103 protein-coding genes, 14 tRNA genes, 1 pseudogene, 2 riboswitches and 2 other annotated features (1 of these 122 cut by a window edge) are annotated in these 115,343 nt (G+C 38.9%); of the genes and pseudogenes, 37 read left to right on the top strand and 81 right to left on the bottom strand.

What is annotated here, in order from left to right:
• On the top strand, positions 1-274 hold the 3' end of the coding sequence (locus tag AR328_RS06900; RefSeq protein WP_066292312.1) for an NAD kinase. Its footprint begins 527 nt before the window's first position; 274 of the gene's 801 nt are visible here — the last part of the coding sequence; its start codon lies beyond the left edge, outside the window; it ends in the stop codon at positions 272-274.
• A 75-nt stretch (positions 275-349) separates the two neighbouring features.
• Here the strand turns inward: AR328_RS06900 and rarD are convergent, their stop codons facing one another.
• The 7 genes from rarD to ezrA form a co-directional block, all read right to left on the bottom strand.
• A complete protein-coding gene (gene rarD / locus AR328_RS06895; protein WP_066292309.1) occupies positions 350-1,282 on the bottom strand; it encodes an EamA family transporter RarD in 933 nt (310 codons plus the stop codon).
• An 85-nt stretch (positions 1,283-1,367) separates the two neighbouring features.
• Positions 1,368-2,978 carry an amidohydrolase gene (locus AR328_RS06890; protein ID WP_066292302.1) on the bottom strand — a complete coding sequence of 537 codons (1,611 nt, stop codon included), beginning with the start codon at positions 2,976-2,978 and terminating at the stop codon, positions 1,368-1,370.
• A gap of 74 nt (positions 2,979-3,052) precedes the next feature.
• Complete coding sequence (gene mbcS, locus AR328_RS06885; protein ID WP_066292299.1) at positions 3,053-4,639, bottom strand: acyl-CoA synthetase MbcS; 1,587 nt, start codon at positions 4,637-4,639, stop codon at positions 3,053-3,055.
• A gap of 203 nt (positions 4,640-4,842) precedes the next feature.
• The gene (locus tag AR328_RS06880; protein ID WP_066292296.1) at positions 4,843-5,037 is read right to left on the bottom strand and encodes an alpha/beta-type small acid-soluble spore protein; all 195 of its coding nucleotides are present in this window, start codon (positions 5,035-5,037) and stop codon (positions 4,843-4,845) included.
• A 125-nt stretch (positions 5,038-5,162) separates the two neighbouring features.
• Complete coding sequence (thiI, locus tag AR328_RS06875; protein WP_066292292.1) at positions 5,163-6,368, bottom strand: tRNA uracil 4-sulfurtransferase ThiI; 1,206 nt, start codon at positions 6,366-6,368, stop codon at positions 5,163-5,165.
• A gap of 1 nt (position 6,369) precedes the next feature.
• Positions 6,370-7,512 (bottom strand): cysteine desulfurase family protein, encoded by a 1,143-nt coding sequence (locus AR328_RS06870; RefSeq protein ID WP_066292288.1) that lies wholly within the window; start codon positions 7,510-7,512, stop codon positions 6,370-6,372.
• Positions 7,513-7,716: 204 nt separating this feature from the next.
• A complete protein-coding gene (gene ezrA, locus AR328_RS06865) occupies positions 7,717-9,402 on the bottom strand; it encodes a septation ring formation regulator EzrA (protein WP_066292276.1) in 1,686 nt (561 codons plus the stop codon).
• Between the two features lie 240 nt (positions 9,403-9,642).
• Here ezrA and hisJ point away from each other — a divergent pair, with 240 nt between their 5' ends.
• Positions 9,643-10,434: a histidinol-phosphatase HisJ gene (hisJ, locus tag AR328_RS06860; protein ID WP_066292273.1), complete on the top strand. Its 792-nt coding sequence runs from the start codon at positions 9,643-9,645 to the stop codon at positions 10,432-10,434.
• Positions 10,435-10,463: 29 nt separating this feature from the next.
• On the opposite strand, the gene refZ is transcribed toward hisJ, so the two are convergent.
• Complete coding sequence (gene refZ / locus AR328_RS06855) at positions 10,464-11,096, bottom strand: forespore capture DNA-binding protein RefZ (RefSeq protein WP_066292268.1); 633 nt, start codon at positions 11,094-11,096, stop codon at positions 10,464-10,466.
• A gap of 262 nt (positions 11,097-11,358) precedes the next feature.
• Here refZ and AR328_RS06850 point away from each other — a divergent pair, with 262 nt between their 5' ends.
• The gene (locus AR328_RS06850; RefSeq protein ID WP_066292266.1) at positions 11,359-11,838 is read left to right on the top strand and encodes a GAF domain-containing protein; all 480 of its coding nucleotides are present in this window, start codon (positions 11,359-11,361) and stop codon (positions 11,836-11,838) included.
• A 41-nt stretch (positions 11,839-11,879) separates the two neighbouring features.
• Here AR328_RS06850 and megL read toward each other — a convergent pair whose 3' ends face one another.
• Both megL and AR328_RS06840 read right to left on the bottom strand, forming a co-directional pair.
• Complete coding sequence (gene megL / locus AR328_RS06845; protein ID WP_066292263.1) at positions 11,880-13,070, bottom strand: methionine gamma-lyase; 1,191 nt, start codon at positions 13,068-13,070, stop codon at positions 11,880-11,882.
• Positions 13,071-13,197: 127 nt separating this feature from the next.
• Entirely contained in the window at positions 13,198-15,087 is a 1,890-nt protein-coding gene (locus tag AR328_RS06840) for a sensor domain-containing diguanylate cyclase (protein WP_066292259.1), read from the bottom strand.
• A gap of 514 nt (positions 15,088-15,601) precedes the next feature.
• Here AR328_RS06840 and rpsD point away from each other — a divergent pair.
• Complete coding sequence (gene rpsD, locus AR328_RS06835; protein WP_066292254.1) at positions 15,602-16,204, top strand: 30S ribosomal protein S4; 603 nt, start codon at positions 15,602-15,604, stop codon at positions 16,202-16,204.
• Between the two features lie 155 nt (positions 16,205-16,359).
• A riboswitch (cyclic di-GMP riboswitch) is annotated at positions 16,360-16,463 on the top strand.
• 134 nt (positions 16,464-16,597) lie between these two features.
• Positions 16,598-18,289 (top strand): methyl-accepting chemotaxis protein, encoded by a 1,692-nt coding sequence (locus AR328_RS06830; RefSeq protein ID WP_231734777.1) that lies wholly within the window; start codon positions 16,598-16,600, stop codon positions 18,287-18,289.
• A gap of 88 nt (positions 18,290-18,377) precedes the next feature.
• Here the strand turns inward: AR328_RS06830 and tyrS are convergent, their stop codons facing one another.
• The gene (gene tyrS, locus AR328_RS06825) at positions 18,378-19,634 is read right to left on the bottom strand and encodes a tyrosine--tRNA ligase (RefSeq protein WP_066292244.1); all 1,257 of its coding nucleotides are present in this window, start codon (positions 19,632-19,634) and stop codon (positions 18,378-18,380) included.
• A gap of 73 nt (positions 19,635-19,707) precedes the next feature.
• Positions 19,708-19,933: a binding site (T-box leader), on the bottom strand.
• 281 nt (positions 19,934-20,214) lie between these two features.
• On the opposite strand from tyrS, the gene AR328_RS06820 reads away from it, so the two are divergent.
• Positions 20,215-23,052 carry a transglycosylase domain-containing protein gene (locus AR328_RS06820; protein WP_066292238.1) on the top strand — a complete coding sequence of 946 codons (2,838 nt, stop codon included), beginning with the start codon at positions 20,215-20,217 and terminating at the stop codon, positions 23,050-23,052.
• A 55-nt stretch (positions 23,053-23,107) separates the two neighbouring features.
• Here AR328_RS06820 and acsA read toward each other — a convergent pair whose 3' ends face one another.
• Positions 23,108-24,826 (bottom strand): acetate--CoA ligase, encoded by a 1,719-nt coding sequence (gene acsA / locus AR328_RS06815; protein ID WP_066292231.1) that lies wholly within the window; start codon positions 24,824-24,826, stop codon positions 23,108-23,110.
• Positions 24,827-25,174: 348 nt separating this feature from the next.
• On the opposite strand from acsA, the gene AR328_RS06810 reads away from it, so the two are divergent.
• Genes AR328_RS06810 through AR328_RS06800 form a run of 3 tightly spaced genes read left to right on the top strand, consistent with a single transcriptional unit; the run spans position 25,175 to position 27,682 of the window.
• Entirely contained in the window at positions 25,175-25,807 is a 633-nt protein-coding gene (locus AR328_RS06810; protein ID WP_066294581.1) for a GNAT family N-acetyltransferase, read from the top strand.
• A 58-nt stretch (positions 25,808-25,865) separates the two neighbouring features.
• Complete coding sequence (locus tag AR328_RS06805; RefSeq protein WP_066292229.1) at positions 25,866-26,516, top strand: acetoin utilization AcuB family protein; 651 nt, start codon at positions 25,866-25,868, stop codon at positions 26,514-26,516.
• On the top strand, positions 26,513-27,682 hold the full coding sequence (locus AR328_RS06800; RefSeq protein ID WP_066292224.1) for an acetoin utilization protein AcuC: 1,170 nt from the start codon (positions 26,513-26,515) through the stop codon (positions 27,680-27,682). The genes AR328_RS06805 and AR328_RS06800 overlap by 4 nt, the downstream gene beginning before the upstream one ends.
• A gap of 297 nt (positions 27,683-27,979) precedes the next feature.
• Here AR328_RS06800 and pilM read toward each other — a convergent pair whose 3' ends face one another.
• Positions 27,980-30,163, bottom strand: coding sequence for a cell division protein FtsA (gene pilM / locus AR328_RS06795; RefSeq protein ID WP_066292223.1), 2,184 nt, complete (start codon positions 30,161-30,163; stop codon positions 27,980-27,982).
• 300 nt (positions 30,164-30,463) lie between these two features.
• Between pilM and AR328_RS06790 the strand changes: the two genes are divergently transcribed.
• Positions 30,464-31,537 (top strand): bifunctional 3-deoxy-7-phosphoheptulonate synthase/chorismate mutase, encoded by a 1,074-nt coding sequence (locus tag AR328_RS06790; protein WP_066292221.1) that lies wholly within the window; start codon positions 30,464-30,466, stop codon positions 31,535-31,537.
• A gap of 222 nt (positions 31,538-31,759) precedes the next feature.
• Positions 31,760-32,758: a catabolite control protein A gene (gene ccpA / locus AR328_RS06785; RefSeq protein WP_066292220.1), complete on the top strand. Its 999-nt coding sequence runs from the start codon at positions 31,760-31,762 to the stop codon at positions 32,756-32,758.
• Between the two features lie 385 nt (positions 32,759-33,143).
• Here the strand turns inward: ccpA and ytxJ are convergent, their stop codons facing one another.
• From ytxJ to AR328_RS06770, 3 genes are read right to left on the bottom strand one after another with little or no spacing between them, the layout of a single operon-like run.
• On the bottom strand, positions 33,144-33,473 hold the full coding sequence (gene ytxJ, locus AR328_RS06780; RefSeq protein ID WP_066292219.1) for a bacillithiol system redox-active protein YtxJ: 330 nt from the start codon (positions 33,471-33,473) through the stop codon (positions 33,144-33,146).
• Positions 33,474-33,488: 15 nt separating this feature from the next.
• A complete protein-coding gene (locus AR328_RS06775) occupies positions 33,489-33,962 on the bottom strand; it encodes a YtxH domain-containing protein (RefSeq protein WP_066292214.1) in 474 nt (157 codons plus the stop codon).
• Positions 33,963-33,975: 13 nt separating this feature from the next.
• Complete coding sequence (locus AR328_RS06770) at positions 33,976-34,458, bottom strand: DUF948 domain-containing protein (protein ID WP_066292210.1); 483 nt, start codon at positions 34,456-34,458, stop codon at positions 33,976-33,978.
• A 238-nt stretch (positions 34,459-34,696) separates the two neighbouring features.
• Between AR328_RS06770 and AR328_RS06765 the strand changes: the two genes are divergently transcribed.
• Positions 34,697-35,812: an aminopeptidase gene (locus AR328_RS06765; RefSeq protein WP_066292208.1), complete on the top strand. Its 1,116-nt coding sequence runs from the start codon at positions 34,697-34,699 to the stop codon at positions 35,810-35,812.
• Positions 35,813-35,856: 44 nt separating this feature from the next.
• Here the strand turns inward: AR328_RS06765 and murC are convergent, their stop codons facing one another.
• The 5 genes from murC to AR328_RS06740 form a co-directional block, all read right to left on the bottom strand.
• Positions 35,857-37,152, bottom strand: coding sequence for a UDP-N-acetylmuramate--L-alanine ligase (gene murC / locus AR328_RS06760; protein WP_066292206.1), 1,296 nt, complete (start codon positions 37,150-37,152; stop codon positions 35,857-35,859).
• A 274-nt stretch (positions 37,153-37,426) separates the two neighbouring features.
• Entirely contained in the window at positions 37,427-38,524 is a 1,098-nt protein-coding gene (locus AR328_RS06755; protein ID WP_066292203.1) for a nicotinate phosphoribosyltransferase, read from the bottom strand.
• 92 nt (positions 38,525-38,616) lie between these two features.
• Positions 38,617-41,262, bottom strand: a complete 2,646-nt coding sequence (locus AR328_RS06750; protein ID WP_066292202.1) for a DNA translocase FtsK — start codon at positions 41,260-41,262, stop codon at positions 38,617-38,619.
• 151 nt (positions 41,263-41,413) lie between these two features.
• Positions 41,414-42,217 carry a DUF1444 domain-containing protein gene (locus AR328_RS06745; RefSeq protein ID WP_066292199.1) on the bottom strand — a complete coding sequence of 268 codons (804 nt, stop codon included), beginning with the start codon at positions 42,215-42,217 and terminating at the stop codon, positions 41,414-41,416.
• Between the two features lie 87 nt (positions 42,218-42,304).
• A complete protein-coding gene (locus AR328_RS06740; RefSeq protein WP_066292196.1) occupies positions 42,305-42,622 on the bottom strand; it encodes a thioredoxin family protein in 318 nt (105 codons plus the stop codon).
• Between the two features lie 355 nt (positions 42,623-42,977).
• On the opposite strand from AR328_RS06740, the pseudogene AR328_RS23480 reads away from it, so the two are divergent.
• Positions 42,978-43,970 (top strand): annotated as a pseudogene (locus AR328_RS23480) (HAMP domain-containing protein); the annotation flags it as partial.
• Complete coding sequence (locus AR328_RS23475; protein ID WP_442854440.1) at positions 43,965-45,011, top strand: methyl-accepting chemotaxis protein; 1,047 nt, start codon at positions 43,965-43,967, stop codon at positions 45,009-45,011. The pseudogene AR328_RS23480 and the gene AR328_RS23475, both read left to right, overlap by 6 nt.
• An 80-nt stretch (positions 45,012-45,091) precedes the next feature.
• Here AR328_RS23475 and AR328_RS06730 read toward each other — a convergent pair whose 3' ends face one another.
• Positions 45,092-45,598: a hypothetical protein gene (locus tag AR328_RS06730; protein ID WP_066292188.1), complete on the bottom strand. Its 507-nt coding sequence runs from the start codon at positions 45,596-45,598 to the stop codon at positions 45,092-45,094.
• A 176-nt stretch (positions 45,599-45,774) separates the two neighbouring features.
• Between AR328_RS06730 and AR328_RS06725 the strand changes: the two genes are divergently transcribed.
• The gene (locus AR328_RS06725) at positions 45,775-46,221 is read left to right on the top strand and encodes a YtoQ family protein (protein WP_066292186.1); all 447 of its coding nucleotides are present in this window, start codon (positions 45,775-45,777) and stop codon (positions 46,219-46,221) included.
• Positions 46,222-46,254: 33 nt separating this feature from the next.
• Here AR328_RS06725 and AR328_RS06720 read toward each other — a convergent pair whose 3' ends face one another.
• Positions 46,255-46,764, bottom strand: a complete 510-nt coding sequence (locus AR328_RS06720; RefSeq protein ID WP_066292184.1) for a DUF84 family protein — start codon at positions 46,762-46,764, stop codon at positions 46,255-46,257.
• Between the two features lie 58 nt (positions 46,765-46,822).
• Positions 46,823-47,896, bottom strand: coding sequence for a M42 family metallopeptidase (locus tag AR328_RS06715; RefSeq protein ID WP_066292182.1), 1,074 nt, complete (start codon positions 47,894-47,896; stop codon positions 46,823-46,825).
• Positions 47,897-48,060: 164 nt separating this feature from the next.
• On the opposite strand from AR328_RS06715, the gene AR328_RS06710 reads away from it, so the two are divergent.
• Positions 48,061-48,375 carry a PepSY domain-containing protein gene (locus tag AR328_RS06710; RefSeq protein ID WP_066292179.1) on the top strand — a complete coding sequence of 105 codons (315 nt, stop codon included), beginning with the start codon at positions 48,061-48,063 and terminating at the stop codon, positions 48,373-48,375.
• A 175-nt stretch (positions 48,376-48,550) separates the two neighbouring features.
• Here the strand turns inward: AR328_RS06710 and AR328_RS06705 are convergent, their stop codons facing one another.
• A complete protein-coding gene (locus AR328_RS06705; RefSeq protein ID WP_066292177.1) occupies positions 48,551-49,396 on the bottom strand; it encodes a YtnP family quorum-quenching lactonase in 846 nt (281 codons plus the stop codon).
• A 104-nt stretch (positions 49,397-49,500) separates the two neighbouring features.
• Entirely contained in the window at positions 49,501-50,139 is a 639-nt protein-coding gene (trmB, locus tag AR328_RS06700) for a tRNA (guanosine(46)-N7)-methyltransferase TrmB (RefSeq protein ID WP_066292167.1), read from the bottom strand.
• Positions 50,140-50,349: 210 nt separating this feature from the next.
• Here trmB and AR328_RS06695 point away from each other — a divergent pair, with 210 nt between their 5' ends.
• Positions 50,350-50,628 (top strand): YtzH-like family protein, encoded by a 279-nt coding sequence (locus AR328_RS06695; RefSeq protein ID WP_066292158.1) that lies wholly within the window; start codon positions 50,350-50,352, stop codon positions 50,626-50,628.
• Here AR328_RS06695 and AR328_RS06690 read toward each other — a convergent pair.
• The 10 genes from AR328_RS06690 to AR328_RS06645 form a co-directional block, all read right to left on the bottom strand.
• Complete coding sequence (locus AR328_RS06690; RefSeq protein WP_066292151.1) at positions 50,616-51,404, bottom strand: phosphotransferase family protein; 789 nt, start codon at positions 51,402-51,404, stop codon at positions 50,616-50,618. The genes AR328_RS06695 and AR328_RS06690 overlap by 13 nt on opposite strands.
• Positions 51,405-51,687: 283 nt before the next feature.
• Positions 51,688-53,856, bottom strand: a complete 2,169-nt coding sequence (gene pulA, locus AR328_RS06685) for a type I pullulanase (protein ID WP_066292150.1) — start codon at positions 53,854-53,856, stop codon at positions 51,688-51,690.
• Positions 53,846-54,820: a diacylglycerol/lipid kinase family protein gene (locus tag AR328_RS22515; protein WP_066292146.1), complete on the bottom strand. Its 975-nt coding sequence runs from the start codon at positions 54,818-54,820 to the stop codon at positions 53,846-53,848. The genes pulA and AR328_RS22515 overlap by 11 nt, the downstream gene beginning before the upstream one ends.
• 24 nt (positions 54,821-54,844) lie before the next feature.
• Complete coding sequence (locus tag AR328_RS22510; RefSeq protein ID WP_066292144.1) at positions 54,845-55,834, bottom strand: nuclease-related domain-containing protein; 990 nt, start codon at positions 55,832-55,834, stop codon at positions 54,845-54,847.
• A gap of 90 nt (positions 55,835-55,924) precedes the next feature.
• Entirely contained in the window at positions 55,925-56,497 is a 573-nt protein-coding gene (gene thpR, locus AR328_RS06670) for an RNA 2',3'-cyclic phosphodiesterase (RefSeq protein WP_066292136.1), read from the bottom strand.
• Positions 56,498-56,557: 60 nt separating this feature from the next.
• On the bottom strand, positions 56,558-57,412 hold the full coding sequence (gene dat / locus AR328_RS06665) for a D-amino-acid transaminase (protein WP_066292134.1): 855 nt from the start codon (positions 57,410-57,412) through the stop codon (positions 56,558-56,560).
• Positions 57,413-57,477: 65 nt separating this feature from the next.
• A complete protein-coding gene (gene pepV, locus AR328_RS06660; protein WP_066292132.1) occupies positions 57,478-58,893 on the bottom strand; it encodes a dipeptidase PepV in 1,416 nt (471 codons plus the stop codon).
• 87 nt (positions 58,894-58,980) lie between these two features.
• Entirely contained in the window at positions 58,981-59,559 is a 579-nt protein-coding gene (locus tag AR328_RS06655; RefSeq protein ID WP_066292125.1) for a Uma2 family endonuclease, read from the bottom strand.
• A 92-nt stretch (positions 59,560-59,651) separates the two neighbouring features.
• A complete protein-coding gene (locus AR328_RS06650) occupies positions 59,652-60,845 on the bottom strand; it encodes an ABC transporter permease (RefSeq protein WP_066292124.1) in 1,194 nt (397 codons plus the stop codon).
• Complete coding sequence (locus AR328_RS06645) at positions 60,838-61,551, bottom strand: ABC transporter ATP-binding protein (protein ID WP_066292123.1); 714 nt, start codon at positions 61,549-61,551, stop codon at positions 60,838-60,840. The genes AR328_RS06650 and AR328_RS06645 overlap by 8 nt, the downstream gene beginning before the upstream one ends.
• Positions 61,552-61,801: 250 nt before the next feature.
• Here AR328_RS06645 and tnpB point away from each other — a divergent pair, with 250 nt between their 5' ends.
• Positions 61,802-62,977: an IS200/IS605 family element RNA-guided endonuclease TnpB gene (tnpB, locus tag AR328_RS06640; RefSeq protein ID WP_066292119.1), complete on the top strand. Its 1,176-nt coding sequence runs from the start codon at positions 61,802-61,804 to the stop codon at positions 62,975-62,977.
• Between the two features lie 80 nt (positions 62,978-63,057).
• Here the strand turns inward: tnpB and AR328_RS06635 are convergent, their stop codons facing one another.
• Positions 63,058-64,332 carry a M48 family metallopeptidase gene (locus tag AR328_RS06635; RefSeq protein WP_066292116.1) on the bottom strand — a complete coding sequence of 425 codons (1,275 nt, stop codon included), beginning with the start codon at positions 64,330-64,332 and terminating at the stop codon, positions 63,058-63,060.
• A 414-nt stretch (positions 64,333-64,746) separates the two neighbouring features.
• Between AR328_RS06635 and AR328_RS06630 the strand changes: the two genes are divergently transcribed.
• On the top strand, positions 64,747-64,968 hold the full coding sequence (locus AR328_RS06630) for a DeoR family transcriptional regulator (RefSeq protein ID WP_066294579.1): 222 nt from the start codon (positions 64,747-64,749) through the stop codon (positions 64,966-64,968).
• 40 nt (positions 64,969-65,008) lie between these two features.
• Here the strand turns inward: AR328_RS06630 and AR328_RS06625 are convergent, their stop codons facing one another.
• On the bottom strand, positions 65,009-65,728 hold the full coding sequence (locus tag AR328_RS06625; RefSeq protein WP_066292114.1) for a pseudouridine synthase: 720 nt from the start codon (positions 65,726-65,728) through the stop codon (positions 65,009-65,011).
• 16 nt (positions 65,729-65,744) lie between these two features.
• Positions 65,745-67,361 carry a putative polysaccharide biosynthesis protein gene (locus AR328_RS06620; protein ID WP_066292111.1) on the bottom strand — a complete coding sequence of 539 codons (1,617 nt, stop codon included), beginning with the start codon at positions 67,359-67,361 and terminating at the stop codon, positions 65,745-65,747.
• Between the two features lie 214 nt (positions 67,362-67,575).
• On the opposite strand from AR328_RS06620, the gene AR328_RS06615 reads away from it, so the two are divergent.
• Positions 67,576-68,844, top strand: a complete 1,269-nt coding sequence (locus AR328_RS06615) for an NAD(P)/FAD-dependent oxidoreductase (protein WP_066292107.1) — start codon at positions 67,576-67,578, stop codon at positions 68,842-68,844.
• A gap of 25 nt (positions 68,845-68,869) precedes the next feature.
• On the opposite strand, the gene AR328_RS06610 is transcribed toward AR328_RS06615, so the two are convergent.
• The 4 genes from AR328_RS06610 to leuS all read right to left on the bottom strand — a co-directional run bounded on the left by AR328_RS06610 (position 68,870) and on the right by leuS (position 72,804).
• A complete protein-coding gene (locus AR328_RS06610) occupies positions 68,870-69,052 on the bottom strand; it encodes a sporulation protein Cse60 (protein ID WP_066292104.1) in 183 nt (60 codons plus the stop codon).
• Positions 69,053-69,169: 117 nt separating this feature from the next.
• Positions 69,170-69,853: a phosphoribosylaminoimidazolesuccinocarboxamide synthase gene (locus AR328_RS06605; RefSeq protein WP_066292102.1), complete on the bottom strand. Its 684-nt coding sequence runs from the start codon at positions 69,851-69,853 to the stop codon at positions 69,170-69,172.
• A gap of 96 nt (positions 69,854-69,949) precedes the next feature.
• Positions 69,950-70,306, bottom strand: a complete 357-nt coding sequence (locus AR328_RS06600) for a rhodanese-like domain-containing protein (RefSeq protein WP_442854436.1) — start codon at positions 70,304-70,306, stop codon at positions 69,950-69,952.
• A 77-nt stretch (positions 70,307-70,383) separates the two neighbouring features.
• Positions 70,384-72,804 carry a leucine--tRNA ligase gene (leuS, locus tag AR328_RS06595; RefSeq protein WP_066292099.1) on the bottom strand — a complete coding sequence of 807 codons (2,421 nt, stop codon included), beginning with the start codon at positions 72,802-72,804 and terminating at the stop codon, positions 70,384-70,386.
• Between the two features lie 67 nt (positions 72,805-72,871).
• Positions 72,872-73,093 (bottom strand) — a binding site (T-box leader).
• 164 nt (positions 73,094-73,257) lie between these two features.
• On the opposite strand from leuS, the gene AR328_RS06590 reads away from it, so the two are divergent.
• Positions 73,258-73,581 (top strand): hypothetical protein, encoded by a 324-nt coding sequence (locus AR328_RS06590; RefSeq protein ID WP_066292095.1) that lies wholly within the window; start codon positions 73,258-73,260, stop codon positions 73,579-73,581.
• A gap of 321 nt (positions 73,582-73,902) precedes the next feature.
• On the opposite strand, the gene AR328_RS06585 is transcribed toward AR328_RS06590, so the two are convergent.
• The 3 genes from AR328_RS06585 to AR328_RS06575 form a co-directional block, all read right to left on the bottom strand.
• The gene (locus tag AR328_RS06585) at positions 73,903-75,084 is read right to left on the bottom strand and encodes an MDR family MFS transporter (protein WP_066292086.1); all 1,182 of its coding nucleotides are present in this window, start codon (positions 75,082-75,084) and stop codon (positions 73,903-73,905) included.
• A 219-nt stretch (positions 75,085-75,303) separates the two neighbouring features.
• Positions 75,304-75,465 (bottom strand): glycogen biosynthesis protein GlgD, encoded by a 162-nt coding sequence (locus tag AR328_RS06580; RefSeq protein WP_066292083.1) that lies wholly within the window; start codon positions 75,463-75,465, stop codon positions 75,304-75,306.
• A gap of 15 nt (positions 75,466-75,480) precedes the next feature.
• On the bottom strand, positions 75,481-75,744 hold the full coding sequence (locus AR328_RS06575; RefSeq protein WP_066292080.1) for a YtzC family protein: 264 nt from the start codon (positions 75,742-75,744) through the stop codon (positions 75,481-75,483).
• 170 nt (positions 75,745-75,914) lie between these two features.
• Between AR328_RS06575 and AR328_RS06570 the strand changes: the two genes are divergently transcribed.
• Together AR328_RS06570 and AR328_RS06565 are read left to right on the top strand one after the other, a co-directional pair.
• The gene (locus tag AR328_RS06570) at positions 75,915-76,883 is read left to right on the top strand and encodes a TIGR01212 family radical SAM protein (protein WP_066292073.1); all 969 of its coding nucleotides are present in this window, start codon (positions 75,915-75,917) and stop codon (positions 76,881-76,883) included.
• The gene (locus tag AR328_RS06565; RefSeq protein WP_066292071.1) at positions 76,880-77,452 is read left to right on the top strand and encodes a class I SAM-dependent methyltransferase; all 573 of its coding nucleotides are present in this window, start codon (positions 76,880-76,882) and stop codon (positions 77,450-77,452) included. The genes AR328_RS06570 and AR328_RS06565 overlap by 4 nt, the downstream gene beginning before the upstream one ends.
• 40 nt (positions 77,453-77,492) lie before the next feature.
• Here the strand turns inward: AR328_RS06565 and AR328_RS06560 are convergent, their stop codons facing one another.
• Both AR328_RS06560 and AR328_RS06555 read right to left on the bottom strand, forming a co-directional pair.
• Entirely contained in the window at positions 77,493-78,587 is a 1,095-nt protein-coding gene (locus tag AR328_RS06560; protein WP_066292069.1) for a tetraprenyl-beta-curcumene synthase family protein, read from the bottom strand.
• Positions 78,588-78,625: 38 nt separating this feature from the next.
• Positions 78,626-79,435, bottom strand: a complete 810-nt coding sequence (locus AR328_RS06555) for an alpha/beta hydrolase (protein WP_066292067.1) — start codon at positions 79,433-79,435, stop codon at positions 78,626-78,628.
• Positions 79,436-79,597: 162 nt separating this feature from the next.
• On the opposite strand from AR328_RS06555, the gene AR328_RS06550 reads away from it, so the two are divergent.
• The gene (locus tag AR328_RS06550; RefSeq protein WP_066292064.1) at positions 79,598-80,110 is read left to right on the top strand and encodes a gamma carbonic anhydrase; all 513 of its coding nucleotides are present in this window, start codon (positions 79,598-79,600) and stop codon (positions 80,108-80,110) included.
• A gap of 54 nt (positions 80,111-80,164) precedes the next feature.
• Here AR328_RS06550 and asnB read toward each other — a convergent pair whose 3' ends face one another.
• The 3 genes from asnB to AR328_RS06535 all read right to left on the bottom strand — a co-directional run bounded on the left by asnB (position 80,165) and on the right by AR328_RS06535 (position 84,150).
• Positions 80,165-81,970, bottom strand: coding sequence for an asparagine synthase (glutamine-hydrolyzing) (asnB, locus tag AR328_RS06545; protein ID WP_066292062.1), 1,806 nt, complete (start codon positions 81,968-81,970; stop codon positions 80,165-80,167).
• 191 nt (positions 81,971-82,161) lie between these two features.
• Entirely contained in the window at positions 82,162-83,361 is a 1,200-nt protein-coding gene (gene metK / locus AR328_RS06540) for a methionine adenosyltransferase (RefSeq protein ID WP_066292060.1), read from the bottom strand.
• A gap of 180 nt (positions 83,362-83,541) precedes the next feature.
• Positions 83,542-83,681, bottom strand: a riboswitch (SAM riboswitch).
• Positions 83,682-83,775: 94 nt separating this feature from the next.
• Positions 83,776-84,150, bottom strand: a complete 375-nt coding sequence (locus AR328_RS06535) for a thiol-disulfide oxidoreductase DCC family protein (protein WP_066292058.1) — start codon at positions 84,148-84,150, stop codon at positions 83,776-83,778.
• Positions 84,151-84,376: 226 nt separating this feature from the next.
• Here AR328_RS06535 and pckA point away from each other — a divergent pair, with 226 nt between their 5' ends.
• Positions 84,377-85,963: a phosphoenolpyruvate carboxykinase (ATP) gene (gene pckA, locus AR328_RS06530; RefSeq protein WP_066292051.1), complete on the top strand. Its 1,587-nt coding sequence runs from the start codon at positions 84,377-84,379 to the stop codon at positions 85,961-85,963.
• A gap of 40 nt (positions 85,964-86,003) precedes the next feature.
• On the opposite strand, the gene AR328_RS06525 is transcribed toward pckA, so the two are convergent.
• The gene (locus AR328_RS06525) at positions 86,004-86,777 is read right to left on the bottom strand and encodes an alpha/beta hydrolase family protein (RefSeq protein ID WP_156422658.1); all 774 of its coding nucleotides are present in this window, start codon (positions 86,775-86,777) and stop codon (positions 86,004-86,006) included.
• Between the two features lie 160 nt (positions 86,778-86,937).
• On the opposite strand from AR328_RS06525, the gene AR328_RS06520 reads away from it, so the two are divergent.
• From AR328_RS06520 to AR328_RS06510, 3 genes are all read left to right on the top strand, one after another.
• Positions 86,938-87,933 (top strand): ABC transporter substrate-binding protein, encoded by a 996-nt coding sequence (locus AR328_RS06520; RefSeq protein WP_066292049.1) that lies wholly within the window; start codon positions 86,938-86,940, stop codon positions 87,931-87,933.
• A 159-nt stretch (positions 87,934-88,092) separates the two neighbouring features.
• Positions 88,093-88,872, top strand: coding sequence for an ABC transporter ATP-binding protein (locus AR328_RS06515; RefSeq protein WP_066292047.1), 780 nt, complete (start codon positions 88,093-88,095; stop codon positions 88,870-88,872).
• Entirely contained in the window at positions 88,850-89,659 is an 810-nt protein-coding gene (locus AR328_RS06510; RefSeq protein WP_066292044.1) for an ABC transporter permease, read from the top strand. Before AR328_RS06515 ends, AR328_RS06510 begins: the two co-directional genes overlap by 23 nt.
• A gap of 32 nt (positions 89,660-89,691) precedes the next feature.
• On the opposite strand, the gene ytkD is transcribed toward AR328_RS06510, so the two are convergent.
• Positions 89,692-90,159 (bottom strand): RNA deprotection pyrophosphohydrolase, encoded by a 468-nt coding sequence (ytkD, locus tag AR328_RS06505; RefSeq protein WP_066292037.1) that lies wholly within the window; start codon positions 90,157-90,159, stop codon positions 89,692-89,694.
• A 168-nt stretch (positions 90,160-90,327) separates the two neighbouring features.
• On the opposite strand from ytkD, the gene AR328_RS06500 reads away from it, so the two are divergent.
• Positions 90,328-91,191, top strand: coding sequence for a DUF6612 family protein (locus tag AR328_RS06500; RefSeq protein ID WP_066292035.1), 864 nt, complete (start codon positions 90,328-90,330; stop codon positions 91,189-91,191).
• Between the two features lie 61 nt (positions 91,192-91,252).
• Here the strand turns inward: AR328_RS06500 and AR328_RS06495 are convergent, their stop codons facing one another.
• Complete coding sequence (locus tag AR328_RS06495) at positions 91,253-91,570, bottom strand: hydrolase (protein WP_066294568.1); 318 nt, start codon at positions 91,568-91,570, stop codon at positions 91,253-91,255.
• A gap of 251 nt (positions 91,571-91,821) precedes the next feature.
• Here AR328_RS06495 and AR328_RS06490 point away from each other — a divergent pair, with 251 nt between their 5' ends.
• Positions 91,822-92,079 carry a DUF6154 family protein gene (locus AR328_RS06490; protein ID WP_066292033.1) on the top strand — a complete coding sequence of 86 codons (258 nt, stop codon included), beginning with the start codon at positions 91,822-91,824 and terminating at the stop codon, positions 92,077-92,079.
• Between the two features lie 144 nt (positions 92,080-92,223).
• Complete coding sequence (ytzI, locus tag AR328_RS22130; RefSeq protein ID WP_082677152.1) at positions 92,224-92,394, top strand: YtzI protein; 171 nt, start codon at positions 92,224-92,226, stop codon at positions 92,392-92,394.
• A gap of 67 nt (positions 92,395-92,461) precedes the next feature.
• Here the strand turns inward: ytzI and AR328_RS06485 are convergent, their stop codons facing one another.
• Positions 92,462-92,935: an S-ribosylhomocysteine lyase gene (locus tag AR328_RS06485; protein ID WP_066292030.1), complete on the bottom strand. Its 474-nt coding sequence runs from the start codon at positions 92,933-92,935 to the stop codon at positions 92,462-92,464.
• A 164-nt stretch (positions 92,936-93,099) separates the two neighbouring features.
• On the opposite strand from AR328_RS06485, the gene yidD reads away from it, so the two are divergent.
• Positions 93,100-93,342, top strand: a complete 243-nt coding sequence (gene yidD / locus AR328_RS06480; protein WP_066294562.1) for a membrane protein insertion efficiency factor YidD — start codon at positions 93,100-93,102, stop codon at positions 93,340-93,342.
• A 44-nt stretch (positions 93,343-93,386) separates the two neighbouring features.
• Here the strand turns inward: yidD and AR328_RS06475 are convergent, their stop codons facing one another.
• Positions 93,387-93,962 carry a beta-class carbonic anhydrase gene (locus AR328_RS06475; protein ID WP_066292025.1) on the bottom strand — a complete coding sequence of 192 codons (576 nt, stop codon included), beginning with the start codon at positions 93,960-93,962 and terminating at the stop codon, positions 93,387-93,389.
• A 200-nt stretch (positions 93,963-94,162) separates the two neighbouring features.
• Between AR328_RS06475 and AR328_RS06470 the strand changes: the two genes are divergently transcribed.
• Positions 94,163-95,125, top strand: coding sequence for a metal ABC transporter solute-binding protein, Zn/Mn family (locus tag AR328_RS06470; protein ID WP_066292022.1), 963 nt, complete (start codon positions 94,163-94,165; stop codon positions 95,123-95,125).
• Positions 95,126-95,230: 105 nt separating this feature from the next.
• Positions 95,231-95,389 (top strand): DUF1540 domain-containing protein, encoded by a 159-nt coding sequence (locus AR328_RS22125; protein WP_082677151.1) that lies wholly within the window; start codon positions 95,231-95,233, stop codon positions 95,387-95,389.
• Between the two features lie 45 nt (positions 95,390-95,434).
• Here the strand turns inward: AR328_RS22125 and AR328_RS06465 are convergent, their stop codons facing one another.
• The 5 genes from AR328_RS06465 to AR328_RS06445 all read right to left on the bottom strand — a co-directional run bounded on the left by AR328_RS06465 (position 95,435) and on the right by AR328_RS06445 (position 101,917).
• On the bottom strand, positions 95,435-96,910 hold the full coding sequence (locus AR328_RS06465; RefSeq protein WP_066292018.1) for an o-succinylbenzoate--CoA ligase: 1,476 nt from the start codon (positions 96,908-96,910) through the stop codon (positions 95,435-95,437).
• Between the two features lie 119 nt (positions 96,911-97,029).
• The gene (gene menB, locus AR328_RS06460) at positions 97,030-97,851 is read right to left on the bottom strand and encodes a 1,4-dihydroxy-2-naphthoyl-CoA synthase (protein ID WP_066292017.1); all 822 of its coding nucleotides are present in this window, start codon (positions 97,849-97,851) and stop codon (positions 97,030-97,032) included.
• 75 nt (positions 97,852-97,926) lie between these two features.
• A complete protein-coding gene (gene menH, locus AR328_RS06455; RefSeq protein ID WP_066292016.1) occupies positions 97,927-98,763 on the bottom strand; it encodes a 2-succinyl-6-hydroxy-2,4-cyclohexadiene-1-carboxylate synthase in 837 nt (278 codons plus the stop codon).
• Positions 98,763-100,514 (bottom strand): 2-succinyl-5-enolpyruvyl-6-hydroxy-3-cyclohexene-1-carboxylic-acid synthase, encoded by a 1,752-nt coding sequence (menD, locus tag AR328_RS06450; protein WP_066292013.1) that lies wholly within the window; start codon positions 100,512-100,514, stop codon positions 98,763-98,765. Before menD ends, menH begins: the two co-directional genes overlap by 1 nt.
• Positions 100,511-101,917 carry an isochorismate synthase gene (locus AR328_RS06445; protein ID WP_066292011.1) on the bottom strand — a complete coding sequence of 469 codons (1,407 nt, stop codon included), beginning with the start codon at positions 101,915-101,917 and terminating at the stop codon, positions 100,511-100,513. The genes menD and AR328_RS06445 overlap by 4 nt, the downstream gene beginning before the upstream one ends.
• Before the next feature lie 295 nt (positions 101,918-102,212).
• Here AR328_RS06445 and AR328_RS06440 point away from each other — a divergent pair, with 295 nt between their 5' ends.
• Positions 102,213-103,142: a 1,4-dihydroxy-2-naphthoate polyprenyltransferase gene (locus tag AR328_RS06440; protein ID WP_066292005.1), complete on the top strand. Its 930-nt coding sequence runs from the start codon at positions 102,213-102,215 to the stop codon at positions 103,140-103,142.
• A gap of 166 nt (positions 103,143-103,308) precedes the next feature.
• Complete coding sequence (locus tag AR328_RS06435; protein WP_066292004.1) at positions 103,309-104,064, top strand: TraR/DksA C4-type zinc finger protein; 756 nt, start codon at positions 103,309-103,311, stop codon at positions 104,062-104,064.
• A 48-nt stretch (positions 104,065-104,112) separates the two neighbouring features.
• Here AR328_RS06435 and AR328_RS06430 read toward each other — a convergent pair whose 3' ends face one another.
• From AR328_RS06430 to glgB, 5 genes are all read right to left on the bottom strand, one after another.
• Positions 104,113-106,497, bottom strand: coding sequence for a glycogen/starch/alpha-glucan phosphorylase (locus AR328_RS06430; protein ID WP_066292003.1), 2,385 nt, complete (start codon positions 106,495-106,497; stop codon positions 104,113-104,115).
• Positions 106,487-107,938, bottom strand: a complete 1,452-nt coding sequence (gene glgA / locus AR328_RS06425) for a glycogen synthase GlgA (RefSeq protein ID WP_066291999.1) — start codon at positions 107,936-107,938, stop codon at positions 106,487-106,489. The genes AR328_RS06430 and glgA overlap by 11 nt, the downstream gene beginning before the upstream one ends.
• Positions 107,935-108,963, bottom strand: a complete 1,029-nt coding sequence (locus AR328_RS06420; RefSeq protein ID WP_066291994.1) for a sugar phosphate nucleotidyltransferase — start codon at positions 108,961-108,963, stop codon at positions 107,935-107,937. The genes glgA and AR328_RS06420 overlap by 4 nt, the downstream gene beginning before the upstream one ends.
• Before the next feature lie 81 nt (positions 108,964-109,044).
• Entirely contained in the window at positions 109,045-110,190 is a 1,146-nt protein-coding gene (locus AR328_RS06415; protein WP_066291991.1) for a glucose-1-phosphate adenylyltransferase, read from the bottom strand.
• On the bottom strand, positions 110,120-112,072 hold the full coding sequence (gene glgB, locus AR328_RS06410) for a 1,4-alpha-glucan branching protein GlgB (RefSeq protein ID WP_066291988.1): 1,953 nt from the start codon (positions 112,070-112,072) through the stop codon (positions 110,120-110,122). Before glgB ends, AR328_RS06415 begins: the two co-directional genes overlap by 71 nt.
• 514 nt (positions 112,073-112,586) lie before the next feature.
• On the opposite strand from glgB, the gene AR328_RS06405 reads away from it, so the two are divergent.
• Positions 112,587-112,784, top strand: a complete 198-nt coding sequence (locus tag AR328_RS06405; RefSeq protein WP_066291987.1) for a hypothetical protein — start codon at positions 112,587-112,589, stop codon at positions 112,782-112,784.
• Positions 112,785-113,271: 487 nt separating this feature from the next.
• Here the strand turns inward: AR328_RS06405 and AR328_RS06400 are convergent, their stop codons facing one another.
• The 15 genes from AR328_RS06400 to AR328_RS06330 form a co-directional block, all read right to left on the bottom strand.
• Positions 113,272-113,889, bottom strand: a complete 618-nt coding sequence (locus tag AR328_RS06400) for an HAD-IA family hydrolase (RefSeq protein ID WP_197414425.1) — start codon at positions 113,887-113,889, stop codon at positions 113,272-113,274.
• Positions 113,890-114,062: 173 nt separating this feature from the next.
• A tRNA-Glu gene (locus AR328_RS06395) sits at positions 114,063-114,134 on the bottom strand.
• 6 nt (positions 114,135-114,140) lie between these two features.
• Positions 114,141-114,231, bottom strand: a tRNA-Ser gene (locus tag AR328_RS06390).
• Positions 114,232-114,235: 4 nt separating this feature from the next.
• Positions 114,236-114,310, bottom strand: a tRNA-Asn gene (locus tag AR328_RS06385).
• A gap of 21 nt (positions 114,311-114,331) precedes the next feature.
• Positions 114,332-114,405 (bottom strand) — tRNA-Ile (locus tag AR328_RS06380).
• A 6-nt stretch (positions 114,406-114,411) separates the two neighbouring features.
• A tRNA-Gly gene (locus AR328_RS06375) sits at positions 114,412-114,485 on the bottom strand.
• A gap of 17 nt (positions 114,486-114,502) precedes the next feature.
• Positions 114,503-114,578 (bottom strand) — tRNA-Phe (locus tag AR328_RS06370).
• A 6-nt stretch (positions 114,579-114,584) separates the two neighbouring features.
• Positions 114,585-114,661, bottom strand: a tRNA-Asp gene (locus AR328_RS06365).
• Between the two features lie 3 nt (positions 114,662-114,664).
• Positions 114,665-114,738 (bottom strand) — tRNA-Met (locus AR328_RS06360).
• Positions 114,739-114,763: 25 nt separating this feature from the next.
• Positions 114,764-114,856: transfer RNA gene (locus tag AR328_RS06355), tRNA-Ser, on the bottom strand.
• A 15-nt stretch (positions 114,857-114,871) separates the two neighbouring features.
• Positions 114,872-114,948: transfer RNA gene (locus AR328_RS06350), tRNA-Ile, on the bottom strand.
• 5 nt (positions 114,949-114,953) lie between these two features.
• Positions 114,954-115,030: transfer RNA gene (locus tag AR328_RS06345), tRNA-Met, on the bottom strand.
• A gap of 34 nt (positions 115,031-115,064) precedes the next feature.
• Positions 115,065-115,140: transfer RNA gene (locus tag AR328_RS06340), tRNA-Ala, on the bottom strand.
• Positions 115,141-115,153: 13 nt separating this feature from the next.
• Positions 115,154-115,230, bottom strand: a tRNA-Pro gene (locus AR328_RS06335).
• Positions 115,231-115,253: 23 nt separating this feature from the next.
• Positions 115,254-115,330: transfer RNA gene (locus AR328_RS06330), tRNA-Arg, on the bottom strand.
• Positions 115,331-115,343 lie beyond the last annotated feature (13 nt).

The raw sequence follows: 115,343 nt of genomic DNA, 5'->3' as shown, positions 1-115,343 counted from the left end.
GCTTATTCCTTGTATCCAGGTAAGTGAAATGGCTTCATTAAATAATAATCGGTATCGGACACTTGGTTCATCCTTTATTCTAAGCGGAGACAGAAAATTAACATTTGGTGTTGTCCAGGACGGGAATGATCATCCTACAATGGCAATGGACAATGAGGCATTAGGCATTCAGCACGTAGAGAAAATTGATATTAAACTTAGCGGAAAAATCATAAAAACAGTCAAATTAAAAGATAATTCATTCTGGGAAAAAGTACAGAGATCATTTTTGTGATACAAGTAAGAGGAGCTGTTCCCTTGAACAGCTCCTCTTACTTTTATTCTCTTACTTTTCGAAAATACTACAAACTCAAACTCCTAAACTATTTCCCTTATTTCTTTTTGAATTAAACAAGACAAAAAGCTTTGTTTTTGATAATGAAAAGATTGTAATGGCAGACCAAATAAAGATAAATGAAATCAAATGTACTTTCGTAAATTGCTCATGATAAACGAATACTCCAAGAATCAATGAAATCGTTGGAGCGATAAATTGTAAAAACCCAATGGTGGACATCGGGATTTTTTGAGCACCTTTTGCAAAATATAGGAGTGGAATAGCCGTAGCTGCCCCTGCTCCAATTAGCAGCAAATCTGTTCCTATCGATACAGATAAGAATGATTGGGTCCCTTTTACGAAGAGAACGGCCATATAAATAAAAGCAATTGGCGTAACCACAAGAGTTTCAAGAGCTAGCCCAACGGAGGAATCGACCTTTATCATCTTTTTGGATAGCCCGTAAAGGCCGAAAGATAAAGCTAGGAGGATAGATATCCATGGAAAGCTTCCGTAAGAAATAGTAAGAATTAGAACGCCAATTGTTGCTAATGCAAAAGAAAGATACTGTGCCAGCGATAATCTTTCTCTAAAAACAATCATACCCAATAACACACTAACGAGTGGATTTATATAGTATCCAAGGCTGGCTTGAATAATTTGATCTGTATTAACTGCCCATATGTAAATAAACCAGTTACAGCTTATTAACATAGACGCAACAATAAGTGCGAATAATTGTTTTTTATTCGTACGGAAATTCTTCAAAATTAGAAGAAAGTTTCCCCACTTTTTTGTTACAAGCAGAATCCCGACCACAAAGATAAACGACCAGAAAATTCGGTTGACCAAAATTTCGTCTGCGTTAACATGATGAAGAAGCTTCCAATAGATCGGCAGTAATCCCCAAATGATATAGGAAAAGCCAGCATAAAAGACTCCTGTCTTTATTTCATTATTTTTCATATATTTTCCTCAATTCTTTCTAGTATCGAAATATTAATATTATAGATCGAACTGAAAGATGCTGGCAATCTTTTAGTTTTTCCAATTAATCTTTGTTCGTTGAATCAAAGACAATTTTTCCGCCAATTATTGTTTTTGAAACGGGTATTTCCGGTATGGCATGCAAGTCAACTTTAAAAATGTCTGCTTTCAAAATAGTAAAGTCAGCCAAAAATCCTTCTTTGATTAACCCTCTATCCTTTTCGTGACAAGCAGCATAGGCACTCCCTTTCGTAAAAAGACTGAGAGCTTCAAAAACAGATAAAGCTTCTTCTGGTAAATATTCCGTTTTATCCGGATCATTGATGTTTGTCCTAGTAACAGCCGCATGAATGCCTAATAGCGGGCTTAATGGTTCAATTGGCGCATCCGAGCCCCCGGCACATGGAAGTCCTTCCTTTAATAATGTCTTCCATGCATATAAGTATTTATCCTGTTTCCCGCCAACTCGGTCCATCACCCATGGAAAATCAGAAGCAAGAAATCTTGGCTGAATATCTAAAATAAGCGGCAGCTTTTTTGCCCGTTCAATTAATTCCATTCGAAGAATTTGGGCATGTATGAGCCGATCACGTCCGTTCCCTCTTAATGGATGTTTCTCAATGGCATTCAAAACCATTTCAAATGCTAAATCACCGATTGCGTGAACCGCTACTGGCAATTCATATTCTCTCGCCTTCTTAACAAGTTCATTTAACTGATCCTGTGAAAAAATAGCTACTCCTGATGTGGATGGGTCATCCGCATAAGGGTGACTTAGCAATGCTGTACTGCTTCCTAATGATCCATCAGCAAAAATCTTCATCGCTCCAAATTCGATCCATTCACTGCCGCTCAGAAAGCTTTCTCCAGTTCCTTTCATATCATCTACAACAAGGTGATGAACTAAAAGATGGGCCCGAAAAGAAAAGCCTTCTTCCTCAATGACTTCCTTAAAAGCATGTAACGTCCTCTCGTATCCGCCAAAATAGCTTAAATCCTCTGAATGTGCACCTGTTAATCCTAATTTATAGGCGCTTTGAATAGCCGTACGAATGTAGCTTCTCAGACTAGCAGCTGATACTTCTGGCAGAATACGATACAAAAGCTCTTGAGCCTCTTCCTTCAGCAAGCCATTCAGCTTTCCGCTTTCGTCCCTTCCTATCACCCCTCCTTCCGGATTAGCTGTATTTTCATTGATATTTGCTCTTTCAAGTGCCTTAGAATTTGCCACAAGTGCATGTCTGCAAACCCTTTTTAAAAAGACAGGATGATCTGGAACTATTGCATCTAGCTCATTAATAAAGATAGGTGTGGCTTTGGGACCCCATAAATTTTCATTCCAGCCATCACCGATAATCCATTCTCCTTTTTCAACTGTTGCGGAATATTGCTTTACCGCCTTCAGAGCTTCTTCTTTCGATTGACAATTCGTTAAATCAAGCCGATTCAGCTTTTCACCATATCCAATAAGGTGCATATGGCTATCAACCAATCCAGGAAGCATCGTGTCACCGTGTAAATCAATATTGCTCTCTATTTCATGGCCAAACTTCTGCCTCAAATCTGCCTCAGTTCCCAATGCAACGATTCGATTTCCTTTCGTATAAACAGCTTCCACCATATGATTTTCCTCTAATAAAGAATAAATATTTCCACCGTACCAAAGTATACCCATTGTTTATCCCTCCATATTAAAATGCAGGCGGTTTTTCGCCTGCATGAAAAATTGATCCCTCTAAAAAATTGTGTTTATTTCCTCGCGGCTGCTTCCATTTCCTGCTTTCGAAGTTCAACCCGGCGGATCTTGCCAGATGTTGTTTTTGGCAGTTCTGCTAAAAACTCGATTTTACGAGGATATTTATACGGCGCAGTCAGTTCCTTTACATGCTCTTGAAGAGCCTTCACAATATGCGAATCATCTTCATTAATTCCATCCTGCAGAACAACAAAGGCTTTAACAATATTCCCGCGAACCTCATCAGGGCTTGCGACGACCGCACACTCCTTCACAAAAGGATGTTTGACAAGTGCATCCTCTACCTCAAAAGGCCCAATTGTATAGCCGGAACTGATGATAATATCATCTCCGCGGCCTTCGAACCAGAAATAGCCTTCTTCATCCTTCTTAGCTTTGTCGCCGGTAATATAATAATCTCCTCTGAACTGCATGGCGGTTCTTTCAGGATCTTTATAATAATTTTTAAATAGGGCCGGTGTATCAATATGAACAGCGATATCTCCCACTTCGTTCACTCCGCAAGGTTCGCCGTTTTCATTGATAATTTCCACACTATTTCCTGGGATTGGTTTTCCCATGGAACCAGCCTTTAAATCCATTCCTTTCGTAATTCCAACAAGCAATGTATTCTCTGTCTGGCCATAGCCATCACGAACAGCCACATTAAAATGCCTCTTAAAGGTGTCAATTACTTCACTATTCAAAGGCTCGCCAGCTGAAACAGCACTTCTTAAGTTCGGCAGTTTATATTCATGAATATTATCTACCTTTGCCATAATCCGATATTCTGTAGGTGTACAGCATAGAACATTTACTTCATACTGCTGAAGTAGCTGCAAATATTTCTTTGCTTCAAATTTTCCATTATAGACTAGTCCTGTTGCTCCAGAGCCTAGTACGGAAAGGAATGGGCTCCATATCCACTTCTGCCAGCCGGGACCTGCTGTTGCCCAAACCGTATCGCCTTCTTCAATACAAAGCCAGTTTGGAGCAGCCGCTCGCAGATGTGCAAATGCCCATCCATGGGTGTGGACAACGCCTTTTGGATTTCCTGTCGTTCCGGATGTATAGGATAGGAAGGCCATGTCGCTTTTGCTTGTATCAGCCAATGGCAACCCGTCCGAAGCAGCTTCCATTGCCTCATTTAAATCGATCCATTGTTCTTTCGGGCTTCCAATCACAAACTTTGGTAAATTCTCTATTTCCTTTATCTGTTCAAATTGATCGACATATGGGTAATAACTAACGATCCCCTTTACGTCACCATGTGTAATCCGATATTGGAGGTCTTTTGTTCGAAGCATTTCAGAGCTTGGAATGACGACTAAACCAGCTTTTAAAGCTGCTATGTATACTTGATAGGCTTCAATAAGCCGAGGAACAATAATTAAAAGGACATCGCCTTTTTTCAGCCCATTTTCTAGGAAAACGTTCCCGATTTTGTTTGCATTTTTAAGCAGATCTTTGTACGTAACTTCTTTTTTCTCCCCAAGTTCATTTTCCCATTTAATTGCAAGCCTATTAGAATCACTTGCAAATCGCTCTATTTCGGCTACTAGATTGTACTTCTCAGGTGCTAATAAGTCTTCTCGCTTCATCAAATCTCCTCCACTAGTCTGTCTATCTCGTGCCTTGCTCAAGATGATTCTATAAAAATTATTATACTAAATTATTTTGCAATTTTGAAATTATTTATCATCTTAGTTTGGTTTTCCCTAGACAGGCATGGATAAATAAAATAGGAGCAGGATGTAAGAATCCTGCTCCATGTAGCCATATTATTTATTTTTTTGGTTTATGATTAGAAACCACCACCTAATTGCTGTTCAGCCATTTGTACTAAACGCTTAGTGATTTCTCCTCCTACAGAACCGTTAGCGCGAGAAGTTGTTTCTCCACCAAGGTTTACACCAAACTCGTTTGCAATTTCAAATTTCATTTGGTCTAGAGCTTGCTGTACTCCAGGAACTACAAGTTGATTTGAGTTGTTTGCCATGTGATTTCACCTCCTTGTGAGTATAGAATGTGTAGAATCACATGGCCATATTCAATTATTAATTGGTAATTGTTGCAACTGCTGGCAGATTAAGAGAGCCTTTTCAGCAAGCGTAAATTAGAGCATCAGAATAAATCTTCTAACATTTCCTGCTTTAAAGATTCCGGTTTAATGCGGATCGTTTCCGTATTTTCAACAGCTTTTCTAATATAAGGCTCATAATCTGTATAGCTTTCATAATACTGGACCTTTTCACGTTTAGGCTTTGTTTTCGGAGATGATGGAACGAACACTGTACAGCAATCTTCATAAGGCTGATTTGAAATTTCGAATGTATCAATTTGATGGGCAATATCGATAATTTCGGACTTATCCATTGTAATCATCGGCCGGATGATTGGCGTGTTTGTTACATCATTTATTGCGTACATACTTTCAAGTGTTTGGCTGGCAACCTGTCCAAGGCTTTCTCCAGTAATGATTGCCAGTCCTTCATTGTTCTTCCTTATTTCATCTGTAATTCTTAGCATTAGCCTTCTTGTCGTAGTCATCGAATAATTCTCAGGGATCTGCTGCTGGATAAGCTGCTGAATTTCTGTAAATGGCACAATATGAAGGACAACCTCACCGCTTATATGAGCCAGCTTTTCGGATAAATCCAAAACCTTCTGCTTCGCTCTTTCGCTAGTGAAGGGAGGACTAAAGAAGTGAACCGCTTCTAGCTCTATCCCTCTTTTCATGGAAAGAAATCCAGCTACAGGGCTGTCAATGCCGCCTGACAGCATCAGCATGGCTTTTCCGCTTGAACCGACCGGAAGACCCCCAGCACCCAGAATCGTTTCACATGAAAGATAAACCGCTTCTTCCCTGATTTCAATTTGAAGATTGATGTCGGGATTTTTTACATTGACCTTTAAATCATCAACGTTTTTTAAAATATGGGTGCCGAATGTATGATTCACTTCATTTGTGTCTTGAATAAAGGTTTTATCTGCTCTTTTTGTTGTAATTTTGAATGTTTGTCCTGGCTCGTAAATTTTCCGAAATAGCGATAGAGCTGCTTCCTTCATTTTCTCTAAGTCTTTCTCCGTTTTTACAGCAGGGCTGAATGATTGAATACCAAATACATGCCTTAAACGCTCGATGATCTCATCGCCGTTTTCTCCATTTAATAACACGAACATTCTTTCTCTATTCGCTTCAATTTTTATTTTTTCAAAATTACGAAGAACTCTTTTAATATTTCTTCGTAATTGATCGATAAACAACTTCCTGTTTCTTCCTTTTGTTGATAACTCTCCATATCGAATAAGAATACGATCATAATTCATGTTAGTTCATTACCTTTCTTAGCCTAGCAACGGCTTCATATACTGCCTTCATAAATTGCTCTGCCTCATTAAGTGTGTTTTCATAGGATAGGCTAATTCTAATAGCGCTCAAAGCCTCTTCTTCAGGGATGCCCATGGCGATTAATGTCGTGCTTGCCTTTTGCCTTTTTGAAGAGCATGCACTTGTAGATGATACATAAATATCCATTTCCTCTAGAGCATGGATGAACACTTCAGCCTTAAAACCCTTTATTGAAAAATTAATAATATGAGGAGCCGACTGGCAAATAGGGGTATGAATAGTAACCCCTTCTATCATTTCCAATTTGTCTCTTAAAAAATCCTTAATTTTTATCATATTATTTATTTGCTTTTCTTGCTGCATAAATGTTAACCGGAGAGCCTTTGCCATCGCAACCATACCAGCAACGTTTTCAGTTCCGCTTCTAAGCCGCCATTCCTGTCCTCCGCCTGTAATTAACGAAGAAATCCTTACCCCTTCCCGTACAAACAGAACTCCGGTCCCCTTTAGGCCATGAAATTTATGCCCTGATAATGTACATAAATCTACCCGGCTTTCACGAATATTCAGGGGCACCTTTCCAATTCCTTGAACAAAATCGACGTGAAAAAGGATTTTAGAATATTTCATTAGAAGCTGTCCAATTTCATGAATTGGCTGAATAGAGCCTATCTCGTTATTTACGTGCATAACAGAAACTAAAATAGTGTCTTCACAAATCGCTTTTTCAATATCCTCTACCTTTGCGATTCCGTTTTCGTCAACAGGGATATACGTGACACGAAAGCCCAGTCCCTTTAATTGCTTTATCGATTCCTTAACTGAAGGATGTTCAATTTCGGTTGTTATTAAGTGCCGGCCCCTGCCTTTATGCATGAGAGCCGTTCCTTTTATCGCAATATTATTACTTTCAGTCCCACCGGAAGTAAAGTATATTTCATTTTTCTGGACATCTAAAAGCTTGGCTATTTGTTCTCTTGCTTGGGAAAGGAGCTTTTCTGATTGAGCACCCAGCCCATGCAAGGATGATGGATTTCCGTAATACTCCGAGGAAACCTTTAAAAAAGACTCTAAAACCTCTCTATAAGGCTTAGTCGTTGAACTATTATCAAAGTAAATCATTTATATTTCCCCCCTAAAAATAAACGGATGGCAACTTTAAATCTTAGCATAATTACGATTGAATGAAAATGCATCTTTCCTATATTACCGCAAAAACTGAACTGTAAAAACCCTTAAAGTATATTTGGCGAGTTTCTCTTAATAGGAAAGTCGATGCCCCTAAAGAAGAAAAGGTGCCCTTAATCGGACACCTCTTCTTCTTTCCTATTCACTTATTAATTCTTCAATCTTATTCATTACACCTGGATCAATTTCCTCGATCGATGTTGCTGCCTGCTCTAATGCAGCCTTATAATCAAAGCCTCTAAAGGAAGCCTCTGCATCCTGCAAACCTTTTGCGACTGAAGGATATCTTCTCCGATAGCGGTTTCCGTACTGAATAACTTTTTCAACAAGCATAACTGTTTCAATCATATCATTCGTTGTATTGACAATTTTCTCTACTGTCAGCACAGCGACCTCTAAATATTGCTGGATCGTTTGGATATTTAGCGGCTTTTCATCAAGCTTTATAATAACATTTCCAATGCTCTCTTTCGCATCTTCCATTAAATATAAATAATCCTGAGGAAGCCCTGGAATATTGCTTTTTGAAACAAGCCTTGATGTTTCAGCCAATTTTTTTCTTAAATCATTAATGCTTTCACGAGCAGCCATTTCATCTTTTCTAAGTGCCTGAAGCTTTTCTGCAAACTTAACATGCTCATCTTCAATCTCTTCCAATTGTTCTTTAATTCCTTCAAGCTCATGTTTTAGCATTGTATGAGCCGTGTTTTCTGAAATAATTTTGTGTTCGAGAACCTCATAGCTTTTATTTAAAAGGCTTAACTTCTTCTCTAGCTCCGTCTGAATGATTATATCCTTTTCTGAAAGATGGTAGCTTTGTCGGACGAGCTCCACCTCAACCTTTAACTGCCTGTTTATTTCTTTATTCGTGAATAACATATCCCTTGTAGGCACATCCTGCTGTCCAATATAATGCCTCGCATGAACCTCAGCTTCAAGCAGTTCATAAAGGAAATCAATGCTGCCTTTCATTTCTTCTATTCCATTTTGTACATCTGTCAAGTCAGCCAACTCGATTAGACTTAAATAAGCCGCTGTTTCATTCTCAAGTCTGTTTATTTCTTTATCAAATTCAATATGATCAAGAATATATCCCTGTTCAACCATTTCTTTATATCCATCGCTTAATTCTTTCAATTGGGATGGAATTTTCGATTGACATTCGACTAGAAATTCAGGGATTTTATCCATTTTAAATTTTATTTCATCCAGCTGAGCATGAATGGTTAAAACAATTTCCCGTGCTTCTAAATAGTTGCCATTATCTGTTTTTTCATCAAAAACTTCAAATTTCGCAAAGGTTTCATCTAATTGCTGCTCAAGAATATCAGCTGTTTTTCCAAATGTGTGATGATGAGCTAATAAGGATTTCTTGCTCTCCCGATATAAATCCTTTAACTCTTCAATATCTGACCTATTCTTTTCTTCGCTTCCAACTAGCTCGTTTAATTCGCTTAATAACTTTTTAATATTTTCTTCAATTTCGTTCAAAAACTTTTCGATAGACTGCTGGACCTCTTTTGCTTTCCTAAAGCGGTATTTATCGATATATTCCTCCGCATCGAATAAATATTCCTCAACATTCGGAAGCTGGGCCGTCACAATTTCATCCCATTCAGTTCTCCAGCGCTCAAACAATTCTTCCGTTTGTCCAGTCATATTTAATTGCTTTACTTTTGACATTTCATCGAGAACAGGGCGATTAACAATATCCATCTTCCATGTTTCAAGCCGATCTATTTCTTTATAATATTTTTTCTTTAATATGTATCCTGTTAAAAAAAGCACAATCACGATGACGATACCGCCAATAATATATTCCATTCTCCAAAAAGCCCCCTGTTCTGTACCGAGCCAAATCAATCTATATCGAATTAAAAATAATGTTCAGTTCAATGTTTTTATGATACCATGTATACGACAATTTTTGACTATTATTTTCAATTTTTTATCTAAATTACGGAAAAAAGTATACATTGTATTCTTTATTGAACACTAAACGTGTCATTTTTTCAAATATTTTGCCTTTTCTTGAATTTTACTGAAAGAAGGTTGAATGATCTAATGGAAAAAGATGGACATATACATACTCCCTTCTGTCCTCATGGCACGAAGGATGCACTTGAAGGTTATGTCGAAAAAGCAATTGCCTTAGGTTTTAAGGAAATATCATTTACAGAGCATGCACCGCTGCCTAAAGGATTTATTGATCCTGCACCAGCCAAAGACAGCTCTATGAGAATGGAAGAGCTTGAGGAGTACTTACAGGAAATAACAAGGGTAAAACCAATCTTCAGTCAAAAAATCAAAATCAACGCAGGACTTGAAGTAGATTTTATTGAAGGATTTGAAGAAGAGACGCGCTCCTTCCTTACACAATATGGACCATTATTAGACGACTCTATCTTATCAGTCCATTTTTTAAAGTTTGGAAATGGCTATGATTGTCTGGATTACAGCCCTGAAGTTTTTGGACAAATGATAGAAAAATATGGTTCTATCGAGGCTATTTACGAGGCATATTTTCATACATTGCTTAAGTCGATTCATACTGACTTAGGTCCTTTCAAGCCAAAAAGGATCGGTCATATGACGTTAGTGAAAAAGTTCCAAAAAAAATTTCCCGCACAAAAGGAATTTATTGAACAGATTCAAGAGGTGCTTTCAGCTATTAGCAAAAGGGGATATGAGCTAGACTATAACGGCGCGGGATTTGCCAAACCTCTATGCAGGGAGCCCTATCCGCCTAACTGGGTCGTAAAAGAAGCCATGAAAAAAGGGATCCCGCTTGTGTATGGATCTGATTCTCATCAAATTAAGGATCTTGGGCAAGGGATGAATGAGATGCTTTTTTGAGGGAAATCTTGCTTTGATTTCCTTCCTTTTTATTTTACGGCATAAATTGGCGGATCGTATGGCCGCTTGCAAATAACCCCATCAATCCAGTGATAAACCTCACGAATGTATTTCTCAGCAAAATACTTTTCGTTTGGCATTACATGCAAAACTTCAGTCATATATTGTATATTTAAAAAGGGCATACTTAATAGCCCCTTTAATTGGAGAATCATATAATCTGGAGATAGGGTTCGGAATTCTCTCGTCTTCATCCCTCTTTCAAATACTTTACTTAAATAAAACCTTTCCTTCATCAAGTAAGTTGACATAATTTCACGAACTATTTGAGAGTCAATCGAAATTTCCCTCCATATTAATCTCGTTAAATAAATATTTTCAAATTGATAATACATCACATTTTCCGTAATTTTTCTCAAACAGCCTGCCGCACCTTGATCGAGGGTTGAAGCCCCATCCTCAATTTGCTCCACATACCCTTCGAAGAAAACGGTAAAGCAATGCTCTAGCAATCCGTGTTTATTATCAAAGTAATAGGCAATATTTGCCGAGTTCACTTTTGCCTTATTGGCAATATCCCGAACCGATGTACCATCAAATCCATTGACATTAAATAGGCTGATTGCTGCATTAACAATGGCCCTTTTCACATCTCTGCTCATGTTTTCACCTGCTTTATAATTTTATTTGCCTTATTACTACAAACATATTCTTCACGATCATTAGCGTAAAAACATAGATAGCAACCATAAGCAAATTGACAGTAACAGCGAAAATTTGTCAAATAACGTGGATTTCTTGTTATGTATAAACATTCTTGTTAAAATCACTATATCCTTTATAAAAATCTCGACAAAGTATTAGGTATTTCTTCTGATTTTGCGTTTTTTTTTATAACATTGATAGAAAGCAGGGTGTTTGAAGTTGTTTAACGTCGAAACTTACCGCGGGACACGTGAAGAAAACTATAAATTAGTGAAAAAGCAGCTCGCTGCATTACTTGAAGGGGAAAGTAATGTTATTGCCAATTTAAGCAATGCTTCCGCTCTATTAAATCAATTTTTAGATCGGATTAATTGGGTTGGATTTTATTTGATGGAGAATAATGAACTTGTCCTTGGACCATTTCAGGGGCTTCCAGCATGTGTTAGAATTCCGATTGGAAGAGGTGTTTGCGGTACATCAGCAAAACTCATGGAAACTGTCCGTGTAGAAGATGTTCATTTATTCCCTGGCCATATCGCCTGTGACGCAGCATCTCAATCAGAGATTGTTATTCCACTCATCAAAAACGGCCAGTTAATCGGAGTTCTGGATATTGATTCACCTGAGAAAAATCGATTTGATGAGGTTGACCAGAAGGAGCTTGAAGATTTCACACGAATTTTAGTCTCCTTTTTATAAATTGACAAGAAACGCGATGAAAAATTTCACCGCGTTTTCTCTTATTCTACTTTTCTCAAAGCCTGTTCAATGTCATCTCGAATGTCTTCCCAAGATTCAAGACCGACAGAAAGCCTTAACAGCGTATCATCAATTCCCATTTTTTCGCGGGATTCCTTTGGTACAACCGCATGTGTCATTGTCGCTGGATGCTGAATTAATGTTTCTGCATCTCCTAGACTTACGGCAATTTTAATAAGTTTTAATGCATTCATAAAATCTTGAGCTGTTTCCTTATCCCCATTCAAAGTAAAGGAAATCATTCCGCCTGGTCTTCTCATCTGCTTCTGGGCAATTTCATATTCTGAATGATGTTTATGTCCTGGATAATACACTTTGCTTACCTTTGGATGTGAAAGCAAGTAATCTGCCAGTTTCTCTGTATTATCACAATGGCGGTCCATTCTTACTGCCAATGACTTTAACCCCCTTAACAGCAGCCAAGCATCAAAAGGAGAGATAATCCCGCCTATATCCTTTTGCGTTGTCATGGCCACTTCCTTCATAAACTCCTTAGGCCCAATAACAAGACCTGCAATCACATCTCCGTGTCCACAAATATATTTAGTCGCACTATGGATCACAACATCACCGCCAAGATTAATTGGATTTTGTAAATAAGGCGAACTGAAAGTATTATCTACCACAACTGGAATTCCCTTTTCCTTTGCAATCTCGGCAACCATTTGTAAATCAACAAGTTTCATCGTTGGATTAATAGGTGTTTCGACATAGATACAAACGGTTTCTGGCCGGATGGCTTCAAGCAGCTGCTCCCTTGTTTCCATCGCTGAAAAGTCATGACCAATATTATATTTTTCATTCATCAACTGAAACAAGCCAAATGTGCAGCCATACACACCTTGAGAGCATAAAATGTGGTCACCTGTTTTGGTCAGCGCCAAGAGTACAGCGGAAACAGCAGCCATTCCCGACCCAAATGCTAGGCATGCTTCTCCATTTTCTAATGCCGCTACTCTTTCCTCAAGCATTTTTACCGTTGGATTCCCAAGTCTCGAATAAACAAAACCTTCTTCTTTTCCAGCAAAGCGCCTTTCCCCTTGCTCGGCTGTGTCAAATATAAATGTTGATGTTTGAAAAATAGGCGGTGCCAGACTGCCTTCATAATTTTCTGCTGCATATCCCTCATGAATAACCTTCGTTTCGAAACGCACATCTTTCTTCTCTTTCATGAAGCTCTCTCCCCTCCTGTAAACGCTATCATAATAAAATAAAGAAAGGCCTACTTACAGGATATGCAAAATATAAAGGTTTTGAATGCTTAATTAATAAGGAAAAAAAAGACCTCGCCACACTGATTTATGGCGAAGTCTTTTCAATGACAATATCACTTTCTTGAACAATGACTTTATTTTTTCCAGTTTGCTTAGCTACATATAAAGCTTTATCGGCGCGTTTAAATAATGAGGCATACGTATCCTCTTGTCCTCTCGTCCAATGTGAAACTCCACATGATATGGTTACTTGAGGGTTGGAACATTCATACACTCTCGCAACAAGCCTTTCAGCTATCACTACACCAGCAATTAAAGATACTTCCGGCAAGTAAATGGCAAGTTCTTCTCCGCCCCATCTTGCGCCAATATCTGTACCCCTAATATTGGCATTTATCAGTCCTGCCACTTGAATGATGACCTCATCCCCAACCTGATGGCCATACGTATCATTGATCGTTTTAAAATTATCAATATCAATCATAATAAACGTTCCTTCATGATCCTCGTTCATCGATTGATAAATTTTATCATCAAGATAATTTCTTGAGTATAGCTTCGTTAAATGGTCTGTTACAACCATCTTTTCAAGCTCCTCTCTAAGCATTGAGTTTGTAATAGCCAGAGTGGAGTGGTGGATCAAAGACTGCAGAAGCTTAAACGTTTCAAAAGAGAAGTGATAAGGCGGCTCACTCATCACTAGTACAAATCCTTTAAGGGCTCCGGACTGGGTCATAGGAACGGCCATTATCGATTTATACTGCTTCACACCTGACTCAAATGTTAATTGAAAATCACCGATAAAAAGGGACTCTACCTCTTTATCAATTCTTTCCTTTATATATTGAATATAGCTTTCAGCTTCACTTGTGTGGAAGAAATCTGTACTTCCCTTTAACACTTCAATTTGATTGCCATATTTACCATATAAAATGAAACCAACTTCTTCTGCTTTAAAAGATTCCGAAATTTGCTCAGTCATAAACGTCATCGATTCTATTAATCTTAAATTCGAGTTCAAGCGATGAGATGTTTCATTGATTAATTTCAGGTCTGTAACAAGGCGCTTCGATTGCTGGTAAAGCTGCGCATTTTCTAATGCACTGCCCGCTGTGTTGGCCAAAAGAGTAATAAATTCCACTTCATTATCTGGAAAAACAATGGTATTGGGAGCAATGACTTGCAACACCCCATAAACGCCCTGTTTTCCTTTCAAAGGTGCATATAAGACAGATCGTTTCATGTGAACGGAATCTTCAAATTGAATATTGCCTGTAACATATGCCTGCATAGCTGCAATATTTTCGCTATTGAAGTCTAAATCCTTTATTGGCAGATCCTCAAGCATATGATTATCATGTGAAAGAAGAAGGTAGTAAGTGAATGTTGGATAGACCTCTTTAAGTGTATAAATAATTTCACCGAGGACATCGTCCATATTCATCGTAGAATGGAATTTCTCCGTTACACGGAATAGCTGTTTATACCGTCTATCTTCTGATACTTTATTATTTAGTGATTGAACATTTTCAAGAAATTTTAAAGTGTGATGACTTATTCTTTCAAGAACATCATCAGAAAGAGTGCTCATGCCAGCTTCTTGCTCTTTCAAAGCCAAAATTCCAAGAACGGAATTCTTTTTCTCCAAAACTAGCATTAAATCATATTCTTCAAATCCCGGCAATTCACGATAAAAGGACTTTAATTGACCAACCTCATTTATCAATTCATCCTTAAGTAAATTTGGGCATTTCACTTGTTCTATGCTGTTAAGTGTAGAGGTTTCAATCAGTAATTTCTTTTTACAATTATTAAAGCTAAAAAAAGTAGCTTCCTTGGCATTTAATAAGGTTTTGATGGCAGAGAGCATATTTTCCAATACATCATCATATACCAAAAAGCCATTTTCTGTATCTATGATATCAAAAAAATTACTTTTCAATTTCAATATTAATTCCTGCTCATTAATAACCATCTAATCATCACCTATTTTCATTCCCATTTCCCAATTAAAACTATTATATATGTAAAAAAGACAAAGATTCTTATTTCTTTTTGTCTATTTCGTTTCAGCTACTGTAATCAACATAAAAAAACCGATTAACATAAATCGGATAAACTTCTCTTTTTTCGTTTCTATCACTAGAATCACTCTTAGAAGATTTTCATATTTCTTACTTTATTATATCATAACTAAAAGATGCGAGAAGGATAAAATTAAGCGGCTTGCTCCGTCATCTTCCGAAATACTCCTTGACTTTTCTTGATAAAAAATTATATAATACTCTTTGTGTAAAATATTGCAGCCTATGTGTACTGTATTATGTATTTATTTTGTTCCTCAATTAGCTTTTGAAGCTATTCTGATACGGGGTACTGTGTAACCCTTAGCTGCTAGGGCGAAGGTACATGAAAACAAAATAACCATAATTTTTGAGCACATCTGTTTTTATTTTACCAAAATAAAAACATTAAAGGAGGAGTCTTAAATGGCTCGTTATACTGGTCCAAGCTGGAAATTATCTCGTCGTCTTGGAATCTCTCTAAGCGGTACAGGTAAAGAATTAGAAAAGCGTCCTTACGCTCCTGGACAACATGGTCCAAACCAACGCAAGAAATTATCTGAATACGGATTACAATTACAAGAGAAGCAAAAGCTTCGTCATATGTATGGCGTAAATGAGCGTCAATTCCGTAATTTATTCGATAGAGCTGGCAAAATGGCTGGTAAACACGGTGAAAACTTCATGGTTCTTTTAGAATCACGTCTTGATAACGTTGTTTATCGTTTAGGCTTAGCACGCACTCGCCGTCAAGCTCGCCAACTTGTTAACCATGGTCATTTCTTAGTTGATGGCAAGCGTGTAGATATTCCATCTTACCGCGTTGCACCTGGTCAAACAATCAGCGTTCGCGAAAAATCTCGCAACCTTGACATTATTAAAGAAGCAATCGAAGTTAACAATTTCGTTCCTGATTTCGTTACATTCGATGCTGACAAACTAGAAGGAACTTTCACTCGCTTACCAGAGCGTTCTGAACTTCCAGCTGAAATTAACGAATCTCTAATCGTTGAGTTCTACTCTCGTTAATTATTTTAACCCTAGAGCGTTTTATTACGCTCCTAGGGTTTTTCTTTTTTATAAAAGTTGAATAAATGCATTATTTTGGAGTTAATGTTGAATATTGTAGAATTATGTTGAATTTTGCATTATATTGTTTTATTATTATTTAAGTAAGAAGACCTATATGTAAAAGGCAAACTATTTGAAAGAATAGGACGCAAAGCCCTTGGGTCTAAGGTTTTAGGTAGTGAGAAATGCCTATTTCTATGATTGCCAGGTTACCAAATTCTTGTTTATTTTCCATTAAATTTTTGGCTATTCTAATTTGAATAGCCTTTTTTAATTTCTATGGAAAAAGCTTTTGAGCCTTTTACAGTTATGTCTAAAAAAGATAAAAACATTGAAAGTTGGGGAATAGAGTTGCAGAATTTATTAAGCTTCAAAAGTATTAAAACGAAAATATTGTTTGGATTTTCAATAGTGATTTTTCTCGTGTTACTATTAGGAGGTTTTAGTTTTTATCAAATCAATACAACGAATAATGAAACAGAATTCATAGTTGATCACGAGATCCAATTATTAATTGCAAACGAGCAAATGTCTAGTACTTTGGCAAATAGAATATCAACTGCACGAGGATATGTCCTATATGGCGGTGACTACAAAGACCGCTTTAACGAATATACTGAGAAAGGGAAGCAGTATGAGCAAATAGTTAGAGAGATTGGTGCATCTCAGGAATTCGATGAACTTATTAAACGTACTGTTGAATGGAGACAGTATGTGGCCAAAGCAGTATTTGAAGAGTACGAAAAAGGGAATATCGAAATCGCACGGCAAAACCTAGCAAAAACAGATACAACCGTTCGTGAACTTATGGCTGGATATGAAAAATTAGCAAGTGATAGTCAGGATTCTATTAATAGTAAAGGGAAAGAAATTATTGCTACTGGAGAAAAAACGGCCCTTTACATAACGATTGTCATTCTTTTGGCTGTAGTTGTAAGTATTGCGGTAGCACTTATAACCTCCAATGTGATTGCAGCCCCAATAAAAAAGGTAATGGAAAGAATGAATCTCATTGCTAGCGGTGATTTGAGCAAAGAACCTTTAATAAATAATTCTAAAGACGAAGTTGGCCAGCTAGTAGCTTCCACAAATGAAATGAATAATAATGTCCGCCAATTATTAAGTGATATTAATTTAGTCTCTGAATCTATTGCTGGTCAGAGTGAAGAGTTAACGCAATCAGCAAATGAGGTAAACGCTGGATCTCAACAAATTGCGACTACTATGCAGGAATTAGCAACTGGCACAGAATCACAAGCTGCCAATGCAAGTAATCTATCCGCCATCATGGGCACGTTTTCATCTACAGTTCAAGAAGCTGATGAAAATGGCGAACTTATTCTACAGGCGTCCAATGAGGTATTATTCATGACTGGTGAAGGAAGCCAGCTAATGGAGTCTTCCTTCAATCAAATGACAAAGATTGATCAAATTATGCAGGATGCAATGCAAAAAGTGTACGGCCTTGATACTAAGTCACAAGAAATTTCTAAATTGGTTTCTGTCATCAAAGATATCGCCGACCAAACGAATTTATTAGCATTAAATGCAGCGATTGAATCCGCAAGAGCTGGGGAGCATGGCAAAGGTTTTACTGTCGTAGCGAATGAAGTAAAAAAGCTTGCAGAACAAGTGTCTGCGTCTGTTTCTGATATTACAAACATCGTAACAGGCATTCAGAACGAATCAAATATAGTAACTAAATCATTACAAACAGGATATGAAGAAGTTGTCCAAGGGACTAGCCAAATTAAAACTACTAGTGAGACGTTCGAAGGCATTAGTGCAGCGATAAAAAACATGTCCAATAATATCCTCACAGTTACTGAAAATCTAGCTGCCATCACTGCGAATAGTGAAATCATGAGCGGATCAATTTCCGAAATTGCCGCCATTTCCGAAGAGTCAGCTGCAGGTGTAGAACAAACATCTGCCTCATCCCAGCAAATCAGCAGTTCAATGGATGAAGTAGCCACTAGCTCAGAGGATCTTGCAAAACAAGCCGAAAAACTAAACGGCTTAGTTATGAAATTTAGGTTATAAAATATACGGAATTTAATAAGCCCTAGAAATTATGCATTTGCAATTTCTAGGGCTTTTATTAAATCATTATTGCTAATGACTTAATCAATTAGTATTTGATCAAGAAATATTTCTTCTTCCCGCGGCGAACGATGGTAAATTCATTCTCGATGCGATCTTTTACTGTAAGAACATAGTCTGTTTCTGTCACTCGTTCACCATTAATCGAAACAGCTCCATTCGCAACATCTTCACGGGCTTGACGTTTAGACGGAGAGATTTTTGCATCTACTAGTAAATCAACAAGGCCAATTTCCTCGCCGGAAGTATGCTCGTACGATGGAACATCTTTAAATCCTTGTTTGATTTCTGCACCGGAAAGATTGCTTACTTCCCCGCTAAATAACGCCTCTGAAATTCTGATTGCCTGATTCAATGCTTCCTCCCCATGAATGAGACGAGTCATTTCCTCAGCTAGGGCTTTTTGCGCTTTACGAAGATGTGCTTCCTCTTGAACAGATTGTTCCAGTCCTTCAATTTCTTCTTTCGAAAGGAAAGTAAAGTATTTCAAGTATTTAACAACATCAGCATCAGCAGCATTAATCCAGAATTGATAAAACTCATATGGGGAGGTTTTTTCCGGATCTAGCCATACTGCGCCGCTTTCCGTTTTGCCAAATTTTGTTCCATCAGCCTTAGTCACAAGAGGAATCGTTAAGCCATATGCTTTCGAGCCTTCCCCTGTCATCTTTCTAATGAGCTCAAGACCTGTCGTAATATTACCCCATTGGTCGCTTCCGCCAATTTGCAGCTTACATTGGTAGTTCTCATATAAATGTTTGAAATCCATTCCTTGCAGGATGGTGTAGGTAAACTCTGTAAAGGAAATTCCCGTCTCCAAACGAGATGCAATTGTATCCTTTGCCAGCATATAATTGATTCCTACATGTTTTCCATAGTCTCTTAGGAAGGTGATAATATTCATCGGTGCAGTCCAATCATAGTTATTTACCATGATCGCTCCGTTTTCTCCCTCGAAATCAAAAATCATTTTTAATTGTTTCGTTAGACAATCTACGTTATGCTGCACAGTTTCAACTGTTTGCAGTGTTCTTTCTTCAGTCATTTTTGGATCACCAATTAATCCTGTTGCTCCGCCAACAAGTACAATCGGACGATGTCCATGATTTTGAAATCTTCTTAAGGTCAGAAACGGAAGCAAATGCCCGATATGCATACTGTCTCCTGTTGGATCCATTCCGCAATATAAAGAAATTTTCTCTTTATCTAAGGTGTCCTTCATGCCTTCTTCATCTGTTTGCTGGTAAATAATTCCTCTCCACTGTAAATCCTCTAGTAAGTTCATTGTTTGCTTCCTCCTTTTTAGTTACCCTTCATTACATCCATTACAAAAAAAACAAAAAACGCCCCTGCATAATTGCAGGGACGCATTATATTTTGCGCGGTACCACCCAAATTGAGGACAAATAGCCCTCCACTTCATTCTGATAACGGATCATCCGTTCACTGCTATAACTGATAACTCCAGGTTCACAGTGAATGCTCAGGGAGGTAATTCATCCTTCTATGTGTACCGGCTCACAGCAGCCGCCGGCTTTCTGAAACAGAGATAGAAGCACTACTTATTCCCTTCAAAGCATATATAGATTTTTTTTATGTCTAGCTCCAGCGCCTACCCCCTCGAGGTCATAAGCCAGTCCGCCAATAAGGTTAAACTACAACCTTCTTGTCGGCCTGTCTTATGCTTGTCGGGGGTGGGCAAGGCGCTTCCGCTTTTCTTATAATAGCATTTTTATCATATCAAATAATAAATGTCAAACACCCATTTGAAAGAAAAAAGGGAAATTTAGAAAAATAACGAACCGATAACTAATGGAATGCCTGTTTATGCTATAATGTATGTGATTTTAGGGGGATTGATGCGAATGAAGGAAAATCAAAATAAAAAAGATAAATGGAAGTCGTGGGTAGCCCTGCTAACCAATAAAAAGGCAGCAAAAGGTGCTAGTATCTCCTTTCAAGTTGCTTGGAATCTTATTTTATTATTTATTATTATAATCGTTATGGTTGGCTCCTTTGCCGGCGGGGTTGGAGCAGGATATTTTGCTTCACTCGTTAAGAATGAAAAAATTCGTCCATATGAAAAGATGAAAAAGGATATTTATAACTATGAAGAGACATCTGATTTATATTTCTCTGAAAATGTTTACCTTGGAAAGCTTCGAACAGATCTAGACCGGGAAGAAGTAAAGCTTGAGAATGTATCACAGTATTTAATCGATGCTGTTGTTGCAACTGAGGATGAATATTTTTATGAGCATGATGGTGTTGTGCCTAAGGCAATTATGCGTGCTCTCTTTCAAGAAGTAACAAACTCTTCCGTACAAACAGGCGGAAGTACACTCACACAGCAATTAATAAAAAATCAGCTGTTAACAAACGAAGTTTCATTTGAAAGAAAAGCGAAGGAAATTTTGCTTGCCCTGCGTTTAGAAAAGTTTTTCGATAAGAAAGAGATTTTGGAAGCCTATTTAAATGTCTCCACCTTTGGCAGAAATTCATCTGGCAGAAACATTGCCGGTGTTCAAGCAGCGGCTAAAGGGATATTTGGAGTAGATGCAAAGGATTTAAATATACCCCAGGCCGCTTTCATTGCTGGACTTCCTCAAAGCCCCTTTGGCTATACTCCCTATACACAGGGCGGGGAATTGAAGAAGCCTGAAGGGATTGAACCAGGTCTAACAAGGCTGAAAACGGTATTAAAAAGAATGTATGATGACGGAAGGCTCACAGAAAAGCAATATGAGGAATCATTAACCTATGATATTACTAAGGATTTTATTCCTCGTGTTGAAAGTTCTGTTGAAAAGTACCCATATTTAACATTTGAGATTGAAAAACGAGCAAAAGATATTTTGGCTGGCATCCTTGCCAAAGAAGATGGCTATACGGATGAAGATTTAAAGAATGATAAAGAGCTGCAAAATGAATATAAAATATTGGCAGATCGAAATCTTCGTCAAAACGGCTACCAAATTCATACAACAATTCATAAGGGCATTTATGATGCGATGCAAGTGGCAAAAGATAATTTTACCCTATACGGAAGCGATAAGATTGAAATAGTTGAAGACCCTGAAACGAAGGAAAAGAAAGAAGTAGTAGAGCCTGTTCAGGTAGGTGCCATTCTCATCGAAAACAGCACTGGAAAAATCCTATCCTTTGTTGGCGGAAGAGATCATAACCTTAAACAAGTAAACCATGCAACAGATACATTAAGATCGAACGGTTCAACTATGAAGCCGCTAGTTGTGTATGCACCTGCATTAGAGCTGGGAAAAGTGTCACCGGGATCCGTTATTCCCGATGTAGAGGTCTATCTGGACCCACACCGGCCAAATGTGCCTTATCCAAACAACTATGATAAAACTTACAGCGGGTTAGTCTCTGCTCGTTATGCTCTAGCGATGTCCTATAACGTTCCAGCTATGCTGACATATCGTACCATTATTAATCAGCGGCCTGCTCAGTATTTAGAGAAAATGGGCTTTACGTCTATTATTGAAAATGATTATACGACCAATTCGCTAGCTTTAGGCGGAATTACGAATGGAGTAACAGTTGAAGAGAATGTAAATGCCTTTGGCACATTTGCGAATGGCGGAAACTTTGTCGATGCATACATGATTGAAAAAATCGTAGACAAGTCTGGTAAAACGATTTATCAGCATGAAGCAGAACCAGTTGAAGTATTCAGCCCGCAAACTGCTTATTTGACCATTGATATGATGAGAGATGTCATCAATCAAGGGACGGCAAGTTCATTAAAAGGACGGTTAAAATTCAGTTCAGACTGGGCTGGAAAAACCGGAACAGGTCAAGATTTAAAAGACTCTTGGTTCGTGGCTGTTAATCCAAAAGTCAGCTTTGGAGTCTGGAATGGATATGACACTCCAAAATCATTAGAACTTAGATATAAAGGAGTCCATCACGGCCCACGTAACGTATATTTATGGGCTGACCTAATTAATGCTGCATATGATGTAGCTCCTGAGCTTGTCGCATCGAAGCAGCAATTCCAAATGCCTGGCGGGATTGTCCGCAGATCCTATTGCGCAGCATCTGGTCTTCTCCCTTCCGATGCTTGTGCTAAAGCCGGGCTCGTTACGACAGACTGGTATAATGCGAAGTTCCTTCCTACACAGGCTGATAACAACTTTGCAGATGGAAAGTATGTCCTTATCGGAAATAAAAGATACGAAGCCTTAAACAGCACACCAGATGAATTTACCCATTCCGGTGTAGCAATTAGTCCAAAGATTTTCGAAGATAAGTATGGAATTACAATTAAGAATGTATCACAGTTAATTCCGAATAAGGATAGATGGAAAGGCCTTTTAGCAGCTGATTCTAAATTAGAGGAAAATGGCAAGGTGCCAGGTGCACCAGCTATTAGCCGATCAAACTCGAGCATTGTTTGGGGCGCACATGCCGAAAACGATGTAATTGGCTATCGTGTGTATCAAAAATCAGGTGACAGCGTGAAGAAGGTGAGCAGCATTGCTGCTGGTAATTCGCTTTCATTCCAAGCACCTAATGGAGAGTTCTATGTAACAGCTGTTGATATTGCTGGTAAGGAATCTGCCCCATCCAATATCATTCAAATTGGGCAGCCAGCTGAAACACCAAAAGAAGAAGCTCCTCCTAGTGACGATGATGGCGATGAAGATGATTCAGAAACACCGCCTGCAGAGGAAGCATAGATTTTTAAAGAAAAGAACCGTGCTGATTAAATGGCACGGTTCTTCTTTTTGCATATTAATCTTCCATTGTGGATAAGTCGCCGGTTGGAAGGTTTAGCTCCCAAGCCTTTAAGACACGGCGCATAATTTTTCCGCTTCTTGTTTTTGGAAGCTTATCACGGAATTCAATTTCGCGTGGCGCAGCATGAGCAGCAAGCCCTTTTTTCACAAATTGACGAATATCTTCAACTAGTTCATCAGATGGCTCATTACCATCGAGTAGTGCAATGAAGGCTTTAATAATTTCACCGCGGACAGGGTCAGGCTTTCCAATTACTCCAGCTTCCGCTACAGCAGGATGCTCAAGAAGCTTGCTCTCTACTTCAAATGGTCCGACTCTTTCACCAGATGTCATAATAACATCATCCACACGGCCTTGGAACCATAAATAGCCATCTTCATCCAAATAAGCTGAATCACCTGAAACATACCAATCTCCAGGCATGAAATAGGATTCATATTTCTCTTTATTATTCCAAATCGCATGCATCATAGATGGCCAGCCCTTCTTTATGGCAAGGTTGCCCATGCGATATGGAGGCAGCTCATTTCCTTGATCGTCTACAATAGCAGCCACAACACCCGGTACAGGCTTGCCCATCGATCCAGGTTTAATCTCCATGCAAGGATAGTTGCAGATTAATAACGCCCCAGTTTCTGTCATCCACCAAGTATCATGGATCCTTAAATGAAATACCTTCATTCCCCATTTTACTACTTCAGGATTTAATGGCTCTCCAACACTCACAATATGGCGCAGGCTGCTTAAATCAAATTTCTTAACGACCTCATCTCCAGCTCCCATTAGCATCCTAAATGCTGTAGGTGCACTATACCAGATTGATACGCCGTACTCTTCAATCATTTTATACCAGGATTCCGGATTAAATCTTCCGCCAACGATTAAATTTGACGTCCCTGTTAACCACGGCCCAAACATTCCGTAGGAAGTTCCCGTAACCCAGCCTGGATCTGCTGTACACCAGAAAACATCTTCTTCCTGCATGTCAAGAACCCATTTTGCTGTATGATATTGCTGAATCATAGCATTATGAACATGCAATACCCCTTTAGGCTTACCAGTAGACCCGGAAGTATAATGCAGGATTAATCCATCTGTCCGCTCTACCCATTCAATAGAAAGTTTGTTGCTCGCTTCTGCTAATCTTTTATTAAAATCAATATAAGGCCCTTCCTCTTCAATTCCTTCCCCAACTAGAAAAATAGTTTTTAGGGCAGGAAGTTCATCAACTGGGACACGGCTCAGTAATTCAGGTGTCGTAATCAGAACCTTTGCTTCACTGTCCTCTAAACGATCACGAACCGCCCCTTCCATAAACGCTTCAAAAAGCGGACCGACAATGGCACCAAGTTTAATCGTACCTAATGCTGCAAAATAAAGCTCAGGTGAACGCGGCATAAAGATAAACACGCGATCTCCTTTTTCAACATCTCCGTATGTTTTTAAAACATTACCTGCTTTATTAGAAAGCTCCTTCATTTCCTTAAATGTATATTTTTCATTCCTTTGGCCTTCACGGAAATACAGAGCTATTTTATTTTTTCTGAAGGATTCTGCATGGCGGTCAATTGCCTCATAAGCCATATTGACCCTGCCAGTTTCATGCCAGGAGAATACTTTCTCTCCTTCTGTCCAATCAAACTGCTTGTACATTTCTTCGTAATTCTGTAAATTATAATTTCCTTGAGCTGCTGGAATAGCTTCCACTTTCATCTATCAATATCCCCCTTTGGTCAATGCAGCTGTCTCTATAATCACTCCCAAAGCATCTGCTTTGTACATGAGAGAACTGGTGCTGTATTAAGTTTGTTATTATTATAGTATAAGTATTATCTTTTCTCAATTTTTAAAATATTCATCCAGAAAAATTTCATAGCCATTTGAATATTAGGATACAAAAATGAGTAAAAGATACTATTATATTTAGTAGCTTTCTTTATCATGAACAATTATTGTCACAAACTGTTTTCTAATTATATAGAAAATAAAATCAAGTCAATTAAAACCTGTCAATTTTATGTATAATAGAGTTAATAATGAATGTCATTAGGCGGTGAGCAAATGGAACATCGAAAAACATACAATGCTAAAGAATTAAAAACTCCGAAAGGAAATTTAATTATTGAAGGGCCTATCTCTTCTGAAAAATTAGCAGACTTAGAGTTTCATAAGGACTTAGTAGCTTTTCGTCCACCTGAGCAGCAGAAGAAGGCGCTAATCGAAATAGCCGGGCTGCCAGAAGGAAGAATCATTATTGCCAGATACAGAGATACAATTGTCGGTTATGTTACGTACGTATATCCTGATCCGCTCGAACGATGGTCAGAAGGAAAAATGGAAAATCTAATCGAGCTAGGCGCTATCGAGGTAATCCCTGAATTCAGAGGTACCGGCACGGGCAAAAGCCTTTTAAAGGTGTCCATGATGGATGATGCAATGGAAGATTATATCATTATTACGACTGAATATTATTGGCATTGGGATTTAAAAGGCACCGGTTTAAATGTATGGGAGTATCGGAAGGTCATGGAGAAAATGATGAATGCTGGCGGACTGGAATGGTATGCAACAGATGATCCAGAAATCAGTTCTCATCCGGCTAATTGTTTAATGGCAAAGATCGGCACAAGGGTTGACCTTGACTCTGTTCAGAAGTTTGATCGCCTCCGGTTTATGAATCGGTTTATGTATTAGTAGAAAAGTGGAGAGTGCCTGCTTATCGGAACTAGACATAGAAAAAGGGGATAGAGAAATGATTGTCGAAGAAATTATGCGGACTGAAGTTGTCACTTTAACTGAAAATGACAGCATAGCAAAAGCCATTAAACTAATGAATGAGAAGAAAATTCGCCACCTGCCAATAATTGATGAAAATCAGCGCTTAATTGGATTGGTAACCGATCGAGACATACGTGACGCCACTCCTTCCATTCTTTTTGACACCGAAAAATATAAAGAGCTTTTGCAAAATCCTTTAAAAATGATCATGAAAACGGATATTATCACTGGACATCCCCTCGATTTCGTTGAGGAAGTATCTGCCATTCTTTACGAGCACCGCATTGGTTGTTTTCCAATATTAAAGGAAGATAAGCTTGTTGGTATTGTCACGGAGACAGATTTACTAAGGACATTAGTTGAATTAACAGGTGCCCATCAGCCAGGCTCGCAAATAGAAGTAAAAGTACCAAATAAAGCTGGAATGCTGTATGAAATAACGACTGTCATTCGAAACCGAAAAGCAAATATTCAGAGTGTGTTAGTGTATCCCGATAAGAAGGATGAAAAATATAAAATAATCGTTTTACGAGTCCAAATGATGAACCCGCTTTCCATCATTAAAGATTTACAAGATGCTGGTCATCAAGTGTTATGGCCAAATGATCCGGGGCAATCATCATGAGTCAAGACTCCGTTTTTGTTTTTTCAGATGACTTACTGGACTATAAATTCAGTGAGAATCATCCTTTTAATCAATTGAGGATCAAACTTACACTCGATTTACTTATACAGTTAAAAGCTATTGAGAAAAATCAGATCGTTGCGCCAAGAAGAGCATCAGATGAAGAGCTGGAGCTAATACATGACCCCCATTATGTGAACGCTGTCAAATTGGCAGGAAGCGGCCAGCTTTCACAAGAAATTGGGGAAAATTACGGTCTCGGCACAGAGGACACTCCTGTATTCCCGAATATGCATGAAGCAAGCTCGCTCTTAGTTGGAGGAACTTTAACAGCTGTTGACCATGTCATGAGCGGCCGCTACAAACATGCCCTTCACCTTGGCGGAGGCCTCCACCATGGCTTTAGGGGAAAAGCTTCAGGCTTTTGTATTTATAATGATAGCTCGGTTGCCATTAAATACATCCAGGAAAAATATAAAGCCCGGGTTCTATACGTAGATACGGATGCCCATCATGGAGACGGTGTGCAATGGTCATTTTATGATGATCCTGACGTATGTACACTTTCTATCCATGAAACTGGCCGATACTTATTTCCGGGAACAGGAAATGTCAATGAACGGGGTCAAGGTAAAGGGTATGGGTATTCTTTTAACATACCTGTAGATGCATTTACTGAGGATGATTCCTGGCTAGACATATACCGTACTTCTATAAGAGAAATTGCTGAGTTTTTTAAACCGGATGTAATTTTAACACAAAATGGTGCTGATTCACATTATTTAGATCCGCTTACACATCTTTCATCCACCATTAATATTTATCGTGAAATTCCGAAACTCGCTCATGAAATAGCCCATGAATACTGTGATGGCAAATGGATTGCAGTAGGTGGAGGCGGATACGATATATGGCGGGTAGTCCCGCGCGCGTGGGCTTTAATTTGGCTGGAAATGATGAATAATCCAATTGCTGCTGGAGCATTGCCATCGGAATGGGTGAATAAATGGAAAGGTGCTTCACCCGTTCCGCTTCCATTACATTGGGATGACCCCGCAGACATGTACAAGCCGATTCCAAGGAAAGAGGAAATTACAGAAAAAAATAAACAAACACTCGAGAAGGCCTTATATCCGATAAGAAACCAAAGCAAAAGGACAAGTTAACTGCGGTTACTGGAACCATAAATTGTTCGATTCGGCGGCGGACCTTGGTTCCGTTATCTGTGAAACAACCCCATATTTGGGCAGCTTGCGGACACACGTTCCTTTATTTGATGAAAAACCGTCAATTTCTCCTTGTTTTTATCAAATAAGGGATTCTGTGTCCTCCAAACTCCAAATACCCAAGTTTTTATGTAAATAAAGGATTCTGTGTCCGCAACAATCAAAGTACGGGTGCTAAACCCAATAAAAAATGCTCAGAGTATTACATGTCTCTGAGCATTTTTGTATTCAGTATCATTAGCTGTTTTCTTCAACATTTTTATTCAAAACACTTGTTTTAACAGGCCAAACAATCTTCAAATCATCTCCGGGTTCAATTGTACTATGAAATGTGGCCTGTTCCCCATTAACAAGCAGAACAAAGTTTCCATTAGATTCAGTTGGTATATCAATATCCACATGGCCGAACAGATCCTGAAAAATAAATGGCTCGATTCTGCCTTGTTCAACCATTAAATGGTCCCCATCCTGGATTAAGTCGTCCTCCAGTAACGTAACCCCTTGCCTCTTCACTGTAGAGACAGGCTTTCTAAGGTTAATCTTCTTGTCATTAAAGGAGACTGGGATGTTTTGTGAAAGCATGATTTGTTTGAGCTCGGCAAATTCTCGTACAGTAATTGCCGATTTTTTTTCAATAATAATGTGATCTCCATGTTCAAAACTATGATAGGTTTTAATTTCCTTTCCGTTCCGGTATATTTTTCCGGAAAGAGGAGGAATGAAGGTTTCTTTTTCATTCAAATTAACCCGGAATGGCCTAATTTCTGCAAGCAGTTCATGCAAATTAAGCGAAGCGAGCATCTCTTCCACCGTTTCAGGAATTTTGCATATGATTGTATCACGGTCTTCTACAAGCTTTTCTGCTGAAGCGGTTGCACCGTTACAAATTAATGAAGCAGTAACGATATAATGCTGCTCATTTATTTTGATTTGTTTCGATGGAATTTCATCAATTAGATCCTTTATGAGCACCTCTGCCTTATGCCCGTTCTTGCCTTTCTCAACAATGAGATGATCTCCATTCTGGATGACACTTTCTAATGAGCATGGGCTGTCATTGCATAAAATTAATGGAGCTTCTCCATGTCCGCCAGGTATTGTGATATTTTGTCCATTTAGATTCACAATCATGGCCAAACCCGGCTTTCCATATAATTTGTTCATCTTTATTCCGGCAGCAAGAAGACAATCGCCAACAGTCAATTGCTTGACTTCGAATAATCGAACAGGCTGGTCATTTACATAAACGGTTTTGTATTGAACAGGTGATTTATGGGCAGCTATAGCAATTCCTATTGGCGTAACGAGTTCAGGCCCTTTTTCAATATGATCCGATAAAGTTAAAGATTGTATCGCATCAATTCCTCTGATTGCCACCCTGTTTTCGGGAAGATTCAATTTTTCCGCCACCCGTTTTGGCAGCTCTGGTGTTTGGCTCCCGCCGCCTACAAGCATCACTGCTTTTGGGGGCTGCTCGTTGTTTAAGCCCAGTATTTCTTCACAAATTGATGTTGCCAGCTTATCTAATGCAGGAGAAATCATTTGAACGATTTCATCTTTTTGGATTTCGGTTTCAAATCCAAGTATGTCTGTAACCATAATCGAGTCATTGGTAAGCAGTTCTCTTTTTGCCTTTTCTGCTAAAGGAAAATCCAAAAGCAGCTGATCACTGATCGCTTCTGTAATCTCATCCCCAGCCACTGGAACCATTCCATATGCAATAATTGTTCCAAGATCTGTAATCGCAATATCAGAGGTTCCCGCCCCAATATCCACTAAAGCTACATTTAACCGGCGCATTGACGGGGGGATTAGAACATTAATGGCCGCAATTGGCTCTAGTGTTAAAGCCTCCATTTCAAGTCCAGCACGATGAAGAGCCGACAAAAGGGATTCAACAACAACCTTAGGCAAGAAGGTAGCAATAATTTCAACAGAGGCTTCTTCCCCCTGCTGGTCAATTAAGCTGCCGATTTCTTCTCCATCTAATCGATAATAAAGAACCGAATAACCGACACAATAATAGTAGGTTTTGTTTGATTGATATTTCTCTGCTACCATTGCTTGTGCCTGCTGGACAGCGCTTAATTCTAAATGAAGGATATCTTCCTTTTGAATTAATGGCTTGCCGTTAATATCAATGCTCACCTGAGCACGTTCTGTCTTTAAGGCACGGCCGGCGGCAGCAACACAAACCTTTTTCAAGGGGCCATGTTTTATTTCCAGTTCTTCCTTAATTTCGGTAATGATTTTGGAGACAGCTAGTACATCATGAATTTGTCCATCAAGCATGGCACGTTCTGTATGTTCTTTGACAAGAATATCAACAACATGATATTTGCCATCAGTTTCATCTAGTATAATCCCATTCACTGAACGGGTGCCTATATCTAAAGCGAACAGCTTCTTTTTTTCAAGCAAGTTTACACACCTTCTTTGCCTAATAAGAAAAATAATTAAAGAAAACGCTTTATTACAGAAAAGCGTTTAATTATTAAAGAAATAATTAGTGACATGTCAGAAGATTTCATATATAATAACTCTAATTATTAAAATGTATCACATAATTACGAGGCGATAAAGAAGAATGAGCAGAAACAATGCGGAATAGAAAATATTCTTTTGATATTCAGCATGAACATTCGTATGAGGATGAATAAATCATCCCATTTCATTCATATCGGACTCAAAAACTAAATTTGAGAAGGGAAGGGACAGGAAATGAGTAATGAACTTAATCAGTTGAGAGATCGTGTAGATGAACTAAACTTACAGCTTCTTTCACTAATCAACGAAAGAGCAAAGTTGGTTCAGGAAATTGGAAAGGCGAAAGAAACACAAGGTGTTTACCGCTATGATCCTGTCCGTGAGCGCCATATGCTCAATCTAATAAAAGAGCATAATGACGGCCCTTTTGAAAATTCAACAATTGAACATGTGTTCAAGGAGATTTTTAAGGCGGGATTAGAACTGCAAGAGGATGATCATCGTAAAGCACTTCTTGTTTCAAGAAAGAAAAAGCCTGAGAATACAATTGTTGATTTAAAAGGTGTAAAGATTGGTGATGGAAATCAGCATTTAGTATTTGGTCCTTGTGCAGTTGAATCGTATGAGCAGGTGGCAACAGTTGCTGATGCTGTAAAGGCTAAGGGGCTTAAGCTGCTTCGCGGTGGTGCGTATAAACCAAGAACATCCCCATATGATTTCCAAGGACTTGGACTGGAAGGTCTTAAAATTTTAAAAAGAGTTGCCGATGAATTCGATTTAGCTGTTATTAGTGAAATTGTAAGTCCTAATGATATTGAAACAGCTGTCAACTATATTGATGTTATTCAAATCGGTGCACGTAACATGCAGAATTTCGAGCTTTTAAAAGCTGCAGGTGCTGTCAATAAGCCAGTATTACTGAAGCGTGGAATTTCTGCAACGATTGAGGAATTCATTAACGCAGCAGAGTACATTATGGCACAGGGCAACGGACAAATCATTCTATGCGAACGTGGAATTCGTACGTATGAGCGTGCTACGCGCAATACTCTTGATATTTCTGCTGTTCCGATTTTAAAACAGGAAACGCACTTGCCTGTCTTAGTTGATGTTACCCATTCAACAGGAAGACGTGATTTACTCCTTCCAACAGCAAAGGCAGCATTAGCTATTGGAGCTGACGGAATTATGGCTGAAGTTCACCCAGATCCAGCAGTAGCTTTATCTGATAACGCTCAGCAAATGGATTTAAAGCAGTTTGATGAATTTATGAAAGAACTAAAATCTTCTGCTTTCGTAAGAGTTTAATACCCAAGAAGCCTTCTGCTAAATGTCAGAAGGTTTTTTTTTATTAAAGATTGTAAAATATATACTCTTCACATTGCGGCATTCCTTAGTCTGTCGTATGATTAGTTACATAAATAATGATTGTGTAGCCACTCACAAACCTCGTGGTGACTAGGTAAGGATTGCTTGTTGTAAACTAGTATTAAATAAGGAACTTTGCCAATTATTTAAGGAGTGATATAGATGAATATAACGATTTATGATGTTGCCAGAGAGGCCAACGTTTCTATGGCGACAGTTTCCCGTGTAGTAAACGGAAACCCTAACGTAAAGCCCGCAACTAGAAAAAAAGTATCAGAGGTCATTGAAAGACTAGGCTATCGGCCAAACGCTGTTGCTCGAGGACTAGCAAGTAAGAAAACAACAACGGTAGGGGTAATTATTCCCGATATTTCAAATATCTTTTTTGCTGAGCTGGCGAGGGGGATTGAAGATATCGCCACAATGTACAAATATAATATTATTTTAAGCAACTCCGATCAAAATTTAGATAAGGAACTCCATTTAATTAATACAATGCTTGGAAAGCAAGTGGATGGAATTGTATTTATGGGCGGAAATATAACCGAGGAGCTAGTACAGGAATTTGAGAAGTCTCCTGTCCCAATTGTTTTAGCAGGTTCAATAGAAGAATCAGAAAGAATTCCTTCCGTCAATATTGATTATGAGCAGGCAACCTATGATGTCATTATTAATTTTATCAATAGAGGCCATAGCGACGTCGCTATTGTCCTAGGACCAACCCATGATCCTATTAATAGTGTGAAAAAGCTTGAAGGCTACAAACGTGCCTTGGCTGAAAAAGGTCTTCCATTTAAGGAGGATTTAGTGGCAGAGGGTGATTACACATATGATTCAGGAATTGAAGCATTTGAAAAGCTGCTTGAGGCAGAAACAAAACCAACCGCGATTTTCTCTTCTTCAGATGAAATGGCGCTTGGCCTTGTTCATGGTGCGTTGGATCGAGGTTTCAATGTCCCCGAGGATTTTGAAGTAATTAGCTCTGATAACACGAAATTGTCATTAATGGTTCGCCCGCAGCTAACGACAATCGTACAGCCGCTTTATGATATTGGCGCAGTTGCAATGAGACTCTTAACGAAGTATATGAACAAGGAAGAAGTAACAGATCATATCATCGTACTCCCTCACCGCATCGAAGAACGAAGCTCAACAAAATAATGAAATAGCCGATAAAAAGAGGAAAAACGGAGTCTGCTCTTCTAGGGGCGCCTTTTCACAGTTATCAAACAAGGCTTCGGTCAAAACGAGCAGAATGGAATGTAAAAACAAAAAATGCACAGAGCTAAGTTATTCTCTGTGCATTTCTATTGGGTTTTTCACCCGGACACTTTGAGTGGTGTGGACTTTTTATAGGACATAGAATCCTTTATTTGCATAAAAACTTGCTTATTGAGAGTTTTGAGGACACAGAATCCTTTATTTGATAAAAACAAGGAGAAATTGACGATTTTTCATCAAATATAGGAACGCGTGTCCGATACTTTCCAAACATGGGCCTATTTGTAAAAAACGAAACCAGGGTCCGCCCCAAAACGGTTATTTCTTATTTATGTTCATTTACCGCATTCGTTAACGATTCATAAGTAATCTTCCAATGAGAAGCATGCCAAATCACTTCGCCATTTTTAAACAGCAGCACCTGAGGTGATTCATGTTTAATATTAACCTTCTCCGCAATTTGATTGGACAGAGGGCGTTCCTCTTGAACAACCAGATAATAAATCGGCAGGCTGTCATGTTCTTCTGCAAAGCTTTCATACTCTTCATATGCAGCCTGGCTAATCGGACATGTAGAGCTGTGCTTTAAGACCATCACTTGCTCTGAAGCTTGCATAACCTGTTCAAAATCTTCATTTCCATTAAACCTTTTCACATCATTTCCCCCATATTAATGATTATATTTATACTCCGTCTCATCAAAAGCTTTTTTCGTTTCTTCTAGTTTTTTCTGTATTTCATCATTATTGGCGCCTTGTTTATTGCTAACCGCTGTCTTATTTTCTTCAGCGCCGCCAGTCAAGCTTTCTATTGGCTTTATGCTTTTTACCTTATTCACCAATTCAATGGATTGTCTGGATACGGATTGGGCAAGGACATTTGATTTCTCCTTGGCAGTCCCAGCTAATTGCGTCCCCTTAGACATAGCTGATTCACGAAGCTGCCCTGTTCTTTCTTTTAAAACAACAGCTTGTTCATTAATATTATTTCTTAATTCCTTGCCGGATTTAGGTGCAAGGAAAAGTGCGGCAGCCGCACCAACCATTCCGCCAATTAGAGCGCCTATTAAAAAATCCTTCGTATTAATATTTTCCTCTGATTTCGCTTGACCATGTTCAAATTGGCTTCTCTCTTGACTACTCATACTCTTATCCCTCCTAATAATTTCTTTCCCTGATCCATCTTTTCTGAGGCACAGGCTTGTCAGGTGAAACCTCATCCGTTTGAGCTTGTTTTCTCATTTTCCATTTGTCCTTTAACTCCATGATAATTTGACTCCATTGAACTACTTGAGAGATTCTTTCTTTATTTTCCTCCAGCCCATTGTCTATAGAGCGCGAAATCTTCTGGATGGACCCATTGAAGCCGCGGACAGAATCTCCTACTTCCTTAACTGCATTGACAACACTGCCTAGACTTTCTGATTTATGCTGTATATCCTCTGCAAGCGCATTCGTTTTTTCGAGTAATGCCGTTGTTTCTCTTGTTACCCCTTCTAACTGCCCCTCTAAGCCATTTAATGTTTTCGAAACACTATCTAGAGTAGCTTGAAGAGACTTAAGTGTTTTTGATAGGTAAATGACAAGAACGAGAAAAGCAATGGCGATGACTGCTACACTTAAATACAAAATAATCTGCACTTTGATGACCTCCATTTGTCCTAGCTATTTATCTTTTTCCCCAGTTGCTATTAACATAAACCCCCTAATCTATATGAATTCCATTTAATAGATCAATTTCCTGCTATTATTCCATCATATCTATACATTGGTCATTTTAACATAATTGCCCAATGATAAAATATATTATTAAACAAAAAATTCGAATTGGGATACAATAGTATTGTTAATAGAATTTGTTTACATCGGAGGGATAAGGATGAAAGATCCTCGTATTGAGAAACTGGCAAAAAATTTAATAAACTATTCTATTTGTCTTCAAAAGGGAGAAAAAGTCCTAATTGAAAACTTTGGATTACAAAGAGAGCTTGTTACAGCACTTGTAAAAGAAGCTTATGCTGCAGGCGGTTTTCCATTTGTTCTATTGAAAGATCATCAGGTTGATCGCTCTCTACTATTAGGAGCACAGGAAGAGCATTTTAGCTTGATGGCTGATTTCGAGGCAAATGTCATGGGTCAAATGGATGCATACATTGGACTTCGTTCAGGAAATAACATCAATGAGCATTCAGATGTCCCTGAAGATAAAATGAAAATCCATGGTTCAACAATCGGGAAGAAGGTTCATCGTGAAATTCGCGTGCCGAAAACAAAATGGGTAGTCTTAAGATACCCAACATCCTCTATGGCTCAATTAGCAAAAATGAGCACAGAAGGCTTCGAGGATTTCTATTTTAATGTTTGTAATCTCGATTATGGAAAAATGGACAAAGCCATGGATAATCTTGTTGAATTAATGAACAAAACCGATAAAGTTAAAATTACTGGCCCTGGAACAGACCTTACCTTCTCTATCAAAGATATCCCAGCAATCAAATGCTCCGGTCAGATGAATATTCCTGATGGAGAGGTTTATACAGCTCCTGTCCGTGATTCTGTGAATGGTGTAATTACATATAATACTCCATCCCCGTACAATGGATTTACTTTTGAAAACGTGAAACTAACATTCAAGAATGGAAAAATCGTTGAAGCAGAGGCTAATGACTCCGAAAGAATTAATAAGATTTTTGACACGGATGAAGGTGCCCGCTACATCGGAGAATTTGCTATTGGTGTAAATCCGTTTATTTTACATCCAATGCAGGATATTTTATTCGATGAGAAAATCGATGGAAGCTTCCATTTCACCCCTGGCCAATGTTATGACGAAGCATACAATGGAAATCAGTCTAATATCCACTGGGATATGGTTAATATTCAGCGGCCTGATTACGGCGGCGGCGAAATCTACTTCGATGACCGTTTAATTCGGAAAGATGGACGCTTCGTTATCCCTGAATTAGAAGCTCTGAACCCAGAAAATTTAAAATGAGTATATAAAAAGATGCGGTTTCAGCAACCGCATCTTTTTTATATTTATAATTGATTTTCGTAAGCTTCCTGAAACTTTTGAATATCTCCAGCACCCATAAAAATAAGTACGCTATTTTCATGTTCTTTTAAAATAGCTGTATTATCTTCTGTTAAAATGTTCGCGCCTGGAATTTTTTCTTTCAAATCTTCAATTGATAATTTTCCATGGTTTTCTCTTGCAGAACCGAAGATTTCACATAAATAAACATGGTCAGCCAAATTCAAACTTTCGGCAAAATCCTCAAGAAATGCCTGGGTTCTCGTAAATGTATGCGGCTGAAAAACACAAATGATTTCACGATTTGGATACTTTTGACGGGCTGCATCAACAGTCGCTTTAATTTCTGTCGGATGATGGGCATAATCATCAATGATGATTTGTGAACCAATCTTTTTTTCTGTAAATCTTCTTTTTACTCCGCTAAAGGTTTTAAGATAGCTTTGAACAATTTCTGAATCTATTTCTTCATAATGGCATAACGCAATAACTGCCAGTGAATTTAAGATATTATGGTCTCCAAATGCGGGAATAGAAAAGGTTTCATAAAATGTATTTCTAACAAATACATCAAAGGTTGTTCCTTCTGTTGATTTGACAATATTCCGAGCTTGAAAATCATTCTCCTCGCCAAATCCATAAAATAGAACAGGTACTTTTGCTTGAATTCGCTGCAATTGTTCATCATCACCACATGCGAAAATCCCCTTATTCACTTGCCAGGCCATTTCCTGGAACGCAGAAAATACATCCTCAATATTAGCAAAGTAATCAGGATGATCAAAATCAATATTCGTCATGATGGCGTAATCAGGGAAGTACGATAAGAAATGCCTTCTATATTCACAAGCTTCGAAGGCAAAGTACTCCGCATTCTCATCCCCGCTTCCCGTTCCATCACCAATAAGGAATGAAGTTGGTTTTGCACCTTTCATGACATGTGCAAGCAAGCCTGTAGTAGAAGTTTTCCCATGAGCGCCTGTAACGGCAACACTTGTAAAATCCTTCATAAAATCGCCAAGAAACCGGTGGTAACGGATAACAGGCAGTCCAAGATTCATTGCTTCTTCGATTTCTTCATGCGTATCCGGATAAGCATTTCCAGCAATAATGGTCATTCCAGGTTTTATATTTTCCTTTTGAAAGGGAAGGATCTTTATTCCAGATTGCTCGAGGGCCAGTTGTGTAAAAAAGCGTTTTTCATAGTCTGAGCCTTGCACTTCATAATTCATATCATGGAGCACTTGCGCCAAGGCACTCATTCCGGACCCCTTAATACCTACGAAATGGTAAATAGTCATATAAAGAACCTCCAACCATCGTATATCTGTAAAACAGTATATGACATTCATCTAGTTTTGCGCATATCCTAATTTAGGACATGTTTAGTCAAAAAAAAATAATTTTATGATTAAATCTCTGCTTCTTTTACGTTATATTTCATCATATTCAAACATTATATCACTATTTATTTTCAAAAACTATGTAATGAAATCCCAGCTAGAAAACTGTCAATTGTATTTCATTGATAAGCTCCATGTGCCATCAATGGTCATGGAGCTTTTCAACTTTTTTCTATTCAACCTTTTCTAGGCGCGGGTTTGGACGGTAGCGTCTCCCAGCCTTAGCTGCATGCTTTCCATTAATTAAAACATTATCACCTGTAAAGCCAATATTAATCTTTAATAAGCTGCTTCCTACCCCGTACATGTCTACTGGAACACCTTGCTTTTCAAATTCCAGAATTCTGGACTCGTTAAAGCCGCCGCTTACGACAATTTTCACATGATCAAATCCTTCATCATCAAGTGCTTTTCTGAGCGCAAAAATTAATTCTGCATTCACCCCTCGCGGATCAAAGGTCCCTAATACATGCTGGTTTCTCAAGAAATACTGATCAATCATCGTGCGTGAAGTATCAATTCGAACACCCTTCAGGTCCTTGCCAAACACTCTCGCTACCTTTAGGGAATCTGTAATGGCATCATTATTATAATCAACTAGGGAAACTAGCTCATCTTCCGGAAAAGTTTCCTGGTACGCTTTAGTTGCAGCAACAAGATCTCCATTAAACATTTGAATAAGAGCATGGGGCATCGTGCCCATTCCTTTTTTTCCCCACCATTCATTCATGGCATGGGTCGCCTGGGCAGTAGATCCTCCAATATAAGCTGCATAGCCGTCCCCAGCTTGTGTTGTATAATGATCATCACGATCGCCCATGAAGATCACCGGCTTTTGCTTTCCTGATACACTTGCTGCCTTGACAACATTATATACATGCGTGGAGACTGACGTACGTCTGGAAAGAATTCCATCAATCACGCCTTCTAAATAACCAAAGGTTTCATATTTTCCTGTAATCGTTAGCACTGTTTCAAATGGCGCAATTTTGTCGCCATCCTTTAATGAATATATTTCAAGTTCATCGGGATTATCAGCAAATGTTTTAAGTAGTGCAATGACTTCATCTGTACCACACAAGACAGCATGGTCTTTTTGAAAAAATTGCATCGTCACGATTATATCCTTTTGGTACTTTTTCACAATCTCTTTCGTCTTTAAAAAGTACACCGCAGAAAACCAGCCATCTCTAATCCGCTCATCAAATTTAAAAGTCTGGTTTGTTAAACGTTTTATTTCCCCTTTTACTTTAAGCTCAATTTCCTTCATCCGTAAGCTCCTCACATACCGTTCGTAATCCTTAGGCTGTAAATAAATATTTTTGTTATTATTTTTAACATGCAAGTAAAGAATACCATGGATTAATTTATTGTACTAGAGTCTAAAAGTGATTCAAGCTCTTCGGATGTAATCAGAACCTCTCTCGGCTTACTTCCTCGTGTTTCTGAAATAAATCCCTGTTTCTCCATCATATCGATGAGGCGTGCGGCACGATTATAGCCCACTTTGAATCTTCTTTGCAGACTGGAAGTCGATGCAGCCCCTTGATCGATCACAAATTCACATGCTTCATAAAACAATTCGTCTTCTTCCTCAATGATCTGTGCTTTTTTCAGTAGTTCTTCTTGTTCGAATAAATATTCCGGGTCCCTTTCCCTTCTCACATGGGCAACTACATCATCAATTTCCTGATCTGAAACATACGTGCCTTGGAGACGAACAGGCTTAGATGATCCATTTTCTAAGAAGAGCATATCCCCGCGTCCAAGAAGCTTTTCAGCCCCGCTAATATCAATAATCGTTCGCGAATCAATCTGTGAGGAAACAGAGAAAGCAATTCTCGTTGGGACATTTGCCTTAATTAATCCGGTAATAACATCTACAGATGGTCGTTGTGTAGCAATAATTAAGTGAATTCCACAAGCCCTTGCCTTCTGGGCAATCCGGCAGATTGCTTCCTCGACATCCGCAGGAGACATCATCATTAAATCAGCGAGCTCGTCAATAATAATCACCATGTATGGAAGCTTATCTGAATATCGCTTATGCTCTTCAGCGAGCTCATTAAATCTGCTAATATCCCTTACACCTGTATGTGCAAATAGCTCGTATCGGCGTTCCATTTCCTCCACTGCCCACTTTAATGCTGCAGTAGCCGCCTTGACGTCCGTAATAACTGGACTCACTAGATGTGGGATTCGATTATAAGGTGCGAGCTCGACCATTTTCGGATCAATTAATATGAGCTTCAATTCATCAGGAGTAGCTTTATACAACAGACTAACTAGAATCGTATTAATACAGACACTTTTTCCCGATCCTGTTGCTCCTGCAATTAAGCCATGCGGCATTTTACGCAAATCTGTGACAATAGGATTGCCTCCTATGTCCAGACCGAGAACGGCTGTTAATGGAGAACTGCTTTCCTGAAACACTGGACTATTAATAATCTCGCTTATAAATACAGGTCTGCTCGTCTTATTAGGGACTTCAATTCCAATTGTATGCTTGCCCGGGATGGGTGCTTCAATCCGAATATCCCTTGCTGCAAGACTTAATTTAATATCATCAGATAAATTTGTAATTTTGTTTACCTTTACACCTGGTTCAGGCTGCACTTCAAACCTGGTAACAGAAGGACCTTGGGTAACATTAACGACATTTGCGTTGACATTGAAATTTTTTAAGGTTGAGTTAAGGAGTTCCTTCTGTTCGATAAACCAATCCGAAGATTCTTCCTGATGAACTGGCGGCAAAAGCAAGCTATTAGCCGGGAATTGATAATACGCAAGCTCCTCTTCTATTTCTGCAGCTGGTGCGGCTTCTTGAGTGGCAGAGGCAATTTCTTTCTCTGCAAGGACAACCACTTCCTCTTTCTTTGGAGCAGCAAATGTCCTTACTTGATTAGCGAGCTTTTGCTTATCATTCTTTAGCATTATAACGTTGAATGGGATATGTTTTCTCGCTGTTGGTTGGACTTCTTTTTCCATAGGTGCTGGCTGCTTTTCTGTTTCCTCTGTTGCTGGCTGTTCTACCATTTCCGCAGCCACGGGTTGCTCTTCCGCATCATCAGTTCCAGGTTGGTCTTCTGTTTCATGAGAGGCTGGCTGCTCTTCCGTTTCCAGAGTTACTGGCTGCAAATCTGCATCATCAGTTGAAGGTTGTTCTTCTGTTTCATCAGATGCTGGCTGCTCACCTATTTCCTCTGGCGCTAGCTGTTCTTCCGTTTCAAGAGCTACTGGTTGCTCTTCTGTATCCTCGGGTGCTGGCTGAGCTTCCGTTTCCTCGATTGCTGGCTCTTCTGCAAATAAGGCTACAGCTTCTTCCATTTCAACTTCTTTAGAAAAATAATCTACAGTTTGGGATTCTTTTTCCTGTAATTCATCCACATTAGAATCCTGCTTTTCCTCTATTAACGGCTCAGCGTGTTCAGGTTGTTTAGTCAGGTCTTCCATTAAAGAATCAACAAAAAGGTCTAAATCCTCTGAAGCTGGCTGGCGCCCATTTGCAAGCTTATTCTTAATGTCATCGTAAGTAAGGTTTTTTTGCCCATACCTATTCAATGGTTCCTTCGTTCGTTTAATAGGTTCTACAGTGATTGGACGTTCAAATCCATAGATGGGCGATGGAATTTCAGTTGGGCGAAAGGGATCTTTTCTTGGAGACGCCACCCTTTTTTCTTTTACATTATGAACCTTCTTCTCCTTAGGGATGGATTCATTTCGATTGATTCTACGTTCGGGAATACGTGCAACCTGCGGCCCTTCTTCCCTTTTTATTCTAGGCTCTCTTTGCTCTGATCCTTTTTTTTCATCTGGAATCACAGGAAAACGAAATTGTCCTTTAGGATATTGATATAATACTTTGGCATTCACATCTTTAGATGGTTCTATTTGATTATTCATATCAGATCTTTCTAGCTGATCTTGATTCATATATTCTTGTTCATAGTCATTCTTATTCTCTTCATTTTTAAACATTTGAAATAGCTTTCTAATCCAACTCAATTTATACCAACTCTTTCTTTAATTCTATCTTTTCCATTTTAACAGTATTTCGCGGAAATTGTAGAAAAAATAAGAGATTGAGTCTATTGGGGCAAATTTTTGCAAGTAAAAAGGACCACTTTTAAGTGATCCTCTACTAAATAATTGCCAGCTATTTCTTTTTAGTTTGGCCAAGAATAAAAATTGGCTCAAGCTCTCCGTTTTCATAGAGAAAGGATAAGGCTGTAATGGGCACTCTGCCGCTAGCAAAAAAGCTCATCGTCATCTCGGATAGAATGTCATAGCCTGTGTCATTCATAATATCAGCAATAATTAACACATCCTGATGCGGAACAGCCACAGCCATTGTCCCTTTTATTTGCTTTGCCTTTTCTTTAAGGAATGCATCATTTAATATTCTGCTCGCATCGTAGCCGTCATTTTTATTTAAGAAATAAAACGTATTGCCAGCAACTGTGTCACTTTTCAAATCGGTTGTTAGTGACCGAACGTTAAATAAGGCAATTTCCTTTATCCGTTCTGGAACCCAGCCTTCCTTTTGAATGAGACTAGAGTCAATTAAGCGGTAGGTAGTACCTAGATCCAGGGCATAATAAATTCTCGTCTCTGCCGTATGTTCATCCGTTAAAAATGGAATTTCTTCCTCAGATTCAGTTGGGAATGAAGTGGAACGAATGACTGGAAAAATGTTTTTTTCATAACCTGAAAGCTGAATCGGGGATCCATCCATTGCCTGAAGGCCTTCCTCCACATAATATACAACCTCATCAATTGCTTTTTCCTTCTGTAGCTCCCATTTGGCAATAATTCCTGGTAGAGAGATTGTAATCCCCTTTCCAGTTTGCTTATTTTCGATACGAAGCTCATCTTTTTTCCTGTCAAATGAAAAAGTGCGATTGGCGTTGGCTAATCGTTTCTCTAATTCCTTTTTCATTTTTAAACTATCCATTTTCATTTCAGGTTCCTCCTTGTAGGAACTTTATTACAAACAAAGGGATCGGCCCCATGTTGGTCGAACCCTTCCTAGTCAGTCCATCAAATATTACTGTTCAAGTTTTTCTATAAAATTCTCGATTTCTTCCTGGGTTTTACGATCCTTGCTTACAAAACGGCCTAATTCCTTCCCATCCTTATAACCAATAAAGCTTGGGATGCCAAAAATGTCAAGCTGGCCGCAAAGATCAATAAAATCATCGCGATCTACATATAAAAATGTATATTCCTGATATTTTGCTTCAACTTCAGGTAAGATTGGTTCAATCACCCGGCAATCTGGGCACCAATCGGCAGAAAACATAAATATATGCTTACCATTATCCCTTAGCTGTTCAAATTGTTCCATAGATTCAAGCTTTTTCATTTCCTTCTCCTCCAGTGTGGACCTTCATTTAACGAAATCAAATCCAGCATTTTTTCTCATATATTCAGATAATATCAAACTTAACACGACTGGACCAATAATATGCAACGAAAACATTTTCAGATTAAACTTGGCCCAAACCTTTTCGTTTTAAACGTCATTAATTGCCTTTAAACTGATCGCAGCATTGTTGCCTGTTCGTAATCCAAATGGATGAATCGAATATTATCACATATTGTCATAACAGGAAAAAAGTTCTATAATTAAGTAATATTTAAATTTTTCTAATAATTTATAAACGAGTGAGGTGGACAGTTTGAAAACCATTCGCGGCAAACTGGGACTAGTTTTGCTTATGACTATCGGAGGTCTTATTTTATTACTTTCTTTCAATTTTATTCTTCAAACGATTCAAGACAATAGCAGGGAAAAAGAAGCTGCCTTACTTTCAATAGTTGATGGCAGTAAGGATATTATGTATAACCTTGCGATGACTAGAAAATATGAGCAGCAATTCTTAAGAGAACCAGATCCACTTGATGCAGAGCTAGTTATGCAAAGCATTTTAAGAGTGAAATCTGAATCAAGCAGAATGAGTGAAAAACAAGAAATTGAGACGATTAAGAATGAATTTGAAAAGGTTGTTCAAAATGCAGATTCTTACTTGGAGAAATTCACCACTTTATCGGAAATGTACAAGCAGATTGGCTATAGCGATGATAAAGGCCTTAAAGGGCAAATAGCCATTACAGCAAATCAAATAAGTAATATGACTAAATTGCTAAAAAACTCGAGTATTGATGAACAGTTTTTACAGATGAGGCTGTATGAGAAACAGTATCTTGCTACGAAAAGTGAAGAAGCGTATGAGCAATTTATCCAATCTGGCGAAGCGTTTAAGATCGAATTAGAAGCAAGTAAAAATCTTAGCAGCAGCTCTAAAGCTTACTTAGAAAGATGGCTGACAGAATACAATGATGCTTTAAATGCGATCCATACCTCGTTTCAGCAGACAGCGGAATTTATTAGATTGTTTGATGAAGAAGCCAGGTCAATCGAACAAGCAGCTGCTGAAGTCCAAATAGGCATTATTGCCAATCAGCAAAACATCCAAAATGAGCTAAAAAAACAAAATGCATTTTATACATATTTAATTTATGCCATAAGTTTATCACTAGTAATAGCATTGGTAATTGGCGGATTATTATTATCAAAGGGTATTACTAGATCTGTCACTCTACTAAGAGCAGGTGCTGAGAAAATTGGTGATGGGAATTTAGGCTATCGCGTTCCCGCAATAGCAAAGGACGAAATGGGTGAGCTTGCTCGTACATTCAATCATATGGCTGAAAGGGTACAGCATTCCTTTCTCCAAATACTCGAATCTTCAACCGAACTTCAAGCATCTTCTGAAAACCTGGCTGCGATTTCAGAAGAAACAACAGCACAGGCAAATGAAGTGGATGCGGCTATTAAACAGATTGCTATTGGGGCTGAGAGCCAATCCTCACATTTAGAAGAGAGCAGAAAAGAGATTGAAAAGGTTTCTAAAGCGATTTATCATACTGAAAATTTGAGCTATGAAATTTTAGAGGAAGCCGCATTAACTGAGCAGGAAGGGCATAACGGAATTAATACCGTCCAAAACCTGCAGAACATTTCCGATCAATTTCTTAACCTTGCCAATCATGTAAATGAAAAGGTTAGTGAGGCTGCCATGCAATCAAGTCATATTACATCAATCGTTGATACAATACAGAACTTAGCAGATAATACAAATTTATTAGCCTTAAATGCAGCTATTGAAGCAGCAAGAGCTGGTGAAGCTGGTAAGGGATTTGCAGTCGTCGCTTCTGAAGTGAGAAAATTAGCTGAACGTTCAAAACAAGAGGCACAGGAAATTCACTCACTCGTTTCTTCTATGAATGAAATTATGGAGAAGCTAATGAATGAAACAGAGCATTTTAATGAATATACGCTTCTTCAAAGTGAATCTGTTCAAACGACAAAACTGGCGTTTGAATCAATCGTCCAGCATGTGAATGGAATCCATAAAAAAATTAATACAATTGGTGCCTCTGTAAAAGATGTACAAGCTGCAAACCATGTATTGAACGAACAGATTCAAGAGGTGTTTACCGTTTCTAGAGACTCTGCAGCCGTATCTGAGGAAGTGGCAGCATCAAGTGAAACACAGCTTGAGGCCATTTCGAAGGTAACTTTAGCAGCAACTGACCTTAGTGTCATTGCTAGTGATCTTAAACTAGAGGTGAACCAGTTCAGGCTTGATTCATCTGATGAAGAGCTATTCGAGAATGCTGGAAATAGCAGCTCCAAATTAAAGAGTATATTAAACAACCTAAAATCAAAATTTCAAAAAAATAAATAAAATAAAAAAGCTAGGCATTTTCCTTTGAGAGAATGCTTAGCTTTTTTATTTGTTAGAAAGCTATGTTATTCGGGCTTTCTTTATCTCATCTTGATTGACTGAATAATTTCTGCCATACTAGCTGCTTCAGCTGATAGATTTTTGGTTTTCGATTGGGTTGTAATTTTAACCCCGCCTACACCTACAGTCAATTCATTTTGTTGTTTGTCCGCATTTTTAATCAATAAATAGCCAAAATGCCCGTCTTTTGTAGAATATGTTTCTTTAAAGTCATATTCTTTTTGCTTTAAGGCTGCCTCATAAACGACTTTACTATCAGGGCTTTCATGCGGATTATAAAATAGAATATATGTCTTCGAACCATTCTTCAAAATAATATTATTAGGCGTCTCTTTGTTCACTTCAAACCCAAAAGGCAAATAGAACTTAATATCTTTATTTTCATTATTGGTTGCCTTTGGATCCGTATTGAACGATTCACCAACTTCATCCTTTGCAGCAGTTTGCTCTTCTGTTAGTGAGGCAGAACAAGCGCTCAGCAGTAAAACAACAACCAAGAGCAAGGCAGCTTTTAATTTGTTTCTCATACTAACTTCCTCCTTGCTTAGGAAAAACTGTAATATCCTTTTCTATCATACATTTCTTGTCAATCGTCTGGCAACCCTTATACTTTAAAAACTATTATTTTGGTTGAAGCATTTGTCAAGTAACTTATTAGGTTTAATGGTAAAATATATCCATTATGCCTTAAGGAGGAATTTACATGGAATTAACTGTTTACTTAGCAGGGGAAATTCACTCAAACTGGCGGGATGAGCTAAAAGAAAAAGCGAAATCTCTTAAACTTCCCTTACATTTCGTTGGTCCGATGGAAAATCACGACAGATCCGATTATATCGGTGAAGAAATACTTGGCAAACAGCCTAATGCTATTTTCCGTGATGAAGCAGCTTCAAGAATAAATAATTTAAGAACACAATTATTGATGCAAAAATCCGATCTTGTCATTGCCTTATTTGGAGAGAAATACAAACAGTGGAATACAGCCATGGATGCGAGTGCTGCCGTTGCCTTAAACAAGCCCCTAATCATCATTCGTCCGGAAGAGCTCCATCATCCTTTAAAAGAGCTTTCCAATAAAGCAAATGTGACCGTTGAAACAGTTGGTCAAGCGCTTAAAGTTCTAGCATATATTTTTGATGAAAAATAGGATGGGTAAGAAGGAGATAGCAGTCTATCTCCTTTATTTTTTCCTATACTCATACTGGCCGGCAAGAAGCTTTACAACATGTGTGAACATTTCTGATCGGCTGATTTGCCCATTTGTAAATATTCCCACAGCTCCTTCTTTTTTACGGACATCTTCCTTTTCTGTAAAACTCTCCATAACCGGACCTAGCTCTTCCCCCTTAAGCAATCTGTCCGCCACCTCTTTTGGAAGATTAATTCTAGCCCCGCCCGCAATGATCGGCGGTTTTCCATGCTCTGCAAGTGCTCCCCAATTACATAAAAACAATCCATATTCCGTCTCGTGTACACCACCCTCAAGACCAATACCGATATTCCCTCCGCCTGCTTCTAACGCACTGTATGCTCGATTGATTGCCCCTTTAATCGTCTCTTCATCTGAAAAAGGCTGATCACTCACACCAGACGGAACATTTACTGAAATAAATTCAATTTGATCGTTTTGAAAAACAGATTGGACAGCTGATATCTTTGCTGGATTTTTTGAACCAATAACTATTTTCATGACTATAACCCCTTTTAAATTGAAGGAAAAAGAGACAACTAGGTTGTCTCTTTTTTATTTACGAATTTTGACGAATAGATTCAACCGTTGTGCGGTCACAAGATTTAACAAGTTTCACGAGTAATTCCTTCGCAGCAGCATAATCATCCACATGGACAATAGAAGCATGAGTATGAATATAGCGTGAGCAAATACCAATAACTGCACTTGGAACCCCTTCATTGGAAAGGTGAACACTTCCAGCATCGGTCCCGCCCTGGGAAATAAAGTATTGGTATGGAATATTATTTGACTCAGCTGTGTCTAGGATAAACTCCCTCATTCCACGATGAGTTATCATTGAACGGTCGTAGATGCGCAGGAGAGTTCCTTTTCCTAATTGCCCGAACTCATTTTTATTTCCAGACATATCATTTGCCGGACTTGCATCCAATGCGAAGAAAATATCCGGGTTAATCATATTTGCTGCTGTTCTTGCCCCGCGAAGTCCTACTTCTTCTTGAACGGTTGCACCTGAATATAAGGTATTAGGCAACTGTTCATCCTTAACTGCTTCAAGAAGTTCTACTGCCAAGCCACAGCCATAACGATTATCCCATGCTTTTGCTAGTATTTTCTTTTCATTCGCCATTGGAGTAAATGGACAGATTGGAACAATTTGCTGGCCAGGCTTAATTCCAATTTTCTTTGCATCTTCTCGGTCATCCGCACCAATATCAATTAGCATATTTGTAATTTCCATTGGCTTACTGCGCTTAGCTTCATCAAGAAGATGTGGAGGAATGGAACCTATGACTCCAATTACAGGACCATTATCAGTTATAACCTGTACTCTTTGAGCCAATAGAACTTGACTCCACCAGCCGCCTAATGTTTGAAAACGCAGCATGCCGTTATCTGTAATGGAGGTAACCATAAAGCCTACCTCGTCCATATGACCTGCAACCATTACAGTTGGGCCATTTTCGTCTCCTTTTTTCACTCCAAAAATACTTCCAAGCTTATCCTGGACAACTTCATCTGCATATTGGCCAAGCTGTTCCCTCATAAATTGACGGACTAAATGTTCATTTCCAGGTGCTCCTGGAAGCTCAGTTAATGTTTTAAAAAGTTGCAGTGTTTTTTCGTTCATGAGATAGCTCCTTTATATTTCTTCCATATATTTTATGTATGCTTCTATTATTTTACAGAACTTTTCGTGAGCTTACCACTAATTCAGTTTTTGTCCAAGCTATTTCTTTGATAAGATAGTACATAGATACAATTTGTTACGCATTTTACAATTGGGGGATGCTTATGAACTGGAAATCATTTTTATTAGGTGTTGGGGTTGGCTTAGCAGGCGGGTATGCCGCAAGAGAGCTGCTTGTACAAAAGACAGCCGTTTCTCCCGAAAGAGCACTGTCAAATGCAAAGAATGCATTTAAGAATGAAGGGCCTATTAGCGGATCTTGGATTCATATGCAAACGGAGACATACCAAAAGGATCACCTTAAGTATGATGTATATCGAGGCGGGATATCCAGATATACAGGTGAAGAGACTGAACAATATGAGTTTATTGCTGATGCCAAATCAGGAACGATTCTGGATGCGTATAGGCTCGCTTAAATCAGCTAAGTTTGGTTATCGTGCATATTTCTATGCTATCGTGCAAATAACGGGAATATCGTGCATATTTCTAGATTATCGTGCAATTATCAAATTTATCGTGCATATTTTTAGTTTAACATTCATGAAGTATTCAAAAAAAGCTGCACCTCCCAAAAATAGAGGTGCAGCTTTCTTATATTTCACGACTTCTATCTAGTTTATTTACTAAATGGCCGTCTTTGTCCCATTTAACCGCACGATAAATAGCATCATGGTAAAAAGTGAACCATGCGTTGTTTTCCAAGCCATATTGGATCCATTTTTCCTTTGCCCAAATCGAGTCCATTGGATAGTCATCATAAGCAAGCACCCATAAGACGTTTTGGTGAGCATGGGTTGGCATAATGTCGCCCATATGAATGAGTAAATCATCGCCATCCTCAATGATAATAATGGAGTGCCCATCGCTATGTCCGCCTGTGTGCACCATTCGTATCGAGCCTAATGACCATTCAAGATCAAAAGTAGTAATTTGATCTTGAATGGGCTCCCAATTTTCCTTCCAATATGTATTACGAGAGCGAATATTTGGGTTTTTCATTTCTTCCCATTCTATTTTCGAAACAATGATTTTGGCATTTGGAAAAACCGAGCTGTACGTTTCGCCGTTCGGGTTAGTTAAACCACATGCATGGTCAAAATGCAAATGGGTCATTAGGATATAATCAATTTCTGAAGGGCTGATATTTAATTCAGCTAAATCCATCACTACCTGTGATTCCTCAAGGGCGCCAAAATTTCGTCTTTGTTTTTCTGTTAATTTTCCATTTCCTAATCCAGAGTCCACTAATAGATTTTTTCCGTCTATCTGGATTAGAATTGGATCTGTGCGGAGTTCAATTTGATTTTTCTCATTACAAGGATATTTCTTAGACCAAAGCGGCTTCGGAACGACTCCAAACATCGCTCCTCCGTCTAGGAAATTTACTCCGCCACGAAGCCATGTCAGCTTTGTATTTTGCAATTGCATTGTCTCCATCTATTCCCCTCCTGTACTGCTTTTATTTTATCATTTGTGTTGAACTAGTAGAAATATTTCGAATCTTGGACGCAAAAAAAAAGCTTACCCTTTGATAAGCTTTTTTAACGATATTGAACTTCACATCGATAGATGCGATTTCCTTTTTTAGAGAATTTCTCTTCATACTCTGTCATAATATTGCCTTCAAACCCGCTATTATGAAGATCTAAGCTTACTTCCTTAAGAAGCAATCCATATTCAGAAAAACTCATTAATGAGAACTCAAACAATCCTTGATTATCGGTTTTGAAATGAATTTCACCATTTTTCACAAGAATTTCCTCGTAATTCTTTAAGAAGGTTTTGTACGTCAATCTTCTTTTGGCATGACGGGTTTTTGGCCAAGGATCTGAGAAGTTCAAATACACTCGATCCACTTCTCCCGCCTCAAAAAACTCCCGAAGGTCGGCTGCGTTAACATTCATCAGCTTTACATTCGGCAGCTCTTCCTCGATGATCTTATCAAGTGCCGTGACGATGACACTATCCTGCAATTCAATCCCAATATAATTAATATTCGGGTTAGCCTTAGCCATTCCTGTAATAAAGCGGCCTTTTCCCGTACCGATTTCTATGTGAAGCGGCTGAATTTTCTCGAATACATTCTGCCATTTTCCTTTATTTTGTTCAGGGGCAGCCACGACATATTGGGGATATTGCTCAAGTCTTTCCTTTGCCCACGGTTTATTTCTTTGTCTCATACAAACCTCCAACTAAATAATATCGTTCAAACCATAACATGCCCTTATAATCCTTTGCAACACTAAAATGTGGAAGCACCTTGATTAAGGACTGAAGCTAAGACAGCTAGAATATTAGCCCATGTATAAATAAAAAAGGGAATTCACAACCTAAAATGAATTCCTCTTGTTTATTTATCCACTGTTAATTCTGTACAGGGAGTGATTATGATGCCAATCAGCCAGCAAGATAAATTAAATTTATTGAAAGATATATTAAACAATCATCAAATGGATTGCTGTGGATCCGTTTCTGAATGTGAACAATTAAAACGGCTCGTGAAATCAATCATGATGCAGCCGGGTCTTGATCCATATGCACAGTCTGTTTTGGAAGAAATTTACTATTACAGCCAACATGGAAGTATAACCGCTCAATTAGACAATCATATTGAAGCCCATCAATCAGAACTCTCGCAATGGGTGAATGAAATCAATCAATTTTCATAACTGCCAATAATACCAGTTAAAAATTGGAGCCATTTCTCCATTTCCTGGAACCGGAGTTCATTTTTATGCCATTGTATGGATATGAGAGTTTGCGCAATGGCATACCATTTCATTCTCAAAAGTAAATCATCCGTTAGCGTTATTCCATACCGACTGACCCAATCAGCCCATTCCTTCTTAGGGATGTACCAATAGAGCAGCATGCCCAGATCAATCGCTGGATCCGCAATCATAGCCCCGTCCCAATCAATTAAATACAGCTGGTTGTTTTCTGCAAGCAGCCAGTTGTTGTGGTTCACATCGCAATGACAAACCGTTTTCTCGTCACATTGTATATTCAGTAATTCCTTCCTTAGAAACTCCAAGGCAACCAAAACGGTTTGATTCTGTCGTAGCTCCCCATCTATTTGTTCTTCAATCATGCGCAAAAGCATATTTGGAGCAAGTGGAGATTTGCCCAATCTTTTTAACATCTCGAGCAATGGTTTTGAACTATGAATCTTTTTCAGCAGCTTTGCCACTCGTTCATTATTCATCTCTGACTGTTTAAGCTCTCTCCCATTTAACCATTGCTGGGCGGTAATAACATCGCCGGTTTCAAGCCTTCTCGTCCAAACAAGCTTAGGAACGATTCCCTCGACTGATAATACTGCGAGAAAGGGAGACGAATTCCTTTTCAGGAACAACCTTTGCTCCTCATGCTTCGCAAAAAAAGCCTTCCCCGTTGCACCCCCAGCAGGGACGATCTCCCATTCTTGTCCAAATAATTCTTCCAACATTGTTCACCTGCAATTTAGTAAGCCATTTATGCAAATAGCTGTTATAGAAAAGCGTACAAGCCTCATCATGATGTACATACATAAAGGCTACTAACTAACTGCTTTTAAATATATAAGAAACAGAAGGCGGACTAACAGCAAGCCCGCCATTACCTATATAAATTATCGTTATCGTACAAAAAGATCTGCTCAAATAAAAGAAAAAAGCTATTGATCTATAGTCCCCCAATAGCTATCCTTTTAAATTTTATCTCTTACCGCCTTTTTTCGTCAAGTCTATTTATTTGTTCGACAAAAAACGACTAACAAAAACATAAGAGCTGACAGGCTTAATCGGAACAAAAGAATGATTAATTAGCCTAATCGTATCCAATCCCGCTTTGTTTTCGTCAGCCAGTACATGCCAAACACCTTTTGGAAGCTGGACTGATTGCTCACACTCAGAAGGGTTAAATATCATGATCACACGATCCCACTGTCCAAATTCTCCAACATCGTCTAAAATGATTCCAATTACTTTATTATCAATAGGTAAAAATCGTAAATGCTTTCGAATTAATTCCGCATTCGCTAACCTGAAGGCTTTATGTGATTGGCGAATCTTAATCGTACCTCTAATATAATCTACATTTTCTGAATATAAGACTTTTCGATCCCAATCCAAATAATTAATTTCATCTGGAGATCTGTAGCTATTTCCAATCCCTTTTTTCGTCCGAAAAAACTCCTGGCCGCTATGCAAAAATGGGATGCCTTGGGCAAGCAGCACCATTACCGTTGCCAGCCGATGCTGACGCTGGATAATGAGATCCGTTTTTTCTGCGGAACAGACTAATAGCTTATCCCACAATGTATGGTTGTCATGGGACTCCACATAATTAACGGATTGACTAGGTGAATGGAATAAGCCCTTTTCCTTCTTCTCAAAACCAATACTTCCAGCCAATACGTTCTTAGCTGCCTCAAAGTAATGATTATTACCAAGAGCATAGCCCTTATCATATAAATTGAACGTACTGCCCTTGACCGTATCTCGAAACCAATCATTAAATTGACCAATTCCCGGAAGCTGCGCCTGATTGCCAATGTTTGCTTTCATATGGGAAAGCAAAGGGGTGTTCAAATCCCATCCTTCACCAATCATAATTACCGAAGGATCTACTGAATCTACCGCCTTTCTTACCCTATTCATTGTCTCAATATCCAAAATGCCCATTAAATCAAAACGAAAGCCATCTATTTGATACTCATTTAGCCAATACATCACAGAATCAAGAATAAATTTTCGCGCCATCAAACGCTCTGAAGCAAAGTCATTTCCAACACCCGTTCCATTTGATGGCATTCCAAATTGGTCATGGCGAAAGTAGTAGCCTGGGACTATTTTTTCAAAAGCTGATGTTTCTCGAATATAAACATGATTATACACAACATCCATGATAACTCTTAAACCTTGGGAATGGACAGAATGTATCATCGATTTCAATTCTTTAATTCTTGCATAAGGATCCCCAGGGTCGGTAGAATAACTTCCTTCTGGCGCGTTAAAGTGCAGCGGATTGTAACCCCAATTGTATTCTATTTTTGGTCCGCGTTCATTCACACCTTCAAAATCATGTACTGGAAGGAGTTCAATATGTGTGACACCAAGTTCCTTTACATAGGATAAACAAGTGGAAAATCCGTCTTTCCCTTTTGTATTCGTCTCCCCTGCTCCCAGATATGTTCCCTTATTAAACACTCCGCTGTTTGGATGAATGGTAAAATCTCTAATGTGGGTTTCGTAAATAATTGAATCTGTAGGCTGTTCAAGAGGCGGCAGTGGGGGTTTAGCAGTTTTTGCTTTGTTCATATCTATAATGGCGCTATATTCACCATTCGTGCTGACAGATGTGGCATAGGGATCGGCGGCTTCTCTCCATTCCAAATTAACGCAAAGAAGATAAGTGTAATGATAATATTCCAGGTCGCGGCAGACTGTCAGCTGCCAGACCCCTTTATGGCCTTTATTCATTTCCAGTATTTCTGGCTCCTTGCCTCCATTTGGCATAAGCTTTACCTTAACCATAGTCGCAGTTGGTGCCCAAACTTTAAAACTTGTTTTCTCTTTCGAATAGGAAAAGCCTAAAGCGCCATTATAGAAAAAAGCTTCATCAAAGGCATTCGTTCGAATGACTGCTCCAATCTGTAAATCGGTTTTTCCCCCGAATTCATCCATAATCCAATATTGCTTGCCGATCATAGGCTCCGCTTCTAATTTACAAATATATTTCATTTTATCTTCTAAAGCTATGCGGCTGAGGATGACCATGTTTGAAAAAGGCTGGTTATTGTCATCCATTATCGAAAAGGAAGCGGACTGCCCCCCATGATAGTGAAAAGGAAGTATGACTGTTATTGTTTGCATTTCATCTAAAAAGGTGGAAAAGTCACGCTTATTAGAAGTCACTTGTACTTACCTCCCTTTCGTTCAAGCTGCTATTCAAGACGACTGGCAATTTCTTTTGACAAGCTGTGACTATAGCAGGAGTTAAACCGATATCCTCTCCGTCCGCATGGACATGCAGAGGGCTGTCAGAATTAATTTGAATATTTCTGCCGGTCAAAAAAGAAACCTCTTTAAATCCTGTATGTCCTCCCCAAAATACTGTAATAAAAATGAGTAATAGTTTTATTCTTGATAGGTTATGAACAACGGTTATATTTAACTTCCCATCAAAAGGAGAAGCATCAGGGGAAATTTTCATTCCGCCTCCATAATAAGGCTGGTTGGATACGGTCACAAACCATGCTGATGGAAAGGAATAGTCGCTGCCGTCAACTTTAAGGTCAATATGTGTTTTTTTATAAGTAAACAAGTTTTTTAATAAAAAATAAACATAGACAAATTTTCCGAGAGAGAGGCGGTTAAGTACTCCCTTTATCTTAGAATGATTTACTTCTTTGGAAATAAGAGCATCAAAGCCAGCTCCCATATTATTAATAAAATAGAGTTCTCGATTGTTTTCGATTGATATTTTTCCAATATCAACAAATGCAGTATCCTCTTGTTCTAGTTGATGTAATAAGGCAATAAGTGCCTTCGATGGGTTTTTGGGAATGTTAAATCCTCTTGAAAAGTCGTTGCCTGACCCGCCTGGAATAAATGACACATGGACATGGTGGAATGGTGCAGCACCGTTAATTACTTCATGCATCGTGCCATCGCCGCCTACAGCTATAATCGCAGCAGGATTTCCTTCTGTTTTACCGGCAATGGATCGGACAATCTCCTTCGCGTGTCCACGATATTCTGTAAAAAAGGCCATGTATGGAATCTTTTGTTCAAGAAGGATCCTTTCCAGCTTCCTCCAAACTTTTTGACAATCCCCATTTTTCGCTTGTGGATTAATAATAAAATAAAGATTTTTCATAACATCAGCCTTTTAATCGACATTTTAATTTTCGTCTGTTAGCTCCCATTCTAATCTTCTTATGGATGACGTTTGGCAATACTGAAGCAACGCCTGCGCCCCTTTAAGCTGGTTATGCTTTAACGGTGAGCGTAGGTTTCTCATGCTATTAAACCATTCATCATAATTTCTTTTCTCAATTAATTGCACGTCAAATGGTGCTGCTGGATAATCGATATAGCCGTTCCGGCATACAACTGCTTTATAAATAGGAAAATCAATTTCATTCATTTGAAAAATTTGCTGAACAATTTTCCCTGTCCGATTTAATGCTAAAACAGGATTTAATACTTTCTTTTCATTGCCTTTTACTCGCTTAAGCCAGAATCTTTCTTTCGATCCTATGAAAACAGACAAATCCTCTTCCTCTACAAAGCTTATACACCATACACCAGTAGGGCTGATGATGATTGTTTCTAATTCAACTGGAGCCTTTTTTAATAAAAAAAGCGGGTGATAGAGCACTAGAAATGTATCAGGAAAGCGCTGAAGGAAATATTTCAGTCTCTCATCGTAATAATACCTTTTATCAATAAAGGATTTTTCCGTTAAAGTTGAACTTGCCCATTTCATCTGAAAACGAAAGATTTGATCAAGGAATTGATATTTCAAATCCTCTAATGTATCGGGTCTGTAAGTAAAATGGGGTTGGAAGTCGAGAGGCTCCTCCTCGGGTTCCTCGTCTTTTTCCTCTAGTTCCGAATCAAAAATTGTTTCATCCATTGATTCGCCTTTTCGAAATTTCCATAGACCCTTTAACTTATCCATTAATGGCTGCTTTTCGTCTTCCAGCCAATCGGTACTTTCTTGCCCAGTTTGAAGCCCAGTTTGAAAAATGGAGGAATCCTCATTCACCCAGCCAATTTTCAACTTATCCCATTGTTGTTTTTTTAGTCTAACAAAACGTGAAGGATATAAATAAATATTTTGTTCATAACGTGAAACGTAATCCTGCAATTTAATTAACTGTCCCATTTTACCTGCCTGCCTTGTTAGTACTTTATTTCCCCAATTTCAATTAATTAAGCTTAAAAAAATAGCTATTTATCTAATTGTATGCCTATTTTATTCATCCGCCAATGGAAAGCTGGCGATTCTTTCATATTTTGGTGATTTATCTAAATGTGTTTGATATAAAACAACTTCATTAACTGTAAAGGATAGAGGGGATTCTTTAAATGGATTATGTTCGTTTAACAGGCTTGTATGAAAAGGAGAATCCCCTGTCCATTTTCTAGCCAAAGTTATATGCGGCTTAAATGGCCTTGTCTCCAATTCGAAGCCGGCCCCAGTACATGCTGAAAAAACGATCTCCCGAATGGTAAATAGCTTCTCTTCCTTATATGTATCTGCCCAAAAAATCCTTGGTGAATCTCCTCTGCCAAACACACCTAGTTCATTTAATTGTAGAGTAAAAGCCTTTTGATCTATTAATCCCTTTTTAACTTCAGCTTGTGAAGCTCGAAGCATTTCTTTTTCAGCCGATCCGAGAAACGCCAATGTGATATGAAGATCCTCATGATGAACCCAGCGCTGAAATGGCAGATTCTTCTTTAATATCGAACATTCTTCCTCTATCTTTAGCTTTGTTTCACTTGGCAAGCTTACAGCATAGAAAAAATGTGCCTGACTACCCATTTTTATCCCTCCATGATTGAAAAAAAGAACCAGCATTATATCTACTAGTTCTTACCTATTTTAAAGACTGCCACATTCCTTTTCAATGGCTTGATAAAATAGCTCTTGAATATGTTTAGTTAATGCACCCGGTGCACCATTGCCTACTTTCTCTCCAGCAATTTCAATAATTGGGGTGACCTCAACTGTTGTTCCTGATATAAATGCTTCATCAGCCTGTTTCAGTTCTTCCAATGTGAAAGCTCTTTCCTCAACAGGAATATCATTGCAGAGGCAAACCTCTATAACCTTTCGTCTTGTGATCCCATTTAGAATAAGGTTATTGGCTGGATGGGTAATCACCTTTCCATCCTTAATGATGGAAACATTCGATGATCCTCCTTCTGTTACGGTGTCCCCACGGTGTTGAATCGCCTCAAAACAGCCTGCTTCTACAGCCTTTTGCTTTGCCATTATATTACCTAGAAGATTGAGACTTTTAATATCGCAAAGAAGCCATCGGATATCCTCTACCAATATCGTTTTCACACCTGTTTTCATGTTTTCAAATGGCCTATCGGCTACTTTCGTATTTGCTACAAATGTCTGGTGAATAGTAGAACTTGGAAAAGCATGATTTCGCGGAGAGATGCCTCTAGTAACCTGCATATAGATCGTGCCCGATATGAGATGATTCTTTTCAATCAATCCGATTAGCATATTCCTTAATTCCTCTACGGAATAAGATATCTTCATGTTAATCTTATTTCCGCTTTCAATCAGACGCTCTAGATGCTCTTTATCTGTAAACATCTTCCCGTTGTAAACCCGAATGACTTCGTAAACTCCGTCACCAAATTGATATCCGCGATCTTCGATATCAATCTTAGCCTCAGTGCGGTTAATAAATTCCCCATTAATGATGACATACTCCATGCCTGTCGCCTCTTCCTCATCCAAGTATCTACTAACTTTTGGAGCCATTTTAACAATAAATTCACTTATTTGGCAAGTTCATAAATAGCTTGTGCATATATAGCAGTCGCGTTTATCATATCTTCAATATAGATATATTCATCCTTTTGGTGAGCTACATCCTCTCTGCCTGGGAATAACGGCCCAAATGCGACACCTGATTTCAACGAACGGGCATATGTACCACCCCCAATGGAAAGTAGTTCAGCTCTCTTGCCTGTTTGCTCTTCGTACACTTTTTTTAATGTCTGAATTAAGAAGTCATCTTCATCTACATGGTGTGGCTTCGAATCTGTAAAATTCTCTATTGAAACATTTTCTTCGTTTAGAATGCTTTCAAGCTTATCCTTTGTTTCTTCCATTTTATTTGTGACTGGATAGCGAAGATTTAGACCTAGCCTTCCGCCCTCGGCTTGAGTGTAAACAAGCTTTCCTACGTTAATTGTTAAATCTCCCGTAATATCATCTTTATAGTTGATTCCAAGCTTTTTCCCACGAGAATCCTCCCAAAAATATGCAGATACAAATTTAAAAAATCGGTCTGCTTTGGAATCTAAATTCAATTGTGTAAGAAACTCAGCTAAATATAGACCAGCATTTTTCCCGTTGTCAGGCTCCATTCCATGAGCGGAAACTCCTTCAGTTTCCAAAATTAATTCACCTTTATCTATGTAATACTTCCCTTTAAGCTCATACTGACTTAGAAAGCCGGTATATTTTTGAATAATTTCTATAGACTCATTTTGGACGCCAAGAGCTGCCCTTGCAAAATCAGGGACCATATTATATCTTCTGCCCGATTGGAAGCTTAGTACTTCCACTTGGAAATCTTTTTCTTGAATTAAAGCAGAACGTTGAACTAAGTCAAAGTCAGAAATTCCCTTCTCTGCATAAATAATCGGAAAATCAGCATCCGGCGCAAAACCCATCGTTGGCATTTCTTCATGTTTAAAATAATGCTCAACACAGCGCCAATCACTTTCTTCATCTGTACCTATAATCATCCGTACTCGCTTATTCAACGGGAGTCCGAGCTCCTTCACAATTTTCATCGCATAATAGGCTGCCATCGTTGGCCCTTTATCATCAATTGCTCCTCTCGCATACATTTTTCCGTCGCGAATTTCGGCGCCGTATGGATCCCTCGACCAGCCGTCTCCTTCAGGCACAACATCAACATGGCAAAGAATCCCGACTATCTCATCCCCTTGCCCAAACTCCAAGTGCCCAGCAAGATTCCCCACATTTTTAGGAGTAAACCCATCTTTTTCTCCAAGCTTCAACATAAAGTCTAGTGCTTCCTTTACCCCTTCACCTAAAGGAGCCTCCTGCTTTGAGTTTTCTTCATCTAACACACTTTTTATTTGTAATAGTTTTTTTGTATCCTCAAGCAGTGCTTCTTGTCTGTTTTCGACTTCTTGCTGCCAATTAATTGCACTCATTTAAATTCCTCCTTCTATTACTATAACCTAGCTAATGCTTCAAAAATATAAACCGCCTCTTAATAATAAAAGGCGGATCTACTTTGCTTAATAATCTTCATCTCTAAAAATTTGGTTTAACTCAATTGAACAACTTTCAAAAATACTGACAGATATAACGTCTTCCTTAAAATAAGTTCCGTTATGTGTATAGGACCCATTATCCAATAAATAGACATCAACTGTTTTATGTGTAGGATCAACTATCCAGTATTCTTTAATTCCAGCTCTTTCATATCTGTTGTATTTAATAAGTTTGTCATTCTTTGCAGTTGACGGAGACAGAACCTCTATTACTAAGTCTGGTGAACCAACAATTCGTTTATTTCCTATCCTGCTTTTATCACAGACAACGACTAGATCAGGTGACACCCACTCCTTGACCTCATATAAATCTCTTTCATCTGATAAACAAACGTCAATTGGAGAGACAAACACCCGGCATTTTTTCCCTCTTAGAAATAAACCGAATTCAACTGATAATTGTGTGACTACATCTTGATGCCTTGGTGTTGGAGAAGGTGACATGTTATAAATTTTGCCATCGATAACTTCATACCTAATGTCAGCACCTAATAATAAGTATTGTGCATAAGATAAGCTTTCTTTTTCAGAAGGTAAAGCCATTCCTTCACCACCTAAGCTTTTGTTATTAAATTAATTATATCAACTTACAATTTGATATGGAAATAGTCTTGTATTTGAGATGGAATTTTCTCTTATAGCCCAAACATCATTGGACGAAATCCGAATTGCATAAGTATCAAAAGCCAACAAATTATGAATATCCCTAAAATTAATATGGACAAAAAGAAGAGAACTGTAACTGCCCTTTTTCTCGCAGCAAAATAAAAGGGAATTTCACGGTATTTCTTACTGATCGGGTTGGATGTCGTAATCTTGTCCCAAACTAATGATAGCCAGGAATACATCATAATAAGAAAACCTGTGAAAATTAGAACCTTTATCCAAATAGGCGGGATTATGACTATAGCTGCTGTTGTCACAGATATGATTTGTAGGAATCCCCCTACATATGAATAGTTTCGAATAAAGATTTTTATGAACAGTTCAAGAAACCCGTTTACACTTGCCCGATTATTAAAAATGCGTTTTGATCGGCGGAATAAAAGAGGCTTTGTCCTTTTTGTAACGATAACCGGCTTTTCTATATCCTGTGAAAGCCTAAAGATAAAATCTATATTCTTTGTTTTTGCTTCATTTCCTAGGGAGATATTGTGATCGATAGATGAGATCTTTTTTAAAACACGTAAGCTTTGAAAAATGGAAATGGTCACTACGAACGCACCACATCCATAGACCGGAAGAAGCAAGCCTTTTTCCCATAGTAAAAATATGAATTGGCTAAACCAGCCTAATGGGAGAAATATAAAAATGCCTACAATAATTTTCTTTAACTTAGATTCTATTTTTCCCAAATACCATTTCATAAGCATGATCAAGGATCCCTTTGTAAAAAAGTAAATCAATAATGAAATGATTTGCTGCCATTCAAGAAGATAATGGTTCCTTAAGAATGGTAGAAAAATGAAAATGGTCATCGCAATTTGCAATAGATGAAAAAGCAAAGAGTATAAATAACCCCATTTCTTCATACCAAGAAAAATGGGTTGATTTTTTATTAAAAATACTTTATCTGCTTCTTGTACAAAGGTACGAATATTCCCGTTCCATGAAAATAAATAAAGCAAAAAGAACAGAAAAAATAATGGGATATTCTCAATCCACGAAGGGGTTTCCAGCCACCATGAGAGGTACATCATAAAAAAGATGGCAGCTGCCGGGAGAATAAAATAAAGAATAATCGTCCAATCAGCAATCGAACGGATGACACCAAATTGATATTTCCACCCTCTAACTAACCGATCTGTAAAAATGTTCCAACTACTCATCTTCATGACCTTCCGCAATTAAATGAAAGCAATCATAGAGTGAACCATTAGGTAGATGGCATTGTGTTCTTATTTCATCTAAAGTCCCGGCCGCTTGAAGCTCTCCCTTATGGATGATTAAAAATCGGTCACATACCTTTTCAGCAGTATCCAAAACATGAGTGGACATGAGGATGCCTGCTCCTCTTTCACGTTCAAGCTGAATCGATTCAAGAAAAAGCTTCATCGCATTTGGATCTAAACCAATAAAAGGTTCATCAATAATATAAACATCTGGATTTGTAATCATCGATAAAATTAGCATAGCCTTTTGCTGCATCCCTTTTGAATACTTACCAGGGAATTCATGAGCATGCTCAGCCAATTTATATTGCACTAGCAATTCCTTTGCCTGATCTTGATACTCTTTATCATTTAATCCTTCCACAGATGCAATAAAGTCTAAATGTTCCCATAAAGTGAGCTCATCATAAAAGATAGGCCTTTCTGGAATATAAGAATATTTTGCTTCAGGCTGGAAAGTTACCTCTCCCTTTATATTTTCTAGTAAGCCAAGAATCGTCTTAATGGTCGTACTCTTCCCCGCTCCATTCGGACCAATCATCCCAATTAGTTCTCCCGCTCCAACTTCAAATTGTATATTATGTATAATTGCTTGATCCTTTTCATAGCCTGCCTGTTTAATATCTACATTTAATAGATTCATTCTTTCTCCTCCCATTTATTTAGTACGAATCAATAATGGAAAAAGTTTCTTATTACAAAAACAAAAACTGCTCTCCAAACGAAGAGCAGTTTCCACTTTATCATTTCCCGACAGAAGACTCCCACCTCAAGGAATGTGGAGGGCGAAGCCAATGAGTAGGTGGGAGATGAATGGCGGTTGGCGCTAGCCAAAACTTTCTACACTATGGTATAATTAGAACAAATGTTCCCTTTGGGATGAGGTGAAACTAATGCTTGTCAACAAAGCCTATAAATTCCGTATCTATCCAAATAAAAAACAGATAGTTCTCATTAACAAAACGATTGGTTGTTCAAGATTTGTGTTCAATTTCTTTCTAGGCAAACAAAAAGAAATAGATGCTTATTGGTACATTGTCGAAGAAATGGAACAGAATGGTCAACTTCCAACAAATAATTGGAAAGGAAAATACTTGAATAAATACGAAACGGTGAAATCCCTTCCTGAACTAAAGAAACATTATGAGTTCTTAAAGGAAGTTGATAGTATTGCTTTGCAAAAATCGGTTGAAAACTTAGCTGATTCCTATGGCCGATACTACAAAAGGCAAAACCAGCAACCTCGATTTAAGTCTAAAAAGAATCCTGTCCAATCCTACACAACTAAGCATACGAACGGAAATATCACTGTGGTAGATCGTCACATTAAGTTACCTAAACTAGGGAACGTTCGTTTTGCGAAAAGCCGCGAAGTGGAAGGTCGAATCATTAGTGCTACCATTAGACGAAACCCTTCAGGAAAATATTTTGTTTCTTTAGCAACTGAAACCGAAATAGCAGAATTACCAAAAACAAACTCTGCTGTTGGTGTTGATGTTGGTTTAAAACACTTTGCAATCCTCTCAGATGGAAAAATCTACTCCAATCCAAAGTTTTTCCACACTTTAGAAGATAAATTAGCCAGAGCACAACGAATTATGAATAGAAGAACAATAGGCGGATCGAATTGGTACAAAGCTAAAATCAAAGTCGCTCGTATCCATGAAAAAATGGCAAACGTACGAAAAGACTACTTAGACAAAATTTCAACCGAAATTGTCAAAAACCACGACATCATCGGGATGGAAGATTTGTCGGTAAGTAACATGCTTAAAAATTGCAACCTTGCCAAAGCCATTAGCGAAGTATCTTGGTCGCAATTCAAAACCATGATTGTATACAAGGCGAAATGGTACGGCAAACAAATCATTACCGTTGCTAAAAACTTCGCTTCTAGTCAACTATGTTCTTGCTGTGGCTATAAAAATAAAGACGTTAAAAATCTTCGCTTGCGTGAATGGGAGTGTCCGGAGTGCCATACCCATCATGACCGGGATATTAACGCAAGTTTGAATCTAAAAAATGAAGCGATAAGACTTCTAACCGTTGGAATGACGGGGATCGCCTAATCAATAACTGGTGGATACACTGGTGTTCTTAGGAATCTCCCACTTCAAACAACCTGTAAGGGTGTTAAGTGGTGAGTAGTTCAATGTTTTAATAAATTGATTATATCTTTGCTTTCAAAATCAACTGCATAATCGTAGGCTGTATAGCCCTCTGAATCCTGATAACTAGGATCTGCTCCATATTGTAAAAGCAGTTCTGCCATTCCAACATCATCATTGTATACTGCATTTATAAGCGGGCTAGATTCATAGGTATCAATAGAATTCGGGTCTGCTCCGTGATCAAGGAGCATTTCAGCCGCTTCAAGGCTTCCATTGTATACAGCCCAATGCAGTGCCGTTGAACCCTCTGAATCTTGAGCATCGATTTCCACACCGTCCGCTAGTAGAGATTGTATCGTATCGATATCATTTTCACTGGCTGCGTTCATGAGAGGGGTAGCCCCTTCAATTCCCGATACCCATTCAGACCAAAAATCCAATTTCTCGATTGCTTTCATTCCGACAAAAATGCCTGCGGACAAAATGACAACGGCGACTCCTGCACCAATGATGCCTAGCCAAACCTTCCCTTTAGGCTCCTTTAATTCAATCGTGGAATCCTCGGAAAAAAATCGGGATAAAGCATAGATTCTTTTCGGCAAATGAGGGTGTGTCGATAATTTCTCATTCAGCCAAACAAAAAATCCATGTTCCGTTTGAAGCTGTTCCATATAGGCCTGTTTATTAACCTTTAGATATAATTCCTTGCCGATTGCAAGCATCGTTAAGGCATCCTTTGCCGCATCGAACGACTGAATGTAAAAAGCCGCATAGCGGTCACAAGTATACTCACAAGCTCTTAAATAAGCATTCCCTAGAAAAGGAACCCACATTGCTGGCAGAAGCAGAAAGCTGATGATTACATGCTTTCTTTTTAAATGTGCGAATTCATGAGCTAGAACAAATAAAACTTCTTTCTCAGCATTTCTTTCAATTAATTCAAAGATTCCTGAATAAAGAACGACCATATTTTTTCTAAAGAAACGGGTTGCGAAGGCATTTAAGACTCCTTCTGATTCGATGACATAAATATCAGGCATCACAGTAAGCCCCATATCCTTGGCAGTCATTTCAGCCTTTTCATAAAGCTCAGGAAACTGATTCTTGCTGATTTTCACACCGTTCCGTCTAATGCCGCCCATCATAATCCCATGGAGTACAACTGATAAGAGAATAAAAATAATTATGAAAATAATTCCAACAACCGAAAACGCTAAAAAGATATATGCGAGAATACTAAATAAAGCAACAAAGGCAAAATATATATTTTCTTTAGGAAACACCAATTGATCCCGCAAAGCTTGTTCTTGCAAATGCCTTCCATCCTTTCAATATGGTTCAGGACAGAGGTTCCTTGTCCCGCCAGTTCAAATTCTTAATCTAACAAAGTTTGATTATAATAAAATTTTTTCAAACAGGATACGGGAAGTTTATCCCATTTCGAATTTTCCAAACATAGGACAACTTAAAGAACCATATGTTTAATTAAGAAATTCAGAGAGGGGCGGTTTTATTAATCTTACGTAAATTTTGCAATAAAGTAGAAATTATCAAAAAATAAGGGTACAATGATTGTAAAGGATGATATTTGGAAAAAAACTGAAATTTGTAAAGGAGATGGCTGCGGAAAAGAAAACTACATTGCTTTGAAGTACATGTTTCTTCAAACGAAGCTGTCGGTTGCAGGTACTTGCCATTGGTTTGAAAAAAGGATAGGGAGTGGTTCTTTGAAACCTTCAACTAACCGGATGTTAAACCGTATCAAATCCGTCTACATGTTTATTAATAAGCGCGGAACTGTAACAACTCAAGAGCTTGTAGAGGAATTTGGTATTACTCCTCGCACCATTCAAAGAGATTTAAATGTTCTTGTTTATAACGACCTAGTCAAAAGTCCAACACGTGGAAAATGGACAACGACTAAACGAAAAGTGAAAATATCATCCTAATATAATTGCACATAAAAAAATCGCCTGTCGATGGCGATTTTTATTTGACTTCATATTCCATTAACTCCGTAATTTCCTCATCCGTTAATTCCCGATATTCCCCAAGCTCCAATGATTCGTCCAGCTTAAGCGGCCCCATGGAGAGCCTTTGTAAATACATAACCCGCTTCCCCACAGCTTCAAACATTCTTTTGACTTGATGAAATTTCCCTTCAGTGATCGTAAGCTCAATATCTGAAGTCATTCCAGACTTAAGTATTTTTAAGTAACCGGGCTTCGTATGATACCCATCGTCAAGGATGACACCCTTTTTAAAAGCAGCAACGTCCTCTTCTGTTACTTCACTATTAATAACAGCAAAATAAGTTTTCGGGACATGCTTTTTAGGCGATAGAAGGCGATGTGCCAGCTGACCATCATTTGTTAGAAGCAGAAGCCCCTCTGTATCTTTGTCTAGACGGCCTACCGGAAAAGGCGAGAATACGAGATCCTCCATTTCTAGCAAATCTAGTACCGTCTCATGCTCAGTATCCTCGGTAGCTGAAATGACACCTTGAGGCTTATTCAGCATTAAATAAATAAATTCCTTGTATTCTACAACTTCTCCGTTAATCGTTACCGTATCTTTATCTGGATCAACATGCTGTTTAGGGTCCTTCACTTTTTGGTCATTTACCTCAACAACCCCATCTTTAAGCAGCTTCTTAACATCTTTTCTGCTGCCATAGCCTAAATTGGCGAGCATTTTATCAATGCGCATATTTTTCACCCCCATCTTAAGCTTTTAGCCTTAATTTCCTCAAAATCCGATCGACCTTGTCCCCTAATAAGAAATAAATGAGTCTTGTTTTTAAGCTTAAATAGAAGTAGATTCCTGCACCAACTGCTGCACAAATAATTACAATTACTAAGGCAGAGAAATTTGATGCTGGTGATAAAAATAAAGTAAGAAGTTTATAGACAATTCCTGTGCCGATAAACATAACAATTGTAAACAGGACGATTAACAAGCTTCTACGAAACACGAACTTGAATGGATACCCGGCAAAAGTTTTGATCACGAATAAATTAATTAATATTGCCGCTGCGTAGCCAATGGCTGTTGCCATTATTGCGCCTTCTGTTTCCATTAGCTTAATAAGCGGAATATTTAAGCTTAATTTTATTAGCAAGCCTACAAGCAAGCTTAACACAGTGAAACGCTGTTCATTAATCCCTTGTAAAATCGCTGCTGTTACTAAGAAAAAAGCAAACAGTACAGCAACGGGGGCATAGGTTCTTAATACTTCTGTTCCTAACTCACTATGCTCATAAAATAATGTAAAAATAGGTTCTGCTAACATCGAAAGGCCGACTACCGCCGGAAGCGTCAAAAATAAGACGACCTGAAAAGCTTGATTTAATTGATGATTTAAACTCACACGGTCCTCATTCACAAATGCTGTTGTAATGGAGGGGACCAATGTAAGTGAAAACGCAGTTGCTAATGCAACGGGAATAATGACAAGCTTATGTGTTTGCATAGTAATTATTGCAAAAGCGTCCTTGGCAGCAGTATTATCATACCCAATTGATTCCATCGTTTTAATAAACGTAAACTGATCAATAAATTGAAACAGCGGGTTTGCAATTCCAACAAAAACGAAGGGTGCTGCGTAGATGACAATTTCTTTATACATCTCTGTTAGAGAAATATTCATTGTACCCTTATCATGTAAGAGCAATTCATTTAAATACTCTCTTCGTTTATACCAATACCAAATCAAACTGAATAATCCCCCAACCGCCCCAATAAAGGCAGCAAATGTTGCTACACTGACGGCCTGAGAAATCGTTCCATTCATATAGTGCAAAACAATATAAGCGCCTGCAAGTACAAATGTAATTCGAACAATCTGTTCAATTACCTGTGAAACAGCTGATGGCCCCATTGATTGATGCCCTTGAAAAAAGCCGCGAATTAAACTCATAATTGGCACTAGAATAAGAGCAAAACTCACTGCCCGAATAACAGTTGTTACATCCTCAATATCTGAACCTACATTTGAATTTGTACTCATTGCAGCTATATATGGGGCTAGAAAATATAATGCAAGAAAAGACATTATACCTGTGAACATCATAATTATAAGCCCAGATTTAAAAAGCTTTCTCCCGACAGCGTATTCTTCAAGTGCATTATATTTGGATATGTATTTAGAAACCGCTAACGGGACTCCTGCTGTTGCGATACTTATAAATATGGTGTATGGAATGTATGAGAAAGCATATAATGCCTGTCCGCTGCTTCCCACAATATGATAAAAGGGAATGACATAAAATAACCCAAGCATTTTCGATATCATCGTACCTAATGTTAAAATAAACGTTCCCCTTAAAAGCTTAGATGACATAAATAATAATCCCTTCCTTTAAAAAGAAAAGCGCAAAAAAAAATTTGCACACTATTTGTAGTTTACTCTTCTTTATGAAGGATTGCTACCTAGAGATAGTTTATGGCAATAATTTTTTCGCAAATAAGCTCCTATTTTTGTAGGGTTATGAAACTACTCTCATTTCGGATATAATGAATAAGATTTTAACATTGAAATTTAAGTTGGTGAACAAATGAAATATGATGTAATTGTGATTGGCGGCGGGCCCTCTGGCTTAATGGCTGCAATTGGGGCTGCTGAGCAGAAAGCAAAGGTGCTGCTAATCGATAAAGGAGACAAGCTTGGAAGAAAGCTTGCTATTTCAGGAGGCGGCAGATGCAATGTGACGAATCGGCTGCCGATTGATGAAATTATTAAACATATTCCGGGGAATGGACGATTTTTATATAGTGCCCTTTCTCTTTTTAGTAATGAGGATATAATAAAGTTTTTCGAGAACCTGGGAATTAAGCTAAAGGAAGAGGATCACGGGCGGATGTTTCCTGTGACAGACAAAGCTCAATCAGTTGTGGATGCTTTGCTTTCAAAACTGCGCGAATTAAAAGTTGATATAAAAACAAACAGTCCCGTTAAGGATGTCCATTATGCAGAAGGCTCCGTAAAGGCGGTCGAGCTAAAAAGCGGCGAAATCTTCGAGACGGATGCAGTCGTAATCGCGGTTGGGGGGAAATCTGTACCTCATACTGGTTCAACTGGAGACGGATATGCGTGGGCTGAGAAGGCGGGACATACGATTAGCGAGTTATTTCCGACAGAGGTCCCTGTTACTTCGGCAGAGCCATTTATTAAGGATAAATCTCTGCAAGGCTTGTCTCTTCGCAGTGTTGCATTAAGTGTGTTAAATCCAAAGGGAAAAGCATTAATTACCCATAAAATGGATATGCTCTTTACCCACTTTGGCGTTAGCGGGCCAGCGGTTCTCAGATGTAGTCAATTCGTTGTGAAGGCGATGAAAAAATGGAATTTGAAAGAGGTCATCATGAGCATCGATGCCCTTCCAGATAAAAAAGAAGAGTCTCTATATCAGGAAATTCTGAAAGATATAAATTCAGAACCGAAAAAGAGCATAAAAAACCTTTTAAAAGGGCTTCTTCCTGAAAGATATCTGCTATTCTTGCTGGAAAGGAGCGAGATTGATCCTTCCTCACAGGGAGCCAATATTTCAAATGAGAAAGTAAGAAGCTTTGTGAAAAGCTGTAAAATGTTTCAATTTGCAGTCAATGGCACCCTTCCGCTAGATAAGGCATTTGTGACTGGGGGAGGAGTTTCTGTAAAAGAGATTGACCCGAAAACAATGGGTTCTAAATTTATGAACGGATTGTATTTTTGTGGTGAAATTCTCGATATACACGGCTATACAGGCGGATATAATATTACTTCCGCTCTCGTTACCGGAAGGCTTGCCGGTACGAATGCTGCTATGACTGTAAAACTCTCTTAAAAAAATGTTAGAGCCTGAGGCCTATTCAGGCTCTATAAATAATCATCGCTGAGAAACAATAAACTTGCTCATCTTCGTCCTCGTGAATTGCTGCGATATTGTATTTAATATCTACAAGTTTTTTCTCTTCAATTTTTGCTAGGAAACGATTCATCTCAAGTTCAAGATCCTTCTCATGTTCATGGTCAAATAACTTCACTTTAATCATGAAGGGCCATCCTCTCTATTTTTTTTATCATCATTGACAGAATTATCTGTTTTTATAAGTTGTATTTCTCGCTAAATCAGAAAAGGCTGACCCCATAGGTCAGCCAATCTTTGTTATTTAAACAAGCATTAATTTTTCTAATTCTAACGGTTCAATATAAACGCCATTTTTATAAGCTCTCATATTTCCGCCTGATATTTCATCGATCAGAACGATTTGTTTGTCTTCGCCGACTCTGCCGAATTCAAATTTAATATCATATAATTCAATATCTTTTTTCGCCAGCTCATCTTTTACTACTTGTCCGATTTGCTTTGTTAAGTCCTTTAGTACGGAATATTCAGCTTTCGAAAGGACTCCCAGCATATCAAGGGCATCCTCGCTGATTGGCGGGTCCTGGCGGTCATCGTCTTTAATCGTTACTTCTACAAACGCATCAAGGGCTTGTCCCTCCTCAGCGTACATCCCGTAGCGGCGAAGAAAGCTTCCAACTGCCTTATAGCGGCAAATGACTTCAAGGCCGTTTCCAAAAACAGTAGCAGGCTTCACTGTCATCGTAGCTTCTTCAATGTTTGCATCAATATAATGAGTAGGAATTCCCTTTTCCTTTAATATTTCAAAAAAGAATTTAGTCAGGCTTAATCCCGCACGACCTGCACCCTCCAGTGTTAAACCTACCGTATTGGCACCTGGATCAAATACTCCATTTTCTCCTGTTACATCATCTTTAAACTTTAATAAATAATTTCCGTCCTCTAGAGCATATACATCTTTTGTTTTGCCTTTATAAATAGGTTTCACTGTAAGTCCTCCTTAAAGCTTCTGTACGTCTTTAACTATAAGTTATTCTTAAAAAAGGAATCAACATTTATTTTTCATTTCCCAGTAAGTTGTGTTTTATTTAAATTCAACCTCGCCTGTCCAGTCAAGCATGCCGCCAACCATGTTGCGGACTTTGTAGCCTTGGTCCTGCATGTAGTAGCATACATTTTGACTGCGGTTTCCTGACCGGCAAATAAAAATGTATTCCTTTTCTTTATCGAAATAGTCCAGGTTTTCAGGGATTGTCATCATTCGAATATGTTTGGCTCCTGGTATCATCCCTTGAGCCACTTCTTCATCTTCTCTCACATCAACTAGCTCAAGCTTTTCGCCGGCTTGCAATTTCTTATCTAATTCTTCTGTAGTAATAATCTCGATACTCATCAATAACTCCCTTTCCTCTACAGCCTTATGATTTTTCCCTATATTCATATTAAAAAACATCCTCCAAAAAGGCAATCGGAGGATGTTTTTTTATCACTACGAACGGGACAAAAGCCCGATCCTATTTAATTAGCCACTATATTTACTAGTTTTCCTGGAACAGCAATGACTTTACGAATTGTTTTTCCATCGATTTGTTCTTTTACGGTTTGGTCATCCATCGCGATTTTTTCAAGTGCATCCTTTTGGGCATCTGATGGGACAAGAAGTTTCGCTTTTACTTTACCGTTAATTTGGATAACAATTTCGATTTCATCGTCGACTAGCTTTGCCTCATCGAATGCTGGCCAAGCTTCGTAAGCGATCGTTTCACTATGGCCAAGTTTTCCCCAAAGCTCTTCAGCAATATGAGGAGTAATAGGTGAAAGCAATTTCACAAATCCCTCCATGAAATGTTTAGGAAGAACGGTTGTTGTTTTATAGGCTTCATTAATAAATACCATCATTTGAGAAATAGCCGTATTGAAGCGTAAACCTTCATAGTCCTCGGTTACCTTTTTCACTGTTTGGTGATAGACCTTTTCAAGTTTGCTTGCTTCATCGCTCTCTTGAATTTTCGGATTTAGACTTCCGTTTTCTTCAATGAACAAGCGCCATATCCGGTCAAGGAATCTTCTCGATCCGTCAAGACCATTTGTAGACCAAGCAATGGATGCATCAAGCGGCCCCATAAACATTTCATATAAACGAAGTGTATCCGCCCCGTGACTTTCAATGATATCATCAGGATTAACAACATTTCCTTTTGATTTACTCATTTTTTCATTGCCTTCTCCAAGAATCATACCTTGGTTAAATAGTTTTTGGAACGGTTCCTTCGTATGAACAACACCGATATCATACAGAACTTTATGCCAGAAACGTGCATATAAAAGGTGAAGAACCGCATGCTCTGCTCCACCGATGTAAATATCAACCGGAAGCCATTCCTTCAGTTTCTCTGCATCCGCAAGCGCTTCACTGTTATGTGGATCAATGTAACGCAGATAATACCAGCAGCTGCCTGCCCATTGCGGCATCGTGTTTGTTTCTCTGCGGCCTTTTTTGCCTGTTTCTGGGTCCACTACACTTACCCAATCTTCAATATTGGCGAGCGGTGACTCACCTGTTCCAGACGGCTTAATTTCCGTTGTCTTTGGAAGAATTAATGGCAGCTGGTCATAAGGGACAGCTGAACTTGTGCCATCTTCCCAATGGATAATTGGAATCGGCTCGCCCCAATAGCGTTGACGGCTAAACAACCAATCTCTAAGGCGATACGTTACCTTTTTCGTGCCAAGTCCTTTTTCTTCAAGCCACGCAATCATCTTACTGATAGCTTCTTCTTTATTCATTCCATTTAAGAAATCGGAATTAACATGCTCGCCATCGCCAGCATAAGCTTCTTTTTCAACATTTCCGCCAGCTACGACTTCCACAATTGGCAAGTCAAATTGCTTAGCAAATTCATGGTCACGCTCGTCATGAGCAGGTACTGCCATAATCGCACCTGTTCCATAGCTAGCTAATACGTAATCGGCAATCCAGATCGGCATCTTTTCGCCATTTGCAGGGTTAACCGCATACGCACCTGTGAAAACACCCGTCTTTTCTTTTGCCAAATCAGTTCTTTCCAAATCACTTTTCATCTTCACTTTATCTAAATAACCTTGAACGGCACCACGCTGCTCTTCAGTTGTAATTTTGTCGACTAATTGATGCTCTGGAGCAAGTACTGCATAAGTAGCACCAAAAAGTGTATCAGGGCGAGTCGTAAATACTTTGAATGTTCCTTCATGACCCTCAATTTGGAAGGTTACTTCTGCCCCTTCTGAACGGCCAATCCAGTTACGCTGCATATCTTTTAAGCTTTCAGGCCAATCTAGTAACTCTAGGTCCTCAAGCAAACGATCTGCATAGGCAGTTATTTTTAATACCCATTGTCTCATTGGTCTGCGCTCAACCGGGTGGCCGCCGCGCTCACTTTTTCCATCAATGACTTCTTCATTTGCTAATACTGTTCCAAGTGCAGGACACCAGTTCACAGCTACTTCATCAATGTAAGCAAGACCTTTTTCATATAGCTTTAAGAAAATCCATTGTGTCCATTTGTAATACTCAGGATCTGTCGTATTGATTTCACGATCCCAATCATAGGAGAAGCCTAATGCTTTAATTTGACGGCGGAATGTATTAATATTCTTAGCCGTAAATTCAGCTGGATCGTTTCCTGTATCCAATGCGTATTGCTCTGCAGGAAGGCCAAATGCGTCCCAGCCCATCGGGTGAAGGACATTATAGCCTTGCATCCGCTTCATGCGGGAAAGGATATCTGTTGCTGTGTATCCTTCAGGGTGTCCGACGTGAAGCCCAGCTCCAGACGGATATGGGAACATATCTAATGCATAAAATTTACGCTTTCCTTTATCTTCACTCGTCTTAAATGTTTTGTTCTCTTCCCAGACTGTTTGCCACTTTTTCTCAATCTCTTGATGATTGAAACTCATCACATGTTCCTCCTAAATAAAAAGTTATAGAATATTTCGAAAAAATCAAAAAAACCTCCCATCCCAATAAAGGGACGAGAGGATTATGTATAATCTCCCGCGGTACCACCCACATTAGTGACCTAGTCACTCGCTTCATTCATCCTTAACGCGGAGTACGGCAAGCATTACTATTCCTTCACACTTGCTGCTCAAAGGCGAGTTCATGGCTTACCTGGCTGACTTGCACCACCCGTCAACTCTCTATCATCAGGTTCAATCCACTACTAATCCTTTTCTTAGCATATAAATATTTATTAGTGCTATTGTATTAAATTTCCCGCCAAGATGCAAGTGGGCCTATCTTGACAGGAAATTTAATATGTAGCATATGCTGGAAATAAGAATATGTGAATGTATTTTCCCTCTGATTTTTGTCAAAGAAAGAAGAAAAGGGAAAATGGAGTGTTTACAATGAAAGGCATTTACTTGATTAATGAAGGGCGGTATCACAATTTTGAAAGTAAGTCGCACTGCAAAAGCTTGATTCGTTCATTTTTGAAGGCAAATCAGATCCAGACTGTAAAACTGAATTCAAACCAGCTCAATGATTATTACACTATTCCTCATGCTCTTTTATACGACTTAAAACAGGCAAAGATGTTATTGGATTATTTAGTAATCTATTCGAATCAAGATGTGAATGAATTTATTTATATGTATCCTGCTAAATGGGTATTATTAAAAAGCTATTTTTCAGAGGTTGTATTTGTGGAGGAACAGAGAATTAGTGGCTAATTAACGGGTTTGATTCAAAGGTGCAACTAAATTGTGGACCAGCAAAAAGAACATAGACGGAGATTTTCCGGTTATATGCAGATTGGAGCTTGTTTTGTGGTAAATAGGGGGAGGATTTCCGACTAAGCTAAGCGAAATCCCCCTTTTTCACGTTTTTCGAGTCAATAGGCGGAATCTCTCCGTCTACTTAAGCCATTTTTTAATCTTTTTACCAAATAGGCGGACTTTCTCCGACTATTTATTTGATCGATTGTTTAACCTAATCCCCCAATCTTCGTTTTGCACTTCTCAACCAATCCCTTAAACCCTAGTGCAGGTCTTTTAAGAAGCGTGTACAACGCTCTTTGATTTTCTAATTTTTTTATCGTAAATGAAAGTTGTAAAAATAGAAATCACGAGTAAAACGATAATGATGGTGAATAGCATTGACATTCCGTATATATGAACAAGGATGCCTCCTAGGAGCGGTCCAATCATACGCCCTCCGGTTGCCATACTATTGACAATTCCTTGGTAAAATCCTTCTCTTCCTTTTGGTGCCAGATCATTGGCGATCGTAGGAACTGCTGGCCATACTAACATTTCGCCAATGGTTAAAATAATCATTCCGGCCAGAAAAGCAGCAAACTGATGGGCTACAGAAACAACAGCATAAGAGATAATAAAAATACCAATACCAATATTTATTTGTGTCTTCAAAGATTTGATTCGGGTCACAAGCAGGTTCACTAACGGCTGACCAAGAACAATCAATGCTCCATTGATCGTCCAAAGCAGACTATATTGTCTTAAAGTGATATTTAGCTCCTGAGTAAAGGAGGCGATTGTCGTTTGCCACTGAACATATCCGACCCAGCATAAGCTGTAGCCAATACATAAAATTAATAGGGCATATAGCTTTGAATGGTCCTTAACAACAGACTTTTTCTTACGTGCTGAAGTATGCATACGTGACTCGACTTGAATTCCCTTATATCCAAAAACTGCAATAAGAAGAAAAGCCAAGTACATAAACGTGTTAGCAATAAAGATGAGCTGAAATGAAAAAGAAGCTACAAATCCGCCAAGAGCCGCTCCGATTGCTACACCAAGGTTTTGCGCTACGTATAAAGCATTAAAGGATTTTCTTCCCCCTTCCTTCCATACTGAGCCGGCCATTGCATACATGGAAGGGAAAATAATTCCTGCTCCAAATCCAACTATCGTTAAAAAGACAACATACATTGGCCAATCATGCCAAAAGGTTAAGCCGATTAATGATAATAAAGATATTCCTGCTCCTAGCAGGATTGATTTATAGCCGCCGATTTTATCAAAAAGGATGCCGCCGGTTAAATTGCCAATAACACTTGCTCCGGAGTTTAACATGAGAGCAAATCCCGCTACAGGTAATGATTTTCCTAAATGATCGTGAATATAGATTGTGTTTAAGGGCCATAAAAAAGAAGAGCCTGTAACATTCACCACCATCCCAATTATTAAAAGCCATAAGGCACGTGGCATGAAAAACCCTCCTTAAATAGACCAAAATATATAAGTTTGCCCGACAATTAGTTTCGATTCCCTAAGCAATTTTATTTCTTTTTGACCGTCCTGGCAATAGGTAAACACCTAAGAAGCCAAACAAAGAAAATACACAATATTCCCTGAAAAACGGAAGCCTCTTCGTAACAACTAAAAACCCTCCAAAATTGGAGGGTTTCGATTATGTCTAGCTTTTCTTTATTCAGGATGGAATTTCGATTTAACAGGCTGCCCCTTTTTTTCATATAACTTTTTTGCTTGCTTGACGATGTCGAAATCCTGACCGATTTCTAGATCTTGATTATTAATGCCATTGCGGTTCTTTTGTTCAGGATTACTCTGTTTAGACCGTTTTTTCACCTTGAAAGTCACTCCTTAATGAGGATGAATAATCATTTGGTTTTGGAGCTGCTGCAGCTGCAGCCTCATGCGGTGAAGCTGTTCCCTCTGCTGGGAGTTGGCACTTAAAGCAAGTTTTGATAGATCATTATACGCATTCTCAAGAGAATACAGAGCATCCGTATAACCGGCATCATTGTAATGCTCTTGAGTTCTGCCTTCCTGAAGCTGGTCATTGGCGAAACGGATAGCATCCTCACATTGCTGCATGAGGTTATCAACGGATTCACGAGTAGCCATAATATCCCTCCTGAAATGAATCGGTCTTTTCAGAAGCATAATGCTTCATTGCTTAGTTTGTTCATATTTCTTTTTCCTATTTCATGATTTTGCTGGCAAAAATCGCTGATAGCCATTAACATTTAAAAATAGACTTTCTCTATTTACAGAGCTTTAAGGAGGTTTACATGATGAATCAGATTAATCCTTTTCCATTTGCATCCGATAATAAACGCTATCATACATGGAATTACCATTTAAGAAATCATTTTGGCCATAAGGTTTTTAAAGTCGCTATTGATGGCGGCTTTGACTGCCCGAATCGCGACGGCACGGTTGCTCACGGCGGCTGTACATTTTGCAGTGCAGCTGGTTCAGGTGACTTTGCGGGAAACCGGTCTGATGATATAGAGATCCAATTTTATGAAATTAAAGAAAAAATGCATCAGAAGTGGAAAGATGGCAAGTATATGGCTTACTTCCAGGCATTTACGAATACACATGCACCCGTCGAAGTATTAAGAGACATGTACGAAAAAGTTTTGCAGCTTGAAGATGTTGTTGGGCTTTCAATTGCTACAAGGCCAGACTGTCTGCCAGATGATGTCGTTGAATATTTAGCTGAGCTTAATCAAAGAACATATTTATGGGTTGAGCTTGGTTTGCAAACTGTACATGAAAGAACCGGATTGCTGATCAATCGTGCTCATGATTATCAATGCTATGTGGACGGTGTCAATAAGCTTCGAAAACATGGAATTCGCGTTTGTTCCCATATTATTAACGGACTTCCTCTCGAAACACCGGAAATGATGATGGAAACGGCCAGAGAGGTCGCAAAGCTAGATGTTCAGGGAATCAAAATTCACCTGCTTCATCTTTTAAAAGGTACACCTATGGTGAAGCAGTATGAAAAAGGAATGCTTGAATTTTTATCACTTGACCAATATGTCAGCTTAGTTTGTGAACAACTTGAAATTCTTCCTCCTGAAATGATTATTCATCGAATTACTGGGGATGGTCCTATTGAATTGATGGTTGGTCCGATGTGGAGTGTCAATAAATGGGAGGTTCTAAACTCGATTGATGCCGAACTTAAAAGACGGAACAGCTGGCAAGGGAAATTTTATAAAGCAAGCAGTGTGGAGGTACAAGCATGAAGCTAGATGGAGTTTTGCCTTTTGCCAGGAAGCTGCTGGAAAAAGCCGTTCGTTCCGGTGACATTGCAGTAGATGCAACATTAGGAAATGGGCATGATACATTATTTTTGGCAAAACTAGTAGAAGATTCCGGTCATGTCTTTGGATTTGACATACAAGAAGATGCAATTTTCAGTACAAAAAAACGGATAGAAGAACAGCAGCTCTCTGACCGTGTTACTTTATTTCATAACGGGCATGAACATATATTATCCAGTATTCCTGGGGAGAACTACGGAAAAATTAAAGGCGCCATTTTCAATTTAGGCTATCTTCCTGGGGGCGATAAATCGATTGTTACAGTTCCAGACACAACCATTTCCGCGATTGAGCAGCTTATTGAAATAATGGCCCCTGAAGGGATTATTGTCCTTGTTGTTTACCATGGCCACGAAGAAGGTGCGATTGAACGTGACGCACTCCTTCAATTTGTACAACAGCTTGACCAGCAAAAGGCGCATGTTCTTCAATACCAATTTATTAATCAGAAGAACAATCCACCTTTTATAGTCGCTATTGAAAAAAGATAACGTTAAAAAAACCTGCTCTAGGCAGGTTTTTTACTTATTTTTACTTTAGAAACACTCTCATAACCCCGGCTGGCATCCATTTTTGCAGTGCTCGATAAGCACGTCCATTTAAATAAAAGAAAAAGCTGATCATCCCGCCGGTTTTGATTATTCCTCGAGCTAATTTCTTTACGTTTCGCTGCTTTCGGACCTTTTCATCTGATAAATAAATGCCTAGCAGTCCGCGATTAATCAGTTGATGAAATCGTTTATGTGGCAGCTGTTCAGTATGCTTGTCTGCTTCTTGAACAAAATGCTTCAGCCTGTCAAAAAGCTTCTCATCACTTTCATAATAGAAACAGAAGTTTAAATCTCCGCCCGCACGGTCCTCTTCCTGATCAATAAAATAATCCAATAATATATGCAAACCTTGTATGTAAGGAAAATAGCCATTCCGAATATTTTCTGCATCTGCCAGCTTAAAATCTTCCCTCATGGCATAAGAAACAAGGCAGAAAATGCCCAAAGTCGATCCAGAGCAGGCAGAAAACTCATACCACTCCATCTCAGGAATTTGTTCCTTATATTCATCAAACCAGCCTTTAAGCCGTGGAACTCGTTCCTCAACCTTTACATGCTTGTGAATCTGCAGGTCACAATAATACCGGCATAATTCTAATAAATGGCCACTGATTTCATCATAATAACTTAATTCAGTCAAAACCTCTCTGCAGGCTCCAGCAAGGTCAGCTAAATAATTTCCATCTTCTTGTTCTTCTCTAAACCGGTAATAATTTTTCGGTGCAGCCTTCACCACTAAAGAATCCATCATTGACTCGTGTAAAGCCTCAAAATCTTCGGGATCCAGTGATGTACTGCGATCACATAAATTATCCAAATAATCGCTGATTGTTTGATAAGCAACAATAAATTTAATCGCTTTTTCATATTTTTCTTTTGCCATTAACGCCATGATGGCGCCGCCTTCACAATGAAAGGTCTTATGTTTTATGCTTGCTAATGCCTGTTTTCTGAGCTCTGGATCAGGTATTTCTTCTGCTCTCTTCCGCCAATAATCCAATTCCTTATGAACGATTGGCAATACCCTCCGATAAACATTTGACATTAGACTAATAGGCATAGACGGAACACCCATAGTAAAACTCACTCCTTAAAAAAACCAAAGCGCTGTAACTAGTCACTAACGATATATCCTACGGCCTTTAACTGGCTATATACGAAATCTTTCGCATACTCGAATACTTCTTCCCTCTCAGGCTCATTAAAGATTTCATGATAGCATTTAGGCCATTCTTTAAATCGCTTTTCTGAGAAGGGGGCTTTATTAAACCAATCGCTGACTGTCTTCTTATTTACAATTAGGTCTTCGCCTCCCTGCATAACAAGCAGCGGGACATCTTGAGTTTTATCAAGATTTTCGAAACTTAGCTTTATCGAATGCACAAGTTCACGATACCATCTAACAGACACCTTTGTCACATATAACGTATCATTGGCATCAGCATCCCGAACATCTTTATTTCTAGTTGCCATATCCACTGTAATCCCTGAATTCATACGCAGACTAGGAACAATTTGATTTAATACATAGGAAAGGATATTAAGGAATTTATTTGGTTTCTTTGCTAAACCAAGACAAGGGGATGACAGGATCACTCCTGCTAATTTCAATCTCTCTTCCTGCAAAAGGCGAATAGAGATTAAGCCGCCCATGCTATGGCCCAATAGAAAAACCGGCAAATCTAATTGATAGGCAGCCTGTATCCAATCCTTCACTTCATGTAAATATTCGTCAAATGAATCAATGTGACCTCGCCGCGATCTAGTAGTCATACCCTGGCCAGGAAGATCTCCCATAATGACATGAAAGCCTGATAAACGCCACATTTCAATAAGCCAGCCGTAGCGGCGATGATGCTCCATCGCACCATGGACCATCACAATGACTCCTTTAGCCTCTCCCTCAGCTTCCCATTTCCACATTATAAATCCTCCTAAACCTCATGTTGAAAACGAACTTATTATAGTTAAATTATAGCCCAGAAACAGTATTTCATCATTAATGAAGTCTAATTGATCAATGAAGAAGATTGATGACTTCTATGGTAAAATTAAGATATTAAATCATTTCAAGGAGAATCAAATATGATCTACCCATATAAAGAAAAACAACCAAAAATAGCTGACTCGGTTTTCATTGCAGACTTTGCAACCGTTACAGGGGATGTAGAAATCGGGGATGAATCCAGTGTGTGGTTCAATACGGTTATAAGAGGGGATGTCGCCCCAACAATTATTGGAAAAAAGGTTAATATTCAAGATAATTCAGTACTGCACCAGAGCCCTAACAACCCTCTAATTCTTGAAGATGAAGTGACAATAGGACACCAGGTTATTTTACATAGCTGCATTATTCGCCGAAAAGCGTTAATTGGCATGGGCTCTATTATTCTTGATCAGGCGGAAATTGGTGAAGGAGCCTTTATCGGTGCTGGCAGTCTAGTTCCTCAAGGTAAAAAAATACCTCCTAATACACTTGCTTTTGGTCGTCCAGCTAAAGTAATCCGTGAAATAACACCTGATGATATTAAAGAGATGGAAAGAATAAGCAGAGAATACGCTGAAAAAGCGCAATATTATAAGTCACTGCAGAAATAATCAAGATATTTTTTAACATGTCCTTTTACAGATAACTTATTCTTTCTTATCGTTTTATATACCCATTGGCAGAACCGTATTCATTGAACTTAATTCATTTTCGTACTTTCTTTCAACAAATATGGCATGCCATATCATAAACATTAAAACCGTCCAAAGCTTTCTTGAGTTATCGAATTGATCGTTATAATGGTCATCAAGCAGCTTATACAAATAATCTTTATGAAATAAATGATCGGTTTCGCTTTCACGAATAATTTTTCTCGCCCAATCGTTCATTTCGTTTTTTAGCCAAAACCTTATAGGAACGGGAAAGCCCAGTTTCTTCCGATGTAAAACATGCTCTGGAACAATTCCTTCCACTGCTTTCCGCAATATATATTTCGTTGTTCCATTGGCGATGTTTAACCTGCTCGGTATTTGGGACGCAATCTCAAATACCTCTTTATCTAGAAATGGGGCCCGCAAATCCACCAAATGGGCTCCAGTCATTTTTTGAGCTTTTAATAGAATATCTCCTCTAAGCCAAGTATGAATATCGATAAACTGCATCTTGTTTATCGCATCATATGAAGAACTCTCTTTGTAAAGTGAGGCTGTTATATTCGTATAACTAAGATCTACCCTATATTCTCGAAAGAACATACTCTTTTCTACTTCGGAAAAAATTTTTGCATTGCCAATATACCTTTCTTCTAAAGGAGTAATCCCCCGCTCAATAAAGCTTTTACCCTTCATCCCATCCGGAAGAAAAGCCGCAAGTTTCTGCAAAATTCCTTTTATCAAATTAGGCAAATATTGAAAGAGCCTTAAGGACTGTGGTTCCCGATAAATATTATAGCCGCCGAATAATTCATCAGCACCCTCACCAGATAATACTATCTTTACATGCTTACTTGCCTCCTTAGCAGCAAAATAAAGCGGAATACAGGCTGGATCTGCAAGCGGATCTTCTAAAGAATAGATAATATTCGGCAGCTCCTTAATGAAATCTTCAGGATGAATGATCCTGCTTATATTATCAACACCAAGCCTTTTAGCCGTTTCCTCAGCAATGTCAATTTCACTAAAGCCATCCTGCTCAAACCCAACTGAAAATGTTTTTAAATCTGGATGGTATTCCTTTGCAATTGCAGCAATAATAGTGGAATCAATCCCCCCAGAGAGGAAGGATCCAATTGGCGCATCGCTCCCAGTATGCATTTGAATTGACTGATAGAGGGCTGATTGTATCTCTCGAATAAATTCAGCTTCTTGTTTCAAAACTGGTTGAAAGGCTGCTTTCCAATAGCAAATAATCTCCATGGGGCCATCCATTTTCTTTGTAAAATAATGCCCTGGTTCAAGCTTTTGAATTTTATTTGTCATCGTGTCCGGCTCTGGGACAAACTGAAAGGTTAAATATTGCTGCAATGCATCTAAATTCAAAACTTCGCTTTGCCAAATGCTCTTCTTATTAGCGGAAAAATACATCTTTTCTATTCCTTCATAATAATAAAAAGGTTTGATCCCAAAAGGATCTCTTGCACCAAACAAGACTTTATCCTGCTTATCCCATATAACAAGAGCAAACATTCCATGCAGCTTTTCCACAATTTTTTCTTTTAATTGGCTATATAAAATTACTAATACCTCTGGTTCACAACATTCACCTTCAGATAGTCCTTCTTTAAGCTCTTTTATATTGAATATCTCCCCATCCAATACAATCAAATACCGGTCATTTTGAAAGAAATATGGCTTCACCTCACATCTTGGATAATGGAAAAGACCAAACTCTTCATCATAAAAACATACTTCACGATCCGGGGTATTTGTATTATCATGATTTCTTTTTACAAATCCACTAAAGCCGCTCATTTATTTATCACCCAATCTCATTCTTAAATAAATTTAGATGATAAGTGCACTATGTATTTGTTTATTGATTGGAAAAGATAGTAGGAAGGTGTTTGCAAGGAATGGAAGTAGGAGTTCAAAATCATCCTTAACATATGACGAATTAAAAAAGCGGAAGTTACATCAAAAATGCAGCTTCCGCTTTTTCATTATTATTTTAAAGCCTCTGCACGTAATGCTTCAGCTTTATCTGTACGTTCCCATGGAAGATCAATATCTGTGCGTCCAAAATGGCCATAAGCAGCAGTTTGCTTATAGATTGGACGGCGCAGGTTTAGCATATTAATAATGCCAGCTGGACGAAGGTCGAAGTTTTTGCGAACTAAGTCAACTAACACGTCTTCATCTACATTGCCTGTTCCGAAAGTATCAATGGAAATAGATACTGGCTGTGCTACTCCGATTGCATAAGCAAGCTGTACTTCAACTTTATCAGCTAAGCCTGCAGCAACGATGTTTTTCGCTACATAACGTGCAGCATAAGCAGCGGAGCGGTCAACCTTTGTTGGATCCTTTCCAGAGAATGCACCGCCGCCGTGACGAGCGTATCCGCCGTAAGTATCAACGATAATTTTGCGGCCAGTTAAGCCAGCATCCCCTTGTGGTCCGCCGATTACGAAACGGCCAGTAGGGTTAATAAAGTATTTCGTATTCTCATCAATTAGTTCTTTTGGAACAACTGGATTGATGACATGCTCTTTAATATTGCGCTGAATTTGCTCTAAGCTAATTTCAGGGTGATGTTGAGTAGAAATAACGATCGTATCAATACGGACAGGCTTGTTATTTTCATCATACTCAACTGTTACTTGTGTTTTTCCATCTGGACGAAGGTATGGAAGGATTTCTTCTTTGCGCACTTCAGTCAAACGGCGTGCCAATTTATGAGATAATGAAATTGGAAGCGGCATTAGCTCCTTCGTTTCATTACATGCAAATCCAAACATTAACCCTTGGTCACCAGCACCAATTGCTTCAATTTCTTCATCAGTCATTTGCCCTTCACGAGCCTCTAAAGCTTGGTCAACCCCCATCGCAATATCTGGTGATTGCTCATCGATAGAAGTTAATACCGCACAAGTTTCGGAATCAAAGCCGTATTTTGCACGAGTATAGCCGATCTCTTTTACTGTTTCGCGAACGATTTTTGGAATATCTACATATGAAGATGTAGTAATTTCCCCTGCAATTAGAACTAAACCTGTTGTAACAGATGTTTCTGCTGCTACACGGGCATTTGCATCCTGAGCTAAAATGGCATCTAAAATGGCATCAGAAATTTGGTCACAAATTTTATCCGGATGACCTTCAGTTACTGATTCAGATGTAAACAAACGACGTTTTGTTGACATGCTGATGTTCCTCCCTTATATAAAAAATGATACGGAACTCATTCCCTAATTAGTATGAAGTAAGTTTGGAGTTTTTATGATTAGCGTATAGGCTTTTCAAGAAACTAACCCTCAAAATGCAAAATAAAAAACCTTTCCATCTGTGTGAAAAGGTTGAAGCAAATCGATTCGCGCCTTTCACTCTTATCGTTCAAGGAATAATCCTTGCGTCAGGTTTAGCACCTTTGCTAAATCAAATATGCTAAAGCATACTTGTTAAAATCGTTTAGCAGGTTGCTGGGCTTCATTGGGCCTGTCCCTCCGCCAGCTCGGGATAAGAGAGTATCCGTTCAAGGATAAATCATAACGTAATATATAAAAGGAAGTCAATAAAATTATTCATTTATTTTGGTGTTTTTTTTTAGTCCATGCACATCATAATGAACAACTGCCATTGTCACATTTTCCCCTGAAAAATTTATGTCTATTTTTAGCTACCCATTTATATAGAGGATTACCTAAAAACGACATTCCAGGTAAATATAAACATGATCCAAATAGGGTTAACGGAGGAGAAAGCAAGAATAAATACCTGATAGCCTCAAAGCCTTTACGGACTTTTCCACCGGGAGACATAATATGAAGCTCCCGTCGTAAGCTGATTTTATCGAACGTTATGGAATGGCGGTTTTTTTCATATTCCTGCAGTGAAATCCAGCTTACTTTGTGAAACCAATCAATTTTTTCAAAAAATTGTTTAGATTCCTTGCATAAACTGCATGTTTCGTCGTATAATGCAATCGTTTTCACCTAACACCAGCCCTCTTCTTTATTTATATCCTTAGTTTATCATATTTTTATCCTATTCAATTTAGGTAGCGCAACTTCGTTAGGCGGAATTATTATTGTTCAAAAAGAGGAAAATAATTAATGAAAAAAAACTACAATTAGTATAGATTAATCATTTGAATGTGTTATACTATTTGTAAATTAAGTGTCTTTCATAAATTTAACGTAAAAGGAAGGTATTCTTCTGATGAATTCTGTTAGCATTCCGAATAAATTAACTGAATTATTAAAGGGAAATAATATTCAAGTTCAATTATCTGTTCCGCAGCTTGTGGAGAAGGTATTAAATCGTAAAGAAGGCTCACTTACTTCAACTGGTGCTGTTTGTGCAACAACTGGAAAGTACACTGGCCGTTCTCCTAAAGATAAATATATTGTTGAAGAAGCATCTTCGAAAGATAAAGTTGACTGGGGTAAAGTAAATCAGCCTATCTCAGAAGAAGCTTTTTCAAACCTTTATGATAAAGTAATAAACTACTTACAAGAAAAAGATGAGGTATTTGTTTTTAAAGGATTCGCTGGTGCTGACAAAAAACATCGTCTTCCGATTCAAGTTATAAATGAGTATGCTTGGCATAATTTATTTGCTCATCAGCTTTTCATTCGCCCAGAAGCTGGGGATTTATTAGATCATCATGCTGAATTTACAGTTATTTCTGCTCCAAACTTTAAAGCTGATCCGGCTGTGGATGGCACAAATTCTGAAACATTCATTATTGTTTCCTTCGAACGCCGTACCGTATTAATTGGCGGAACTGAATATGCTGGCGAAATTAAAAAGTCTATTTTCTCTGTTATGAACTATTTACTTCCAGAAAACGGTATTTTACCTATGCACTGCTCTGCAAACGTTGGTCTGGAAGGAGATGTTGCTCTTTTCTTCGGACTTTCTGGGACTGGTAAAACGACATTATCTGCTGATCCGAATCGCCGTCTTATCGGTGACGACGAGCACGGCTGGTCACCTAATGGCGTATTCAATATTGAAGGCGGATGCTACGCAAAAACCATCGGCCTAACTCGTGAAAAAGAACCACAAATCTTTGATGCGATCCGTTTCGGTTCTGTTCTTGAAAATGTTGTCATTAACAGCGATTCTCGTGTTGCTGATTATGACGATAATTCCTTAACAGAAAATACTCGTGCAGCTTATCCGCTTCAAGCGATTGATAATATTGTTGACCCAAGCATTGCCGGTCACCCAAATACAATTGTATTCTTAACAGCTGATGCCTTTGGTGTATTGCCTCCAATCGCTAAGCTATCCAAAGAGCAAGCAATGTACCACTTCCTAAGCGGATACACTTCTAAGCTTGCTGGTACAGAGCGTGGAATTACGTCACCGCAAGCAACATTCTCAACTTGCTTTGGTTCTCCATTCCTTCCGCTTCCTGCTACAGAGTATGCGGAAATGCTTGGGAAGAAGATTGATGAGCATAATGCAAAAGTATTCCTTGTGAATACAGGCTGGACTGGCGGCGAATACGGCGTTGGTAACCGTATGAAGCTTGCTTACACTCGTGCGATGGTACAATCCGCTCTAGAAGGCGAATTAAATAGTGTAGAAACGATTAAAGACGAAATCTTTGGTCTTGAAATTCCTTTACATGTACCAGGCGTACCAGATGAAGTGCTTCAGCCTAGCAAAACATGGGCTAACGAAGCAGTTTATGAAGCTAAAGCGAAGGAACTAGCTTCTCAATTCCGTGAAAACTTCAAGAAATTCTCAAACGTCCCTGCTAAAATCGAAGAGCAAGGCGGACCAGTTGCTTAATAACGTATAAAATTAGGGTGTCCCGAGTGGGCACCCTTTTTCATTTAGGATCTTTCCTGCTTTTCATCCATTTTGTTAAATCCCTTACAACTCTTCTATTTATGGCTGGTGGAAAATAATGTGTAAACTCTCGAAAATACCAGCTTTCCACTTCCTTACCTAATGACCTTAATCTTTTCTCAAGCCTGTAGGCATGCTCAATGGAAACATTGTGATCCTGCTCACCGTGAATGATCAATACAGGTGCTTCAAGCTTTTCCAATTCAAAAAGCGGTGTACGGTATTCATATCTGTCCGGATATTTTGTCGGGGTACCGCCAATAACCCTTTTCATCATTCTTCGCAAGTCCTTTCTCTCCTCATAGGTTAAGAACATATCACTAACCCCACCCCAAGTGACAAGCGATTTTACCTTAGGAAACTCGAGAGCTGTGAGTAATGCCATCACGCCCCCTCTTGAAAAGCCAAAAATATGTACACCCTTCACACGTGGATGGGATTGCAATAATTGAAAGGCGGAAAATGCGTCTTCTCGATCTTCACCAGCGAAGTCTTCATTCCCATCCCCTCCTTGATTTCCCCGGTAAAATGGCGCAAAGACGATAAATCCTTCCGATGCAAACTGAACGATTCGTGCGGGGCGAACTTGGCCCACATTTTTTATACCTCCACGCAAATATAGAAACCCGTCATAAATGGCTTCATCCTTCGGTTCTGCAAGCAGGCCTTTTATTTTTAAGTCACCAGATAAATAAGTGACAATCGATAACTCAATATTCGGGTTTGGTGATGGAAATCTCTGTTTACTTATCATGTTGCTCAACTCCTTTTTGATGACTAGGTGGTTTACGTCTTTATGTCCCACTTATCAGAAATTTTTATTTTTTATATAGGCATTCACACAATTTTGTCACACTCATACGATAATGTAGGCTTAAAAGCTTATTATTTTCCTATTTCGGGAGGTACGATCTATGAAAAAGTGGCTAAAGATTAGTTTTTCACTCCTGTTCATTTCCATTCTAATTATACCATTAGCAGCATGTGGAAAAGATGAAGTTCAAAATGTACGGATTGGTGAAGTAACACGTTCCATTTTCTATGCACCGCAATATGTTGCGATTGAAAAGGGATTTTTTGAAGAAGAAGGGCTGAATGTTACGCTTACAACGACAGCTGGCGGAGACAAAACGATGACCGCGCTTCTTTCCGACAGTATTGATGTTGCTCTTGTCGGATCTGAGACCTCTATTTACGTTTCTGCCCAAGGTTCAAATGATCCGGTTATTAACTTCGCACAGCTCACACAGACAGACGGAACATTTCTAGTTTCACGCAACAAGATTGAGAATTTTACATGGGATATGTTAAAGGGAACGACCTTCCTAGGTCAGCGTAAAGGCGGCATGCCGCAAATGGCTGGAGAATTTGTGTTGAAAAAGCACGGAATCGATCCCCATAAGGATTTGGATCTTATCCAGAATGTAGATTTCGCTAATATTGCTCCGGCTTTTGCTTCAGGCACTGGTGAGTTTGTCCAGCTTTTCGAACCTACAGCAAGCGTGTTTGAAAAAGAAGGAAAAGGTCATATTGTCGCCTCTTTCGGAACAGAGTCAGGGCACATCCCATATACTACTTTCATGACGAAACAGAGCTATATTAACGATAATAAAGAAACGGTTGATAAATTTACTAGAGCCGTTTATAAGGCACAGCAATGGGTAGATACACATAGCGCCAAGGAAACAGCTGAGGTTATTAAAGGCTTCTTCGATAACACTGAGCTCGATATTATTGAAATGGTTGTCGAGCGCTATAAGGGCCAAGGCTCCTATGCAACCGACCCAATCTTAGATAATGAAGAATGGGATAACTTACAAAACATTATGGAAGAGGCCGGCGAGCTTCCGAAACGGGTAGATTACAAAGATCTTGTTAACACGGAAATTGCTGAAGGCGTAATGAAATAATAGTTAAAATGTAGAGGAACATTCATAGGCGTCTGCTCCCAACCTAGAATGTAAATGTCGTTGGCTTCATTTCTCTGCGCTAGTGATTACTCCGAACATCAAGGCTTGTTCAATGAATCCACCGACAATTTAGTTTTCACATTAAAAAGGAGGGCATGTATGGATTTCTTAAACGTTCATGGTATTCAACATACGTATTTCACGAAGAACTCTGCCACAACAGCCCTCTCCGATGTTTCGCTTACTATCGGGGAGGGAGAATTTGTTTCCTTTCTAGGTCCAAGCGGATGCGGAAAAACAACCTTGCTTTCGATTATTGCCGGATTGCTAAAGCCGACAGAAGGCTCTGTCACTCTTGAAGGCAAAAAAGTCGAAACGACGGGTCAGAGCATTGGCTATATGCTTCAACAGGATTATCTTTTTCCATGGAAGACAATTGAAGAAAATATTCTGCTTGGTTTAAAGATAAGTAATCAGCTTAATTCCAGCAAAAAAGAGTACGCTTTATCCTTGCTTGAACAGATGGGACTTAAAGGGGTAGAATCGCAATTTCCAAAGCAGCTTTCCGGTGGAATGAGGCAAAGGGTTGCGCTTGTCAGAACATTAGCAACTGAGCCGAAGCTTCTCATGCTTGACGAACCTTTTTCCGCTTTAGATTATCAAACAAAATTAAAGCTTGAAGACCTTGTCTCCAATACACTTAAATTTTTCGGAAAAACAGCCATTCTTGTCACACATGATATTGGAGAAGCCGTCTCTATGAGTGATCGGATTTTCCTATTTTCCTCAAAACCGGGAAGGCTGCACAAAGTCTTTTCAATGCCTAAAGAACTTCGAGATGAGACCCCATTCAATGCACGCAGCCATGAGGCATATTCAACTATTTTTCAAACGATTTGGAAGGAGCTGGAATCCCTTGAGCCCGCAGACAAATATTGATCTCCTTCACCAAAAGTATTTGAAATCATTGAAACGCGAAAAAAAATGGGTCCGCTTCTACCAGCTAATTATCTTTATTGTCTTCTTCTCTGGATGGGAGCTTGCCAGCAGGAAGCAATGGATCGATCCGTTAATATTTAGTTCCCCCTCAAAAGTATGGGGCTTGCTCGTGACCAAAATACAGGACGGAACATTATTCATCGACTTAAGCTATACATTATCCGAAACAGTATTCGGCTTCATACTTGGTACGTTAATAGGAACCCTGCTTGCCGCTTTGCTTTGGTGGTCCCCTTTTCTTTCCAAAATACTTGACCCGTATTTAGTTATTCTCAATTCCATGCCAAAAGTGGCTCTCGGCCCAATCTTAATTGTTGCTTTAGGTCCGGGCTTCACGTCTATTGTCGCCATGGGTGCGATTATTTCCATCATCATCACGACCATCGTTGTATATACTTCATTCAAAGAAGTGGATCCCAATTATATAAAGGTTCTGCAAACCTTTGGCGCATCCAGAATTCAAGTATTTAAAGAATCCATTCTTCCAGCATCCTTCCCAGTGATTATCTCTACTTTAAAGGTCAATGTCGGTTTATCTTGGGTAGGGGTCATTGTCGGTGAATTTCTCGTTTCGTCAAAAGGACTCGGCTATATGATTATCTACGGATTCCAAGTCTTTAATTTCACTCTCGTCATGCTATCCCTGCTAGTAATCGCGATTTTTGCAACGGTCATGTACCAGCTCGTTGAACTGCTGGAAAGGAAATTAATTAAAAATGGCTCGTAAGAATAAACGGCATCGGTATATGCCGTTTTTCTTTAATTCAACTGCGCTATTCTTTTAATGCTTTTTTCAATCACATCGTCCTTCATAATAAAGCTAAACTGTGGACCCTTCCTTAATTTTAAAATATCCCCTTCTATAAATACCGGACCCGCAGTTTCAAAATAATCATCTTTTTCTTCAATTCTTTCAATTTCTCCATAGAATATCGCCTTTACAAACGATGAATTAATATGAGAAACCTCGTATTCGCCAATAAATCTAAGCTCTTTCATAATTGCTCCGGTTTCTTCGAGTACTTCTCTTCTGCCAGCCTCCTCAAGAGATTCCCCCTGTTCAACCTTTCCCCCTGGAAACTCCAATCCGCGCACCGAATGGTTTGTCAAAAGCCATTTATCATTCATTTTACAAATAACAAGTACATGCTCCGGCTTTTGAGCAAATGATTGCTGTTTAAATGAAAGCTTCACAGTTCCGCCGTTATAATCTTTAAATGTTTCCATTTTAAACCTCCACATGTTTATTAAATTATATCGCGAAATGATTTCTGTTACTAATTTCGTATTTCCTATGGATTATTATGTGAATAAAGTATGAATCTTCTTTTTATTGAAACCGCTGGCTAATTTTTCCGTATATAATAGGTGAATAATGAAAAGGGAGTGTCGATTTTGAAAAAAACAATAACTGCTTTAATAGGCTTTCTCCTGATTTTCATGCTTGCTGCATGCAATCAGACTGCAGAGCCTGTAAATGAACCTGCAAAGGATAGTGAAACACCTGCAGCTGCTGAAAAGCCATCCCAATTGACATTAGAAGAGGTTCTTGAAAAATCAACGGAAGCGTCTAATAATCTAGCAAGCTTCTCAGTAAAAATGAACTTAGATCAAGATATGACTTCCGATCAAGAAGAAATGAATATGCAAACTCAATCAGTGATTGAAATGAATGTTGTACAAGACCCAATGGCCTTCTATCAAAAAATGACGATGTCTTTAGGAGATACAGGAGAAGAATTTGAAACAGAGAGCTACTTTACTGAGGAAGGCATGTTCTTTTTTGAACCATCTGGGCAGCAATGGATGAAGTTTCCGCAAGAGATGACAGATGCATTCTTGCAAATGTCAGGAAAGCAAACGAATCCTGGAGAAGAGCTTAAGAAATTACAGCAATTTGTAGAGGATTTTACTTTTGAGCAAGATTCTAATAATTATATTTTAAATTTAAAAGCTTCCGGCGATAAATTTAATGACTTTATTAAAGCAACAGCAGCAGAAGCACTTCCTCCTGAAATGGCGCAAGAGGATCTTATGAACAGCATGAAAATTAATGCTGTTGAATATAAATTTCTAATCGATAAAGAGTCATTTCTACCAGTTGCCCTAGATATGAATATGGAGATGGAAATCACTGTTGAAGACCAAACTATTATCATGTATCAAAAAATGAGCGGCCAATATTCCAATCACAATAACGTTGATGCCATAACTGTACCTCAAGAAGTAATTGATTCAGCTGTTGAAATGGCCATATAAATATAATCTGTGTCAGACCCAAGCACGTGAAGTGAAGGGTCTGACCAATTAATTATATGTTTTAATTATGACCTTCGTCTAAAATCCCCATGCTTTCAATATGGTTTTTTGCTTCCTCATCTCCAAGCTGATAAATCATTCCATATACTTTTTTTATCGTATCATCATACGCATCATTTTCTTTATCATTATGATATTCCATGAATGGGACATGGGCTCTGAAGAAAGTTTTCCATTCATTCGAATAATTGTTATCAAAAAATTCCCTTAATGAAATGATCTCTTCATCTGTAGCTTCTATTTTAAAATCCCAAGCCGAATCAGTTGCGCTTTGTGTAATTTCTCCAGTATTCACCTTAATATAATACGTTTTCTTCATTTCATTCAATGTAATCAACCCCTTATATGAAATAGCTGCAGGCGGGAGCCATACGCTTTTATTCATTCTTATCTTTTCCATATTCAATTTAAAAATAATGTCGAAATACATTATTCTTGTTAAAGCACATATTATTCTAAAAAAAAAGGAACCTTAATGGCAAATATAGAATATTTTTATCATCAAGAGGATTTAATAAGTATAAAATAAAAGATAAAACTATCTCAAAAATTTACGTTGGGGGTGTCAAGATGAAAATCGTGGATGAACTGTATGAGCTTTATCGGCATAAGCTTACCGGAGATGAAGAAGATATTGATATGCTGACCTTTGCTTTCCTAGAGGAAATGAGCCGGGAAGATTTATTGAATATTATTCAAGAATTAAATAATCAAGAGCTTTATGATCTGATGGGACTTTATTTAATCGAAAGCTTAAAAGGAAAATTTGCAAGTGAAGACTATAGGCCACAGCGAAGCTCCAATATTCAACATCGCAATATACACTGATTTATTTTTATTACATAATTCCACCAGGGAAATGAGAGCGTTTTCATCAATAAACTATTCCGCTTCTCAGCAAATTTAACAGTTTTCCTCCCTCCTGCCAGTTTAATTTCATGTTAAACTAAAGTAGAAGAGGGGGGATTTTTCATGATTACTGTTTTAGCCATATCGGTGATTATTGTTGCCATTGTTATTGTTTTGGCAGTTGTCACAACTTCTAAAGCTTATATGTTTAAACACACTGTTGATTCTACTGATTCTATTTCCGCTGACCAAGAGGAAATGGAAAATAAGTCAAATAAATTTCCTGAAAATTGAACCTTAATATAAAAAAGCTAAGAGTACACACTGTAGAGCGTACACTTAGCTTTTTGTTTACCAATCCTTATGCAAAAACCTGCTTCAGATCTTCCTTCGATTGTTCAAGCCAAAAACGCATTAGTCGTTTAGCTCCTTCTAAATCATGGAGCTTTGCTTGGCCGCATTGCTTCTCATTTGCGGCAGGAATGTCAGTAATCCGGACGGCATCCTTCATCGTATCTTCAAGCAAATCGATGATTTCTTCCACTGTCGGCTCTCCGCTAACAACTAAATAATACCCTGTCTGGCATCCCATTGGGGAAATATCAATAATATCAAAGTGATCATATTTCTCGGAATGCTTGCGAATATTAAAGGCAAGAAGATGTTCCAATGTGTGGATAGCATCTGGCTTCATCGCCTGTTTATTTGGCTGGCAAAATCGTATATCGTATTTATTAACCACACCATCTGAACCGACCTTGTGTACTCCACAATGTCTTACAAATGGTGCTTTAACAGCGTTATGATCCAATTCAAAGCTTTCTACTGAAGGCATCAAACATCACTCCTTATCTATTTCTTTCCATTGTAACTCATATTCCGACTATCTTCATCAATTTTATATTATATGCTTATTGTACGAGTGCTGTAACCTTACTTTCGACAATTGCAATAGAATATGCTATCTTCTTATCAAAATGGAAGAATGGATTGTTGTTCATGTTGAAAAAAATATTGCTTAGCCTGATTCGATTTTACCAAATCGTCATCTCGCCTTTAAAACCGCCGTCATGCCGATTCTACCCAACATGCTCTCATTACGGCCTTGAAGCCGTCAAACGATTTGGTGCATTAAAGGGCGGCTGGCTTACAATAAAAAGAATTGTGAAATGTCACCCTTTTCACCCTGGCGGCTTTGATCCCGTTCCAGAAAAGCAAGAAAAGCCATTTGCTGAAAAATAAAACAACCTGTCTCATTTTCAGGGACAAGTTGTTTACGAGTTGTTTTATAAAAATTTTGTTTCTTCGTAGCCGTTCACAACGACATCCAATTTACCTGTACTCGGTTCAATAACTAACCCATGTACAGGCACATCATTTGGCATTAATGGGTGTTTCTTTACCATCTTGACGCTGTGAGCCACACTTTCTTCAACATTTTCGAAGCCTCTCATCCACTCTCTCACATCCACACCAGAATAAGTAATCGTGTCAAGAGCTGCTTCTGACTTGCCGCGCTTTCTCATGCTTTCAAGGATAAGATCGGGTTTCATTCCGCTCATCCCGCAATCATGATGCCCAATAATTAAAACTTCCTCTGCTTGAAGCTGGTAGACTGCTACAAGCAAGCTTCTCATAATACTCCCAAACGGATGGGTAACGAGCGCTCCCGCATTTTTAACAATTTTCACATCGCCATTGCGCAAGTTCATTGCTCGTGGCAATAGCTCTACAAGACGAGTGTCCATACATGTTAATAAGACCATGCGTTTATTCGGAAACTTAGTTGTCGTAAATTCTTCATACTGCTTTTCTTCTACAAACTGCTGATTAAAGGTTAAAATTTCATCAATTAATTTCATTTGATTTACCCCTCAAAATTTTAATTGCAGTTTAAGCATAACAAATAATTAATAGCATAACCAAATATTTTTGATTGATTTTTATTAATTTCTCTTGTAAAATTACATTTGGAATCGTAATGATTACGAATTGCGCAATATTAAAAAAATTTTATAATACAAATCGGAACGAGTACGCTTTAAACTTAAGGGGAGACAATATGAAAAAGATATTAATTTTTTTCTTAATGCTTAGTTTGTTTTTGACAGGCTGTGCTGCTGGGGAAGAGGAAATAGAAAAGAAAAGCGATACATTAACTGTTTATACGACTGTCTATCCTTTGCAATACTTCGCGGAACGGATTGGCGGGAAGTACGTTGAAACGAAAACTGTGTATCCTCCTGGTGCTGATGAACACTCATTTGAACCTACACAAAAGGATATGATGAAACTGGCTGATGCAGACTTATTTATTTTCATCGGCCTCGGCTTAGAAGGCTTTGTCGAAAAGGCAAAGGAAACGTTAAAAGACGAAGACGTTCAAATGATCGCAGCTGGAGAAAATGTGCACTTGGATACTACTATCGAAACAGATAGTGCTCATGAGGAAGAAGACCACCATGAAGAGGAACACCATGGAGATGATGGTCATAACCATGGAGACATTGATCCGCATATATGGATTGATCCTATTTATGCAAAGGGTCTGGCTGAAGCAACAAAAAATGCACTTATTGAAAAGATGCCAAAACACAAAGATGACTTTAATGCTAATTATGATGAACTTATTAATGAGCTCGATCAATTAAACAATGACTTCAAGACGGTTGTTGATCAAGCACAGCATAAAGAAATAATTGTATCCCATGCGGCATTTGGCTACTGGGAAAAGCGCTATGGGATCAAGCAAATCAGTGTTTCAGGCTTAAATTCGTCTAATGAACCTACACAAAAGCAGCTAGAGAAAATTATTAATGAGGCGAAGGAACATGATTTAAAATATGTGTTCTTTGAACAAAATGTAAGCTCTAAATTAACAGAAATCATTCAGAAGGAGCTCGGTGCAGAGCCTCTATACTTACACAATCTTTCTGTACTGACAAATCAAGACATTGACAATGATTCAACTTATTTTTCCATTATGAATGAAAATCTGAAGGCTCTAGAAAAAGCATTAAATTAACCTTACTTCCTTCAAATGGCAGGCATGAAGGAGAAGCCAGTTCCACAACCTAAATTAGGGTGATAAAAAAGGACCCTATTTTGAACTTAGAAGGAGTGGATCCTAATGGCAAAAGACGTTTTATGCGAAGTTAATAACTGTTCATATTGGGAAAATGGAAACAAATGTTCAGCAGATCAGATTTATGTAGTCAGCCATAAGGGAAAAACAGCTGATAATAGTAAAGAAACCGATTGTAAAACATTTGAACCAGTGTTAGGGTAATACTTTGCATGAAGAGGCGCATTCATTGGGAAGCGCCTCTTTCCTTTATTCTTCCATTAATTTTCGCAGTTCTCTTCTTAAAATTTTCTTTGAGGCATTCCGAGGAATCTCATCAAGGAATCGGATTTTTTTCGGGATTTTATATTTTGCAAGCTTCAACTGGCAAAATTCCCGAACCTCTTCAGCTGTAACTTCATTTCCCTTTACTACAAAAGCAATCGGAACCTCTCCCCATTCCTCATCCTTCATCCCAATGACCCCTGCATCAGAAATACTAGGGTGTGAAACAAGCACACTTTCAATTTCAGCAGGATATATATTTTCACCGCCGGAAATAATTAAATCCGAGCGTCGGTCTAACACATATAGAAATCCTTCTTGATCCAAAGTGCCAATATCACCTGTAGATAACCAGCCATTGACAATCTTTTTCTTTGTTTCATTTTCTTTGTTTAAATATCCGCCTGTGACATTAGGTCCTTTCACTAGGATTTCCCCTGCTTCATTAGCCTCTGCTTCCTCTCCATCTGATCGGACAATTTTTAACTGTGACGGGAATAATACCTTCCCTGCTGATCCAAGTTTGCTCATGCTGTACTCTGGAGAAAGAGTGACGATCTGCGAGGAGGTTTCTGTCATGCCATATGTTTGGTAAACGGGGATTTGCTTATATTTGCATTTTTCAAGTAAAGATTTAGAGGCAGGGCCTCCCCCTAATAACATACAGCGAAATTCTGAAGGAAGCTTTTCATTCTTTAGCTCTTCTTCCATTCGGGAAAGCATCGTACTGACAATGGACATAATCGTTACATGTTCACTTCGAATAGTTTCTATTGCCCCTCTTTCATCAAAGTTTTCTAAAATCACCATCTTCATTCCATAGATAATACTGCGCATGAGAATCGAATAGCCGCTTATATGAAATAATGGAACTGTGCACAGCCAGCAATCCTGCTCTAAGAGCCCAAGATTCAGTGCCGAGCCAATTGCACTCCACCAATGATTGCCGTATGTTTGAAGCACACCTTTTGGATGTCCTGTCGTTCCTGACGTATACATAACTGTACAGATGTCGTTTAAATTTATTTCTTCAATAATACTTGGATTAGAAACAGAGGAATTGAAAAGTGTCTCTTTTTCAATCATCGTTACACCTGAAAGAGTCGGTTTCATTTGATTAATTGTATCCGAAAACTTCTCTTCAGTTATCAAAAACTTCGAATGAGAATCCTGCATTTGCCATGCAATTTCGGAAGGGGTCAACCGATTATTTAATATAACCGCCTTCACACCAAGTAAATGAAGGGCTAAATAAATGAAAACAGTGTCTACATGGTTGCTGAGCAATACTCCGGCAAACTGCCCCTTTTGGGCTCCATACCCCGTTAATTGGCCCGCTATCGTATGAGCTTTTTCGTAAGCTTCGGAAAAAGTATATGTTTTTCCTGCAAAATGATAAGCAGGTCTATCTGGTGTTAAAAAAGCTCTTTTTATTAAAAAGTTCTGCATTATATTATCCATTGTTACACCTCATATATAAAGCATTAGACAAAACAGCCTGATGGCAAACCCATCAGGCTGTAATAATGAAATATTTTACGACTTCGAGAAATGTCCAGCTCCAGCGCCTCCGCTTTTCTTTAAGGAAAACGAGGGAATTGGCCAAAATCTGGCTTGCGCTTTTCCTTAAAGGCATCGCGGCCTTCTTTTGCTTCATCTGTTGTATAATAAAGCAATGTTGCATCTCCTGCAAATTGCTGAATGCCAGCAAGTCCATCTGTATCCGCGTTAAACGCAGCTTTAAGGAAACGTAGAGCAGTCGGGCTCTTTTCAAGCATTTCTTCACACCACTTAATTGTTTCCTCCTCCACTTGATCAAGCGGAACAACTGTATTAACAAGCCCCATGTCTAAAGCTTCTTGAGCATTATACTGGCGGCATAAATACCAAATTTCACGTGCCTTTTTATGACCGACAATTCTTGCTAAATAGCCAGAGCCATACCCAGCATCAAAGCTTCCAACCTTCGGACCAGTTTGTCCAAAGACAGCATTATCTGCAGCAATCGTTAAGTCACAAACGATATGGAGAACATGGCCTCCACCAATCGCATACCCTTTAACCATAGCAACAACTGGTTTTGGAATAACACGAATTAAACGCTGTAAATCAAGAACGTTTAGGCGCGGGATTTGATCGTCCCCAACATAGCCTCCATGACCTCGTACAGACTGATCTCCACCTGAACAGAATGCTTTATCTCCTGCACCAGTTAGGACGATAACCCCAACACTTGCATCATCACGTGCATAAGCGAAAGCATCAATTAGCTCAGATACTGTTCTTGGCGTGAAAGCATTATGCTTTTCTGGACGGTTAATCGTGATCTTTGCTATTCCGTTGTATGTTTCATAAATAATTTCTTCATACTTGCGTCCTGAAATCCATTCTACTGCTGACATGACGGAATCCTCCTTTTATGTATAGAAAAAATTTATACAGCGCTTATACCTAGCCACTGTTTCTCTTCAAACGTATCAATAAGGATTGTTTTTTGGCTCCTTTTCATACGATAAGAATTCATTTACTATTGTACCAAATAATTCTGGATTCTCCACATGAATTGCATGTCCACTTTTTTCAACGGAAATCCAATTTCCATTTTTTAATGTCTTTTGCATTTCTTTTGCAATTTGGCAAAATTTAATGTCCAACTCACCTGTTATTAAAAGGACAGGAAAGGTGATCTCATGAAGCCTCTCCCACCACGAGGCTTGAGCACCAGTCCCCATACCTCTGAGACTGTTAGATAAGCCTAATTCAGAATTACTCAACCGCTCTGTTCTAATTTGTAGCTGAAGGTCATGTGGGAGTTGTTTCTGGCTTTGAAACAGCGGGATATTCTCCCAGTAATCCACAAATTCGGTAATCCCCTGCTCTTGAATTCGACAGGCAAGCTTCTCGTCCTGAAGGCGCCTTGCTTCCCTCTCATCTTTTGATTTTAGTCCGGGTGTTGAACTCTCTAGAATGAGTTTTTGAACCATTCGGGGATATTTTAAAGCAAACGTCAGGGCTAATCTTCCACCCATAGAATAGCCTAATAAATTGGTTTGTCCAATTCCAAGCCTCTGCAGAATACCATGTAAATCCCCCGCCACAGCCTCAATATCATATTTGGATACATCATCAGGAGAATCGGATTTGCCATGACCAATTATATCAACAGCAATGACATTATAATTTTGCCAATAAGGCTTAAATTTAATCCATGAAGCACCACTTCCAGTAAAGCCATGAAGCAAAAGTAATGGGGTCCCTTCGAGGGAGCCCCACCTTTCAACATGGTATTGAATGCCGTTGATAGCAAAATTCATCAGCATTCGACCTCCAGAAATCGACTTATTTCCCGGGAAACCTCATCCCATAGCTCTCGATGCTCACTAATATTTTTCTCCCGGCTTGTTGTAATTTCCATTACCTTTAGTCCAGATTGACCTTTATTTCGGTTCATAACAGAAGATAGATGCTCCCAATCTAAGATTAAATCATATTGTCCACCGTACATTTCTACAGCATATTGAAACTTCAAATCTAATGGCGTTCCGAATAGCTTTTCAAAATTTTTCGGGTGGCTTGCTTGCGGCAGAAAGGAGAATATTCCTCCGCCATTATTATTGATTAAAAGAATATTAATATCTATTTCATATTGTTTAGCGGCGATTAATCCATTTAAATCGTGGAAAAAAGTTAAATCACCTAAGACTAAATATAATGGCTGCAGGCGTGTCCCTGCTCCAAGGGCAGTAGAAATTACTCCATCAATGCCGTTTGCCCCACGGTTCGCCATTATTCTAATCGACTTATCATTAAAGTGGAAGAAAGTGTCTAAATCTCTTATAGGCATACTATTGCCAACAAATAATACGGCTCCTTCAGGAAGCATATTAGCAAGCTGGTAAAATAACTTTCCTTCACTTAATTCTTCTACCTCTTCTATTTTTGCTATGCTGCTGCGTGTTAGGTCATTGACCTTCTCCCACTTTTCAAGAAAGCTCCCATCCTTCACAGCCTCTATATATGGAAGAATAGCTTGGCAAAACCTCGTTTCCTGGCAATAGATCATTTCGGAAGATACCATTCCCGGATCCCGCCATCCCGCTCCGCCATCAATAACGAATTGGCGTACATCATGATTTTCTTTTAAGAATATGGTTAGCGGCTTAGAAACAGGCATAGCACCAAAACGAATAATGACGTCAGGCTTTAGCGCACGCTTTGCATTTTCATTTTTCAAAATCGTATCATATGTATCAATAATTTGTGCTCCATTATGTGTACCGCTTCTTAACTGGGAAATCGGGTCTGCAAGAATTGGGAACTGAAGCTTTTCAGCAAGATTTATCACTGCATTTGTAAAACCATCTGTTTCGATTGGTCCGCAAACGATAATTCCTCTTTTGTATGACTGTAAGCTTTCTCCCAATTGTTTAAATTGTTCATCCGATAATGTCCATTCACTTGGCTGAATCCTAACATATCCTCCAGCTCTTTCCGTTACCTCGAACAGGTCCTCCCTATCCAAAGCTGGAATGAGTGGCTCCCTAAATGGGAAATTCAAATGGACGGGTCCTGCAGGAGACTGCAGCGCAGTAGAAGCCGCTCTTGCACATACTGTACGTGCATATCTGATCATTTCTACAGTATGTTCAGGAGGTGCCATTTCCACAAACCATTTTACATGTTTTCCGTACAAATGAATTTGATCGATTGCCTGTGGTGCGCCAACATCTCTTAATTCATGCGGTCTATCAGCCGTGAGAACAATTAAAGGCACCCTTGAAACATTCGCTTCCACAATAGCAGGAAAATAGTTCGCTGCAGCGGTGCCGGACGTACATAAAATCGCCACTGGCTTTTTCGAAGCTTTAGCAATCCCTAACGCAAAAAAGGCAGCCGAACGTTCGTCTACATGAATATGTACACGAAGTTCGGGATGCTCGAGAATGACCATTGCCATTGGGGTAGATCTAGAACCGGGACTTACAACAACATCCTCTACCCCATTATTTACTAGTTCAGTAACAAATGCAGCAATGTAAGAGGTTAATGCTTCTTGATGGTTCATTTATTTATGCCTCCTAATGCCCTTAGCATTGGTCGAAATTTAATCTTCGTTTCGATATATTCGCTCTCTGGATTGGAATCCTTCACAACCCCACATCCAGCAAAAATAGAGGCTTCATCCTTTTGGATAAGGCCGGAACGAATAGAAACAGCAAATTCGCCATTATCTTTATAATCAAGCCAGCCGAGCGGTGCACCGTAATAGCCCCTGTCCAAATCTTCTACTTCTCTGATTTTCTCGACTGCTGCTTCCTTTGGCAGTCCTCCCAATGCAGGAGTTGGATGCAGGCGATCAACTAAATTGAGTATTGAGGTATTTTCCTTCGCCTTTCCAATAACAGGCGTATAAAGATGCTGAATATCTCTCGTTTTTAGAAGCTGCGTTTTTTCCGGCAATAATACTTCCTCACAAGATTCTTCCATCGCCTCTTTAATCATTTGCACAACATATTGATGCTCAATTAAGTTCTTACGGTCATTTAATAATTCTTCCCCGAGCTGCTTATCATCCGTTTCTGACTTGCCTCTTGCAATCGATCCAGCAAGACATGTCGTAAGAAGTTTTTTTCCGCTCTTTTTGATAAGCCGTTCTGGAGAAGCCCCAATAAAGCAATCCCCATTTGATTCAAATGCAAAAATGAAGCTCTCTCTTTGCAGATTCAATAGCTGGGAAAGTACTTGTTCCACTTGAACTTGCTTGTCAAAAAACAATCTAGTTTCCCTCGCCAAGACGACCTTTTCAATTGATTCTTGCTTTAATTCTTCTACAATGGAACGGACCTGTTCCTTCCATTGTTCAGGATTTATTTCTATCTCTTTATTTAATTGATGGCCTTCATCATTTTGAACATCTGAAAGGGAAGTGAAAAGTGCTTGCTTTTCTGAATGAATAGCATCAATCAGAGACTCATCATCATTTTGGGTGCAAAGCACATTCGTTGTTAAATAGGCCTTCCCTTTTATTTCACTGTACATAAAAGTCGGAATATGAAACTGTGAATCCGCAAATTTCTCCCAAAGCTTTGATTTCTCTTTCATAGGATCAAAGGAAAAACCGCCAAAAATGAGAGGGCCGATTCCGTCTAATTCAAACCGATTATAAATAATGGCATCTTGAATAAAGCGCTTCCACTCTTTTTCAACATGAAAAAAGCGGCCAGCTGCCTGATCCGATTGTATTTGATTGCATATTCCCATCCCAATAATGAACGTTTCATCAGATGGATCTTTCCAGAAAAAGCGTTCACCTAAAAAAGCTTCACGGCCTGCCGTGAAAAACTTGAGAGGATCTATAGGATTAATCTGCTGTACTTCACTTACTAAAACTGGTTTAGATAAGGCCTTTGCCCTATCCATCGCTTCAAGGATCCCGTCTTTTAGTTCCGTTTCTGTTATGGTAACCAAAAAAATCCCTCCAACAATACCTATTAACCGTTATTCCTTCATTTAAACTTATTTTAACATACACTTATTCTCATTCATATGTCAATTATAGTCATGTTCAGCCCAGGTATTTCAAAAATAATGAAAAGAAGAAAAATTCCTCGTTATCGGCTTTCATTTTGTACCATTGACACTTACCTTTTTCCCTCTTAGACTGATATTGGAGAGCCGTTATTACGATCTATTTTTGACAGAGGGCATCCTATCCTATATAATAAATAGGTTTGATAATATAGATAAACAGGGGGAGAGTTTTATGCAAACACAAATGCATACAAGTATTCCGCCTACCAATTCTAGGGATTGGAAGGTTTGGTGGCAGCTGACAAGACCTCATACGCTTACCGCTGCTTTTGTACCAGTATTACTTGGAACGGCCTTAGCCCTTCAGGATACAAGCATTCATTTTGGATTATTTTTTGCTATGTTGATTGCAAGCTTGCTGATTCAAGCTGCAACGAATATGTTTAATGAATATTATGATTTTAAAAGAGGGCTCGATAATGAAAAGTCTGTTGGGATTGGCGGAGCTATTGTTCGTGACGGCATACATCCTAGGACAGTTCTTAAGCTGGCCCTCGGTTTATATGGTATTTCGCTCTTAATCGGAGTATACATTTGCATGAACAGCAGCTGGTGGTTAGCTTTGATCGGTATCATTTGTATGTCAGTAGGCTATCTTTACACTGGAGGACCATTTCCTATTGCGTACACGCCATTTGGTGAAATTGTTTCTGGCTTTTTCATGGGCATGCTGATTATTCTTATTTCGTTCTTTATTCAGACTGGAACAGTAACGGAAACAAGTATTTTAGTGTCAATCCCTATTTTGATTCTTGTCGGTGCTATTATGTTATCTAATAATATTCGTGATTTGGACGGCGATAAAGAGTTTGGCAGAAAAACGCTGGCGATTTTATTAGGAAGAAAGGGCGCCATTCAATTGCTTGCCGGTATGTTTATTGTTTCTTATGCATGGATTTTCATTCTTATTGCCATGAACATTATCTCACCTTGGTTAGCGATTGTTGTTCTAAGCGCCCCGAAAGCTATTAAAGCAACGAAAGGCTTTATTGGAAAAACAATTCCTATTCAAATGATGCCAGCCATGAAGGCAACTGCTCAAACGAATACAATTTTTGGATTTTTATTATCAATCGGTTTATTTATTGGCTATTTTTTATAAGAAAAGGCTTTAACCCTTGTCATAACAAGGGTTTTTTTCATGTTTAAAAAGGGTATCACTTTACTGTTTCAGGCATTCGAGTAATTTTTTTTCCGGTAAAGCTCATACTAAATCCATGGATTGTAAAAATAAGTCGAATCGAATTTGATGAGGATGTGATATTGTTTTGTTATCGTCTGAACAACTCAACCAATTAACGCGTCAATTAAAAGAGGAGAAAACATCTTTAGAATCACAGCTTCATGGAAATAAGGAAGGCAGTCTGGAAGGTGTAAATGCTAGAGAAACAGTTGGAGAGTTATCTGCTTATGATAATCACCCTGCAGACATGGGGACTGAATTATTTGACAGAACAAAGGATTTTGCCCTTGAGGAGCATCATGATTCCCAGTTAAATAAAGTAAATGCCGCGTTGGAGGCAATCCATTCAGGTTCTTACGGAAAATGTACAGAATGTGGCAAGGACATCCCATTCGAAAGGCTAGAGGCTGTCCCTTACACATTGTACTGTAAGGATCATAGCCCTGAACAAATTGTACCAGGTGACCGCCCAGTGGAAGAGGATGTACTGGAGCCAGCACACGGAAATACATTTCAGCACCACCAGTTTAGGGAGGTTATTGATAATGAAGACAGCTTCCAGGAGGTTGCCCGTTTCGGTACATCTGAAACCCCATCTGACCTTAGAGGCGATTATGAAGATTATAACTCCCTTTATAATGAAGGGCATGATGATGAAGGGTTTACGGAGGATTATGAAACCTTTATCGCCAGTAATATTGAAGGGACAGATAGAATCATCTACCCTTCGAAAAAGCATGAAGAATACGAAGCCATGCTTGATGAAGTCGGCACTGATACACCATTTGGTGATTTGCAATTCCATCGTACAGATGGATATGTAGAAGAAGAAGAGGAATAAATAAAAGGGGCCGTCTCAAGCTACTGAGACGCGCCCCTGTTTAATAGGCTAAATCCGCCAAATATCTTCCGCATACTCACGAATCGTGCGGTCGCTGGAAAAATAACCAGAAGCAGCAATATTTCTTAAACTCATCTTCAGCCATTTGCTTTGATCTTCATAGACTAAACCTGCCTGCCTCTGAATTTTCACATATGAATCAAAATCCCTCAGTACAAAATACTGATCATTTTCCGTAAGTAATGAATCGAAAATCGGCTCGAATTCATCATCAGCTTCCGGGAAAAAACCATTAATTAATTGATCGGCTACTTGACGAATTCTATTGTCATGATGATAGTAATCCATCGAATTGTAACCGCCATGCTGATAATATTGAAGAACTTTGTCAGCAGTAAGGCCAAAAATAAAAATATTTTCCGGACCTGCCTTTTCCATTATTTCAACATTTGCCCCGTCCAGAGTCCCAACCGTTAGAGCGCCGTTCATCATAAATTTCATGTTTCCTGTTCCAGAAGCCTCTTTACTGGCAGTAGAAATTTGCTCACTTATGTCTGCCGCTGGAAAAACCTCTTCAGCTATAGAGACACGATAATTTTCAAGGAAAATGACCTTCACCTGTTCATTCGTTCTGTCATCCCCATTGACTTTATCCGCTACTGTATTAATAAGCTTAATAATCTTCTTTGCATAATAATATCCGGGAGAAGCTTTGGCTCCAAAGATAAAAGTGCGCGGGTGCATATGGAAACTTGAATCCTCTTTCAGCTGATTATATAAATACATGACATGCAAAATATTGAGCAGCTGCCTTTTATAAGCATGGAGGCGTTTTACATGAATATCAAATATAGAGGAGGGATCCACTACAATGCCGGTCTGATTGCTAATTCTTCTAGCGAGCCTTTCCTTATTTTGCTTTTTAATACGGGATAAGTTTTGAAGAAAAGCTTTGTCTTCACCAAATTTGTTTAATTGACTAAGTTGGGCCGGTTCTCGAACCCATTCACTTCCTATCCCATCCGTAATAAGCCTAGAGAGAAGGGGGTTGGCTTTTAACAGCCACCTTCTATGAGTAATGCCATTTGTTTTATTATTAAATTTTTCCGGGAATACGTGATAGAAATTGCTCATTTCCCGCTTCTTCAAAATTTCAGTATGAAGTGCGGCCACCCCATTTACGCTATAGCTGCCGACAAGGGCGAGATGAGCCATTCTCACCTCTTCATGGGCAATTATCGCCATGCTTTCGATATGTGCCCATTCACCAGGATACAAATCCCAAAGCTGCTGGCAAAACCGCTCATTGATTTCTTCTACAATCATATAGATCCGCGGCAATAGCGGCTGAAATAAACGGACTGGCCATTTTTCCAGCGCTTCTGACAAGGTTGTATGATTCGTATACGAAATCGTGTTCACGGTAATATGCCAAGCCTCATCCCATCCCATGCACTCTTCATCGATTAATATCCGCATTAACTCCGGGATAGCGAGAACAGGGTGTGTATCGTTAATATGAATACTTACATTTTCGTGAAAATCACGTAAAGTTTCATGCTGCTTTTTATAAGAGCGAATAATTGAATTGATGCTTGCTGAAACGAGAAAATATTGCTGTTTTAACCGAAGGATCTTTCCTTCATCATGTGTATCATCAGGATACAAAAATTCAGAAACGGACTCCGTTTCCCGTTTATATTTCAAAATATCCTTATGAATTGGGTAGGGAGAGGGCTCCGCATTCCAGAGTCTAAGCGTGTTCACCGTTTCCGTCTTGTATCCGACAATCGGCAAATCATAAGGGACAGCGGAAATCGTTTCCGCTTTCTCGTGCCGAAATACGACCCGCCCATTTTCTTCTCTAGCCTCAACATTCCCCCAAAAAGGTACTTCAATGGCTAAATCTGCCCTTCGTACCTCCCACACATGACCATGCCGCAGCCATTGCTCAGGCAGTTCAACCTGATAGCCATCAACAATCTTCTGCTCGAATAAACCGTGCTTATATCGGATGCCACAGCCATGTCCCGGCAAATTTAACGAGGCTAGGGAATCCATGAAACAGGCAGCCAATCTCCCAAGCCCTCCGTTCCCTAGTCCCGCATCAGCCTCGATTTCATCTAATTCATATAAATCAATGCCTAAATCCTGTAAACCATCCATCACAACGTCCTCAAGCCCTAAATTAAGCAAATTATGATAGAGCAGCCGGCCAAGCAAGAACTCGATAGAAATATAATAAACTTGCTTGCCTCTATTACTTCGATAACGTTCATTCGTATTTATCCAGTCAGTGCTGACATATTCCCTAATCATATTGCCAATCGTAAAGTAATGATCCCTTTTCGTACTTTCGCCAAAGCTTTTTCCACAGATCATTTCCAGCCTTTTTAAGAAAGCTTCTTTGAACTCTTCCTTATTAGAAAACATGACTTTCACTCCTAGAGACGATTTCGGAATATAGATCATTGTATTTTTCAGCTGACTGCGCCCAACTAAAATCCGCTGTCATCGCATTTCTGACAATGTTTTTCCAGTACAATTCATTCCGATAAAAACGGAGCGCCTTTTGCACAGTAAACAGCATGTCATGGGCATTAAAATGGCTAAATGTAAAGCCGTTTCCTTCACCAGTAAGTTCATTAAAGGACTGAACAGTATCATTTAATCCACCTGTTTCTCTAACAACAGGAATGGCGCCATATTTCATCGCAATCATTTGCCCAAGGCCGCAAGGTTCAAATTTTGATGGCATGAGAAAGAGATCAGCTCCAGCGTACAGCTGGTGAGCTAGTTCCTCGTCAAAGCCAATATAAGCTCTGCATTTTTCTGGATAAGCCCATTCCATTTCCCTGAAAAATTGCTCAAACTGTGCATCACCAGTTCCAAGGATAATCATTTGGATATTCTCCGACATGAGCTCCTGGAAAACTCCGCGTACAAGATCAAGTCCCTTCTGCTCTGTTAATCTCGTAATCATTGCAACTATTGGGGTATTCATATGAGTTGGAAGCCCAAATTTCTCCTGAATATATCTTTTATTTTCCTGTTTCCTTTCAATTGCCTCAAGATTGTATCTCTCTAATAGGCATGGATCATTCTTCGGATCATAGAGGGCTGCATCTATCCCATTGATGATCCCTTCTAAATCATTCTTTCTTTTCAATAACAATCCATGCAGCCTTTCCCCATAGTGCTCCATTTGAATCTCTTGCTTATATGTGGGGCTCACTGTTGTAATTTTATCTGCTGCAACAATGGCACCTTTCATAAAGCTAATTTGACCGTAGAATTCCAGATGATCGATATGAAAATATTGATTGCTGAGTCCAAATAAATCTTGGAGAGCCTCCCGTGGCATAACTCCTTGAAACTTTAAGTTATGAATCGTAAACACTGTACGGATATCTTTATAGCTCTCTATCGCCTGATACTGAGATTTTAATAGAAACAGAATCATGCCCGTATGCCAATCATGACAATGAATAATGTCCGGGAAGAAATCGATCAATCCAAGACAGTCCAGTACTGCTCTATTAAAATAGGCAAACCGCTCCCCATCGTCGAAATATCCATATAAATTTTCCCGAAAAAAATAATATTCATTGTCTACAAAATAATAGGTGATTCCCTCAAATTGAAGTTCTTCGATGCCGCAATACTGATTTCTCCATCCTACCGGCACTGAAATTTCTGCCGTCTTTTTCATTTTAACTTTATATTCTTCATTTATAGATTGGTACTTAGGGAGGATAACTCGGATATCTGTGCCTAGCTTTTTCATTTCCTTAGGAAGGGACCCAGCAACGTCAGCCAGCCCTCCCGACTTTACAAATGGTACACATTCAGATACAACAAACAATACTTTCACGAATTCATCAGAGCTCCTTGCACAGTTCCTTTTTGAATGACAAACGGAGATTGGCTTGAACCAGCTAGAATAGTTCCAGATGCAACTTTCACATCTTTATCTAAAATAACCGAATCCAAATGGCAGTTCTCCCCTATCTGGCTTTTTTGCATAATAATGCAATTATTAATAATCGATCCTTTTCCAATCTTAACGCCGCGAGAAATAATACTATTCTTGATATTCCCCATAATTTGGCACCCATTAGCAATCATGGAGTGCTGTACTGATGCCCCTTCGAAATATCTTGCTGGCGGTTCATCTTTTACCTTTGTAAAAATCGGATGCTCCTGAGGAAACAGCTCTCTCCAAATATGCGGCTGTAAAAGGTCCATGCTTACTTGAAAATATGTTTGGATAGAATCAATCTTTTCGGCAAATCCATCATATTCATAGCTGCATATTAAGTAGGAGTGGTTTAAGTCATTGACGACATCATTCATGCAAGTATAACCTGTATGTTCACGCGACTTAATTAGTTCTATTAGAAAGGACGTTTTTACTAAATACATCTCCAGGGACCGCCCCTGCTGGCGGATTTCCGTTATATCACACCCCGCACGAATATGAAGATCAAGAACAGGGCGAAAATCCATATTAAAGACTGTAAAGCAATTTGCGATAAGCGCGTATTCCTGATTACTTCGGTAAAAATAATCTAAGTTTGCAGCAAAATGATTAAAGGAGCCAATTCCATTACGGGAACCTTCAACCATTGGTGATGGGAAAAAGAAAAGGCCATCTCTTTTTCTATTAAGATCCCAGTTCTTCCCCGAACCTAAATGATCCATTAATGAGCGATATTGATATTTAGGGAAAATCGCTACACTTTCTATATCAGAATTCACCATATTGGAAAGAACAAAGTCGATGAGGCGGTACCTGCCTGCAAAGGGGACCGCCCCAAGCGATCGATGAATCATCAGCTCCCCCAATTCTTCATGATAGGTTGTTGCATCAATAACACCAAGCAAACGATTCTTCACAATCTTTCCCTCCCACAGTCAATAGCTGCAAACTCAATAAATTCTGTTATTAAACCACTTTTCCACTAAAAACCTAATTTTTTAAGAAACATATTTTTGAAGCATTTCCTCTGAAACTAGTACAATCTCATCGTCTTCCATTGAACCGCTAATGATCATTCCATCAGGTATATGGATATTGGAAGGAATAATAGCTTTTTCAATGACAACGTTTTTGCCAATTTTGGCATTAGGCATGACCACAGCTTCACGTATAAATGATTCCTTCCCGACTGTTACCCCTTGGAAAAGGACTGACTTATCAACATTTCCCTCAATGGTACAGCCTTCATTAATAAGTGATCCTGTAATTTTTGCCTCAGTTGAAATATATTGTGGTGGATGATTCGGGTTAACAGAGTATATCCGCCAATTATAATCAAATAAATTTAATTCACATTCCTCATCTAATAAGTCCATATTAGCTTCCCAAAGACTTCTAATAGTTCCGACATCCTTCCAATAGCCTTTAAACGGGTAAGCGTATAACTGCTTTTCTTCTGCCAATAATAACGGAATAATATCCTTGCCAAAGTCATGGCTGGAATTAGGGTCTTTTGCATCCCTTTCTAAATACTCCTTCAGAAGGGACCAATTGAATATGTATATGCCCATGGAAGCCAAGTTATTTTTTGGCACATTCGGCTTTTCCTCAAATTGGGTAATTGCCATGTCATCACTCGTATTCATTATTCCAAATCGGCTTGCTTCTTCCCAAGGAACTTCAATAACTGATATCGTGGCATCAGCACCTTTATCAATATGGTAATTTAGCATGAGCTCATAATTCATTTTATAAATATGGTCACCGGAAAGGACCAATACGTATTCCGGGTTATATTGCTTTAAATAATTGATGTTCTGATAAATGGCGCTCGCCGTTCCTGTGTACCACTTGACCTCAGATGATTCACTATAAGGAGGGAGAACGGTAACTCCACCATTTCTACGATCCAAGTCCCAGGCGCTGCCAATTCCAATATACGAATTCAATACAAGCGGCTGATATTGCGTCAGCACCCCAACCGTATCAATGCCTGAATTTGTACAATTGCTTAAGGTGAAATCTATAATCCGATATTTTCCTCCGAATGGCACTGCAGGCTTAGCCAGATTTTCAGTCAACGAATGGAGTCTGCTCCCTTTCCCTCCGGCCAATAACATGGCTACGCACTTCTTCTTTCCCATTTCCTTTTCTCTCCTTTCGATGCTTAACAGGTCGTAATATCGATATGCCAAAGGGGGCTATCGTCATTTTTACCGAATAGGGCTTCCCATGATACGGTTCATCTTCCGTCTTCAAAACCTTCTTATTTACAAAACCTGCTCCTCCAAATTCGGCTTTATCACCATTAAATATTTCTCGATATGACCCCTTTTGAGGAACACCTACCCAATAATCTTCATAAACACGCTCTGTAAAATTACAGATGACAATGAGATGCTCACCTTCGATACTTCCTTTACGGATAAAAGAAAAGATCGATTGCTGATGGTTATTCACATCAATCCACTCAAAGCCCTCTTGAAGAAAATCCATCTCGAAAAACGGCCTTGAACGCTTATATAGTTTGAGCAATTCCTTTACATACCCATTTATTTTTTTATGCATGTCGTACTCAAGCAAATGCCAATCAAGCTGCTCTTTAGACTTCCATTCAGAAAAATGGCCTAGTTCTGTCCCCATAAATAATAGTTTTTTTCCCGGATGAGCAACCATATAGCCTAGCAACAGTCGCAGCTGAGCAAACTTGCTCCAGTAATCGCCAGGCATCTTATCTAGAAGTGACTTTTTCCCATGAACGACCTCGTCATGTGAAAAGGGCAGAACAAAGTTTTCTTTAAAGGCATACAACAGGGAAAAGGTCATTTTCCCATGAACATTCGACCGAGCATCAGGTGCTGTTTCCATATAGCTAAGGACATCATTCATCCAGCCCATATTCCATTTGTATTGGAAGCCTAGGCCGCCGTAATGTACAGGAGAAGTCACCTGCGGCCATTCACTCGAATCCTCAGCCATCATTAGGATTGCAGGATCACGCTCGTTAATTGTCTGATTTAGTTTTTGCAAAAAGTGGATGCCCAATGGATTTTCCGTTTCCTCCTGTCGATTCGGCCAATAAATGATATTCGATACGGCATCAAGGCGAAAGCCATCAATATGATACGTTTCCATCCAAAAAAGCGCATTTGAAATAAGAAAGCTATGTACTTCATTTTTTCCAAAGTTAAAATTAGCCGTGCCCCAAACAGCATTTTCACTGTCCCAAGGATTTTCATATTCATATAAATTTGTTCCGTCAAACTCATATAGCCCTTGAGCATCTTTGCAAAAATGTCCAGGCACCCAATCAAGGATTACCCCTATGCCGTTTTGATGACATTGATCAATAAAATACATAAAGTCATGCGGCGTACCGTACCGGCTTGTAACGGAATAATAGCCTGTTCCCTGATAGCCCCACGACTCGTCGAGCGGGTGCTCGACAAGGGGTAACAATTCAATATGGGTAAATCCAAGCTCCACAACATACGGAATTAATTCAGCTGCCAATTCTTTATAAGATAAGAAGCGGCCATCCTTTGTCTTTCGCCACGATCCTAAATGGACTTCATAAATGGCCATTGGCTCTGATAGGGTATTCCTTTTTTCTCTTTTCTGCATCCAATGATCATCATTCCACTGATAGCCATCAAGAGAATATACAATGGAAGCTGTATTCGGTCTTTTTTCCGAATAAAAGCTAAACGGGTCCGATTTCAAAAAACGCTTGCCTTCCTTTGTAATCATTTCATATTTGTATAAACACCCCTGTAGATCCTGATCAATATGAGTCATCCAAATTCCTTCATTATTCACTCTATGTAAGGGATACCCCTCTCCATTCCAATCATTAAAATCACCAACTAATCTGACAATTTCCACATTCGGTGCCCAGACACAAAACCGAGTCTTTACCTTTTCATCTTCTTTCATGATATGTGCACCAAAGAGCCGATAACTTTCAAAAAGGGTACCCTCATGAAATAAATGCATTTGGTAGTCTGTTGGAAAAACTGTGTTCATGTCGCTCTTCTCCTTCTAACTGCAATAGCTTCAATGATTATATTCGAGCGATTTGCAAAAAGACCTTGTAAAGATTTTCTAAACTTTTTGACAACAAATTCGGCGTTTTGTCAATTAACAGCAAGATATAAAGGGAATCCTGAAATTTCGACATAATTTATTGCCTGGAATGACAAAATAAAACATGCAGGAATGTGAATTTTGAGCATTATTGATGAGCCCGCCTTGCCTGTGGGCGGCCGGTCGGGTACCTATGATGGTGATTGGTTACCGGGGGTGACTCTTTTTAGCGGGCGGGCATCTAAGCGCCCTATTGATGACCGGGCCAAGCATATTTTGACTGTGTCGGGCACCTATGATGGTGATTGGTTACCGTGATTACCTTTTTTCAGCCGGGACGGGCATCTAAGGCCCTATTGATGCCTTGCCTTCCATAAAACAGTCGTTCGGGCACCAAATTGAGTTATAGTTCTGGGTTTTTTCACAAAACTTTTGTTGAAAGGAGACAAATAAATTGAGTAATAAAGAAGAAGAGTTTTTAATTAATGAAGCTACCAAAGATGAAGTGAAGGTCCCCATTTTTGGCCCGCCAGATGGAAAGATTATTGCAGTTGGAGAAATGTTTAGGGGGCCGTCCACTGGAATAACATCGGAATTCGACCTTGACAACCCTGGAAGGAAATTACGCGAAAAAGATGAAAGATTTGACTAGCAGAGAAGCCCAATATTAGCAAAAACGCTTGGAATTGTATTTTTAAAGGGTTCTGTTATGAGATGATAAGCGGAGACTTTCCGGTTAAATGCAGATTGGAGCTCGTTTCGGGGTAAATAAGGGGAATTTTTCCGCTTATGCCAAGCAAAATCCCCCATTTTTGAAGTTTTCGAGTCAAAAGGCGGAATCTCTCCGTCTATTTAAGCCATTTTTTAATTTTTCTACCAAATAGGCGGATTTTCTCCGACTATATATTTGATTGCTTAACCTAATCCCCAAACCTATAAGTGCGGACCCTCTTGATCCTAATTGCTAGAACCCGGTAGAAACCTTGATAAAAAAAGAAATAGACGTATGGGCATTCATACGTCTATTTTCTTGTGTATTTTAAAAAGAATGCACCAGAAAAAAGGACACTATTATTGCATTTTTCCAAGTGTTTTAAGAGTAAATGAAGATACTATTCAGTGAGTAAATTCGGGATACCTTAAACGATTTGTAGGATTTCATCTGGAGTTTGAATCATATAATCAGGATTTTCAGATTGAACCACTTCTATGCCATCATAGCCCCAACCAACCCATATAATTTTTACACTGCACTTCTTGCAGGCCACGATATCCCGATGCTCATCTCCGACATAAATTACCTGCGAAGGCTGAACATTGTAAGATTTTAAGAACTTTTTTATCATTTTATCCTTACCAAAAATACGGCTTGAACAAAGAATATCAGTTACTTTAACCTCATTACGATTTAAGAACTGCCTAATATTCTCCTCTGAATTAGAAGAAATAATGGCAGTATGGTAACCTCTATTCTCTAATTCATTTAGTAACTCCTTAATCCCTTCAAATAGAGTCACGTCTAGAATTGATTGGCGATAGGCAGCGTAGAGTTCCGGCATCACAATAGGCAGTTTATACATTGGAAAATTTAATAACTTGCTTCGCTCTTTAATAGTTAGTTTTTTTAAATCCTCTAACTTATCATGCTCTACTTTTTTAAATCGGTGCTTTTCAGCTAGTTGATTCCAGGCAGAAACAAATGCATATTGAGAATTGGCAATCGTTCCATCAAAATCAAAAATAATATGCTTAATCATTTACTGTTTCTCCTTATGGCTTTTTTAGGATTATTCCACTCACAAATATTTTCTATTTTCCCTATATATAAAAAATACCACAGAACCTTTGTCCATGGCATCTTTTAACATCCTGTTCAATATAGAAGCATAAAAAAAAGCTGCCAACACAATTGGTTGACAACCTTTTTTTATGACCCATACGGGATTCGAACCCGTGTTACCGCCGTGAAAGGGCGGTGTCTTAACCGCTTGACCAATGGGCCTTATTATGGCGGAGAAGGAGGGATTTGAACCCTCGCGCCGCTTACGCGACCTACACCCTTAGCAGGGGCGCCTCTTCAGCCTCTTGAGTACTTCCCCATAATGGCTCCGCAGGTAGGATTCGAACCTACGACCGTTCGGTTAACAGCCGAATGCTCTACCACTGAGCTACTGCGGAATAACATTAATATAAAAATGATGGGCCTAAATGGACTCGAACCATCGACCTCACGCTTATCAGGCGTGCGCTCTAACCAGCTGAGCTATAGGCCCATATTTTGGAGCGGGTGAAGGGAATCGAACCCTCATCAACAGCTTGGAAGGCTGTGGTTTTACCACTAAACTACACCCGCATTTAGTAATAATTAAATGGTGGCTCAGGACGGAATCGAACCGCCGACACAAGGATTTTCAGTCCTTTGCTCTACCGACTGAGCTACTGAGCCACAATATGGCGGTCCGGACGGGACTCGAACCCGCGACCTCCTGCGTGACAGGCAGGCATTCTAACCAACTGAACTACCGGACCAGATTGCGGGGACAGGATTTGAACCTGCGACCTTCGGGTTATGAGCCCGACGAGCTACCGGACTGCTCCACCCCGCGATAATAATATTTACAATAAAAGTAATGGAGGAGGTAGAGGGATTCGAACCCCCGCGAGCCGTTAAGCCCCTGTCGGTTTTCAAGACCGATCCCTTCAGCCGAACTTGGGTATACCTCCAAATAATAAACAAAATGGTGGACCTTGTAGGACTCGAACCTACGACCGGACGGTTATGAGCCGTCTGCTCTAACCAGCTGAGCTAAAGGTCCTAATTTGGTAGCGGCGGAGGGGGTCGAACCCACGACCTTACGGGTATGAACCGTACGCTCTAGCCAGCTGAGCTACACCGCCAAATTAAGGATTATATTTAATTAATTATTAAATATGGTGGAGCCTAGCGGGATCGAACCGCTGACCTCCTGCGTGCAAGGCAGGCGCTCTCCCAGCTGAGCTAAGGCCCCATAATGATTTAAATGGTCGGGAAGACAGGATTCGAACCTGCGACCCCTTGGTCCCAAACCAAGTGCTCTACCAAGCTGAGCTACTTCCCGATAAAACTTATTATTTGATATAATGGCGCGCCCGAAAGGAGTCGAACCCATAACCTTCTGATCCGTAGTCAGACGCTCTATCCAATTGAGCTACGGGCGCATTAGTTTATATC

Source organism: Bacillus sp. FJAT-29937 (assembly GCF_001509555.1).
GTDB lineage: Bacteria > Bacillota > Bacilli > Bacillales > Cytobacillaceae > Cytobacillus.
The sequence above is the reverse complement of the archived record's forward strand: the minus strand, read 5'-3'. Positions and strand labels throughout refer to the sequence as shown.

Bases quoted from the DNA above. Each gene is read 5' to 3' on its own strand.
- rarD (WP_066292309.1), bottom strand. From the start codon at position 1,282: ATGAAAAATAATGAAATAAAGACAGGAGTCTTTTATGCTGGCTTTTCC.
- AR328_RS06890 (WP_066292302.1), bottom strand. From the start codon at position 2,978: ATGGGTATACTTTGGTACGGTGGAAATATTTATTCTTTATTAGAGGAA.
- mbcS (WP_066292299.1), bottom strand. From the start codon at position 4,639: ATGAAGCGAGAAGACTTATTAGCACCTGAGAAGTACAATCTAGTAGCC.
- AR328_RS06880 (WP_066292296.1), bottom strand. From the start codon at position 5,037: ATGGCAAACAACTCAAATCAACTTGTAGTTCCTGGAGTACAGCAAGCT.
- thiI (WP_066292292.1), bottom strand. From the start codon at position 6,368: ATGAATTATGATCGTATTCTTATTCGATATGGAGAGTTATCAACAAAA.
- AR328_RS06870 (WP_066292288.1), bottom strand. From the start codon at position 7,512: ATGATTTACTTTGATAATAGTTCAACGACTAAGCCTTATAGAGAGGTT.
- ezrA (WP_066292276.1), bottom strand. From the start codon at position 9,402: ATGGAATATATTATTGGCGGTATCGTCATCGTGATTGTGCTTTTTTTA.
- hisJ (WP_066292273.1), top strand. From the start codon at position 9,643: ATGGAAAAAGATGGACATATACATACTCCCTTCTGTCCTCATGGCACG.
- refZ (WP_066292268.1), bottom strand. From the start codon at position 11,096: ATGAGCAGAGATGTGAAAAGGGCCATTGTTAATGCAGCAATCAGCCTA.
- megL (WP_066292263.1), bottom strand. From the start codon at position 13,070: ATGAAAGAGAAGAAAGATGTGCGTTTCGAAACGAAGGTTATTCATGAG.
- AR328_RS06840 (WP_066292259.1), bottom strand. From the start codon at position 15,087: ATGGTTATTAATGAGCAGGAATTAATATTGAAATTGAAAAGTAATTTT.
- rpsD (WP_066292254.1), top strand. From the start codon at position 15,602: ATGGCTCGTTATACTGGTCCAAGCTGGAAATTATCTCGTCGTCTTGGA.
- tyrS (WP_066292244.1), bottom strand. From the start codon at position 19,634: ATGAACTTACTAGAGGATTTACAGTGGAGAGGAATTATTTACCAGCAA.
- AR328_RS06820 (WP_066292238.1), top strand. From the start codon at position 20,215: ATGAAGGAAAATCAAAATAAAAAAGATAAATGGAAGTCGTGGGTAGCC.
- acsA (WP_066292231.1), bottom strand. From the start codon at position 24,826: ATGAAAGTGGAAGCTATTCCAGCAGCTCAAGGAAATTATAATTTACAG.
- AR328_RS06810 (WP_066294581.1), top strand. From the start codon at position 25,175: ATGGAACATCGAAAAACATACAATGCTAAAGAATTAAAAACTCCGAAA.
- AR328_RS06805 (WP_066292229.1), top strand. From the start codon at position 25,866: ATGATTGTCGAAGAAATTATGCGGACTGAAGTTGTCACTTTAACTGAA.
- AR328_RS06800 (WP_066292224.1), top strand. From the start codon at position 26,513: ATGAGTCAAGACTCCGTTTTTGTTTTTTCAGATGACTTACTGGACTAT.
- AR328_RS06790 (WP_066292221.1), top strand. From the start codon at position 30,464: ATGAGTAATGAACTTAATCAGTTGAGAGATCGTGTAGATGAACTAAAC.
- ccpA (WP_066292220.1), top strand. From the start codon at position 31,760: ATGAATATAACGATTTATGATGTTGCCAGAGAGGCCAACGTTTCTATG.
- AR328_RS06775 (WP_066292214.1), bottom strand. From the start codon at position 33,962: ATGAGTAGTCAAGAGAGAAGCCAATTTGAACATGGTCAAGCGAAATCA.
- AR328_RS06765 (WP_066292208.1), top strand. From the start codon at position 34,697: ATGAAAGATCCTCGTATTGAGAAACTGGCAAAAAATTTAATAAACTAT.
- murC (WP_066292206.1), bottom strand. From the start codon at position 37,152: ATGACTATTTACCATTTCGTAGGTATTAAGGGGTCCGGAATGAGTGCC.
- AR328_RS06755 (WP_066292203.1), bottom strand. From the start codon at position 38,524: ATGAAGGAAATTGAGCTTAAAGTAAAAGGGGAAATAAAACGTTTAACA.
- AR328_RS06745 (WP_066292199.1), bottom strand. From the start codon at position 42,217: ATGAAAATGGATAGTTTAAAAATGAAAAAGGAATTAGAGAAACGATTA.
- AR328_RS06740 (WP_066292196.1), bottom strand. From the start codon at position 42,622: ATGAAAAAGCTTGAATCTATGGAACAATTTGAACAGCTAAGGGATAAT.
- AR328_RS23475 (WP_442854440.1), top strand. From the start codon at position 43,965: ATGGCTGAAAGGGTACAGCATTCCTTTCTCCAAATACTCGAATCTTCA.
- AR328_RS06730 (WP_066292188.1), bottom strand. From the start codon at position 45,598: ATGAGAAACAAATTAAAAGCTGCCTTGCTCTTGGTTGTTGTTTTACTG.
- AR328_RS06725 (WP_066292186.1), top strand. From the start codon at position 45,775: ATGGAATTAACTGTTTACTTAGCAGGGGAAATTCACTCAAACTGGCGG.
- AR328_RS06720 (WP_066292184.1), bottom strand. From the start codon at position 46,764: ATGAAAATAGTTATTGGTTCAAAAAATCCAGCAAAGATATCAGCTGTC.
- AR328_RS06715 (WP_066292182.1), bottom strand. From the start codon at position 47,896: ATGAACGAAAAAACACTGCAACTTTTTAAAACATTAACTGAGCTTCCA.
- AR328_RS06710 (WP_066292179.1), top strand. From the start codon at position 48,061: ATGAACTGGAAATCATTTTTATTAGGTGTTGGGGTTGGCTTAGCAGGC.
- AR328_RS06705 (WP_066292177.1), bottom strand. From the start codon at position 49,396: ATGGAGACAATGCAATTGCAAAATACAAAGCTGACATGGCTTCGTGGC.
- trmB (WP_066292167.1), bottom strand. From the start codon at position 50,139: ATGAGACAAAGAAATAAACCGTGGGCAAAGGAAAGACTTGAGCAATAT.
- AR328_RS06695 (WP_066292158.1), top strand. From the start codon at position 50,350: ATGCCAATCAGCCAGCAAGATAAATTAAATTTATTGAAAGATATATTA.
- AR328_RS22515 (WP_066292146.1), bottom strand. From the start codon at position 54,820: ATGAAAAATCTTTATTTTATTATTAATCCACAAGCGAAAAATGGGGAT.
- AR328_RS22510 (WP_066292144.1), bottom strand. From the start codon at position 55,834: ATGGGACAGTTAATTAAATTGCAGGATTACGTTTCACGTTATGAACAA.
- thpR (WP_066292136.1), bottom strand. From the start codon at position 56,497: ATGGGTAGTCAGGCACATTTTTTCTATGCTGTAAGCTTGCCAAGTGAA.
- dat (WP_066292134.1), bottom strand. From the start codon at position 57,412: ATGGAGTATGTCATCATTAATGGGGAATTTATTAACCGCACTGAGGCT.
- pepV (WP_066292132.1), bottom strand. From the start codon at position 58,893: ATGAGTGCAATTAATTGGCAGCAAGAAGTCGAAAACAGACAAGAAGCA.
- AR328_RS06655 (WP_066292125.1), bottom strand. From the start codon at position 59,559: ATGGCTTTACCTTCTGAAAAAGAAAGCTTATCTTATGCACAATACTTA.
- AR328_RS06650 (WP_066292124.1), bottom strand. From the start codon at position 60,845: ATGAGTAGTTGGAACATTTTTACAGATCGGTTAGTTAGAGGGTGGAAA.
- AR328_RS06645 (WP_066292123.1), bottom strand. From the start codon at position 61,551: ATGAATCTATTAAATGTAGATATTAAACAGGCAGGCTATGAAAAGGAT.
- tnpB (WP_066292119.1), top strand. From the start codon at position 61,802: ATGCTTGTCAACAAAGCCTATAAATTCCGTATCTATCCAAATAAAAAA.
- AR328_RS06625 (WP_066292114.1), bottom strand. From the start codon at position 65,728: ATGCGCATTGATAAAATGCTCGCCAATTTAGGCTATGGCAGCAGAAAA.
- AR328_RS06620 (WP_066292111.1), bottom strand. From the start codon at position 67,361: ATGTCATCTAAGCTTTTAAGGGGAACGTTTATTTTAACATTAGGTACG.
- AR328_RS06615 (WP_066292107.1), top strand. From the start codon at position 67,576: ATGAAATATGATGTAATTGTGATTGGCGGCGGGCCCTCTGGCTTAATG.
- AR328_RS06610 (WP_066292104.1), bottom strand. From the start codon at position 69,052: ATGATTAAAGTGAAGTTATTTGACCATGAACATGAGAAGGATCTTGAA.
- AR328_RS06600 (WP_442854436.1), bottom strand. From the start codon at position 70,306: ATGAATATAGGGAAAAATCATAAGGCTGTAGAGGAAAGGGAGTTATTG.
- leuS (WP_066292099.1), bottom strand. From the start codon at position 72,804: ATGAGTTTCAATCATCAAGAGATTGAGAAAAAGTGGCAAACAGTCTGG.
- AR328_RS06590 (WP_066292095.1), top strand. From the start codon at position 73,258: ATGAAAGGCATTTACTTGATTAATGAAGGGCGGTATCACAATTTTGAA.
- AR328_RS06585 (WP_066292086.1), bottom strand. From the start codon at position 75,084: ATGCCACGTGCCTTATGGCTTTTAATAATTGGGATGGTGGTGAATGTT.
- AR328_RS06575 (WP_066292080.1), bottom strand. From the start codon at position 75,744: ATGGCTACTCGTGAATCCGTTGATAACCTCATGCAGCAATGTGAGGAT.
- AR328_RS06570 (WP_066292073.1), top strand. From the start codon at position 75,915: ATGAATCAGATTAATCCTTTTCCATTTGCATCCGATAATAAACGCTAT.
- AR328_RS06565 (WP_066292071.1), top strand. From the start codon at position 76,880: ATGAAGCTAGATGGAGTTTTGCCTTTTGCCAGGAAGCTGCTGGAAAAA.
- AR328_RS06560 (WP_066292069.1), bottom strand. From the start codon at position 78,587: ATGGGTGTTCCGTCTATGCCTATTAGTCTAATGTCAAATGTTTATCGG.
- AR328_RS06555 (WP_066292067.1), bottom strand. From the start codon at position 79,435: ATGTGGAAATGGGAAGCTGAGGGAGAGGCTAAAGGAGTCATTGTGATG.
- AR328_RS06550 (WP_066292064.1), top strand. From the start codon at position 79,598: ATGATCTACCCATATAAAGAAAAACAACCAAAAATAGCTGACTCGGTT.
- asnB (WP_066292062.1), bottom strand. From the start codon at position 81,970: ATGAGCGGCTTTAGTGGATTTGTAAAAAGAAATCATGATAATACAAAT.
- metK (WP_066292060.1), bottom strand. From the start codon at position 83,361: ATGTCAACAAAACGTCGTTTGTTTACATCTGAATCAGTAACTGAAGGT.
- pckA (WP_066292051.1), top strand. From the start codon at position 84,377: ATGAATTCTGTTAGCATTCCGAATAAATTAACTGAATTATTAAAGGGA.
- AR328_RS06525 (WP_156422658.1), bottom strand. From the start codon at position 86,777: ATGATAAGTAAACAGAGATTTCCATCACCAAACCCGAATATTGAGTTA.
- AR328_RS06520 (WP_066292049.1), top strand. From the start codon at position 86,938: ATGAAAAAGTGGCTAAAGATTAGTTTTTCACTCCTGTTCATTTCCATT.
- AR328_RS06515 (WP_066292047.1), top strand. From the start codon at position 88,093: ATGGATTTCTTAAACGTTCATGGTATTCAACATACGTATTTCACGAAG.
- ytkD (WP_066292037.1), bottom strand. From the start codon at position 90,159: ATGGAAACATTTAAAGATTATAACGGCGGAACTGTGAAGCTTTCATTT.
- AR328_RS06495 (WP_066294568.1), bottom strand. From the start codon at position 91,570: ATGAAGAAAACGTATTATATTAAGGTGAATACTGGAGAAATTACACAA.
- AR328_RS06490 (WP_066292033.1), top strand. From the start codon at position 91,822: ATGAAAATCGTGGATGAACTGTATGAGCTTTATCGGCATAAGCTTACC.
- ytzI (WP_082677152.1), top strand. From the start codon at position 92,224: ATGATTACTGTTTTAGCCATATCGGTGATTATTGTTGCCATTGTTATT.
- AR328_RS06485 (WP_066292030.1), bottom strand. From the start codon at position 92,935: ATGCCTTCAGTAGAAAGCTTTGAATTGGATCATAACGCTGTTAAAGCA.
- yidD (WP_066294562.1), top strand. From the start codon at position 93,100: ATGTTGAAAAAAATATTGCTTAGCCTGATTCGATTTTACCAAATCGTC.
- AR328_RS06475 (WP_066292025.1), bottom strand. From the start codon at position 93,962: ATGAAATTAATTGATGAAATTTTAACCTTTAATCAGCAGTTTGTAGAA.
- AR328_RS06470 (WP_066292022.1), top strand. From the start codon at position 94,163: ATGAAAAAGATATTAATTTTTTTCTTAATGCTTAGTTTGTTTTTGACA.
- AR328_RS22125 (WP_082677151.1), top strand. From the start codon at position 95,231: ATGGCAAAAGACGTTTTATGCGAAGTTAATAACTGTTCATATTGGGAA.
- AR328_RS06465 (WP_066292018.1), bottom strand. From the start codon at position 96,910: ATGGATAATATAATGCAGAACTTTTTAATAAAAAGAGCTTTTTTAACA.
- menB (WP_066292017.1), bottom strand. From the start codon at position 97,851: ATGTCAGCAGTAGAATGGATTTCAGGACGCAAGTATGAAGAAATTATT.
- menH (WP_066292016.1), bottom strand. From the start codon at position 98,763: ATGAATTTTGCTATCAACGGCATTCAATACCATGTTGAAAGGTGGGGC.
- menD (WP_066292013.1), bottom strand. From the start codon at position 100,514: ATGAACCATCAAGAAGCATTAACCTCTTACATTGCTGCATTTGTTACT.
- AR328_RS06440 (WP_066292005.1), top strand. From the start codon at position 102,213: ATGCAAACACAAATGCATACAAGTATTCCGCCTACCAATTCTAGGGAT.
- AR328_RS06430 (WP_066292003.1), bottom strand. From the start codon at position 106,497: ATGTTTTCTAATAAGGAAGAGTTCAAAGAAGCTTTCTTAAAAAGGCTG.
- AR328_RS06415 (WP_066291991.1), bottom strand. From the start codon at position 110,190: ATGGGAAAGAAGAAGTGCGTAGCCATGTTATTGGCCGGAGGGAAAGGG.
- glgB (WP_066291988.1), bottom strand. From the start codon at position 112,072: ATGAACACAGTTTTTCCAACAGACTACCAAATGCATTTATTTCATGAG.
- AR328_RS06400 (WP_197414425.1), bottom strand. From the start codon at position 113,889: ATGATTAAGCATATTATTTTTGATTTTGATGGAACGATTGCCAATTCT.